The following is an 85,180-nucleotide window of genomic DNA, read 5'->3' as shown; positions in this document are numbered from 1 at the left end:
TGCTGTCGTCGTGCACCAACCCACCATTACCGGGCCGGTACCACCAGCCTCACAGTCAGGTCAGGCGGCGCTGGAGCGGCCGCCGGCCGACCGGCGGTTCCCACCTGCACGCGGCGCGCCGCGGCGGGCGCCACCGCCCGATCCGCCGTGACCGGCACCCGGGGCGCCGCCCTGGCGGCTGCGGGACCTGCCGCGGCCCGGGCCGCGGGGGGTGCCCTGCACGGCCTTCGGCGGCTCGGCCACGGCCACCCCACTGGGTGTCCGCGAGCCGGTGACCTGCGCCATCGCCGCCGCACCCGGGTAGACGTCGTGCACCGTCGGGCGCACTCCGGCCTGCCGGGTCAGCGTGTCGACATCGCGGCGTTCCTCCGGCGTCACCAGCGTCACCACGGTGCCGGACTCGCCACCGCGGGCCGTGCGGCCGGCGCGGTGCAGGTAGTCCTTCGGGTCGGCGGGCGGGTCGATGTGCACGACGAGGCTGACGTCGTCGACGTGGATGCCGCGCGCGGCGACGTCCGTGGCGACGAGGACCGGCGTGCGGCCCTCCTTGAAGTCGGCGATCGCGCGGTTGCGCTGGTTCTGCGACTTGCCGCCGTGCAGGCCGACCGCCACCACGCCGTCGCGGCGCAGGTTGCGCACCCAGCGGTCGACGCCGTGCTTGGTGCGGGCGAACAGGATCGTCCGGCCGTCACGTGCGGCGATCTCGGTGACGACCTGCGCCTTCGCCGCGGAGTCGACCCGCAGCAGGTGGTGGTCCATCGTGTCGACCGACGCGCGCGCCGAGTCGACCGCGCGGGTCACCGGGTCGTGCAGGTACCTGTTGACCAGCGCAGCGACGTCGCCGTCGAGGGTCGCGGAGAACAGCAGCCGCTGCCCGTCGGCGGGGGTGAGGTCGAGGATGGCCCGGACCTGGGGCAGGAACCCCATGTCGGCCATGCGGTCGGCCTCGTCGAGCGCGGTCACCTCGATCTCGGAGAGGTCGGCGGTGCGCTGCGTGGTGTGGTCGGTCAGCCGGCCGGGGGTGGCGACCAGCAGGTCGACCCCACGGGCCAGCGCGTCGGCCTGCCGGCTGTACGACAGTCCGCCCACGACGACCGCGGTGCGCAGCCCGAGGGCACGCGCGAACGGGTCGAGCGCGTCGACGACCTGCTGGGCGAGCTCGCGCGTCGGCACCAGGACGAGGCCGCGCGGCTTGCGGGGTGTCGCGCGGCCACCGGCCAGCCGCGACAGCAGCGCCAGCCCGAAGGCCAGCGTCTTGCCCGACCCGGTCTGGCCGCGACCCAGCAGGTCACGACCGCTCAGGGTGACGGGCAGCGTCGCCGCCTGGATCGGGAACGGCGCGGTGAAGCCCTCGGACGCCAGCGTGCGCAGCACCGGCTCGGGAAGGCCGAGGTCGGCGAACGCGGGCATGCCCGACTCGGGCGTCGTCCACAGTTCCTCGGGCGGCATCGGGGTGGCGGGACGGGCGGGGGCGGTGGGGCGACGGTTGGAACCGCGCCCACGGCCACGGGCCTGCTGGGGACGGGCACGACCCGAACCCGAGCGGGAAGAACGATCGGCGGAACCCGCGGAACGGGCCTGCTGGGGAGCCAAGAAAAGGACCTCCGGACGTGGCACGTCGCACGGAGCTTGCCTCGCCCGTCGAGAAGACGGGCGGGTGATCGCGGGGACGAGCCCGGGCGCAACACAGCGCCCACATGGGATGAAGCTTCGGACACGTCCGCGACGGATGCGGCCCCAGATATCGGGTCGGGGGTCACCGGGCCGGGGTCGGCCGGGCCGGACGCTCGTGATCAGCCTACCCGAGCGTCCGGCCCGAACCTCACCGGTGTGACGTTCCCGGGTGCGTGATCCCCAGCTCGGCGGTCAGATCCGCCAGCAACGCCTCCCGCGCCGCCGTCGCGCCGGGCAGCCCGCGGGCGGCGAACCACTCGGCGATCCGGTCCACGTCACGACCCAGGTACGACGGCCCGAACGGGTTGCCGACGACGTCGACGACCTGCGGCAGGTCGATCACCACGAGCCTGCCGTCGTCGACCAGCAGGTTGAACGCCGACAGGTCGCCGTGGGTGAGGCCGTGCCGGGCGAGTCCGAGCAGCGCCTCGCAGAGCTGCGCCCACAGGTCGGCCAGCTCGGCTGTGTCCGGTCGCAGCTGGGCCAGGCGAGGGGCCGCGGAGTCCCCGTCACCGACGAGCTCCAGCAACACCTCGGTCTCGTCGACCGACACCGGGTAGGGGACGGGAACGCCGGCCGCCCACAGCGTCGACAACGCCGCGAACTCGGCCCGCGCCCACTGCCCGGCGAGCAGGTCGCGGCCGAAGTCGGTGCGTGACGCCATCGCCCGGGTCTCGCGGGACCGACGGACCCGCCGGCCCTGCAGGTAACCGGCGTCGCGGTGGAACATCCGGTGCTCCGAGGAGCGGTACCGCTTGGCCGCCATCAGGATCCCGGTTTCGCCGGGCTCCGCGCGGCGGACGAGGTGGACGTCGGCCTCCTTGCCGGTCTTGAGCACGCCGAGCTCGGTGTCGACGGCGCCGGTGGCCGTCACCACCCAGCCGGGGCGTGGCTCGGGCCCCTTGTCGGCGGCGTCCCAGGTCGACCAGCGGTCACCCTCCGGTGGGCCGTCGACGTCCTCGCCCGCCCGCCCGTCGAGTTCGCGGGGCGGCGGGGTCGGACCGGTGGTGCGCCGCCGGCTGCGCGAGACGTACGCGTCGTCGGCGGGGTCGTGCTCGTCGTCGAAGCGGCGGCGCCGTGGCCGGCCGCGGGTGAACGATCGATCGTGGGATGGCACTGGTGGGGTCTCCTGGACCGTGAGGTCCCCACCGGGTGTGGACGCGCAAGGACGCGCTAACAGCGGCGTCCGGCGTCGGCCGGCGGGGTGAGGACGGGACGAGGTCGGGCCACGTCCCGGGCGGCGGTCGACATCGGGCACCTCCTGCGGTCGGGTCCGGACGGTCGATCGGGACCGTCCGGTCGGTGCCGATCGTCGCGGGCCGGGCGCACGGAGCGCAACGCATTAACCGTGCGCAACCTCACTGCTGCGCGCCGGCCCGCCGACAGCGGTGAGGGCGCGCCCGACCATCCGCGCGCACCGTCGTCGCTGCTCCGGGCCGCACGGACAGCAGGGAGGTCGCGGCCGGTCAGGGGGTCGCGCCGCCGGGCGCCTCGACCAGGGCGCCGCCGTGCAGCGCGACCCGGCGGTCGACACCCACGTCGGCCAGGAACCGATCGTCGTGGCTGACGACGACCAGGGCGCCCCGGAACGCCCGCAGCGCGCCCGCGAGGCGCGCGGTGCCGGGCATGTCGAGGTTGTTGGTGGGTTCGTCGAGCAGCAGCAGCTGCGGCGCGGGCTCGGCGAGCAGCACGCAGGCCAGGGTGGCGCGCAGCCGTTCGCCGCCCGACAGCACGCCGACGGGCTTGTGCGCCTCCTCGCCGGGGAAGAGGAACCGGGCGAGGATCGTCATCCGTTGCGAGCGCGGCATCCCGGGCGTCACGGCCTCGAGGTTCTCCACCACCGAGCGATCGGGCTCGAGCAGGTCGAGGCGCTGCGAGAGCCGCGCGGCCCGCCCTCCGGCGCCACGGACGTCACCGGCGTCGGGCACGAGCTCACCCGACAGGACCCGCAGCAGCGTCGACTTGCCGGAGCCGTTGGCGCCGACGAGCGCGATGCGTTCCGGGCCCCGGATCGTCAGGTCGATGCCGTCGCCGAACAGCGAGCGCACTCGGATCCCCTGCGCCGCAACGACGGTGCGCCCGGCCGGCACGGTCGTGTCGGGGAGGTCCAGGACGAGTGCGGCGTCGTAGGTCAGCCCGCGCTCGGCGTCGTCGAGCCGGGCCCGCGCGCGGTCGACGCGGTCGCCGTGGGTGCGGTCCGACCGGGCGGCGGACTCCTGTGCCCGCCGGGCGAGGCCACCGGCGACGATGCGGGCGAGCCCGGCGTCGGGCAGGCCCCGGGCGGCGCTGCCCGCACGCCGGTCGGCCCGCTCGCGGGCCTGCTGCATCGCCCGCTTCTCCCGCTTCACGTCCTGCTCGGCCGACCGCACCGCCCGCTGCGCGGCCTCGCGCTCGACACGGACGGCCTCCTCGTAGGCGTCGAGGTTCCCGGCGAACACGCTCACGCCGTCGCGTCCCAGCTCCGCGATCCGGTCGGCCCGTTCCAGCAGCTCCCGGTCGTGGGTGGCGACGAGAACGCACCCGGGCGTGCCGTCGAGCACCGCGAGCAGCCGCTCGCGGGCGTCGCGGTCGAGGTTGTTGGTGGGTTCGTCGAGCAGGAGCACGTCGGGGCGGCGCAGCAGCAGCGCGGCGAGCCCCAGCGACACGACCTGCCCGCCGGACAGGGTGCCGAGCGTCCGGGCGAGGGCCACGCCGCCGAGACCGACGCGGTCGAGTTCGGCACGGCTGCGTTCCTCGACGTCCCAGTCGTCACCGACGGTGGTGAAGTGTTCCTCGGCGGCGTCGCCCGCCTCGATGGCCGCGATGGCGGCGATCGTCTCGGCGACGCCCAGGACCCCGGCGACGGTGACCTCGGTCGGGAAGGGCAGGTCCTGGGGGAGCAGCCCCACCGGCCCGGCGGCGGTGACGCTGCCGGTGCTGGGCGTCAGCGCCCCGGCGACGAGCCGCAGCAGGGTGGTCTTGCCGGCACCGTTGGGCGCCACCAGCCCGGTCAGGCCGGGACCGACGGCGAAGGAGACGCCGTCGAGCACGACGGTGCCGTCGGGCAGGACATAGGAGAGGGCGGAGCAGACGATCGAGGGATCGGACACGAGCAGACCTCACGGGACGAGGGACGACGGAGTGCCGCGGTGCGCCCTCGGGGTTTCGTCACCCGGTGGCGCGGTCCCTGCCCGTCATCTGTGCTCCGTCCGTGCGTCCGCCAGTGCCGATGACCACCTTACGACAGGCCGCCACCCGTTTGCGGGTGTGTCAGGGGCGGGGCTGGGGCTCCGCGTGCAGCGCGGCCAGCACCGCCGGGTCCTGCAGCCCCATCCATTCGATGACCTGCTGGTATGTGGCGCAGGCCGTCTCGGGCCGCAGGCACACCTCGCCCATGAACGTCTCGACGGCGGTGCTGAACGCGCCGCCGTTCCAGTCGTTGAAGTGGTTGCCGACGACGAGCGGGGCCCGGTTGCCGGTGAGTGCGGCCTGGTAGGCCGTGAAGTAGGCGGCGACGGTCCACTCGGTGAACAGCGACGCCTTCTCGGGTTCGTCCTTGGCGCCGTTCATGGAGAACCACAGGTTGTAGTCCATCATGATCACCCGTTTGCCCAGGGCGGTGACGGTGACCGACGGCATCGGGAACTCCCAGACGCCGTTCGTCTTCGACGGCCAGGTGAGCGATCCGGACGTGCCGCTGCTGTCGTAGACCATCCCGTGCGCGACCATCGCCGGGAAGAGCTGGTCCTTCTTGCCCTCCAGGCACGGGGTGCGCCCGCCCCTGACGGTGCCGTCGGGCAGGTCGAGCCCCGGTGCCTCGCGCACGAAGCGGAAGAACTGGTCGAGCTCGGAGTCCCACTGTGCGGTGGTCCACTTCGCCCCGGACGGCTCGGAGCCCGCGCAGAAGTGGCCGTTGTAGTGGGTGCCGATCTCGTGGCCCGCGGCGAGCGCGGTCTTGAGGTTGCCGATCCGGGTGGCGATGTCGGCCTCGCTGCCGCCGAACCCGACCGACGACTTCCCGGGAGCATGTCCGGGGCCGGTGTAGCGGGTGCGTTCGTTGTTGGGGACGAGGTAGAGGCCGGTGAGGAAGCCCGTGAACCGGGCGTTGGACCGCTGCGCCAGCGGCAGCACCCGCTTCCAGTGCGAGTCGGCGCCGGCACCGTCGAAGGAGAACAGGACGAACTGCGGCGGCCGCTCGCCGGGGCGCAACGGGCGCATCCACTCGGGAGGGCCGGGCGGCGGGGGTGGGGGCTCGTCGGCCGACGCGGTGCCCGCTGCCGACGGGATGCCGGCGACCTCCGCCTTCGGCGCGGTCAGGGCCATCGTCAGGAACAGTCCCGCCGCCACGAGTGCGGCCACGATCGCCAGGTTGCTCCGGGTCCGCATCGACTCTCCACTCGGGCCCGAGCGCCGGGCCGTACCGCATCCTGACGCTACTTGCCGGCCCTCCCGAAACGGACACAGGCCCGGGCGTGTCGCGGATCTCGTCGCCGGTCCGTGGCCGATCGTCCGGGCAGCGTCACGCCGGCACGATCACGGCGAGTGACGACGGTGCGGGGCGCTCGACACGCATGCCCGCCCGGCGGGCGATGGTGGCCACCGCGGCGGCGTCGGCGGGCTCCGCGCGGGTCCCCGCCAGCACCCGGGCCAGCGCTCCCTTGTGGGCCTTGTTGAAGTGGCTGACGACGCTACGGCTGCCGTCGGGTCTCTCGGCCAGCACCGTGACGTCGACGGCACCGGGAACCCGGCCCAGCGCGGCGTAGGACCCGGACCGGAGGTCGACGACGAGCTCGCCCGCGGCGACCGCGGCCAGTACCGGGTCGAGGACGGGCCGCCAGCGCGCCGCGAGGGTCCCGCCGGCGGGCAGCGTGGAGCCGGCGGAGAGCCGGTAGGCGGGGATCGGGTCGCCGGCACGGACCAGGCCGAACAGTGCGGACCCGACGGCGAGCCGGGCACGGGCGCGGGCGGCCGCGGCGCCGCGCAGCGTCGTGACGTCGAGCGCGTCGTAGAGCACCCCGGTGTAGCGGTGCAGCGCGGGCATCGTCGGCGACTCCCACAGTCGTGCGTTGCGGGTGACCTCGTCGTCCTGGCGGGGCGAGAGCCCCAGCGCGGTCCGGCTCGCGGGCAGGTCGGCGGCCAGTTCGACGAGCTCGTCGGCCAGCACCTTGCGCAGGCCGCCGAGCTCCGGGAACGTCAGGGCGTCGAGACGGAGCGGAGGTCCGTCGCCACCGTCGCGCTTGGTCTCCGAGGGCGGCAGCAGCACGAGCACGGCGCAAGACGCTACCAACGATGTGAGGGGTGGTTGTGCGGCCACATCGGCACCGGATACCTTCGCGGCGTGATCTTCCTCGTGGCGCGCCTGCATGTCGACAACATGCGGGTCACGAGTGCGGCCTGTCGCAGTCGCTGACTCGACCCGCCGATGTTCCCGGTCCTCCGCACCGGGGTGTGCCACCGGGCCACGGTCCACAGGTCCAGAGGCGACCGTCGGCAGGCCCCTCGCGCCGGACAGAATCGATCCGGGCGCGCTCGTCCCCACATCCAGCCGAAGCACGTCCTCACGCAGGAGAAGCATCGTGACCGACACGACCGACCCCACCGCCGCTTGGTCCTTCGAGACCAAGCAGGTCCACGCAGGCGCCACCGCCGACCCGACGACCGGCGCACGTGCGACCCCGATCTACCAGACCACCTCGTACACGTTCCGTGACAGCGACCACGCCGCAGCCCTGTTCGGGCTGGCCGAGCTGGGCAACATCTACACGCGGATCATGAACCCGACCCAGGACGTCCTCGAGCAGCGCATCGCGGCGCTCGAGGGCGGGATCGGCGCCGTCGCGGTGGCCTCGGGCCAGGCCGCGTCGACGCTCGCGATCCTCAACCTCGCCGAGTCGGGCGACCACTTCGTCTCCAGCGCCGCGCTCTACGGCGGCACGTACAACCTGTTCCACTACACGCTGCCGAAGCTGGGCATCGAGGTCACGTTCGTCAACAACCCCGACGACCTCGACGAGTGGCGCGCCGCGATCCGGCCCAACACCAAGCTCTTCTACGCCGAGACCATCGGCAACCCGGGCAGCAACGTCCTCGACATCCGCGGTGTCGCCGACACGGCGCACGAGGCGGGTATCCCGCTGATCGTCGACAACACGGTGCCCACGCCCTACCTGGTGCGGCCCATCGAGCACGGCGCCGACATCGTGGTCCACTCGGCGACGAAGTTCCTCGGCGGTCACGGCACCTCGATCGGTGGCGTCGTCGTCGACTCGGGCAACTTCGACTGGGGCGTGCACGCCGAGGCCTTCCCGGGCCTGACGACGCCGGACCCGAGCTACCACGGCCTCAACTACTGGGACGCGCTCGGTCCGCTGGCCTACCTGATCAAGTTCCGGGTCCAGCTCCTGCGCGACATCGGTCCGGCCATCGCGCCGTTCAACAGCTTCCTGCTCATCCAGGGCATCGAGACGCTGTCGCTGCGCATCGAGCGGCACGTGCAGAACGCCCAGGCCGTCGCCGAGTGGCTCGAGGCCCGCGACGAGGTCGAGAAGGTCCACTACGCCGGCCTGCCGTCGAGCCCGTGGCACGCCGCCGCCCAGAAGTACCTGCCGCGCGGCGTCGGCGCCATCGTCGCGTTCGACATCCGCGGCGGCGTCGAGGCGGGCAAGAAGTTCGTCGACGCACTCGAGCTGCACAGCCACCTGGCCAACATCGGCGACGTGCGCAGCCTGGTGATCCACCCGGCCAGCACCACCCACAGCCAGCTCTCCGGCGAGGAGCAGCTGGCCACGGGTGTCGGTCCCGGCCTGGTCCGGCTGTCGGTGGGTCTCGAGGGCATCGAGGACATCAAGGCCGACCTCGAGGCGGGCTTCCGCGCGGCCAAGGGCGCCTGAGCAGAGGTCATGAGCACCACGAACTCCGTCGTCCTCCCTCCCGCCAGCGGTGCCTGGCGGGAGGGGGACGACCCCGGTCGTCGTCAGTGGGTGCAGCTGCCGGCGGCGCTGCGCCTGGAGGGCGGCGGCGAGCTGCCCGGCGTCCGGATCGCCTACGAGACGTGGGGGACGCTCAACGCGCAGCGGACCAACGCGGTCCTCGTGCTGCACGCGCTGACCGGAGACAGCCACGTCGTCGGCCCGGCCGGACCGGGGCATCCCACCGCGGGCTGGTGGCAAGCCGTCGTCGGGCCCGGCCGCGCGCTCGACCCGGCCGAGTGGTTCGTGGTGGCGCCCAACGTGGTCGGCGGCTGCCAGGGGTCCACCGGCCCGTCGTCGACCGCCCCCGACGGGGTGCCGTGGGGGAGCCGGTTCCCCCTGGTGACCGCGCGCGACACCGTCGCCGCCGAGACCGTCCTCGCCGACGCGCTGGGCATCGACACGTGGGCGTGCGTCATCGGTGGGTCGATGGGTGGCATGCGGGCGCTCGAGTGGGCGGCGTGCGAGCCCGACCGCGTCCGCAGGCTGTTCGTGCTGGCCGCGCCCTCGGCGACCTCGGCCGACCAGATCGGCTGGGCCGCACCGCAGCTCGCCGCGATCCGCGCCGACCCGGGATGGAACGGTGGCGACCACCACGACCTCCCCGTCGGCAAGGGCCCCCACGCCGGGCTCGGCGTCGCCCGGCGCATCGCGCACCTGAGCTACCGCAGCGGCTTCGAGCTCGCCACCCGCTTCGGCCGCGACGCCCAGAACGGTGAGGACCCGTGGCACGGCGGCCGCTACGCCGTCGAGTCCTACCTCGACCACCACGCCGACAAGCTGGTGCACCGGTTCGATGCCGGCTCCTACGTGCGGCTCACCGAGCTGATGAACGCCCACGACGTCGGCCGTGGCCGGGGCGGGGTGGCGTCGGCGCTGCGCCGGGTGCGGGCGACGACGTACGTCGCCGGGGTGAACTCCGACCGGCTCTACCCACTGGAGCAGTCGATCGAGATGGCCGAGGGCATCCCGGGCGCGCAGCTGAAGGTGATCGACTCGCCCTACGGCCACGACGGGTTCCTCATCGAGGACGCGGTGGTCGGTGCGCACCTCACGTCACTCCTGCGCGAATAGGGGCCCTTACCCGCGTGGGGTGATCGAGAGCGACGCAGAGCTCAGGGAGATCGTCTCCGAGCCGCCGGCCGCCGTCGCGGACAAGGTGATCGACCACGTCGACCCGAGCCGGCGCGGTTCATCGCCACGAGTCCGTCGACATCGCCCTCGCCGCCGGCACGAGGCTCAACCGCTACTGACGTCCGCCCGCCGTGCCGCGAGCGCCCTCGCCACGCTCGGGTCCACGCGCTGGTGCCAGGTGCCCTCGGGATCGTCCCCGGGCGTCTCGATGACGATCGGGCCCAGGTTGCACGGTCCGAGGCAGCCGATCGGCGTCACCAGGGTGCCCGGCTCGTCGCGTGCGGCGGCGGACAGCGCGCGGTGGGTGGCACCCGCGCCGTGCGCGGTGCAGCGCGGGCCGCGGCACAGCAGCAGGTGCCGGTCGTGGCCCGGGAGCTCGGACCACGACGGGGCGCGGAACCCACCCGGCGACGCGGTGACCGCCTCGCCCTCGCCGTCGGTGAGGGCCGCGACGGCGGCGGCCGCTCCCGCGCTCGCCGTGAGGTCGTCGGCGAGGCGGACGTCGAGCTGCAGCGGAGCCCGTGTCTCGCGCCAGTTCGCGACGGCCTTGGCGATCCAGGTGCGCAGGTAGGCGTCGGCGGGGACGGCGAGGGGGACCAGCAGCGCGGTGCCGGCGCCGTCGCGGACCGCCTCGTCGAGCACATCGTGGATCGACGGCTCCGCCTGGTCGAGGTGCGCGACGCGGACCGGGTCGGCGACGGAGGCGGCCACCGCCGCGGCGAGCCCGGCCAGCGAGCGGGCGTCGACACCCGAGGGCGTGGGACGGGCCACCAGCACCACGACACGGCTGCTCATCCGCACATCCAAGCCGATGACGACCGTCGTGCCGTAACCGGGGCGAAGTCCGTCGGCGGTCGTCGCTACCCTTGCGCGCGTGTTGACCAGGATGTCGTCGCTGTTCCTCCGCACCCTCCGCGAGGACCCGGCCGACGCGGAGGTGCCCAGCCACAAGCTGCTGGTCCGCGCCGGCTACGTCCGCCGTGTCGCGCCGGGCGTGTACTCCTGGCTGCCGCTGGGCCTGCGCGTCCTCCGGAAGATCGAGGAGATCGTCCGCGAGGAGATGGACGCCTTCGGCGCCCAGGAGATCCAGTTCCCCGCGCTGCTGCCCCGAGATCCCTACGAGGCGACGAACCGGTGGACCGAGTACGGCCCGAACCTTTTCCGGCTCAAGGACCGCAAGGGCAACGACTACCTGCTCGGGCCCACCCACGAAGAGCTGTTCACCCTCGCGGTGAAGGGCGAGTACTCCTCCTACAAGGACTACCCGGTCCGGCTCTACCAGATCCAGAACAAGTACCGCGACGAGGAACGCCCCCGCGCGGGCATCCTGCGCGGCCGCGAGTTCCTGATGAAGGACTCGTACTCCTTCGACCTCTCCGACGAGGGCCTCGCCGAGTCGTACGCGTTGCACCGCAAGGCGTACACGAAGATCTTCGACCGGCTCTCGCTGCGCTACGTCATCGTGTCCGCCACGTCGGGCGCCATGGGCGGGTCGGCGTCGGAGGAGTTCCTGGCCGAGGCCGAGACCGGCGAGGACACGTTCGTCCGCTCCGCGTCCGGCTATGCCGCCAACGTCGAGGCCGTCACCACGCCCGCGCCCCCCGCGCAGCCGATCGACGACAAGCCCGCCGCGCAGGTCCACCACACGCCCGACACGCCGACCATCGAGTCGCTCGTCACGTTCCTCAACGGCGCCGGGCTCGGCCGGCAGTTCACCGCGGCCGACACGCTCAAGAACGTCCTGGTGAAGCTGCGGCAGCCCGGGTCGGACGAGTGGGAGGTGCTCGGCGTCGGTGTGCCGGGCGACCGCGAGGTCGACATGAAGCGCCTCGAGGCCGCCGTCGCCCCCGCCGAGGTGGCGCTGCTGGAGGACAAGGACTTCGCCGCCCACTCCTTCCTCGTGAAGGGCTACATCGGCCCGGGCGCGCTGGCCGCCAACGGGGTCCGCTACCTGGTCGACCCCCGCATCGTCACCGGCACCGCCTGGGTGACCGGTGCCGACAAGGCCGACCACCACGTCGTCGACCTGGTCGCGGGCCGTGACTTCACCCCCGACGGCACCATCGAGGCCGCCGACGTCCGCGCGGGCGACGAGGCCCCCGACGGCAGCGGGCCGCTGGAGTCCGCCCGCGGCATCGAGATCGGCCACATCTTCCAGCTCGGCCGCAAGTACGCCGACGCGTTCTCCCTCGACGCGCTGGGCCCCGACTCCAAGCCCGTCCGCATCACCATGGGCTCCTACGGCATCGGGGTGTCGCGCCTCGTCGCCGTCGTGGCGGAGCAGAGCCATGACGGGTCGGGTCTGATCTGGCCCCGCGCGGTGTCCCCGTACGACGTGCACCTCGTGATCGCCGGCAAGAACGAGGAGATCACCGCGGGCGGGGAGAAGCTCGCCCGCGAGCTGGAGTCCGCCGGTCTGTCGGTGCTGCTCGACGACCGCAAGGCCTCGCCAGGCGTGAAGTTCGCCGACGCCGAGCTCGTCGGGGTGCCGACGATCGTCGTCGTCGGTCGCGGGCTGGCCGACGGGAAGATCGAGGTCAAGGACAGGCGCAGCGGCGAGCGCGTCGAGGTCGCCCTCGACGGTGCGGTCGCGCACCTGGTGGGGCTCGTCCGCGGCTGACCCACGTGAGTGGCGCCACTCACGAGCACAGCGGACGCACAGCTCGTTCCCAGCCGGCGGCGGGGTGCACTCGGGACGGTGGTGACGGGACACCCCCACCACGCCTCCGAGGAGCCCTTGTGCACGACGACGACCACGACGACTTCGGGGGCATCTCCCGCGACCTGCCGCGGCTGCTGGGCAGGCGCCGGCTGCTCGGCCTGCTCGCCGGGGCGGGGGCGCTGACGCTCGCGGGCTGCGCGGCCGGGACGACCGGCTCGGCGGCGGCCACGACGGCGTCCGGCGCTGCGGGGCCGGGGTCGGGGGAGATCCCCGAGGAGACCGGCGGGCCCTACCCGGCCGACGGCTCCAACGGCCCGAACGTCCTCGACGACGCCGGGATCGTCCGCAGCGACATCCGCTCCAGCTTCGGGTCGTCGACGACGACCGCGCAGGGCGTCCCGCTGCGCATCGACCTGACACTGACCGACACGAGCGGAGCCGCGATGCCCGGCGCGGCCGTCTACCTGTGGCACTGCGACCGCGACGGCAACTACTCGCTCTACTCCCGCGGCGTCACCGGCGAGAACTACCTGCGTGGCGTGCAGGCCGCCGACAGCGCGGGGAAGGTGTCGTTCACCAGCATCTTCCCGGCCTGCTACGCGGGTCGCTGGCCGCACGTCCACGTCGAGATCTACCCGGCCCTCGACCAGGTGACGTCGTCGGGCAACGCGGTGCGCACCACCCAGCTCGCGCTGCCGCAGGCGACCTGCGAGACCGTCTACGCCACCGACGGCTACCCGGGGAGCGTCCGCAACCTGTCGCAGGTGTCGCTGGACTCCGACAACGTCTTCCGCGACGGCTGGGACCGCCAGCTGGCGACGATGACCGGCGACGTGGCGTCCGGATACACCGCGGCCCTGCCCGTGAGGGTCTAGGGTCAGCCGGCCAGGAACGACAACCGCACCGTCCGTACCGGGTTGTCGACGTTCGTGTCCACCAGGCACACCGACTGCCACGTCCCCAGCGTGGCCTGCCCGGCCAGGACCGGCACCATCAGCGACGGCGAGATGATCGCGGGCAGGACGTGGTCGCGGCCGTGACCGTGGCTGCCGTGCCGGTGGCGCCAGCGGTCGTCGGCGGGTAGCAGGTCGCGTAGCGTCGCGAGCAGGTCGTCGTCGCTGCCGGCGCCCGTCTCGACGACGGCCAGCCCCGCCGTCGCGTGCGGCACCCAGATGTTGAGCAGCCCGTCGCCGGCGAGCGCGGCGCGCAGGAACGCGTCGATCTCGGCGCCCAGGTCGCGCACCGTCTCCGAGGTACCGGTCCGGATCTCGATCAGCTCGCTGTGCATCGCGACCACGCTACCGGCGACCCTGCGAAGCGCTTCCCGGAGCGAACGAACGGCACAGTCGTGCCACGGGGTGCGTCACGGTGCCGTTCGTCCGGGGTCGGTAGCGTCGCGCCGATGCGGACCGCGTTCGGCGAGATCTTCGACGTCCCCGCCGGCTACCTGAACTCGGCGAGCGTCGGTGTGCCGCCGCTGCGGGTGGCGGAGGCCGTGGGCGAGTCGGTACGGCGGTGGGGGAGCGGGCACCACTCCCCGCCGGAGTTCGACGCGCCCGTCGCGACGGCGCGCGCCGCGTTCGCCTCGCTGGTCGGGGTGGGCGCCGACCGGGTCGCCATCGGGACCGCCGCGTCGCAGCTGCTCGGCCCGATCGCGGCGGCCGTGCCCGACGGGGCGCGGGTCGTCGTGGCGGAGCGGGAGTTCACCAGCGTCTCGTTCCCGTTCGCGGTGCAGGCCGGACGCGGGGTCACGGTCACGGAGGTGCCGCCCGACCGGCTCGTCGAGGCCGCGGCGGAGGCCGACGTCGTCGCCGTCAGCGTCGTGCAGTCCGCCGACGGCCGGATCGCCGACCTCGACGGGCTGCGCGCGGTCCGGGAGCGGCACGGCACCCGGGTGGTCCTCGACGTCACCCAGGCCGCGGGCTGGCTGCCGCTGTCGCTGGCGTGGGCCGACGTCGTCGTGGGCAGCGGGTACAAGTGGCTGCTCGCACCGCGCGGCACGGCCTGGATGGCGCTGCGCGACGACGTCGAGGCCGTCCCGCACCTCGCGGGCTGGTATGCGAGCGAGGACCCGTGGACGGGCGTCTACGGGCTGCCGCCGCAGCTCGCCGCCGATGCGCGGGCCTTCGACGTCTCACCGGCGTGGACGTGCCAGGTCGGGGCGGCGGGGTCGTTGCCGTGGCTGGCCGGTCTCGACATGGCGGCGGTGCACGCGCACTGCACCCGGCTCGCCGACGCGCTGCGCGTCGCGCTCGGCACGGCGCCGACCGGGTCGGCGATCGTGAGCGTGGCCGCGCCCGGCGCGATCGGGCGGCTCGCCGCGGCCGGGGTGGCGGCGTCGGCCCGCGCGGGTGGTGCGCGGGTCTCGTTCCATCTCTACAACACCGCCGACGACCTCGACCGTGCCGTCGCGGCCCTTCGTTAGGGCGTGCGGCCGGGGAACGTCGGCACCACCGGCGTCAACCCCGCCGACGACCGCCACTGCATGCACCTGACCGTTCCCGACACGAGTGCGTCGAGAGCGGCGGCCCGCAGCGGCTTGTCGGTGGTGCGCTCCAGCACGGACCGCCACGCGGCCAGCGTGTCGGTCTCGGCGACGACGGCGAGCTGCTCGGCGGTGGGGCCGTCGGTGACCGGTGTCGGCGGCTTGTACGACGGCAGCGCCGAGACCGGACGCGCCCCGACGTCGCTGAGCGTCTGCTCGATCAGCCCCCGAAGGGTGCGGTGCGCGTCGGAGTCGCCGCGGGCCCGCTCCGCCAGGTCTGTCGGCAGGTAGGCGACGATCAGCGAGTACGCCCACAGCGCCGCGTGCTCGGTCTCCAGCACGTCCTGCAGCGCGTCGATCGAGGCCTGGTCGACCGACGCGCGCTGCTGCGCGGGGCCGCTCACGACAGCACCACCGTGTACGCGGCACAGCACGCGGCGACCCCTGCGACCAGGCCGACCCGCGCCGCCGGCAGCGTCGCGACGAGCGCGCCCGCGTCGTTCGCCGACTTCTTGAGAGAGGCGAGCACCGACGCGGTCGTCGGGTTCGCGGGCGGCGCGGTCGACGTCGCCGGCGTGGCCGGTGCCGGGGTGCCCCCGGCCAGCCGGGCGACCTCCGTCTCCAGCGCCGCCGCGTGGTCGGTGCGGGCCTGCCGGGCGGGGGTGAGGCGGTCGGTGAGCGCGGGGCTGGCGGTGATGGCGGCTCCGATCAGTTCGGCGTCGTCGCGCGCCGCGCGGGCCAGCGCGATCAACGGGTCGGGCCCGCTGCTGCCGGACGCGCCGTCGCACGCCGACAGCGCCGCGCCCGCGACCGGGGCCAGCGCCGCGAGTGCGATCAGCCGCCGCCGGGTCAACCGGACCGGCCCGGCCGGGACGGGGAGCGATACCAGGCCGCGGGGACTCACGGCGGGCCATCCTGCCAGGCCGCCTCCGAGAGCCGTCGCGATACCCTTGGCGGCCCACCCGGCACGGCGCGGCGACAGTGCGCAGGCCCTGTGGCGGCCGAGCGCGATCCGTCCGTGCCGCGAACCCGTTCACGTCAGGAGTTGTCCCGAATGCCCACCCCCGACCAGGTCGGCCGGCAGCTGCACGAGCTGCTGGCGCCGATAGTCGCCGACGCCGGATTCGAGCTCGACGAGCTCGACGTCCGCGCGACGGGCCGGCGGCACACGGTCAAGGTCGTCGTCGACTCCGCCGACGACACCGCGGGGGTGAGCCTCGACGTCATCGCGACGCTCAGCCGCGCCGCCTCCGCCGAGCTCGACCAGCACGAGCACCTGATCGGCGGTTCCTACACCCTCGAGGTCACCTCCCCGGGCGTCGACCGGCCGCTCACGCTGCCCCGGCACTGGCGGCGGGCGTTCCTGCGGCTGGTCGAGGTGACGCCGGTCGACGGTGACAAGCTCACGGGTCGCGTCGGCCGCGCGGGCGACGACGCCGTCGACCTCCTCGTCGACGGCGAGATCCGCGCACTGCGCTACACCGACGTCGAGAAGGCGCTGGTCCAGGTCGAGTTCAAGCAACCGCCGGACGCCGAGGTCGAGAAGCTCGGCGGGCGTGTCGAGCGGACGGAGGACGAGGTATGAACGTCGACATCGCCGCCCTGCGCGCGATCGAGCGCGACAAGGACATCCCGTTCGACATGGTCCTCGAGGCCATCGAGACGGCACTGCTCACCGCCTACAAGCACACCGAGGGCCACGAGTCCCACGCCCGCATCGACATCGACCGCAAGTCCGGACTGGTCCGCGTGCTGGCCCAGGAGCTGGGCGAGGACGGCACCGTCGACCGGGAGTGGGACGACACCCCCGACGGCTTCGGCCGCGTCGCCGCGACGACCGCGCGGCAGGTCATCGTGCAGCGCCTGCGCGACGCCGAGCACGAGCGCACCTTCGGCGAGTTCTCCGCCAAGGAGGGCGAGATCGTCACCGGCGAGGTGCAGGCCGACTCGCGGGCCAACGCCCGTGGCGTCGTCGTCCTGGCCCTGTCGGGGTCGCAGACCGAGGGCGCGCTGCCGCAGACCGAGCAGGTCCCCGGCGAGCGCTACCAGCACGGCGACCGCATCAAGTGCTACGTCCTCGGCGTGACCCGCGGCCAGCGCGGCACCCAGATCACGTTGAGCCGCACGCACCCCAACCTCGTCCGGAAGCTGTTCGCCCTGGAGGTCCCCGAGCTCGTCGACGGGTCGGTGGAGATCGTCGCCATCGCCCGCGAGTCGGGGCACCGCACCAAGATCGCGGTCCGCTCGACGGTGTCCGGGGTGAACCCGAAGGGCGCGTGCATCGGTCCGATGGGTGCCCGGGTGCGGGGCGTGATGAGCGAGCTGGCCGGCGAGAAGATAGACATCATCGACTGGTCGGACGACCCGGCGACGTTCGTGGGCAACGCCCTGTCGCCGTCGAAGGTGGTGTCGGTCACGGTGATCGACGCGAAGACACGCACCGCGCGGGTCGTCGTACCCGACTTCCAGCTGTCGCTCGCGATCGGCAAGGAAGGGCAGAACGCCCGGTTGGCGGCACGACTGACGGGGTGGCGCATCGACATCCGCAGCGACGCCGACCCCCGCAACGTCACCGACGAGGAGACGGCCGGGGTAGCCGGAACCACGGGTACGGAGTCGGTCGGCTGATCGGCGACGCGCTACACTCGCAACCGGCCCACTGCCAGGGGCCGACTCCCGATCGTCCGCTCGCCGGATCCGGTGCTCGCACCGGCTCCGAACCGGTGCGGACATGCGTCGGGTGTCGGAACCGGGCGGAGGCCTGTGGTCTGTTGCGTGTCGTTGTGGTGGACGGGGTTCTGACCCCTGACCCGCGGCGGCGGCTACCGGGCCGGGGTGCCTGGCTGCACCTCGATCCGGAGTGCCTCGACCGCGCCGAGCGTCGCTCGGCGTTCCCGCGCGCTCTTCGAGTGCAGGGACCGCTGGACGTCGCAGCGGTGCGGTTCCACCTGCAGGCCCACGGGGCACGGGAGACTCCCGCGCTCGACACACCAGGAAGCAAGGTCGACCCGTCATGAGCCAGTCGTGAAGATCGCACCATGAACGTGCTTCGACACTAGGTTCGAGGTCGAGCGGATCCTGCCGCCCGGCCTCCGGAATTAGAGGAGTGCAGTGGCAGGCAAGGCCCGCGTGCACGAGCTCGCAAAAGAGCTCGGTCTCAGCAGTAAGCAGGTCCTGAGCAAGTTGCAGGAACTGGGCGAGTACGTGAAGTCCCCGTCGTCGACGGTGGAGGCCCCGGTGGCGCGCAAGCTGCGCGACTCGGTCTCCGGTGGCGGCAACGGCAACGGCCGTCGTGGGGGCAACCCCGGCGGTGGCGCACGTCCGCGACCCGCGTCCCCGGCTCCGTCCGGTGGCGCCCCCACTCCCGGCCCGCGTCCCGGTGCTCCCGGTCCGCGTCCGGGTCCGCCCGCGCCGCGTCCGGTCGCGGAGCCCGCCGCCCCCGCGGCGGCACCGGCGTCCGCTCCGGTCGCCCCGGCGGCCTCCGCCGAGGCCCCGTCGCGTCCCGCCGCGTCCGGACCCCGTCCGGGTCCGCGTCCCGGCCCGCGTCAGCAGCCCGCGGCCGCCGAGTCGACCCCGGTCGAGGCGCCCGCGCCTCCGGCCGAGTCGACCGACGAGCCCGCGCGTCCCGCCCCGCGTCGCCAGGAGGCCCCCGCGCAGCAGCAGCCCGCTGCCGCCGCGGCCACCGACGGTGCGACGGTGCCGCCGCGCCCGCAGGCGCCCAAGCCCGGCCCGCGCACCCCGCGCGTCGGCAACAACCCGTTCGGTGTCGGCTCCGGCGCCCCGCCGCGCCCGGCCACGCCGCGTCCCGGCCCGCCCGCGCAGCCGGGTGGCGGTTCCGCGCCCGGCCAGGGCGGTCAGCGCCCCGGTGGTCCCGGCCAGGGCGGTCCCCGTCCCGGCGGTCCCCGTCCCGCTGGTGACGCCGGTCGTGGTGGGCCTCGCCCGCCGTCGCCCGGCAACATGCCGCCGCGGCCCAACCCGGGCATGATGCCCGCCCGGCCGGCCGCAGGCCGGCCCGGTGGCGGCCCTGGTGGACCCGGTGGTGGCCGTGGTGGCCCCGGCGGTCGTCCGGGTGGTCCCGGCGGTCGTCCCGGTGGTCCCGGCGGCGGTGGCGGCGGTCGTCCCGGTGGCGGCGGTGGCGGTTTCCGTCCCGGTGGCGGTGGCCCCGGTGGCGGTGGCGGCGGCGCTCCTGCCGGTGGTGGCTTCCGTGGCCGTCCCGGTGGCGGCGGCGGTGCGCGTGGCCGCGGCGGTGCCGCGGGTGCGTTCGGTCGTCCCGGCGGTCCGGCCCGCAAGGGCCGCAAGTCGAAGCGGCAGAAGCGTCAGGAATACGACGCGATGCAGGCCCCCTCGGTCGGCGGCGTCCGCCTTCCGAAGGGCCAGGGCGAGACGATCAAGCTCGCCCGCGGTGCGTCGCTGACCGACTTCGCCGACAAGATCAACGCCAACCCGGCCTCGCTCGTGCAGGTGCTGTTCCACCTCAACGAGATGGTCACCTCCACGCAGTCGGTGTCGGACGAGATCCTCGAGCTGCTCGGCTCGGAGATGAACTACAACGTCGTCGTCGTCAGCCCGGAGGAGGAGGACAGGGAGCTGCTCGACAGCTTCTCGATCTCCTACGGCGAGGACGCCGGTGGCGAGGACGACCTGGTCATCCGCCCGCCGGTCGTGACCGTCATGGGTCACGTCGACCACGGTAAGACCCGGCTGCTGGACACGATCCGCAAGGCCAACGTCATGGAGGGCGAGGCCGGCGGTATCACCCAGCACATCGGTGCCTACCAGGTCGTGACCGAGCTCGAGGGCTACGAACGGCCCATCACCTTCATCGACACCCCGGGTCACGAGGCGTTCACCGCCATGCGTGCCCGTGGCGCGAAGTCGACCGACATCGCGGTGATCGTGGTCGCGGCCGACGACGGCGTGATGCCGCAGACGGTCGAGGCGATCAACCACGCCCAGGCCGCCGACGTGCCGGTCGTGGTGGCGGTGAACAAGATCGACAAGGAGGGGGCCAACCCCGCCAAGATCCGCCAGCAGCTCACCGAGTACAACCTCGTGGCCGAGGAGTACGGCGGCGACACGATGTTCGTCGACATCTCGGCGAAGCAGGGCACCAACATCGACGCGCTGCTCGAGGCCGTGCTCCTGACGGCCGACGCCTCGCTGGACCTGCGGGCCAACCCGGCCATGGAGGCCCAGGGTGTCGCGATCGAGGCCCACCTCGACCGCGGTCGAGGTCCGGTGGCCACGGTGCTGGTGCAGCGCGGAACGCTGCGGGTCGGCGACTCGATCGTCGCGGGCGACGCCTCCGGGCGCGTCCGGCGGATGTTCGACGAGCACGGTGACGACGTCATCGAGGCCTACCCGTCGAGCCCGGTGCAGGTCATCGGCTTCACGTCGGTGCCCGGCGCGGGCGACACCTTCCTCGTCGTCGACGAGGACCGGGTGGCCCGCCAGATCGCCGACCGTCGTCGCGCCCGTGAGCGCAACGCCGAGCTGGCCAGCCGCCGCAAGCGCGTCTCGCTCGAGGACCTCGACGCCGCGCTGAAGGAGACCAACCAGCTCAACCTGATCATCAAGGGTGACAACTCGGGAACCGTCGAGGCTCTCGAGGACGCGCTCATGAAGATCGAGGTGGGCGAGGAGGTCGAGCTGCGGGTCATCCACCGCGGCGTCGGTGGCATCACCGAGGGCGACATCAACCTCGCGATCGCCGACAACGTCATCGTCCTGGGCTTCAACGTCCGGGCCGAGGGCAAGGCGACCGAGCTCGCGAACCGCGAGGGCGTGGAGATCCGGTACTACACGATCATCTACCAGGCCATCGAGGAGATCGAGGCCGCGCTCAAGGGCATGCTCAAGCCCGAGTACGAAGAGGTCGAGCTGGGTCGCGCCGAGGTTCGTGAGGTCTTCAAGTCCTCGCGGGTCGGCACGATCGCCGGTTGCCTCGTGATGTCCGGCGAGATCCGCCGCAACGCGCGCGGCCGCCTGCTGCGCGACAACGTCGTGATCGCCGAGAACCTGCCCGTGGCTTCGCTGCGGCGGTTCAAGGACGACGTGGTCGAGGTCCGCGAGGGCTTCGAGTGCGGCTTCACGCTCGGCAACTACAGCGACATCAAGGTCGGCGACGTCGTCGAGACCTTCGAGATGCGCGAGAAGCCGAGGGTCTGACCCGGTTCCCGGCGGCGGCCCCACTCGGGGCCGCCGCCGGTACGGGTCGTCGCCATGTACGTCGGAGCACTGGAGCTCGACGTCCTGCTCGGGGACGTCCACTCCCTCAAGGAGAAGCGGTCGGTCGTGAGGCCGATCGTCGCCGAGCTGCGCCGCAGGTTCGAGGTCGCCGCCGCCGAGGCCGGCGACCAGGACCTGCACCGGCGGGCGCTGGTGGGGGTCGCGTGCGTCGCGGCCGACCACGCCCACGTCGTCGACGTGCTCGAGCGCTGTGAGCGGCTCGTCGCGTCCCGACCCGAGATCGAACTGCTCTCGGCCCGCACCCGCATCATGGGTCCAGAGGACGACTGAGCATCAATGCTGTAGGTCGTGCGCCCCGGCGCGCGGCACGGAGTGAGGAGACCGGAGATGGTCGACCAGGCCCGCGCGCGGCGGCTCGCCAAGCGCATCTCCCAGATCGTCGCGCACGAGCTGGAGCACGAGATCAAGGACCCGCGGCTGGAGATGGTGACGATCACCGACGCCCGCGTCACGGGTGATCTGCGGGAGGCGACCGTCTTCTACACGGTGCTCGGCCCCAGTGTCGACGTGGACCCGGACGTCACCGGTGCCGCCGCCGCGCTGGCCAGCGCCAACGGCGTGCTGCGCTCCAAGGTGGGGCAGCAGACCGGCATCAGGCACACGCCGAGCCTCGCGTTCGTCCTCGACGTGGTGCCCAACGAGGCCCGTCGTATGGAGGAGCTGCTCGCCCGCACCCGCGCCTCCGACGAGGAGGTCGCCCGGCTCGCCGCCGGTGCGAAGCCGGCCGGCGAGGCCGACCCGTACCGGGCGCCGCGTACCGACGACGACGAGTCCTGATGACGGCGACGGCCGGGCGGGGGCCGACCGGCGTCCCGAGCACCACGGCCGCGGCCGTCGCCGCTGCGGCGGAGCTGCTCGCGACGGCGCGTGACGTCACCCTCGTCGCCCACGTCCAGCCGGACGCCGACTCGCTGGGCAGCGCGCTCGCGCTCGGCATCGTCGCGGCCCGGCGCGGTGCCACGGTGCGGGTGTCGTTCGCCTCGCCCGCGCAGCCGCCGGAGTCGCTGCGCCCGCTCGACGCGCTCGGCCTGCTCGTCGCACCCGAGGCGGTTCCCGCGGCACCCGAGCTGCTCGTGATGTGTGACACCGCGGCGCCGGAGCGGCTGGGCTCGCTGGCCGACCGGCTCGTCACCGCCCGGTCGTCGCTGCTCATCGACCATCACGCGTCCAACCCCGGGTTCGGCGACGTCCGCATCCTCGACCCGTCGGCCGAGGCGACCGTCGTGCTCGTCCACCGGCTGCTGGCCGAGATGGGTGCCCCCGTCGACCGGCCCGTCGCCACCTGCCTCTACGCCGGGCTGGTCACCGACACCGTCGGCTTCCGGACCGCCGGGCCCGCCGCGCACCGCATGGCGGCCGAGCTGCTCGAGGCAGGGGTCGACGTCGAGGCCGTGCTGCGACCGATCAGCGACGACCACCCGTTCACCTGGTTCGACGACCTCGCCGGCATCCTGCACGCCGCCACCCTCGACGTGACCGCGGCGGGTGGGCACGGGCTCGTGTCCGCCGTCGTGCCCGCCGCGGTGATGGGCCGCCACCGCGTCGAGGAGGTCGATGGCGTCGTCGACCTGCTGCGCACCGCCTCGGAGGCCGACGTCGCCGCAGTGCTGAAGCAGGTGGGGCCTCGTCGCTGGTCGGTGTCCATGCGCTCGCGGACCGTCGACGTCGCCACTGCCGCCGTCACCCTCGGCGGCGGCGGTCATCCGCGCGCAGCGGGCGTGACCCTGGACGGCGACCCGGACGAGGTCCTCGCGCGGCTGCGTGCCGCGCTCACCGCAGCGGGATGAACGGGGGAGCAGCCCGCGTCCCCGCCCGCGAGATCGTCCGGCTCGCGCTGCCCGCGCTGCCGGTGCTGGCGGCCGAGCCGCTGTACGTGCTCGTCGACACCGCGGTCGTGGGGCGCCTCGGTGCGTTGCCGCTGGCCGGGCTCGCCGTCGCCGGGGTGATGTTCGCGCAGGTCACCAGCCAGCTGACGTTCCTGTCCTACGGCACGACGGCGCGTGCCGCCCGGCTGCACGGCGCGGGCAGGCGGTCGGCCGCGGTCGGGGAGGGCGTGCAGGCGACGTGGCTCGCGCTCGTCGTCGGGCTGGTCGTGCTCGTCGTCGGGCAGCTGGTCGCGGAGCCGGTCGCGAGCGCGCTCGGCGGCACCGACGAGATCGCCGGCGCCGCGGTGTCGTGGCTGCGGATCGCCCTGTTCGGGGCGCCGCTGATCCTGGTGACGCTGGCGGGCAACGGCTGGATGCGCGGCGTCCACGACACGGTCCGGCCCATGCGCTACGTCCTGGCGGGCAACGGCCTGTCCGCGGTGGCGTGCCCGATGCTGGTGCACGGCGTCGGCGGCTGGGACGGCTGGGGGCTGGAGGGGTCGGCCGTCGCGAACGTCGGCGCGCAGGTCGTTGTCGCCGGGCTGTTCCTCACCGCCCTGCTGCGTGAGAAGGCCGCCGCCCCCGCCGCCGATCCCGTCCCCCTGCGCCCGCACTGGTCCCTGATCCGCGCCCAGCTCGGCCTGGGCCGCGACCTGGTGCTGCGCAGCCTCGCGTTCCAGGCCTGCTTCCTGTCCGCCACGGCCGTCGCCGCCCGGTTCGGTGCCCCGTCGGTGGCCGCGCACCAGATCGTGCTGCAGCTGTGGGTGTTCCAGTCGTTGACGCTCGACGCCGTCGCGATCGCCGCGCAGGCGTTGATCGGGTCGGCGCTGGGTGCCGGGGGAGTGGACCGGGCCAAGGCCGTCGCCGGGCAGATCGCCCGCTACGGGACGGTCATCGGCTGTCTGTGCGGGATCGTGTTCGGGGCGCTCTACTTCGTGCTGCCCGGAGTGTTCACCCAGGACGCGGCCGTGCTTGCCGTCGTCCCGGTCGCGTGGTGGTTCTTCGTGGCGCTGCAACCCGTCGCCGGGCTGGTGTTCGCCCTCGACGGCGTGCTGCTCGGGGCCGGTGACGCCGCGTTCCTGCGGACGACGACGCTGCTCTCCGCGGCCCTGGGGTTCCTGCCGATGATCTGGCTGTCGCTGGTCTTCGGCTGGGGGCTCGCCGGGATCTGGACGGGGCTGACGCTGTTCATGGTCGGGAGGCTGGTGGCGGTCACGACGCGGACCCGCTCGGGCCGCTGGGCCGTCGCGGGCGCCGTCCGCCCCTGAACACGGTCGGCCCCTGAACACGGTCGGCCCCTGACGCCGGCCGTGCTCCGCCAGGCGCCGCGGGCACTCCGGCGTGTCGTGAGAGCTGTGCGGCGGCGCTGACGACACGTCCGTGGTCGGGCCGTCGACCTGCACGTCCGTCGTGCGCCCGGATCTGCGACGCGGGCTCAGAGGCGGGGCAGGACGACGCGCATGCAGGTCCCCGGCGTCGCGTCCGTGACCTCGATCGTCCCGCCGAGCCGCGCGACGACGCGTGCGACCAGCGCCAGCCCGATCCCGCGCGGGCGTCCCGGTTCGGCGCGTTTGGACGACCAGCCGCGGGCGAACACCTCGGTGCGCGCCGACTCCGGGATGCCCGGCCCGGTGTCGGCGACCTCGATCGACCGACCTGCCGGCCCGTCGGTGAGGGTGACGCCGATCCGGCGCTGCCCCGCGGGGACGGCGGCGACGGCGTCGAGGGCGTTGTCGAGCAGGTTGCCGAGGATCGTGAGCAGGTCGTCGGGAGCCCACGGCCCGGGCTCGGTGTCGTCGTCGACGTGCAGGACGACGCCCCGGTCCGCCGCCGCCCAGCCCTTGTCGGCCAGCACGGCGGCGAGCACGGGGTCGCCGACGGTGACGTCGTCGAGCGGGCCGCGGGCCCCGCGCACGGCGGCGGACCCGGCCTGCAGCGCGTCGTCGGTGCTGCCGAGCTGGACGAGCGTCAGCACCGTCTGCATGCGGTTGGCGAACTCGTGGGCCTGCCCGGCCATCGCCTCGGCGCGCCCGCGGGCGTCGTCGCGTTCACGGACCGCGGCAGCCAGCTCGGTGCGGTCGCGCAGGGTCACGACGGCCGTCCCCGCCCCTGCGGCGGGCCCGGCGGGGGTGCGGTTGACCAGCAGCACCCGCTCACCGGCCAGCGCCAGCGCGTCGCGGACCTCGCCGGGCTGGCCGACGATCTCCCGCAGCGCCGGGTCGACGCCGAGCTCGGCGAGCCCGCGGCCCTGCAGCGATCCGTCCGGAAGCCCCAGCAGGGCCCGGGCGTGCGCGTTGACCACGACGACCCGGTCCTCGGCGTCGACGACGAGCAGCCCCTCGCGCACGGCGTGCAGCACGGCGTCGTGGTGGGCGTAGGCGGCGGCGATCTCCTCCGGCTCGAGACCCAGGGTCTGGCGGCGCACCCGGCGGGCCAGCAGCCACGCCAGCGCGGCGCCGACCACCGCCGCACCCGCGGCCGTCCCGATGATCGCGGGCAGCCAGGCGACGACCTGGTCGCCGATCCGGGTCGTCAGCTGGCCGACGGCGACGAGCCCGGCGACCCGGCCGTCGGGCGTCCGGACCGGGACGACCGAGCGCACCGACGGGCCAAGGGTGCCGACGTAGGTCTCGCTGACGGTGCCGCCCGCGGCCGCGGGGGCGATCGTGCCGATGTATCGCTCGCCGATCCGGGCGGGGTCGGCGTGGCTGTAGCGGATGCCGTCGACGGTCATGACCACGACGAACGCGGTGCCCGTCCGGAACTGGATCTGCTGGGTGAGGGGCTGCAGGGTCGCGGCCGGGTCGGGTGCGGACAGGGCGGCGACGACCGCCGGGTCGACGGCCGTCGTCTCCGCGGTGGCGAGGGTGAGGGCCGCCGCCCCGTCGTCGGCGGCCGCCCTCGCACCCCACACCCCGAGGCCGGCCAGCCCGCCGACGGTGAGCAGCACGGTCACCACCTGGAGCACCAGCAGCTGCCGGACCAGCCGGGACCCGCGACGTCGGCGCATCGAGCGATCCTCGCAGCGGTCCCGGCCCGCCGGTCAGCGTGTCCCGCTGCCGACGGCCTCCCTGTCGTCCCTGTCCGTGCTCTCGTCCTTGTCGAGCGAGACGGTGTCGCCCTCCTCGTCGCGGGCACTGCCACCGCCGTGGTGGTACTCCATGTCGGCGGCGACGAGCGACGGGTCGTCGAGCACGGCGCGCAGCCGGTCACGGTCGAGCTCGTTCTGCCAGCGCGCGATGACCAGCGTCGCGACGACGTTGCCGATGCAGTTGGTGACGGCCCGGCCCTCACTCATGACGCGGTCGATGCCGATGATCACCGCGATGCCGATGGCGATGGCCTCGGGGGTGAAGAACTCCCCGCCGAAGGCCTGCAGCGATGCTGCGAGCGTCACCAGCCCGGCGCCGGTGATGCCGGCCGCGCCCTTGGACGTCAGCACCATCAGCAGTGCGAGCCCGATCTGCGCGCCGATCGGCAGCGTCTCGTTGCCCGCCTGGATGATGAACAGCGCGCCCAGCGTCAGGTAGATGCAGGTGCCGTCGAGGTTGAACGAGTAGCCGGTCGGGATGACCAGGCCGACGGTCTGGCGCGACGCCCCGGCCGACTCCAGCTTGGTCAGCAGCCGTGGCAGCACCGACTCGGACGACGACGTGCCGAGGATGATCAGCAGCTCGTCCTTGATGAGCCGGATGACCTTGAGGATCGAGAACCCGGCCCACGCCGAGACCGCGCCGAGCACGACGAACACGAAGATCGCGCAGACCACCCAGAACGTGATCATCAACGTGCCCAGGTTCTTCAGCGACGACGCGCCGAACACCGCGACGGTGTAGGCCATGCCGCCGAACGCCGCGAGCGGGGCCAGCCACATGATCAGCTTGATGATGCCGAAGATCACCTTCGACAGTGCCTCGACCCCGCCGACGAGCCGCTTGCGCAGCGGCGCCGCCAGGGCGCTGATCGCGCAGGCCGTCAGGATCGCCAGCACGAGGACCTGCAGGACCTTGTTGTCGACGAACGGGCCCAGGAAGCTCTTGGGCAGCAGGTCGTTGGTCAGGAACGCGACGAACCCGGAGTCCTGGTGGCTCTGCTGGATCTGGCCCGCGGCCTGGTCGAGCTGCGCCTGCGTCGGCTCGCCGGTGAACCCCACACCCGGCTTCACGACGTTCGCCGCGATCAGCCCGAGCGTCAGCGCGACGATCGTCGCCAGCAGGAAGTAGCCCAGCGCCCGTAGCGCGAGACCGCCGGCGCGGGCCAGGTTGCCCAGCGACGCGATCCCCACGATGACGGTGCAGAAGATGACCGGACCGACGATGACCTTGATGAGCTGGATGAACGCGTCGGCCAGCCACTTGGTTTCCTTGGCCGCGGCCGGGGCCACGATGCCCAGGACGATCCCGGCGACGATGCCGACGATCACCCAGAACCAGAGCTGTGTCCAGAACCGCCTGCGCGGTGGGGCCATTTCCGCAACTTCGGCCATGCCGTCCTCCTCGACGTCGGTGGCACGAAGGTAGGAATGTGACGCGCAACATGTCGACGTTCGCGGTGCCATGATTGAGCAGTTCTTGAGGTTCGCAGGGCGGGACGTTCCGGACAGGAGACGCGAGAAGGTGCGAGCACTGCTCGTCGAGGACGACGAGGTCGCGGGTGACGCGCTGCGGCGGGCCCTGGTCGGAGCGGGTTTCCGCGTCCGGCATGTGACCAGCGGCGCCGCGGCGCTCGCGGCCGTCGCCGAGGACGAGCCCGACGTCGTCCTGCTCGACATGGGCCTGCCCGACCGCGACGGCCTCGGCGTCTGCCGCGGCATCCGGGAGGCCTCGCGGGTGCCGATCATCGCCGTCACCGGGCGCGGCGCCGTCGAGGCCCGGGTCAGCGGGCTGCGCAGCGGCGCCGACGACTACATCGTGAAGCCCTTCCTCCTCGACGAGCTGCTGGCGCGCATCGACGCCGTGCTGCGCCGCAGCCGCGGCCTCGGCGTCGCGCCCGCGGTGCGCGCGGGCGACGTCGAGATCGACCTCGCGCGCCGCGAGGTGCTCGTCGACGGAGAGTCGGTGGCGTTGGCGCGCAAGGAGTTCGACCTGCTCGCCGCGCTCGCCCGCCGCGAGGGCGCCGTCGTCGACCGGGCCGCGCTCGTCGACGAGGTGTGGGGCGGGCCGGGACCCGGCCTCGAACGGACCCTGGAGGCCCACGTCGCGTCGCTGCGCGCCAAGCTCGGCCGCCCTCGGGCCGTGCGCACCGTGCGCGGGGTGGGGTACCGGCTCGACGTCTGAGCCCGACCGGGAAGGATCGCGACCCGTGCCGTCTCCCGGACTCGTGATCGTCGACAAACCCGCGGGGCTCACCTCGCACGACGTGGTGGCCCGGTTGCGCCGCATCCTGCGCACGCGCAAGATCGGCCACGCCGGGACGCTCGACCCCATGGCCACCGGTGTGCTCGTCTGCGGCGTCGACCGCGGCACGAAGCTGCTCGGCCACCTCGCGCTCGACACCAAGGCCTACACCGCCACCGTCCGCCTCGGCGGCTCCACCACCACCGACGACGCCGAGGGCGAACCCACGGGCGGCGCCGACGCCTCCGCCGTCGCCGAGGACGCGATCCGTGCCGGGATCGCAGCCCTCACCGGAGCGATCGAGCAGGTCCCCAGCTCCGTGAGCGCGGTGAAGATCGACGGCAAGCGCGCCTACGCCCGCGTCCGCGCCGGCGAGGACGTCGTCCTGCCCGCGCGGCCCGTCACCGTCTCCGAGTTCACCCTCGACGCGCTGCGCCGCGGGGACGCGGTCACCGACCTCGACGTCACCGTCGCCTGTTCCTCGGGCACCTACGTGCGCGCCCTGGCCCGCGACCTGGGCGCCGCCCTCGGTGTCGGCGGGCACCTGACGGCGTTGCGCCGCACCAGGGTCGGGCCGTTCACCCTCGACCACGCGCGCACCCTCGAGACCCTGGAGTCGGACCCGGCGCTGTCCCTCGACCTCGACGGCGCCGTCGCGACCGCCTTCCCGCGCCGCGACGTCGACGAGGCCACCGCCGCCGACCTCTCCCACGGCCGCCCGCTGCCCGCGGCCGGGCTCGGGGGCACCTACGGCGTCTTCGCCCCCGACGGGCACGCCGTCGGTCTCGTCGCCGAACGCGAGGGTGCCGCCCGGCCCGTCGTCGTCCTCGCACCGGCCGGGAGCGGGCCCGCGCCGGACGGCCCGTAGGCTCCGGGCCGTGCAGCGCTGGCGGGGCCTGGAAGCGGTGCCGACCGGCTGGGGCCGAAGTGTCGTGACGATCGGCATCTTCGACGGCGTCCACCGGGGCCACCAGAAACTGATCGACCGAGCGGTCGCGCTCGGCCGCGAACGCGGCCTGCCGACGGTGCTGGTCACCTTCGACCCGCATCCGTCGGAACTGGTCCGGCCCGGGAGCCATCCCGCCCGGCTGACCAGCCTGGCGCGCCGTGCCGACCTCATCGCCGAGCTGGGTATCGACGCGTTCTGCGTGCTGCCCTTCACCGCGGAGCTGTCGCGGCGCACGCCCGCCGAGTTCGTCCACGAGGTCCTGGTCGACCGGCTGCACGCCGCCGTCGTCGTCGTCGGCGACAACTTCACGTTCGGCCACAAGGCCGAGGGCGACGTCGCGATGCTCGCCGACCTGGGCCGCCGCTTCGGCTTCACCGTCGCGGGCCTCGGGCTGGTCAGCGACGACTCGGTGACCCTGTCGTCGACGTTCGTGCGGGCCTGCATCGACGCCGGCGACGTCGAGACCGCCACCGCGGTCCTGGGCCGCCCGCACCGCATCGACGGCGTCGTCGTGCACGGCGACCGGCGCGGCCGCGACCTCGGGTTCCCGACCGCGAACGTCGCCTCCCCGCCGTGGACGGCGCTGCCCGCCGACGGCGTCTACGCAGGTCGGTTCGTCATCGCGGACCGCACGCTGCCCGCGGCGGTGTCCGTCGGCACCAACCCGACGTTCTCCGGGCGGCAGCGCACCGTCGAGGCCTACGTGCTCGACGTCGACGAGGACTTCTACGGCCACGAGGTGTCGGTCGAGTTCACCCATCGGCTGCGCGGCATGGAGAAGTTCGACGGCGTCGAGGCGCTGGTCGAGCAGATGCACCGCGACGTCGCCCGCACCCGGGAGCTGCTCGCGCCCTGATCGGGTGAGTTCGGCGAAACGGCCACGGACGAGCGCGGCCGCTGCCACGATCCCGATCATGACCGACGAACGATCCGAGAGCGGGCGTACCGGGACCGGGCGCACCGGGAGCGGGCGGTCCCAGGCCGACCGGGCCGAGGCCGAGCGGATCGCGGCCGCGCGCGAGCGGCAACGCGAGCTCTACGGGGCGCCGGTGGGGGATCGGGTCCGCCGGATCACCGGTGGGCTGGGCATCACGCAGGGCCGGCTCGCCCACGCGCTCGGCCTGAGCCCCGCGATGCTGAGCCAGCTGGTCAGCGGACGTCGGGTCAAGATCGGCGACCCGGCGGTCCTCGGCAGGCTGATGCTGCTCGACTCCCGGCTGCCCGCGTCGCCGCCGTCGGCGGTCGTCGTCGACGCGCTGCTCGCCGACGTCGGGGCGGCGCGGCCGGCGTGGGCGGCACCCGCCCTGGTCCCGGCGACCGTGGGTCCTGGTCCTGGTCCTGGTCCTGGTCCTGGTCACAGCGGCGCGGGCGCGGGTCCGGATGCGGCCGGGGCGTGTGGTGCCGGTGCGGGCCGGATCGGCGTGCGCCGGACCGGTGGGGTCCGGGCCCGGCCGGTCGACGACGTCGGCGGCCGGGTCATCCCGTTGCGGACGGAGCCGGAGGACCTGTTCCTGGAGGACGTCGTGGAGGTCCGGCCCGGCGCCGGGGTCCGCGGTCCCGGCGGGCCGCGTCACGTCGCGGCCGACGCCCTGCGCGCCGTGACCGGGGCGGCCCGGCTCGTCGCGGCCGCGGCGCTGCTCGAGCCGGCGTTCCCGGAGCTGGCCGACGTGCTGCGGATCGCGGCGGTGCAGGCCCGCTGACCAGCACTCACGTTCCCGGTGGCCGCCGGCCGTCGGGGCGGGGCCGGAGGCGACAGCGGGGTACGCACTGGTAGCCTTGCTCGTCGGGTACGGCTGTGGTTCGTGGCGGCCGACCCGGACCTCCCCGCCGCCGGTCGTCTCCGACCGGGCGAGCACCCTCACGGACAGACCAATGAGGAGTACCACCCGTGGCTCTCGCCGCTGCAGACAAGAAGATCATCCTCGACGCCTACGGCGTGCACGAGGGTGACACCGGCTCGCCCGAGGCGCAGGTCGCGCTGCTGACCAAGCGGATCAGCGACCTGACCGAGCACCTCAAGATGCACAAGCACGACCACCACTCGCGTCGCGGCCTGCTGCTCATGGTCGGCCGCCGTCGCCGGCTGCTGAAGTACCTGGCGTCGGTCGACGTCGCCCGGTACCGGTCGCTCATCGAGCGCCTGGGTCTGCGCCGCTGACCTCCCGCCGCCCCGGGGCCGGACAGGTCCCGGGCGGCGCGGCTCGCCGGGGCGACCCGGCAGGGCCATCCTTCGCCGGGGCGACCCGGCAGGGCCATCCTTCGCCGGGGCGACCCGGCAGGGCCATCCTGACAACTGAACTCGCTGCGCGACCGCGCAGCCGACACGCACCGCGCCATCGCACCCAGGACGCATCCGCCGGTCCTCGGTAGTGGCTCCCGGGCCCGCCCGCTCCATGGGGAGGGGTCGCCCGAGGGCTTCGATCGAAGACCGGCTCAGCCGAGGATCGCCCGCGTCGTGGTGGCCACGGTGCCTTCCACGAGGAGACACCTCACTTCATGACCGATCCCATCATCGATGACATCCACGAGACCACGGCCGTCATCGACAACGGGTCCTTCGGGACCCGCACCATCCGGTTCGAGTCGGGCCGGCTCGCCCGGCAGGCCGCCGGCTCCGTCGTCGCCTACCTCGACGACGACACCATGCTGCTCTCGGCCACCACGGCCTCGAAGCAGCCGAAGGACCACTTCGACTTCTTCCCGCTGACGGTCGACGTCGAAGAGCGCATGTACGCGATCGGCAAGATCCCGGGCTCGTTCTTCCGCCGTGAGGGCCGCCCGGGCACCGACGCGATCCTCACGTGCCGCCTGATCGACCGGCCGCTGCGCCCGTCGTTCGTCGACGGCCTGCGCAACGAGATCCAGGTCGTCGTGACGGTGATGTCGCTCGACCCGCGCGACCCGTACGACGCGCTGGCGATCAACGCCGCGTCGGCGTCGACCCAGCTCGCCGGGCTGCCGTTCTCGGGCCCGATCGGCGCCGTCCGCGTCGCGCTGATCGACGGTCAGTGGATCGCGTTCCCGCAGTACGAGGACCTGCAGCGTGCCGTGTTCGACATGGTCGTCGCGGGCCGCATCGTCGGTGACGACGTCGCGATCATGATGGTCGAGGCGGAGGCCACGACCGAGACGAACAACCTCGTCGCGGCCGGCGCCCAGGCGCCGACCGAGCAGGTCGTCGCAGCGGGCCTGGAGGCGGCCAAGCCGTTCATCCGCAGCCTCTGCGTCGCCCAGCAGCAGCTCGCCGACGTGGCGGCCAAGCCGACCGGCTCGTTCACCACGTTCCCGGCCTACCAGCCCGACGCGTTCGACGCCGTCGAGGCCGCCGCGGGCTCCGACCTCGCCACCGCGCTCACCATCGCGGGCAAGCAGGAGCGGGAGTCGCGGATCGACGAGATCAAGGCCGGTGTGCTGGCCTTGCTCGCGGAGAAGTTCGAGGGCCGCGAGAAGGAGATCGGCGCCGCTTTCCGGTCGCTGAACAAGAAGCTCGTCCGTCGCCGCATCCTCACCGACCAGGTCCGGATCGACGGCCGTGGGCTCACCGACATCCGGCCGCTCTCGGCCGAGGTCGAGGTCGTCCCGCGGGCCCACGGCTCGGCGCTGTTCGAGCGCGGCGAGACCCAGATCATGGGTGTCACCACGCTGAACATGCTGCGAATGGAGCAGCAGATCGACGCGCTCGGCCCCGAGACGCACAAGCGCTACCTGCACCACTACAACTTCCCGCCGTACTCGACCGGTGAGACCGGTCGCGTCGGCTCGCCGAAGCGTCGCGAGATCGGCCACGGCGCGCTGGCGGAGCGGGCGCTGCTGCCCGTGCTGCCGACGCGCGAGGAGTTCCCGTACGCGATCCGGCAGGTGTCGGAGGCGCTGGGCTCCAACGGCTCCACGTCGATGGGCTCGGTCTGTGCCTCGACGATGTCGCTGCTCAACGCCGGTGTGCCGCTCAAGGCGCCGGTCGCGGGCATCGCGATGGGCCTGGTGTCCGACGAGGTCGACGGCACCACGCGCTACGTGGCACTGACCGACATCCTCGGCGCCGAGGATGCGTTCGGTGACATGGACTTCAAGGTCGCCGGCACGGCGGAGTTCGTCACCGCCCTGCAGCTCGACACCAAGCTCGACGGCATCCCGTCCGAGGTGCTCGCGGCGGCGCTGGGCCAGGCGCGCGACGCGCGGCTCACGATCCTCGAGGTGCTCGACGAGGCCATCGACGGCCCCGACGAGATGAGCCGCTTCGCCCCGCGCGTCGTGGCCATCAAGGTCCCGGTCGACAAGATCGGCGAGGTCATCGGCCCGAAGGGCAAGATGATCAACTCGATCACCGAGCAGACCGGTGCCGACATCTCGATCGAGGACGACGGCACGATCTACGTCGGCGCGTCCGACGGCGACTCGGCCGAGGCCGCGATCGGCATGATCAACGCCATCGCCAACCCCCAGCTGCCGAAGATCGGCGAGCGGTTCCTGGGCACGGTCGTCAAGACCGCCGCCTTCGGCGCCTTCGTCTCGCTGGTCCCCGGCAAGGACGGTCTCGTCCACATCTCGAAGCTGGGCAACGGCAAGCGCATCGGCAAGGTCGAGGACGTCTGCAAGGTGGGCGACAAGCTGCGCGTCGAGGTCACCGACATCGACAACCGCGGCAAGATCAGCCTGGTCCCGGTGGGAGACGACGCGGCCCCGGCCACGGACGCCCCCGCCGAGGGCGAGCCCGTCGCCGCGGCCGCCGAGGCCGAGTGACGACAACGGTTCGGACGCCGGGGGCGGGTGCGGACGCACCCGCCCCCGGCGTCTTGCGGTCGGAACTTCCGGGTGGGATCCGGCTCGTCACCGAGTCGGTCCCCGGGGTGCGGTCGGTGTCGCTGGGCATCTGGATCGGGATCGGCTCGCGTGACGAGACCCCCGAGCAGGCCGGTGCCGCCCACTTCCTCGAGCACCTGCTGTTCAAGGGCACGCAGCGGCGCACCGCGGCGGGGATCGCGGAGGAGATCGACGCCGTCGGCGGCGAGCTCAACGCGTTCACCGCGAAGGAGCACACCTGCTACTACGCCCACGTCCTCGACACGGACGTGGCGCTCGCGATCGACCTCCTGGCCGACGTCGTCACCGACGCGCGGCTCGCCCACGCCGACACGGAGCTCGAACGCGGCGTGGTCCTCGAGGAGATCGCGATGCGCGACGACGATCCCGAGGACCTGCTGGGCGAGCTGTTCGACGACGCCCTCTTCGCCGGTCACCCCCTCGGCCTGCCCATCGTCGGCTCCGAGGAGTCGATCCGGGGGATGAGCCGAGAGACGCTGCACGAGTTCTGGCGCAGCGAGTACACGACCCCGCGGATGGTCGTCGCCGCCGCGGGCAACCTCGACCACGGCCACCTCGCCGACCTGGCCGGGGCCGCGCTCGCGGCGGCCGCGTCCACCACGCCTGCGGGGGTCGTCCCGGTGCCGCCGCGCCAGGGTGGTGCGCGTCCGGCCGGTGGCCGCGAGAAGCTCGTGCTGAGCTCCGACGACACCGAGCAGGCGCACCTGCTTCTCGGCGTCCCCGGCGTCGACCGGCACGACCCGCGCAGGCGCGCCCTCGCGGTGCTCAACACCGCGCTCGGCGGCGGACTGTCGTCGCGGCTGTTCCAGCAGGTCCGGGAGCAGCGCGGGCTGGCATACTCGGTGTACTCGTCGGCGGCGAGCTACGCCGACGCCGGCAGCGTGTCCGTCTACGCGGGCTGCGCGCCGGAGCGCCTCGGTGAGGTCGCGGGCGTGGTGCGCGACGTCCTCGCCGACGTCGCCACGGGCGGCCTGACCACGGCCGAGCTGGTCCGCGCGCAGGGTTCCCTGCGTGGTGGGCTGGTGCTGGGCAGCGAGGACACCCCGTCGCGGATGAACCGCATCGGCCGCTCCGAGCTCGACCACGGCCGCCAGCGCACCCTCACCGAGAGCCTCGACGGCATCGCTGCCGTCACCGCCGACGAGGTCGCCGCGGTCGCCCGCGACCTGCTCGCACAACCCCTCACGGCGGCCGTCGTCGGCCCCTATGACGAGGTCGACGACCTGCCCGCCGCGCTGCGGGAACTGGCCGGCTGACCGAGCACCCGCCCCGGCCCCGCCTCTCGACGGGCCGACACGCCCGGCAGGGGACCCGCTGCCACTCACGAGGAGGCGCGCATGACCGCTGTGCTGGCAGGCCTGATCATCGCACTCGGGCTGGTCGGGATCGTCTCGCTCGTCCTGCCCGGGCTGATCGTCGTGCTCGCGGGCGTGGCCGTCTGGGCGATCCCGCGCGGCGACGCCGTCGGCTGGTGGGTGCTCGCGGTCGCGAGCGCGCTCGTGATCGTCGGCACCGTCGCCAAGTACCTGCTGCCCGGTCGCAAGCTCAAGGACGCCGGGGTACCGGGCCGGACGTTGATGGCCGGTGCGGGTCTGGGCGTCGTCGGGTTCTTCGTCGTCCCTGTGATCGGGCTGTTCCTGGGCTTCGTGCTCGGGGTGTGGCTCGCCGAGCTGGCGCGGCTGCCCGACCGCGGCCAGGCCTGGACGTCGGCGAAGGCGGCACTGCGTGCGGTCGGGTTCAGCATGCTCATCGAGCTCGCGGCCGGCCTGCTCGCGACGGCGGCGTGGATCGTCGGGATGTTCGTCGGCTGACCGACGCCACGATCTAGGCTGCCCGGGTGACGAACGAACTGATCCGGGTCGGGGTGCTGGGTGCGAAGGGCCGCATGGGGTCCGAGGTGTGCCGCGCGGTCGAGGCCGCGCCCGACACCGAGCTGGTCGCCGCCCTCGACGACGGGGACGCGCTGACCGGCCTGGTCGATGCGGGCGTGCAGGTCGTCGTCGACTTCACCCAGCCCGGCGTCGTCATGGGCAACGTCGAGTTCTGCGTGCGCAACGCGATTGCGGCCGTCGTCGGCACCAGCGGGTTCGACGAGGCCCGTTTCGAGACGGTCCGCGGCTGGCTCGCCGACGCGCCCGACTCCTCGGTGCTGGTCGCCCCGAACTTCGGCGTCGGCGCCGTCCTGGGGATGCAGTTCGCCCGGCAGGCCGCGCGCTTCTTCGAGTCCGTCGAGATCATCGAGCTCCACCACGCCGACAAGATCGACGCCCCGTCCGGCACCGCCGCCCGTACAGCCACGCTGATCGCGCAGGCCCGCGCCGAGGCCGGGTCGGGCCCGGTCCCCGACGCCACGACGACGGCCCTCGACGGTGCCCGCGGCGCCGACGTCGACGGCATCCGGGTGCACTCGGTGCGGATGCCGGGGCTCGTCGCGCACCAGGAGGTCGTGCTCGGCAGCGCCGACGGCGAGATCCTGACGATCCGCCACGACTCGATGAACCGCACGTCGTTCATGCCGGGCGTGCTGCTCGGGGTGCGTGAGGTGCGGTCGCGGCCGGGTCTGACGATCGGGCTCGAGCCGCTGCTCGGGCTCTGACCCGCTACTCGTCCAGGGCCAGGTCGAGCGTCCCGACCACCCTGACCTCGCGGAGCGCCCCGTCGCCGGTGTCGAGCGTGCGGGCCGCCCCGTCGGGCTCCCAGCGGGCCGTCCGGTAGAACCGCAGCGTCGCCTCGTCGCGCTCGGCCACCCACGCGTGCCCGAAGTCGGAGCCGCTCTCGCGCAACGCCTTCGCCGCGTGCGCGAGCAGCCTGCCGCCGTGTCCGCGACGGCCCCACCGCGGCTCGACCAGCAGGGTGTTGACCTCCGCGAGCACGCCGCCCTCACCGCGGTGCCCGGCGGCCGCGCAGAACCCGACCGTCCAGTCGCCCTCCTTCGCGACGAACACGTGGAACGCGCTGCCCGCAGGGCCCGTGCCGGGCGCCGCCGTCGCCGCCGCGACCGCGTCGGACCAGGCCTGACGGGCGTCCGGGCCGTCGAGCTGCGCGATCGCCTCGTCGGGCACCAGGCCCGCGTACGCCGCGCGCCACGTCACGGCCTGGATGCGGAGGATCTCGTCGACGTCGTCGGGGGTGGCGGGGCGGACCGCGGCGATGGCCATGGCGCATGATTACCCAGAGCCGTCGTACCCGATGAGGCCGGGGTCACCGGACTCCCGCTCGCGCCGAGCTGCTTCGCTATGGCAACGTCCGGTCGGTGAGCAGCGTCGAGGCCGATCCCGCGAGTACGAGGCGGATCGACCGGCCCGGCGCCGCCTGGGTCGCGATGGTCGTCGTCTACGTCGTGTGGGGCTCGACCTACCTCGGCAACCGGATCGTCATCGCCGACGTCCCGCCGCTGTTGACCGGCGGTTTCCGGTTCCTGGTCGGCGGCATCGCGATGACGCTGCTGCTGCTCGTCCTGCGCGGGCCCTCGGCGTTCCGCCTGACCCGCGCGCAGTTCCTGACGTGCGCGCTCACCGGGCTGCTGCTGCCCGCCTGGGGGAACGGCCTGGTCACCATCGGCCAGGAGAACGTGTCGTCAGGCCTCGCGGCGCTGCTGATCGCGTCGGTACCGCTGTGGATCGTGCTCCTGCGCAGGGCGACCGGCGACCGGCCCCGGCCCGCGACGTTCCTCGGTGTCGCGATCGGCATCGCGGGGCTCGCGGTGCTGCTGCTCGCGGGGTCGTCGGAGGGGTCGGCCGGGGTGTCCGGGCACGCCTGGTGGGGGCCGTGGGTGGTTCTCCTGGCGGGGCTCGGCTGGGCCGTCGGCACCTTCTCCGCGACGAAGATGTCCACGCCGACCAACCCGCTCACCCTCGTCGCGGTCCAGATGACGATCGGCGGCGTCATCCTGCTGGCGGTCGGGTTCGGCAAGGGTGATCGGCTCGACGTCGGCTCCGTGCCGGCCGTCTCGTGGTGGGCCTGGGTCTACATGGCGCTGATCGCGTCCTGCCTCGGGTTCAGCGCGTTCGCCTACACGCTCGACCGGCTGCCGGTGTCGACGGTCGCGACCTACGCCTACGTCAACCCCGTGATCGCCGTCCTGCTGGGCGTCGTCGTGGTGGGGGAGCGGTTCAGCCCGCTGCAGGTCGTGGGCGGGCTGATCGTCGTCGCCGCGGTGGTGCTCGTCGTCGCCGCCGAACGCCGGCCGCCGGTCGAGGCACCGCCGCCGACCTGAGGCTCCCGACCCGATGTCCCCGACCCGGAACTGTCGGTGGTGGGTGGCAGCATGCGGGCGTGGTCAGGGACGGGACGCTCGCGATCGGTGCCGACGTCGCGCGCCGCACGGTGCTCGGCGCGCAGGGCTTCGCCGACGGGCGGCCCACCGGCCCCGTCACGCGCCGGCACCTGCAGCGCGTCCTGGGCCGGCTGCACCTGCTCCAGCTCGACTCGGTCAACGTCGCCGTCCGCGCCCACTACATGCCGCTCTTCGCGCGCCTCGGCCCGTATCCGCGCGAGCTCGTCGACGACGCGGCCTGGTCGCACTCGGCACGCCGCCCCCGGCTGCTGGCCGAGTACTGGGCTCACGAGGCGTGCCTGCTGCCCGTCGAGGACTGGCCGCTGTTGCTGTCGGGCGCCAAACGCCGCGGCTGGTGGCGGAACTACGGGCCACTCGTCGAACGCGACCCGGGGCTGGTGGCCGACGTACTGGCCGCGGTGAAGGAGCTCGGGCCTGTCGGAGCGGGCACGCTGGAGAACGCGCTCGGCGGCCGGTCCGCGCCGCGCCCGCCGGGAGCCACGTGGTGGGACCGGTCCGACGTCAAACGCATCTGCGAGTACCTCTTCGGCGTCGGGGAGCTCACCACCGGCACCCGTGTGCACTTCCAGCGCCTCTACGACCTGCCCGAACGCGTTCTCCCCGCAGCGGTGCTCGGGGCACCGCCAGTTGCCGACGACGAGGCGGCACGCCGCCTGGTCCGCAAGGCGGTCACTGCGCTCGGGGTGGCCACCGAGCCCGAGGTGCGTGACTACTACCGCCTGGGCCCCGACCGCAACAGTCGCGCCCTCGCCGAGCTCGTCGAAGAGGGCGCGGTCGAGCGTGTCACCGTGCGGGGCTGGACACGGCCGGCCTACCGGGCGCCCGGGGTGCGGGTGCCGCGCGAGGTCGTGGGACGGGCGCTGCTCTGCCCGTTCGACCCGCTGGTCTGGGAACGCGCCCGAGCCGAACGGATCTTCGGGTTCCGCTACCGCATCGAGATCTACGTGCCCGAGCCCAAGCGCGAGTTCGGCTACTACGTCTTCCCGTTCCTGCTCGACGGCCGTCTCGTCGCGCGCGTCGACCTCAAGTCGGACCGCGCCGCGGGCACGCTGCGGGTCAAGGGCGCGTTCGCCGAGGCGGGCGTCGAGGGTGCCGACGAACGGCGGGTCGCCGCCGAGCTGGCCGCCGAGCTCGAGGCGATGGCCGGCTGGCTGGGGCTCGAGAAGGTCGTCGTCGGGGAGCGGGGTGGGCTGGCTCCGGCACTCGACCGGGAGGTCCGCGCCCTCTGACAGCGCGGCCCGCGCGATGCCCTGCGGTGGCCGGCGGACGTCGCGGCCGCGGGCTGGTCCCGACGGACGACGGCGCGACCCGACTCTCGTCGAGGTCGACCTGGGACTGGTTCGACGGTTGTCGGGCGCGTCCTGTGTCGAACTCCGCGCGGCGTCGGCGTGCCGTCCGTCGCGGTGCCGACGAACCGTGCCCGGCCGTGGGAGAACCCGGTCGCCGCTCCCCAGCGCGACCGGGTTCCCACCGGCGAGCCGGGCCCCCACCCGGCATGTCGATCAGACTGCGGCTGCCGCCCGCGTCACCAAGACGTCGCCGGTCCCGGCGCGGCCGTGGATGCGCAACGCCGGAGCCTGCTGCGGGGCGACCCGGCCGACCTCCAGCTCGCTGCGCGCCCGTCCCGTCCCCGACGACAGGTCCAGCTCGGCGGCGACACCGGAGTGCACCCCGATCCTGACCCCGCCCGATCCGGTCGTGAGGTCGAGCGAACCCGACACCGCGTCGGTGACCCGGACCTCGCCCGACCCGGTGCGGACACCCAGATCGCCCGTCACCTCGCCGAGCTCCACGTCACCACTGCCCGTCTTGACCTGGCTCGGACCACCCAGCGCCGCGACCGCGATGCGGCCCGACCCGGTGCGGACCTTCGCCCGCCCGGCGACGGGGCCGAGGTCGACGTCGCCCGACCCGGTGGTGACGTCGACGTCGCCGCCCGTCTCCTCCAGCCTGACGTCGCCCGACCCGGTGCGCACCGCCCCCCAGCCCGCCCGGCCGGTCACCGAGACGTCGCCCGCGCCGGTACGCACCGCGTGCCGCGATGCCACGGGCGCCCGGACCGTCACCGCCAGCGGGATCATCCGCAGCGGCATCTCCTGCGGCGAGCGCACCACGAGCCGTCGCGAGGTCTCCGACCAGCGGATCTCCGTCGCCGCCACGGCCTTGGCGGCGAGCTCCTCGACGCCCTCGTCGAACGCCGGAATGCCGGCGGGGAAACCGCCCTGCATCTGCGGGAACCCGCCGCGGCTCGTGGCCGAGCCGATCCAGTTGACCAGCCCGGCGATGCCGTTGGTCCAGACGTTGCCACCGCGGGGCTCGTGCCGGACCTCCACCCACACCTCGGTGGTGTCGGAGAGCTCGACGGTCACCGAGCCGACGTCGATCGTCAGCTCCAGCTCCGCGGGGCCCGTCGTGTCCCAGCGTTCCTCACGGCCGAGGTCCGCCGCGCCGGTGTCGCCCCCGGCGGAGCTGTCCTTGGTGAGGTCGGGGGTCTCGTCGTGGGTCTCGTCGCTCATCGTCATCACCCCTGCACCCAGCCGCGGACGCGGCGTCCGTCGTCGGGGCGGCCACCACGGCCACGACCACCACGGTCGCCGCGGTCCCAGTTGCCCCGGTCCCAGTTCCCGCGGTCCCAGTTGCCGCCGTTGCCGCCGCGCCCGGACAGCGCACCCTGCACGGCCTGGGCGACCCACGAGTTCAGCGAGACGCCCTGCGCCGCGGCGGCCTGCTCGGCCTGGCCCTTGATCTGCTCGACGAGCCGCAGCGTGATGCGGCTGATGTCGCCGGCGTCGCCGCCGAGCGGCGGCATCGAGGGCGCGGGCTCGGGCTCGGGCTCGGGGGCGTGCTCGTCGCCGGTGACGACGACCCGCACGTCCCGGCCGTCGAGCCGGACCTCGACGACCCGGTCGCCCAGTGCGGCGGTGACCTCGGCGGCCAGGTCGGACAGGGCGTTCATGACGGCCAGCCGGGCGGCCGGCTCGATCGCCGCGCCGAGCAGCGCGGCGGTCCGCCGGGTCTGCTCGTCGCCGGCGGCCGCGGCGGAGGAGAGGTCCTCCCGCAGCTGCGCTACGTACTGACTGACATCCATGACACCACTATGGCGTCACTGTGGTGTCATCGCAAGGTATTGGTGACGGCACTTCTGGCGCTCGCCGTGCTCACCGAAGGAACGTGCGGGGACGGCGGATCGTCCCCGGGGCCTCGATCGGGGTGCCGGGGTGCCCGGTTACGCTGCCGGTATGCCGGAGATCGTGCGCCTGGGCGTCCAGCTCGTCGCGAAGACCGAGTTCTTCCCGCCGTCCGACGTGCCGTGGACCACCGACGCCGACGGCGGTCAGGCCCTGGCCGAGTTCGCCGGCCGGGCCTGCTACCAGTCGTGGGGCAAGCCCAACCCGGCCACGGCCACCAACGCCGGCTATCTGCGGCACATCCTCGAGGTCGGCCACCTCTCGGTGCTCGAGCACGGCACGGTCAGCTTCTACCTCACCGGCATCTCGCGCTCGCTCACCCACGAGCTGATCCGGCACCGCCACTTCTCCTACTCGCAGCTCTCGCAGCGCTACGTCCCCGAGCGCGACGCCGCGATGGTCGAGCCCGACGCGATCGGCGACGACCCCGAGCTGCACGAGATGTTCGAGAAGGCGGCGGAGGCGGCGGTCCAGGCCTACACCGAGCTGCTGGCGGGTTTGGAGAAGCGGTTCGCCGACGTCCCCAACGCCACGCTGCGCCGCAAGCAGGCCCGGCAGGCCGCCCGCGCGATCCTGCCCAACGCCACCGAGACCCGCATCGTCGTCACCGGCAACTACCGGGCCTGGCGGCACTTCATCGCGATGCGCGCCTCCGAGCACGCCGACGTCGAGATCCGCGAGCTGGCCGTCGAGTGCCTGCGCCAGCTGCAGCGCGAGGTCCCCAACGTCTTCAACGACTTCGACATCCAGAAGCTCGAGGACGGCTCCGAGATCGCGTCGAGCCCCTTCGTCACCGAGGGGTAGCGGAGCGCCCGAGCGTCGTCACCGAGGGGTAGCGAGTCGCTGGCTCCGCCGAGTTCGACACGAGACTTCTCCGGCGGGCGGCGGGCACCAAGCCCCACGTCGAGCTCGACGGGGCTCGTCGCACGCTGCGTGGTCCGGCGGCTCGACACCGTTCGTCGGGGAGGGGCCCGGGCGATGCCGCCGATCGGGGATCGTCAGATGCGCGGCCAGTTCTCCAGGACCGAGGGGTCGCCGTCGGCGTGCAGGGCCTGCAGGGGCGCGCGGCCCCAGACGGCGAGCAGGACGTCGGCGGCGGGGCCGCGGATGGTGGTGACGGGTCCGGCTTCGGGGAGGTCGTGCTCGCGACGGGCGCCCGCGTCGGTGAGCTCGACGGCCAGGGTTGCGGCGGAGCGGGGGACCATGCCGGCGGCGAGGCCCGTCGCGACGAAGACGTCGAAGAACTCGTCGACCCCGTCTGCAGCGACGCAGGTGTCGGTCGGGCGTCGCCGTGGGCGGGCGCGGGGCCGGCGGCGGTCTGGGCGTCCCAGCGGTGGACGGTGAGCTCGTGGGCGGCGCGGCGCTGCCAGAAGGCGACGGTGTCGGGGGAGACGGCCCAGTTGCGGGCCGGCGCGTCGGGCGGGGTGGCGCGCAGGGTCGCGCGAGCTGGGCGAGGTCGTCGTCCCAGGTGGCGTCAGCCTCCGCAGGGTCGATGTCGGGGAGGTCGCGGTCGAGCTGGCCGGTGCCGTCGACGAGCCCGACGACCCAGCGGGCGAAGGCGTCGACGTGGGCGAGCAGGTCGGAGCCGGGCCAGTCGGGGCAGGAGCGCAGCGGGGCGGGTGGGGTCGCGGCGGACGGTGGCGCCGAGCCGGGCGCCCTCGCCGGCGATGGTGGCGATCTGCCGGTCGAGCCCGAGACGGTGGTCGGGCCCGGGGTGGCTGTCGGCATCCTGCATCCGCCCACCCGACAACAGACCGGACGGACGTGCCACCCGCCCGGTGCGCGGCGCCTGCGACGGCTAGGTTCGCGACCGTGAGCCTCGCGACGACCGAACGAGCGGCAGTGTGTGACGAGCTGGAGCGGTCGGGCCCGGACCGGCCGACGCTCTGTGCGGGCTGGACGAGCCGTGACCTGTTGGCGCACCTGCTGGTGCGGGAGCGTCAGCCGTGGGCTGCGCCGGGGATCCTGCTGTCGGCGCTGGCGCCGATCACGGACCGCGCGATGCACGGCTACGCCGACACCCCGTGGCAGGAGATGATCGACGATCTGCGGGAGGGCCCGCCGGCCTGGTCCCCGTACCGGGTGGGAAAGGTCGACGAGTTCGCGAACGGCGCGGAGTTCTTCGTCCACCACGAGGACGTGCGGCGTGGTGAGCCGGGCTGGGAGCCGCGGCCGGCCGACGAGGCGCGCGACACCGCGTTGTGGGGGTTGATCGGCCGGATGGGCCGGTTGCTGTGGCGGCGCAGCCCGGTGGGTGTGGTGGTGCGCAGGCCCGACGGTGCGGTGCACGTGGTGCGGACGGGCCCGGGGCTGGTGACGATCGTGGGCGAGCCGGCGGAGGTGGCGCTGCACGCGTTCGGCCGGGAGGCGTGCCGGGTGGAGCTGGAGGGTGCGGCGCCCGACGTCGAGGGGTACCGCAGGTCCGGCCGGGGGCTGTAGCGCCGGGCGGGTTGTGACCAGTCGCGCACGCAGCCGGTCGGCAGCCCGGATCGGGCGGCACGCAGGTACGGTCATGACCCATGACCCCAGCTCCGTCGCGGCCACCGGGCCGCCCGTTCGGTCAGGTGCTGACCGCCATGCTCACCCCGTTCGACGCCGACGGGGAGCTGGACCTCGCCAAAGCCGAGGAGCTGGCGTCACACCTCGTCGACCTGGGCAACGACGGGCTCGTGGTCAACGGCACGACCGGTGAGGGCCCGACGACGTCCGACGCAGAGAAGGCGGAGCTGGTCCGAGCTGTCGTGAGCGCGGTGGGCGACCGGGCGGTCGTGGTCGCGGGAGCCGGGACGTACGACACGCGCCACAGCGTGAACCTGGCCCGTCAGGCGGAGAAGGCGGGCGCACACGGGCTGCTGCTGGTGACGCCGTACTACTCGCGGCCGCCGCAGTCCGGGCTGGTCGCACACTTCACGACGGTCGCGGATGCGACCGACCTGCCGGTGATGCTCTACGACATCCCGCCGCGCAGCGTCATCCCGATCGAGCTGGAGACGCTGCAGAAGCTCTCGGAGCATCCGCGGATCGTGGCGGTCAAGGACGCCCGCAACGACCTGCGCGTCGGCACGGAGGTGCTGGCGACGACGACGCTGGCCTACTACTCCGGCGACGACCCGGTGAACCTGCCGTGGCTGTCGGTGGGGGCGGTGGGCTTCGTCAGTGTGATCGGGCACGTCGTGGCCGACCGGCTGCGCGCGATGCTGAACGCGTACGAGGCGGGCGAGCACGACCGCGCCCGCAACCTCCACTATGCGACGTTGCCGGTGATCCGGGCGATGGGCCGCGTCGGCGGGGTGGTGTTCGCGAAGACGGCGTTGAAGCTGCGCGGTATCGACGTCGGTGACCCACGGCTGCCACTGCCTCCGGCCACGGACGAGCAGGTCGCGGCGATCGTCGTCGACCTGACGGCGGCGGGGATCGCGCTGGACGCCGAGGCGGTCGGCCAGGAGACCCATCGTGGCTACGGTGCGCTGGGTGCCCGGGCCGCCGTCGATCTCGGTGCGGAGGTCGCATACCGGTGACACGTCCTCCTGCCCGGTCGGACCGCAGGGCCGACCGTCGTTCCCGCTCGAACCGGCGCGACCGTCCGGTGCCCGCTCCGCCGCCCGACGCCGAGAACGCCGCCGAGCTGCCCATGCACGCGCCCGCCTCGCTCGCCGCGGGCGGGCTGCGGGTGTTCGCGCTGGGCGGTATCAGCGAGATCGGCCGCAACATGACGGTCTTCGAGTACGACGGCCGGCTGCTCGTCGTCGACTGCGGGGTGCTGTTCCCCTCGGAGGACTCGCCGGGCGTCGACCTGATCCTCCCGGACTTCCGGGCGATCGAGGACCGGCTCGACGACATCGACGCGCTCGTGCTGACCCACGGCCACGAGGACCACATCGGGGCGGTTCCGTTCCTGCTGCGGCAGCGGCCGGACCTGCTGATCGTCGGCTCGAAGTTCACGCTGGCGCTGGTGGCGGCCAAGTGCAAGGAGCACCGCCTGACGCCGCACCTGCTCGAGGTGGCGGAGGGTGCGCGGCTGCACCACGGCCCGTGGGACTGCGAGTACTTCGCGGTCAACCACTCGATCCCGGACGCGCTCGCGGTCGCGATCCGCACGCCGGCGGGCCTGGTGCTGCACACGGGCGACATCAAGCTCGACCAGCTCCCGCTCGACGGCCGGCTCACCGACCTGGCGGGCTTCTCCCGCCTCGGGGACGAGGGCGTGGACCTGTTCCTGGTCGACTCGACGAACGCCGACGTGCCCGGCTTCGTGACACCGGAGCGGGAGATCGGCCCGGTCATCGAGGGCGTCTTCCACAGAGCGACGTCACGGATCATCCTGGCGTGCTTCGCCAGCCATGTGCACCGTGTCCAGCAGGTCCTCGACGCGGCGGCGAAGCACGGCCGCCGGGTGTGCCTGGTGGGCCGGTCGATGGTGCGCAACATGGGCATCGCGGGTGAGCTGGATCTGCTGCAGGTCCCGGACGGGCTGCTGGTCGACCTCGACGAGGCGATGTCGCTGCCCGACGACCAGCTGGTGCTGGTGTCGACGGGGTCGCAGGGCGAGCCGCTCTCGGCGCTGTCGCGGATGGCGCGCGGCGACCACCGGTCGGTGCGGATCCGCCCGGAGGACACGATCATCCTGGCAAGCTCGCTGATCCCGGGCAACGAGACCGCGGTGTTCGGCGTGATCAACGGCCTGACCCGCCTCGGCGCGAAGGTGATCCACCAGGGCAACGCGAAGGTCCACGTGTCGGGGCACTCCCCGGCCGGTGAGCTGCTGTTCCTGTTCAATGCGGTCCGCCCGTCCAACGTCATGCCGGTGCACGGCGAATGGCGTCACCTGCGTGCCAACGGCCGCCTGGCCGTCCAGACGGGCGTTCCGGAGGAGCGTGTGGTGCTGGCGGAGAACGGCGTGGTGGTCGACCTGGTCGATGGGATCGCATCGATCGCGGGGCGTGTCGAGGTGGGGCGGGTGTACGTCGACGGGCTGTCCGTGGGCGACATCGGCGAGACGACGCTGTCGGACCGGCTGGCCCTCGGCGAGGGTGGCTTCATCCAGATCAGTGTCGCGGTCGACGCGCGGACAGGTCGTGCGGTCGCGCCGCCGACGGTGTCGGGCCGGGGGTTCTCCGACGACCCGAAGGCGCTCGAGGCCGTGCTGCCGTTGATCGAGGACGAGCTGTCGCGCACCGAGAACGAGGGCATCACCGACCCGCACCGGATCGCGCAGGCGGTGCGGCGGGTCGTCGGCAAATGGGTGGGGGAGACCTACCGCCGCCGCCCGATGATCGTGCCGACGGTCATCGCGGTCTGACGTGGGCCGCCGGGGTCGTCACCGGCGGTCCGTACGGCGACCGGCGGACCGGCGGCGGCGAGCCGGTGCGCGGAGGTTCGGTGATGACCGTCGAGTGCCCAGCCGCGATGGCTGCCCTGCTCGCGACGTGCGCAGCCAGGGCACACCGGGTCGGCGACGCACCGGCCGTCGAGCAGCGGCCGCTCACCCCTCGCGGGCGACGACGGTCAGCAGCACCGCGGAGTCCTCGACGGCCCACAGGTCGTGCCGCTCGGGTGGGACGACGAGCAGGGCGCCGGCTCCGCCGCTGACGGTGCCCGCGCGGCTGCGGAGCTCCACCTGGCCGCGCAGCACCTGAAGGGTCGCCTCGCCGGGGTTGTCGTGCTCGGCGAGACCGTGGCCTGCAGCCAGCGCGACCAGCGTCTGGCGCAGCCTGGCAGTCCGCCCGCCGACGACGGTGTGGGCGCTGCGCCCGCCAGGTGCGGTCCTGGCCGCGGCGAGGTGGGTATCGGCCAGGGCGTCGAGGGCGATCGGATCGGGGGTGTGCACGGGGTGTCCTCCGGGTGATGTCGGGGTGCGGTCAGGCTGTGAGCAGTGCGACGCCGGTGAACACGAGGGCGGCGACCTTGACGATCTCGAGCGCGACATAGGCGAGGTGCCCGGGGGACCGCGGGGCGTCGCCACCGGCGAGCACGGCGTCCGAGCGGCGCGACAGCCGCGGCCGGACGAGGCTGAGCTGCGCGAGGAGGACGACGATCGCGACCGCGCCCGCGACGACGGCCGTGGCCGGCACCGCGCCGAGCACTGCGACCACGACGAGCGCCAGTGCCAGGACGAGCTCGACGGTGTTGAGCGCGCGGAACACGAGTCGGCCGATCCCCAGGCCGATGGGGACGGTGACGCCGGGGGCGCGGAACTTCAGCGGTGCCTCGAGGAACGAGATCGCCAGCACCATGCCGAGCCAGCCGAAGGTCATGGCGACTGCGACGGCGGGTCCTGCGGACATCAGTGATCGTCCTCTCGGGTGTCGTCCCCGCTGGTGGACGGGGACAGGGACAGGTGGGCCAGGCACAGGTCGGGGCCGGCGAAGGGCTCGAGCCGGTCGACGGAGACGGGGGAGGCGAGCGCGTGCATCGCTCCCTGCATGAGACCGAGGTGCAGTGGGCACACGACATGGGCGTCGGTGGTCGCCAGCTCCAGGAACGGGCAGTGTCGCAAGGCGATCTGCCCGTCGGCCCGTCCTGCGCCGGGCCACTGCGGGGCGAAGCCCAGCTCGTCGAGCAGGGTCACGAGCGAGCGCACCCCGTCGGATGCGGACCGGGCTGGGGAGCCGCCGGCCAGCCGGGCCCCCCAGGCGCGTCCGGCGGTGGCCGCCGCGGTGGCGGGGTCGGGGCCGGCGGCGAGGCTCCCGACGAGCGCCGCGGCGAGCAGCCGGTAGTTGCGCGGGCCGGCGGGGTCCATCCCGGGTAGCGCCCGGAAGAACAGGGGCGGCCGGCCCGGGCCGGCCGGGACGACCGGCGCGCGTTCGGCCCGCCCGTCGTCGACGAGAATGTCGAGGTGGAACCGGACCGTGTTCGGGTGGACGTGCAGACGGGAGGCGATCTCTGCGACGCTCATCGGCTCGGGCGAGCCGCGCAGGGTGGCGAGCACCTCGTCGCGACGGCCGGGTCCACGCTCCCCGCTCACGTGAGGCGCGGCTGGTCGGCCACCAGCGGAGTGTCGACCCCGAGGCGGCCGAGCTCGGCCGCCCCACCCGGGCTGCCGAGCGGGGCGTCCCGGCCCAGCAGGGGTACGGCGAAGAACCGGGCGTTGTCGGCCTGGTGCTGCTGCAGGGCCTCGGGCAGGTCGTCCTCGTAGTAGATCGCCTCGACCGGGCAGACCGGCTCGCAGGCGCCGCAGTCGACGCACTCGTCGGGATGGATGTAGAGGGCGCGCTCACCTTCGTAGATGCAGTCCACCGGACACTCGTCCACGCAGGCCCGGTCGAGTACGTCGACGCAGGGGAGTCCGATCACATAGGCCACGTCTTGAGTTTACACAGCGGGCACTTGTATAAATTGGCACCATGACCGCGCTCGAGCTCGACGTCCGCCCGCTCCGCAAGCCCGACAAGCACCCGACGATCTTCCGGACCTACGACGCCCTCGCCGTGGGCGAGTCGTTCGTCCTGGTCAACAACCACGATCCGAAGCACCTGCGCGACGAGTTCGACTCCGACCTGCCCGACGGGTACGGCTGGGAGTACGTCGAGCGCGGGCCCGTGTGGCGGATCCGGATCAGCAAGCTCGCAGCCGCTTCGTTGCCACGAGTCGTCGGGGACCTGCGCGCCGGGGCGAAGGCCCCCGATGCCGCCGGGGTCGAGTGGAAGCTGGAGATGCGCGAGCGCGACCTGGACTCCAACATCGTCCGGCTGGCGCCGGGCGCCGAGGTCGGTGAGCACGAGGGCCCCGATCTCGACGTCCTGTTCGTCGTCCTCGACGGCAGCGGCGTGCTCACCACCGAACGCAACGACCTCCTGCTGGAGGCCGGCGCGATGGTGTGGCTGCCTCGCCGGTCCCGCCGCCGCTTCCAGGCGGGGACGGACGGTCTGCGATACCTGACCGTGCACGGCAAGCGCCAGGCACTCGTGCTCGACGCCGCGCCGCCGCGGGTGGTGCACTGACAACCGCCGCCCGCCGGTGACCGGGACCGCATTCCCCTGTCGGGTGCGTCGGTCCCCGGATCATCGGGCTCGCCCGGTTACCGTGTCGGGCATGGCAGGACGTGCGTCGACCGGTGGTGCCCGCGGAACGACGCGGGCCGCCGCAGGGTCGGGCCGTCCCTCCTCAGGAGCCTCGCGCTCGGGGGCGTCGCGCTCGCGCGGCTCGACGTCGGGACGCAAGCCGTCGACGTCGCGCAGGCCGGCACCGGCGAAGAAGAGCCCGGACCTGATCGACAAGGGCATCGACGCGGTCGGCCGCGGTGTGGTCAAGCTGGGGAAGTCGGCGGGGAAGGCGGCCGGGCGCACCCGCGAGATCGACCCCGCGCACCGCCGCGACGGCCTCGGTGTCGGCTTCATCGTGCTGGCCGTCATCGCCGCCGCCGGGATCTGGTGGGGTGCGGGCGGCCCTGTCGGGCGCGGCTTCTCGGCTGCGGTCGGGGCGGTGTTCGGGACGCCGGGCGTACTGCTGCCGTTGCTGCTGGTGGTCGTCGGCATCGTGCTGATGACGACGGAGGCCCATCCGGAGTCGCGACCGCGGGTCGCGGTGGGCACGCTGCTGATGGTTCTGGGCGTGCTGGGGCTGGTGCACCTGTTCTCCGGCTCGCCGACCGAGCCCGGCCTGTGGTCGGGGGCCGGTGGCGGCCTCGGATACCTCGCGGGGACGCCGCTGGCGAGCGGGCTGAGCCCGTTCGTCGCCGTCCCGGTGCTGGTGCTGCTCACCGGCTACGGCTTCCTCGTCCTCACCGGGACGCCGGTGAGGGAGCTGCCCAACCGCACCCGGCGGTTGCTCGGCAAGCCCGTGGCCGGCGACGAGGACATCGACGAGGAGTCCGACGAGCGCCACGACGACGAGGCCGCCGCCGACCCCGTCGACGAGGAGGCCCCGCCTGCCCGGCTGCGGCGCCCGTCGCGTCGCCGGCAGAGCGCCGCGGACGCCTACGCCTACGCCGACGACGAGGCCGACACTCCCGCGCCGATGCCGGAACCGGCCGCGGAGGAGCCCCCGCCGCCCCCTCCCCGCGCGCCGCGCAAGCCGGTCCGCGTCATCGAACCCGTCTCCGAGCCCGACAACCCGCCGACCGGCGAGCAGATGTCGCTGGCGATCCGGGAACCGCTGGGCGAGACCGAGTACAAGCTGCCGCCGCCGGACATGCTGCCCGGCGGCCCGGTCCCCAAGACCCGCAGCAGCGCCAACGACGCCATGATCGAGGCGATCACCGGCGTCCTCGAACAGTTCAACATCGACGCGCAGGTGACCGGCTTCACCCGCGGCCCGACCGTCACCCGCTACGAGATCGAGCTCGGCCCGGCGGTCAAGGTCGAGAAGATCACCCAGCTCACCCGCAACATCGCCTACGCCGTCGCCACCGACAACGTCCGGCTGCTCGCCCCGATCCCGGGCAAGTCGGCCGTCGGCATCGAGGTGCCCAACACCGACCGTGAGATGGTCCGCCTCGGCGACGTGCTGCGCTCGGCCAACGCGCGCAACGAGCAGCACCCGATGGTCATCGGGCTGGGCAAGGACATCGAGGGCCACTTCCTCTGCGCGAACCTCGCGAAGATGCCCCACCTGCTCGTCGCGGGCTCCACGGGCTCCGGCAAGTCGAGCTTCGTCAACTCGATGCTCGTCTCGCTGCTCTCCCGGGCCACGCCCGAGGAGGTCCGGATGATCCTCATCGACCCGAAGATGGTCGAGCTGACGCCCTACGAGGGGATCCCGCACCTCATCACGCCCATCATCACCCAGCCCAAGAAGGCTGCCTCGGCGCTGACCTGGCTGGTCGAGGAGATGGAGCAGCGCTACCAGGACATGCAGGCCAACAAGGTCCGCCATGTCGACGACTTCAACCGCAAGGTGCGCTCCGGGGAGATCACCGCCCCGCTGGGCAGCGAGCGCGTCTACCGGCCCTACCCGTACATCCTCTGCATCGTCGACGAGCTCGCCGACCTGATGATGACCGCGCCGCGCGACGTCGAGGACGCGGTCGTGCGCATCACGCAGAAGGCCCGTGCCGCCGGCATCCACCTCGTCCTCGCGACGCAGCGGCCCTCCGTGGACGTCGTCACCGGCCTGATCAAGACGAACGTGCCGTCGCGGCTGGCGTTCGCGACGTCGTCGCTGACCGACAGCCGGGTCATCCTCGACCAGCCGGGCGCCGAGAAGCTGATCGGCATGGGCGACGGGCTCTACCTGCCCATGGGCGCGGGCAAGCCCGTCCGCATGCAGGGCGCGTACGTCTCCGACGAGGAGATCTCCGACGTCGTCCAGTTCTCCAAGGACCAGGCCGAGCCGACGTACCTCGAGGGCGTCACGGCGCAGAAGGCCAGCGAGAAGAAGGAGGTCGACGCGGACATCGGCGACGACCTCGACCTGCTCGTCCAGGCCACCGAGCTGATCGTGACCTCGCAGTTCGGGTCGACGTCGATGCTGCAGCGCAAGCTCCGTGTCGGCTTCGCGAAGGCGGGCCGGCTGATGGACCTGCTGGAGACGCGCGGGGTCGTCGGTCCCTCGGAGGGATCGAAGGCCCGCGACGTGCTCATCAAGCCCGACGAGCTCGAGAACGTCATCTGGCTGATGCGCGGCGGCGGTGGCCCCGGCCCGGAGGACGAGTTCGAGGAGTGACCCGTGACCCGTTCGGGTCCGATGATCACCCTTAGTGACGCAGTGTCGCGAATATGTGGCATCTCCCACGATTCGACCGGTGAACGACTACACGCCGTGCCATCGTTGGAGCCGGTCGCGCGGACGAGGTCCGCCGGATGGGCGAAAGGGTGTCGTATGTTCGGTTTCAAACGCCGCGGGGCGGCTTCCGGGCGAGGTGCGACGTCCCGCAGTGCCCTCATGCCGATCCCGCTCACCGGCGGCCTGTTGAGCGGGCAGATCCGGGACGAGGGCGGCAAGCCGGTCCCGGGCGCGGAGATCTCGGTGTTCGACCGGGGGAACCGGCGCGTGGCCCACTCCGACAGCGACCCGTTCGGCTACTTCGCCGCCGCGGTCGTCCCGGGCGACTACCGGGTCCGCGCGGAGTTCGGTGGCTTCCAGAGCGTCGCCAGCTCGGTCTCGGTGGACTGGGGCAAGCACGCCGAGCTCGGCGAGATCACGATGGTCGCGGATCCCAGCCTCGAACCGCCCGCACCCGGCGTCTACGAGATCGACTCCGACCACTCCTCGGTCCGGTTCGTCGCCCGCCACATCGCCCTGTCGAAGGTCTACGGGCGGTTCAACGACTTCCGCGGCACGATCCACGTCGAGGAGCCCTTCGAGGACTCGATCGTCGAGGTCGTGATCGACGCGGCGAGCGTCGACACCAATGTCGAGGCGCGCGACGCGCACCTGCGCTCCGCCGACTTCCTCGACGTCGAGCGGTTCCCGCAGCTGCGCTTCACCAGCACCCGGTTCACCCGGCGCGCGGGTAACAGCTGGGTGGTCGACGGCGAGCTGACCCTGCACGGCCTGACCAGCGACGTGCAGCTCGACACCACGTTCCTCGGCATCCAGGACTGGAACGGGACGCGGGCCGGGGTCTTCGCGACGACCGAGCTGCACCGCGAGCACTTCACCCTCAACTGGCAGCAGGTGCTCTCCCGCGGCGTGCCCGTCGTCGGCTCGACGATCGAGATCGAGCTCGACATCCAGGCCGTCTACAAGGGCTGAGCGGCACCCGCGAAGCCCGTGCGCCGCCAGGCCTCGTAGACCGCGATCGACGCCGCGTTCGCGAGGTTCAACGACCGCGACCCGGGCACCATCGGCAGCCGCACCCGGGTCGTGACCTGGGGCGTGGTCTGCACCTCGGCCGGCAGCCCGGTCGACTCGCGGCCGAACAGCAGCACGTCGTCGGGCTCGTAGTCGACGTCGGTGTGGAGGTCGGTGCCCGTCGTGGTGAAGGCGTGCACGCGGGCGGGCAGCAGCGCCTCCCAGGCCGCGTCGAGGTCGCGGTGCACCCGGACGTCGGCGAGCTCGTGGTAGTCCAGACCCGCGCGGCGGACGTGCCGGGCGTCGAGGGAGAACCCCAGGGGCTCGACGAGGTGCAGCTGCGCGCCGGTGTTGGCCGCGAGCCGGATGATCGCCCCGGTGTTCTGCGGGATCTCAGGGGTCAGCAGCACGATCCGGAACACGCCTGCGATCCTCGCCCCGCCCGGGTGCGCCGCCGCACGCGGGGGGTGCGTCGAGCCGTACGCGGCGCCCCGCCCGTGCGCCCGGCCGCGGGGTCCGGCCCCTCGGGCGCGAACGGCGGGGCTCCGTCCCCCACGGGTCATGCCGGGCGTTCGGACAGCCACTCCGTCGCCGTCAGCCCGGCGAGGTCGCGGAAGTCGCGCGCCAGGTGCGGCTGGTCGGCGTACCCGCAGCGGGCGGCGACGTCGGCGCCATCACGGCCGGCCGGTCGTGCAGGCCCGCGACCATCACGTCGAAGCTCCCGGTCCCGCGGCCGTCGGGGGTCTCGATGACGTCGATCGTGCCGTCGAGGCAGAACAGGAACGTCAGGTGCGCGCCCGGCACGCCCTGGTGGGTGCCCGGCGGCGTGGCCGACATCCGGTAGCCCGATCAGAGGTCGACGTACGGGCGCAGGGCGGCGGCGGCCGTCGCCAGACCAGCTCGTCGCCCGCCATTCCCACAGGTCAGGGCAGGACCAGCAGCATCCGCACGTTGCCGAGGGTGTTCGGCTTGACGTGGGCCAGGTCGAGGAACTCCGCGACGCCGGTGTCGTAGGAGCGCAGCATCGCGGCGAACACGTCGGGGGAGACGGGGGTGCCGTCTATCTCGGCGAAGCCGTGCTTGGCGAAGAAGTGCTTCTCGAACGTCAGCACGAACAGCCGGCGCAGCCCCAGCTCGCGGGCACCGTCGATGAGCCCCGACACGATCGCGTGCCCGACCCCGCGGCCCAGCGTCGAGGGGGCTACCGCCACCGTGCGGATCTCGCCGAGGTCCTCCCACAACACGTGCAGCGCACCGCACCCGACGACGACGCCGTCGAGCTCGGCGACCAGGAACTCCTGCACCGCCTCGTAGAGGGTGATGATCTCCTTGGCCAGCAGGACCCGACCCGCATAGCCGTCCACAAGGGACTTGATCGCCGTCACGTCGGCGGTCCGGGCCCGCCGGACGAGCACGTCTGCCACGACGGGTCAGAATAGATCAGGACCCGCGGGATACCCTGTGGTACGTGCCCAAGCCCCCACCACCCGAGTCCGCCCCGCGGCGTGCTGCCCTGCTGACCCTGGGCTGCGCCCGTAACGAGGTGGACTCCGAGGAACTCGCCGGCCGTCTCGCCGGCAGCGGGTGGGAGCTCGTCGAGGCCGACCCGTCGTCCGGCGGCCCGGCGCCCGACGTCATCGTCGTCAACACCTGCGGGTTCGTCGAGCAGGCGAAGAAGGACTCGATCGACACGGTCCTGTCCGCGTCCGACGTCGCGCGCGCCACCGGCGCCAAGGTCGTCGCGGTCGGTTGCCTGGCCGAGCGCTACGGCGCCGAGCTGGCCGAGAGCCTCCCGGAGGCCGACGCGGTCCTCGGCTTCGACGCCTACCCCGAGCTGGCCGAACGCCTCGGCGACGTCCTGGGCGGCCACGCCCCTGCCCCGCACGTCCCGGTCGACAGGCGCACCCTGCTGCCGCTCACCCCCGCCGCCCGGCCCACCGCGGCCGTCGACGTGTCGGTGCCCGGCCACGAGTGGGTGCCCGACCTGTCCCGGGTCCGGCTGTCCGACGGGCCGGTCGCCAACCTCAAGCTCGCCTCCGGGTGCGACCGGCGCTGCGCGTTCTGCGCCATCCCGTCGTTCCGCGGCGCGTTCGTCTCCCGCCCGCCGACGGACGTCCTCGCCGAGGCCGCGTGGCTCGCCCAGAAGGGCGTCCGCGAGCTGGTGCTCGTCAGCGAGAACTCGACGTCCTACGGCAAGGACCTGCCCGGCGGTACCCGGGCCCTGGTGGACCTGCTGCCGCGGCTCGCGGCGATCCCGGGGATCGACCGTGTCCGCGCGTCCTACCTGCAGCCCGCCGAGATGCGGCCCGACCTCGTCGAGGCCATCGCCCGTACACCCGGCATCGCGCCCTACTTCGACCTGTCGTTCCAGCACGGCAGCGCCGCGGTGCTGCGCCGGATGCGCCGCTTCGGCGGCCGCACCGACTTCCTCGACCTGTGTGAGCGCATCCGCACGCTCGCCCCCGAGGCCGGCATCCGCAGCAACGTCATCGTCGGATTCCCCGGCGAGACCGAGGACGACCTCGCCGAGCTCGAGGCCTTCCTCACCGGCGCCCGGCTCGACGCGGTGGGCGTCTTCGGCTACTCCGACGAGGACGGCACCGAGGCCGAGGGCTACGCGGACAAGATCGACCCCGACGAGGTGCAGGCCCGGGTCTCGCGGATCGCGTCGCTGGTCGACGAGCTCGTCGTCCAGCGGGCCGAGGACCGCGTCGGCACCGAGGTCGTCGTGCTCGTCGAGCAGGCGGAGGACGACGACTTCGAGTGCACCGGCCGCGCCGCCCACCAGGCCCCCGAGGTCGACGGCGAGTGCGTCCTCGAACGCGGGTCGGGCCTGGAGGCAGGCCAGCTGGTGCGGTGCGTCGTCGTCGACACCGAGGGAGCCGACCTGGTGGTCTCCCCCCGCGAGGTCCTTCCCGGCGGCCGTGCCGGGCTCGTCGCCGCGGGGTCGGCGTGACGCGGGGCCGGCGATGACGAACCCACCGGCGGACGCCGCGTCGCCGCCGGTGCTCAACATCGCCAACGTCCTCACGGTCGTCCGGCTGCTGCTCGTCCCGGTCTTCCTCGTCGTGCTGTTCGTCGACGACGGGCACTCGGTGGCGTGGCGCCTCATCGCGGCCGGGGTGTTCGCCGTCGCCGCGATCACCGACCGGCTCGACGGCCAGCTGGCGCGCAGCCGCGGTCTGGTCACCGACTTCGGCGCGGTCGCCGACCCGATCGCCGACAAGGCGCTGACCGGCGCGGCCTGGGTCGGGCTGTCGCTGCTGGCGCTGATGCCGTGGTGGGTGACGATCGTCATCATCGGCCGCGAGGTCGCGATCACGCTGCTGCGGTTCTGGGTGATCCGCCACGGTGTGATCGCCGCGAGCCGCGGCGGCAAGGCCAAGACGTTCGTGCAGAGCCTCGCGATCGGGCTGTTCGTGCTCCCGCTCGACGAGCTGCTGGGCTCGTCGACCACGTTGACGGGGCTGCGCTGGGCGGTCCTCGGGCTGGCACTGGTGCTGACGGTCGTCACCGGCGCCGACTACGTCGTCCGCGCGATCAAGCTGCGCAGCGCCGCCCGCACCGCCGTCCACGACGAGGTGCCCTGACGCCGGGTGCCCCTGATGCCGGGTGGCCCCTGACGCCGGGTGCCCCTGACGCCGGGTGACCCCTGATGCCGGGTGACCCCTGATGCCGGGTGACCCCTGATGCCGGGTGACCCCTGGTGCCGGGTGGCCCCTGATGCCGGGTGACCTGGACGCGGCGTGACCGTCGTCCCCCGGCAGGGGAGTGTTCGCCCTCGGCGGACACGTCAGACCGGCTCGGCAGGCGACGTGCGGCGTCCCCAGTCGGTACGGTGAGGCCACCGGGCCGTCCGCGGGCCGGGCACGGATCCCATCCGGGTTTCCCGGAGGGCCGTGGCACGGTTGGACGAGGAGGGTCGCATGGCTGTGCTGCTGCGTGAGGCGATCGGCGGCAGCCTTCGGCGTGCCCGGACCGCCCGCCGCCGGACGCTGCGTGAGGTGTCCCGGCAGGCCAGGGTCAGCCTCGGCTACCTCTCCGAGGTCGAGCGCGGCGTCAAGGAGGCGTCCAGCGAGCTGCTGGCATCGATCTGCGAGGCTCTCGACGTCTCGCTGCCCGACCTGCTCACCTCGGCGGCCGAGGAGATGGCGGCCACGATGCGGCCGCAGATGATCGTGCCCATCGGACAGCGCCACGCCGACCTGCGGATCGCCGGGTCCGCGTCGGCCGCTGTCAGCCCGCAGCCGGTCACGGCCCCCGCGTCGCCGGTGGCCAGCGTCAGCGCCGCCGCCTGATCTTCTCCTGATCGTCACCGGCCCGGACCGGCGCACGCCTGTCGTCGTGCTGCCCGCTGCGGGGCACCGGATCCGCGCTGGTGGCGCACGGGGACGCCCGACCTCCGGGATGCCCCGGGATTCGGTAACCTGGCCCCCGGGTCGCCCGGACGGCGGCCTCCGGACGATCCCCGATATCGTCGTCCCACGCTGGCACATGTGTCGTGCGCGGTGCCACGATGGGGGCCGCAGCGCGCACCGGGACAGATGTCCGGAACGGCGCGGTGACTGATCGTGTCGCACTCGGAGGTAAGGCGGAGCAGATGGCCAACGGTTTCGCGAAGGCCTGGAACTACCTGATGGCGCTGTTCTCGTCGAAGGTCGACGAGTACGCCGACCCGAAGGTGCAGATCCAGCAGGCCATCGAGGACGCTCAGCGTCAGCATCAAGCTCTCTCGCAGCAGGCGGCGGCCGTCATCGGCAACCAGCGCCAGCTCGAGATGAAGCTCAACCGGCAGCTCGGGGAGATCGAGAAGCTGCAGGCGTCGGCGCGGCAGGCGCTCGTCCTGTCCGACCAGGCCCGCGCGAGCGGTGACGAGCAGAAGGCCGGGCAGTACGAGCAGTCCGCCCAGGCGTTCGCCACGCAGCTCGTCACGGCCGAGCAGTCGGTCGAGGACCTGAAGACGTTGCACGACCAGTCGATCGGTGCCGCCCAGCAGGCCAAGACGGCCGTCGAGCGCAACTCGATGATGCTGCAGCAGAAGATCGCAGAGCGCACCAAGCTGCTCAGCCAGCTCGAGCAGGCCAAGATGCAGGAGCAGGCCGCGGCGTCGCTGCGGTCGATGAGCGAGCTCTCCGCGCCGGGCAACACCCCGTCGCTGGAAGAGGTCCGCGAGAAGATCGAGAAGCGCTACGCCAACGCGCTCGGGTCCGCCGAGCTCGCGCAGAACTCGGTGCAGGGCCGCATGCTGGAGGTCCAGCAGTCCACCGTGGACATGGCCGGCTCCAGCCGCCTCGAGCAGATCCGCGCATCGCTGCACGGCACCCCGGTCGCGGGCGAGGTCACCTCGGGGCGAACCGCCCCGGCGGCGGCCCAGCCGCAGACCGGCCCGTCGATCCAGAAGCAGCCCGGCACCAACTGATCCACGGCTGTCACGGCGCCCGCTCCCGGTTCCCGGGGGCGGGCGCCGTCGTGTGCGCAGTCGCCGTGTCGCGCAGCCGCCGTGTTGCGCAGCCGTCGTGCGTGCTCAGTACCGGCGGGTGGCGCCGGACCCGCTGCGGCGGCGCCCCTGGCGCGGGGCCGGTGCGGGTGTGGGTCCCGGCTGGCAGCGCGGGCACCAGTAGGCGATCCGCGCGTAGATGCCGTCACCCTGGTCCGCGGTCCGGATGCGGGTGCCGCAGCGCCGGCACTCGCGCCCGCCCCGCTCGAACACCCAGTGCGCCTCGCCCATCCGCGTCGACCCCGTCGTCGTCTGCTCGGGGCGGTCGGCGTTGGCGAGCAACAGCTTGCGCGACAACGTGATCACCTCCTCCGGGTCGGGCAGGTCGCGGACCTTCGTCCACGGGGACACGCCCAGCAGGAAGCAGGCCTCCGTCTTGTAGAGGTTGCCGACGCCGGCCATCACCCGCTGCTCCAGCAGTACCAGGCCCACCTCGTGATCGGCGCGGGAGGTGAAGCGGCGCAACGCCTCCGCGGCCAGGCCGGCGTCCCAGGCCGGGTCGAGAAGGTCGGGGCCGAGGTGCCCGACGAGGCGGTCCTCGTCGTCGGTGGGGAGGAGCTCGAGATCGTGCAGGGCGAACCCCACCGCGACCCGGTCCTCGTTGGCGAGCACGGCCCGCGCCTCGTACTCGGGGCGCCGCCAGCGCATCCCCGGCCGGTAGAGGTGCCACGAGCCGTCCATCCGGAAATGGCTGTGCAGGCTGGTGCCGTCGTCGAACCGGGTGAAGAGGTGCTTGCCGACGCTCGCCACGCCCGTCACGATCAGCCCGGCCAGGTCGTGCTCGGCCCAGCGCGGGTGCCGGAGCTCGCCGCGCAGCAGCAGCTTGCCGGCGAGCGCGGCGTGCAGCCGCTTCCCGGCGAGGAAGACGGTGTCGCCTTCGGGCACGGTGCGACGGTATCCCGCCCCGGGCCCGCGCGCCTGCCGCCGCGTCGGCCCGTCTCCGGCGCCGGGCCACAGGCGGGGGCGTCGTTCACGGGCCGCGAGCGACGCCGGTGACGGCCGTGTCCCGGTTCCGGTGACCCGCCCGGGCCGCAACCTCACGGCTGCGCCCGTGGGCCCCGGCGACCGTGAGGTCGTGCGCGGCGGGTCGGGCGCGCCCCGGGGGGTCCTCGCGGGTGCTCGGACGACCGTGGGGTTGCGTTCGGCTCGTCGTGCGCGTCTGCGGGGCTCCTCGGGAGTGCCGGACGGCCGGCTCGGGGCGGTTCGGTCAACCGATCGGCTGATCGGGGCATCCACCGCGGCGGGGCCGGACGGCAGCCGCGGGACCGATCCGCGGGCGCCGCCGTCGCGACACCCTTGGTGCATGGCGGTCATCGAGGTCGACGGTGTGCAGAAGCGCTACGGCGAGCATGTCGCCGTGGCCGGCGTGTCCTTCGAGGTGCAGGAGGGGGAGATCTTCGGCGTCCTGGGCCCCAACGGGGCGGGGAAGACCACGACGGTCGAGTGCGTCGAGGGGCTGCGTGTCCCCGACGGCGGCACCATCCGGGTGCTGGGGCTCGACCCGCAGCGCGACGTCGTCGCACTGCGCCAGGTGCTCGGGGTGCAGCTGCAGGACAGCAGGCTCCCCGAGCGCATGACGGTCACCGAGGCGGTCTCGCTCTACGCCTCGTTCTACGACGACCCCGCCGACGGCGACGCCCTCGTCGACCGGCTCGGGCTGACGCGGCAGCGCGACACCCGTTTCGGCAAGTTGTCCGGCGGTCAGCAGCAGCGGCTCGCGATCGTCCTGGCGCTGATCGGCAGGCCGCGCGTCGCCGTCCTCGACGAGCTGACGACGGGCCTGGACCCGCAGTCGCGGCGCAACACCTGGAAGCTCGTCGAACAGATCCGTGACGACGGCGTCACCGTCGTGCTGGTGACCCATTTCATGGAGGAGGCCGAGCGCCTCTGCGACCGGATCGCGCTGATCGACGCCGGGAAGGTCGTCGCCATCGACACGCCGTCCGGGCTGGTGGAACGCACCCGGGCGCCACAGGTCATCCGGTTCCGGCCGTCCGAGCCGGTCGACGAGGCCATGCTGCGGGCGTTGCCCGACGTGGGGTCGGTGCTGGTGCACCGCGACGGCCGCGTCGAGATCACCGGCACCGGCGACGTCCTCGCCACCGTCACCACCGCGCTCGCGAACCGGCGGATCATCGCCGCGGAGCTGCGCGTCACCCAGCCACGACTCGACGACGCGTTCGTCGCCCTCACGGGGGAGGGGATCCGATGACCACCACCACGACGGCGGCGCCCACCGGCACGGTGCGCCCGCGCCTGTCGGGCTTCACGGGCCTGGGCCCGCTGACCCGCTCCGAGCTGCGACTGTTCCTGCGCGACCGCGTCGGCGCCGTCGCGACCCTGCTGTTCCCGACGGTGCTGCTCGTCGTGCTGGGGCTGATCCCGGCGTTCCGGGAGCCGATCGGGCCCGGCGGTCCGCGGCTGATCGACGTGTACGCGCCGATCATGGTCGCGATGGTGCTCGCGGTGTCGGCGGTGCAGGCCCTGCCCGCCATGGTCGCGACGTATCGGGAACAGGGTGTGCTGCGACGCATGCGGACGACGCCCGTCCGGCCGCAGACGCTGCTGCTCGCGATCACCTCGACGATGCTCGCCGTCACGCTGGCGTCGACGATCCTGGTGCTCGTCGTCGCACGGCTGGCGTTCGGTGTGCCGCTGCCGCAGAACCCGCTCGCCTATCTCGTCGCGCTGGTCCTGCTCGGTGCCGCGGTCTACGGGCTGGGGCTGCTCGTCGCGGCCGTCGCGCCGACCGGGCGGACCGGCAACGCCATCGGGACCGTGCTGTTCTTCCCGCTGATGTTCTTCGGCGGGCTGTGGCTGCCGCGCGACGTCATGCCCGCGGTGCTGCGCACGATCAGCGACTGGACCCCGCTCGGGGCCGGCGCGGGCGCTCTGCAGGCCGCCGCGGCGGGCTCGTGGCCGCAGCTGATCCACCTGGTCGTGCTGGTCGGCTGGGCGGTGCTGACGGGCGTCGCCGCGACTAGGTTGTTCCGCTGGGAGTAGGGGGCGCGATGACGACGCGGGAGATGGACCGTCTCGATGCGGTCGAGGAGCGCGTCGACCGGGTGATCGACCGGTTCGCGGCGCTCGCCGGCCTGGTCCTCGGGGTCGTCCTGACCGCCTTCGCGGTCTCGGGCGAGACCGTCGCGGCCTGGACGTGGATGGCCGTGCTCACCGTGGTCGCCGTCGGCTGGATCTGGTTGCTGACGGTGCGCGAGCCGATCCGGGCACGCACACCGTGGGTCGGCGGGGTCTACATGGTCGGCCTGCTCGCCCTCATGGGTGTCCTCACCTGGCTCTCCCCGTTCTTCGCGTTCATGGCGATCGGTGGGTACGGCCACGCGTTCTGCTACCTGCACGGCCGGTGGCGCTACTCCGCCGTCGCGTTCGTGGCGGCGTGCGCGGCGTTCTCCCAGATGGGGGGCCGGCTCGCGTTGCCGTGGACCACGGGCTGGTGGTGGGCGCTGGGCGCGCTCCTCGTCGGCAACGCGGTGATCGCCGGCGGGTTCAACTGGTTCGCCGCGATCAGCGGGCAGCAGACCGAGCGTCGCAAGAAGATGATCGCCGAGCTGGAGGAGACCAACGCGCAGCTCGAGTCAGCGCTGGGGGAGAACGCCGCGCTGCACTCGCAGCTCGTCGCGCAGGCGCGGCAGGCGGGCGTGCAGGACGAGCGCACCCGGATGGCGCGGGAGATCCACGACACGATCGCGCAGGGCCTCACCGGCATCGTCACCCAGCTCGAGGCCGCCGACGCCGCCGGGACCGAGGACGCCATGCGCGACCGGCTGCGCATCGCCCGCGGGCTGGCCCGGGAGAGCCTCACCGAGGCCCGCCGCTCGGTCGACGCCCTGCGCCCCGAACCGCTGGAACAGGCGCAGCTGCCCGAAGCGCTCGCCGACCTCGTCGGCCGCTGGTCCGGGACGACGGGCGTGCGGGTGCGCCAGGAGACCACCGGTGCGACCCGGCCGCTGCTGCCCGACGTCGAGGTCGCCGTGTTCCGGGTGGCTCAGGAGGCGCTGGCCAACGTCGCCAAGCACGCCGACGCGACGACCGTCGGGATCACGTTGTCGTACATGGACGACGTCGTCGTTCTCGACGTGCGCGACGACGGCCGCGGCTTCGACCTGCCCGACCGTGCGGGTGGCGGCTTCGGGCTGACGGCCATGGAACAGCGCGTGCACCGGGTGTCGGGCACCCTCACGGTGGAGAGCGCACCCGGCGAGGGGACCGCACTCAGCGCGAGTGTGCCGGCGATCCCGGCGGAGTCCCCCGCTCCGGCAGCGGTTCGGACGACCGAGAGGGTGCACCTGTGAGCCCGCCGATCCGCGTCCTGATCGTCGACGACCACCCCGTTGTGCGCGACGGGCTGCGCGGCGTGCTGTCGGGTGAACCGGACCTGCACGTCGTCGGCGAGGCGGGTGACGGCGCCGAGGCCCTCGCCAGGGTCGCCGCCGCCGGTGCCGAGCCCGTCGACGTCGTCCTCATGGACCTGCGGATGCCGACGATGGGCGGCGTCGAGGCCATCAAGGCGCTGCGCCGCGGCGGCTCCGCCCCACGGGTCCTCGTGCTGACGACGTTCGACACCGACCGCGACGTCCTGCCGGCCATCGAGGCCGGCGCCACCGGCTACCTGCTCAAGGACACCCCGCGCGAGGAGCTGCTGCGCGCCGTCCGGGCCGCCCACCGCGGCGAGGCAGTGCTGTCCCCGGCGGTCGCCGGGCGGCTGATGGGGCAGGTCCGCACGCCCGCCGAGGAGGCACTGTCGGCTCGCGAGCTGGAGGTCCTGGCGCTCGTCGCCACCGGGGCCACCAACCGTGAGGCCGCCCGCACCCTGTTCATCAGCGAGGCGACGATCAAGACCCACCTGCTGCACATCTACGCCAAGCTCGACGTCCGCGACCGGGCGAGCGCCGTGTCCGCCGCGTACCGGCGTGGTCTGCTGCCGGCGTGACCGTGCGCGCTGCGTGTCCGACGCGCCCGTCGTCCGGTACCGTCGGGTCGTCGAGGCCGAGGGAGTGACGATGCGCGGCGAGCCCACGTTGCAGGCGCTGGTCCTGCTGGTCACGGGCTTCGCGTTGCTCGCGGGCGAGCCCGGCGTCGTCATCGGTGTCCTGGGTGCCGTCCTGTGGGCGTGGGGGATGGCCCGGCACGCCTCGGCCGTCATGCGCGTCGCCGCCGCACCGCTGCACGCCGTCACCGCCCGCGCTCTGCGCCAGGCGCGGTCGCGGTGCGCGCCACCACGCCAGGAGGACCCGGACGCGGCCGGGCACACCCGGGCACGCGCACCGTCGGGACTGCTCCCGGCGGTCTGACTCCTCCCTGACCGGCCGCCGGGGTCCACCCCTTCCCGCCCCGGTCCTCCTGGAGTCCCTTCGTGTCCTGTCCCGGTCCCACGCGCGCCCTGTCCGGGGCGGCGTCGTGCTGAACTTCCTCTACTACCCCGTCTCCGCCGTCATGTGGTTCTGGCATCAGGCGTTCGCGCTGGTCCTGGGCCCGTCGAGCGGGTTCGCCTGGGCGTTGTCGGTCGTCTTCCTGGTGCTGACGCTGCGCGCCCTCATGATCAAACCGTTCCTGTCGCAGGTGCGGTCCGGGCGGCGGATGCGGGTCATCGCCCCGCAGCTCGCCGAGATCCGCAAACGGCACGCCGGCGACAAGCAGAAGATGATGGAGGAGACGCAGAAGCTCCAGAAGGAGCACGGCGTCTCCACCCTCGGCGGCTGCCTGCCCCTGCTGATCCAGATGCCGGTCTTCCTCGCACTGTTGCACGTGCTGCGCTACTTCAACCGGCCCGGGCTCACGTTCGAGCAGAACGCCGCGATCGGCAACTACGTCTTCGGCCCCGACGAGGTGCGCTCGTTCCTGGAGGCCCGGCTGTTCGGGGCGCCGCTGTCGTCGTGGGTGTCGATGCCGCAGTCGCTGCTCGACTCCTTCGGCGCCCACGTCGACCGCTGGGAGGTGATCGTCGTCGCGGTGCCGCTGATGGTGCTCGCCGCGGTCGCCACCCACATCACCGCCCGGAACTCGCAACGCCAGCAGCTCGCCGCGCAGACCGCGCCTCCCGAACCCGGCACCCAGGCCGCGCAGATGGCCGCGTTCATGAAGCTCACGCCGTGGATCTTCCCGCTCGGGGTCGTCGTGGGCGGACTGTTCTTCACGTTCCCGATCGCGATCCTGTTGTACTGGCTGACCAACAACTGCTGGACGATGGTCCAGCAGCACCTGGTGCACAAGGCGATGGACCGCGAGGACGCGCTGCTCACCGGACAACGTGCCGCCGCGGCCGTCTCCGCTGCCGACGCCGCGCCGAAGCCAGGGGCCAGACCGGCGCCGCCCGGGCGTCGGCCAGGGGCCAAGCCGGTCACGACGTCCGTCGCGGCGGCGCAGGTCGGGGCCGGGGCGGCGCCGGCCGGGTCCGGCGAGGGACCGGCCCGGGCCGCGGCCCGGCGCGGCGCCTCCGCGCAGCCGCAAGCCGACGGTGACCGGCCGCGCCGGCCCGCGGGAACGTCGGGGAAGGCCGCGGCGGGCCGTCGCAAACCGGGGACGCGCAAGGGTGGCCGGCGCTGAGCCGTGCCCCGCGGTCGCCCTTCGCACCCCCTCCTGGACGAACGGCACAGTCGCGCAACGGGCGTGACTGTGCCGTTCGTCCGGAGGGCGGGCAGTCGGGCGGCGGCGGAGTCGGTGGCGGGCATAGGGTCGGTGACGTGCCGGTGCGTTCGAGAGTTCCCGTCCTTCTCCTCCGGCGCGCGGCGCGGCTGCGCGGGGCCGTCGCAGGCCTCGCGGTGGTCGCCGCACTCACCGCGGGCTGCGCCGACGCGTCGCAGACCTCGTCGTCCGGGGCGCAGTCGTCGCGGGACTCCGCGCCCATCGCGCAGCGCGCGGACGTCGTCGACAAGCTCACCGTGTTCGGCAAGGACGAGTGCGCCACCCAGGACGGCACGCAGGTCTACCCGCAGTGCGCCCGGTTCGCCCGCGAGGTCGCCAACGTGACCGTGGCCGCCCGCGCCGCCGCCAACGGCGACGCCGAGCAGGGCGCCGTCACCGCGGCCGCCGACGCCGTCGACGGGGCCGTCGACCGGCTGACCAAGGGTGGCTGCCTGTTGCCGCCGGGCCAGGGCCCGGTGTCGGACCCGAGCGTCTGCGGGCCCGCCCTCTCGTCGCTGCAGGAAGCGCTGCGGGCCCTGCGCGGCGCATTCGGCTGAGTCCCCCGTCCATGATCGGACGAGCCGCGTGTCGAGTCCGTCGTGCGGTGCGGGTCAGGTGCGGGCCGCGTCCCGGTAGGCCGCGAGGGCGTCGAAGTCGCTCACCGCGTCCGCGCTGATGACGTCGCCCGGCTCCTTCCCGAGCAGCACCTGCTTGATGGGCTTCTCCAGCTTCTTGCCCGTCAACGTGCGCGGCACCGCCGGGACCGCTGCGATCACGTCGGGAGCGTGCCGCGGGGACAGCTCCGCGCGCAGGGTGTCGCGGATCCGCCCGCGCAGGGCGTCGTCGAGCTCCGCTCCGTCGCGCAGCACCACGAAGAGCATCAGGTTGCCCGCCGTCGCCCCCGTCGAGTCCTCCAGGTGCACTACGAGACTGTCGTCGATCTCCGGGAGGTCCTCGACGACCGAGTAGAACTCCGCCGTCCCCAGCCGCACCCCGCCGCGGTTGAGCGTCGCGTCCGAGCGGCCCGTCACCACGAAGCTGCGGTACCGCGTCCGGATCACCCAGTCGCCGTGCCGCCACACGCCCGGGTAGGTGTCGAAGTAGGCCTCCCGGTAGCGCTCGTCGCCCGGGTCGTCCCAGAACCGCACCGGCATCGACGGCATCGGCGCCCGCACCACCAGCTCCCCGAGCTCGTCCACGATCTCCCTGCCGTCCGGGTCGAACGCCGTGACGTCCACGCCCAGGCACGGGCCCGCGATCTCGCCCCGGTACACCGGCTGCCACGGCCCACCGCCGACGAACGCGCTGCACACGTCGGTTCCACCGCTGATGGAGTTGACCAGCACGTCGTCGCCGAACTGCTCGGCGATCCAGTCGAACGCCTCCCCGGGCAGCGGCGCGCCCGTCACCCCGACCTGGCGCAGCCGGCCGGCGCCGCCGCCGAGCAGGTCCGTCGGCCGGACCCCCTGGGCGCGGCACGCCATCAGGTAGCCGGGGCTCGTCCCCAGCAGCGAGGCGCCCGTCTCCGCGACGATCCGCCACTGCTCCTCGAGGTCCGGGTGGAGTGGGTTGCCGTCGAGCAGCACCAGTGAGCCACCGACGAGCATCGCCGAGATCGTGATGTTCCACATCGCCCACGCCGTCGTCGTGAACCACAGCGCGCGGTCGCCCGGGCGGGTGTCGAGGTGCAGCGCGTGCAGCTTGAGGTGTTCGAGCAGGATGCCGCCGTGGGAGTGGACGATCACCTTGGGCAGGCCCGTCGTCCCCGAGGAGAACAGCACGTAGAGCGGGTGGTCGAACGGCACCGGCTCGAACTCCGGCGGCCCGGGCTCGGCCAGCAGGTCGTCCCACGACAGGGCGTCCGGCACCTCGACCGGCCCGAACGGCACCGCCACGACGTGGCGCACGCTCGGCAGTCCCGCCCGGATCGCGGCCACCTCGCGGCTCTTGTCGATCTCCTTCGCACCGTGGGTGTAGCCGCCGATCGTCAGCAGGACCGTCGGCTCGATCTGCGCGAACCGGTCGACGACCGACCGCGACCCGAACTCCGGCGCGCACGACGCCCATGTCGCTCCCAGGCTCGCCGCGGCCAGGAACGCCACCAGCGCCTCGGGGATGTTGGGCAGGTAGGCCACGACGCGGTCACCGGACCGGACACCGAGCCGCTGCAGGCCCGCACGCGCCCGCCCCACCTGGTCGAGCAGCTCCGCGAACGTCAGCTCCAGCGGCCCACGGGTCTGTGACCGCGCGATGATCGCGACGTCGCCGCCTGCCCCGTCGCCCACCGCATGCCGCAGCATGTGCCGGGCGTAGTTGACCGTCGAGCCCGGGAACCACTGCGCCCCCGGCATCTCCGTCGAGCCCAGCACCCGCTCGTACTCGCCGTCGACGGCGAAGTGGTCCCAGATCGACTCCCAGAAGTCCTCGGGCTCCGCCACCGACCACTCCCACAGCCCGTCGTAGTCGTCGAACCGCAGGTCCCGCTCCGCGGCGAGCCACCGGACATAGCGACCGATCCCGGTCGTGTCGAGGACATCGGCGGCGGGACGCCGCATGACGGGACCGTAGGCGTCGTCGCTCATCACCAGATCATCCGACGGCGCGGCCGTCGGCGAAAGCCGGGACGCACTGCGACATCGACGACCCCGAGGCCCCGCTCCGCTCCGCCGACCGCCGCGACCGCAGGTGACGCGTCGCTGATACGGGTGCCGGCCCGGGACATCGCCGGCCCGGGGTGCGCCCGCTGCCGGAGCCGAGGAGTCGGGTCCGGCAGCGGGCACCCGCGCTGCCGCGTCTGCGGCTCGTCGTTGCCCGGCGCCGAGGCGATGACGACGCGCCGTTGCGGCGGCTGTCCGTCCGTGTCGTGCCCGGCTCACCGCGCCGTGACGACGACCGTGTCCTGCGCGGGGCAGGTCGCCACCAGCGCGCGCCCGTCCGATGCCTCCGCGATGCCACCCGGGCCACAACCCAGCGGCACGGTCGCGACCTGCACCCGGCGCCGCACGTCGATGACCGCGATCTCCCCGGCCGTGGTGGCGACGACATAGGCGCGTGCCCCGTCCGCCGACATCCGCAGCGTCGACTCGCCCGCAGCCGCGCCGAGCGTCGACAGCAGCTGCGACGACCGCGGGTCGATCACGTACAGCTCGCTGCGGACGGGATCGAGGGCCAGCAGTGTCGACTCGTCGGGGGTGACACCGAGGCGGACCGGGTTGTCCCGGGTGACGGCACTGGTCGGCAACCTGACCTCGCCGGTCTCGACGCCGTCCGGGCTCAGCACTGCGATCCTCCGGTCCGCGGCCAACGCGACGTACACGTGGCCGCCCGCCGCCACGACGTCGCTGGGCAACGCGCCCACCGGCCGCACCACCGCGGACCCGGACGCCAGTTCGATGATCGTCAGCGAGCCGCCCCGGCCGCTCGCCACGTAGGCCCGGGAGTCGTCGGGGGCGACGGCGACCGCCACCGGGTCGTCCGCGGAGATGCGGGTCACGACGGCCATGGACCGCGGGTCGATCTCCGTGACCGCGCCGGCCGACCGGGAGAACGCGAACAGCCGGGTGCCGCCGTGGTCCGCGGTGAGAGCGTCGGTGAACGGTGCGTCGGCGGGAAGGCGCTCGCGACCGTCGGCCGTGTCGAGGGCGCGGACGACGCCGTCGGTCCGGTCGACGACGTACGCCGTGCGGCCGTCGGGGGACAGGGCCAGGTCGCCGGGGGCGTGCACGGTGAGCATGCGGTTGCCGGTCGGGGAGCCGGTGCATCCTGCCACGGCGGCGCTGACGGCGAGTGCCGCCGCGACGCACAGCGCGACGAGCCGCGGTCTGCGGACCCGCGGTACTCGCGCTCTCCCGGCCGGTCCTCTCCCGGCCGGTTCTCGCGGGGACAGCGGTGCCGGGGACAGCGGTGCCGGGGACAGCGGTGCCGAGGGTCGGGGTGCCGGGGACAGCGGTGCCGAGGGTCGGGGTGCCGGAGATCGCGGTGCCGGAGATCGCGGCGTCGACGGACGTGCCGATCGGCTCCCGCATGCCGGGGGGTGGAGGGCCCGGGCGCGCGCCGGCCGGCGGCGGAGGTGGAGCCGTCGCGCGATCCCGGCGGAGCGGGCACGTCGGGTCGACGACGTCATCCGGACGCTCCCGGGTCTCGCGGCACTGCGATGGTCCGGCCACCGTGTGCCGGGCACCCAGGATGCTGCCGCGGCCGGTCGGGAGCAAGACGCGCGCGACGCCGGCGCCCTCTCCGACCTCGACGAACGGCCCTTTCGCGCAACTGAGTCGCGCCACTGTGCCGTTCGTGCAACACCCGGTGCCGCCGGGCGTCGGGTGCCCGTGGCTCAGGCGCGCAGGCGCAGGCCCTTGGGGGTCACGCGGAAGCCTGCCTCGGTGAGGACGTCCGCGAGGTCGGAGCCCAGCGACCCGACACCGTCGGCCCGCTCGACCGCCAACGTTCCCAGCCAGCCCTCGTGCACGGCCCCGGCGAGGGCCTCGGCGCCGGCACGGAGCTCGTCGCGGTCGTCGGTGAACGACAGCAGCGACCGCCCGCCGCGTTCGACGTAGAGCGACGGCGCCCCGTCGACCAGCACGACGAGCGCGCCCGCCTTCCGGCCCGGCCGGTGCGAGGACTCGCCGACGGTCGAGGGCCAGCCGAGTGCGGCGCCGTAGGGCTGTGCGGGATCGGCCGCGGCGAGGACGACCGCGGCCGGCCCCACCGGCTCGTGACGCCCCGCGGCGAGCGACCCCGGCCCGCCCCGCCGGCCGGGAGGAGGCTCGGTCGGACCATGGGCGAAGGGAACGTCGTCGAGGTCAGCGGAGGGGTCGGCTCCCGAGGAGGGTGCCGCGGAGCCGTCGGGACGGGACAGCGCCCGGAGCCGGTCGATCGCGCCCGGAACCGCGAACTGCGCCGCCCCGAGCCCGTCCACGACGTAGCCGCGCCGGCAGCGCCCGGAGTCCTCCATTGCCCGGAGCACCCGGTAGACGGCGGCGAACCCACCTTTGCCCCGCTCGGTGGACAGCGCACCCCGGGTGAGCACGCCATGGCGCTCGAGGTAGGCCTCGGCGCGGGCGTGGGCACGGCGGGTGGAGTCCGTCTCGCGGCCCATGGCGAGCGCCCAGCGTCCACCGACGGACGGCGGCCCGCCGCGGCTCGGCATCGCGGGCCTGCCGGCGCGGAGCTGGGCGTAGCGGCCACGGGGTGCCTGGCGGCGTTGCTTGTGCGCGCCGCGGCCGCCGGAGAGCCGCGCTCTCAGCGGGCCGAGGGTGTCGTTGGTGAGTAGGCCCGCCCACACGAGGTCCCAGACGGCGGTGACGACGGCGTCGTCAGCAGGGGCCTGTTCGCCCTGGTCGACCAGGGTGCGGGCGGCGGCGTCGGCGAGGCCACGGAAGAACAGGGCGGCGCCGGGGTGTGGGGGCAGCTCGGTGGCGTCGGCGGGCATGCCGAGCGCGCCGAGCAGCGCCCGGTGCAGCGGGGTCGCCGCGATGTCGGGCTCGGGTTCGGGCAGCAGCAGGTCGGCGACGTCGGCGGGTGCGACGGCGAGCCAGCCGTCGGATCCTGCGAGGGTGCCGCAGCCGGTCCAGGTGACCTCGCCGGCCGCGGTGAGCTCGTCGAGCAGCGCGGGGGAGTAGCCGGGCAGCCGCGCGGGCAGGATCAGCGACTCCAGCGCGCTGGCCGGCAGCGGCGCCCCGGCGAGCTGTTCGACGACGCCCATCACGTCCTCGGGCCCCGGCACCCCGCGGAACCGGCCCCGCCGCCCGGGTGTCGCGGTCGCGGCGCGGACCCCCTGCCACGCGGGAAGGAACCGGCCGAGCGCGCGCTGCTCGACGGGTTCGACCTCCGAGCGCAGCCGCGCGAGCGACGCCCGCCGCAGCCGGCGCAGTACCTCGGCGTCGCAGAACTCGATGCCCTCGGCCCCGGGCCGCAGCTCGCCGCGGACGAGCCGCCCGGTTCCGGTGAGCCGGTCGAGCACTCCGGACACGACGGCGACGCCGAGCCCGAACCGGGCGGCGACGTCGGCGGGCGGGAACGGGCCGTGCGAGCGGGCGTAGCGGATCACCAGGTCGCCCAGGGGATCCGGGACGGGCTCGGTAAACGTCTCGGGTACGCCGACGGGCAGGGCAGCGCCCAGTGCGTCGCGGACCCGGCCGGCGTCCTCGATCGCGAGCCACCGCTGCTCGCCACCGATGCGGACGCGGATGGCGCGTCGCGCGGACTCCAGCTCGACGAACCATCCCGGGTCGACCCCGCGGGCCGCGCCCTCGGCCTCGGTGAGGTCGCCGAGGAACCGCAGCAGGTCGGCGGCGCCCTCGACGTCGCGGGCGTGCCGGTCGGGCGCGGTGCGCTGCAACGAGGCCTCGACCTCGGCGAGCACCTCCGGGTCGAGCAGCTCGCGGATGGCCTCGGACCCGAGGAGCTCGGCGAGCAGCGTCGAGTCGAGCGACAGCGCCGCGGCCCGGCGCTCGGCGAGCGGGGCGTCGGACTCGTAGAGGAACATCCCGACGTAGCCGAACAACAGGCTGCGCGCGAACGGGGACGGCTGGGTCGTCGCGACCTCGACGACCTTGACCTTGCGGGACCCGACGTCGGCCATCAGCTCGCGCAGGCCGGGCAGGTCGTAGACGTCCTGCACGCACTCGCGCATCGCCTCGAGCGTGATGGGGAACTGCTCGTACCTGCCCGCGACCGAGAGCAGCTGCGCCGACTTCTGCCGCTGCTGCCACAACGGGCTGCGCCGTCTGGGGTCACGGCGGGGCAACAGCAGCGCGCGTGCGGCGCACTCGCGGAACCGCGATGCGTAGAGCGAGGATCCGCCCAGCTCGCCGACGACGATCTGCTCGACCTCCGCCGGGTCGAGCAGTACGTCCTCGGCGGTGGGCACGATCTCGGAGCCGTCGTCGTCGACGGCGTCGGGCAGGCGCAGGACGATCCCGTCGTCGGCGCCTGCGGCGCTGACCTCGACACCGCGCCGTTCCCGCATCCGGGCGGCGATCGCGAGTGCCCACGGGCCGTTGACCTGGGCGCCGAAGGGGGAGTGCACGACGAGGCGCCAGTCGCCCAGCTCGTCGCGGAAGCGTTCGACGAGGATCGTCCGGTCGGACGGGACGTGGCGGGTCGAGTCGCGCTGTTCGTGCAGGTAGGCGAGCAGGTTGTCGGTCGCCCAGGTGTCGAGTCCCGCGGCGGTGGCGCGGTCGCGGGCCTGCTCGTCGGGCAGGCCGGCCATCTCCCGGACGAACGCCCCGACGGCGCGGCCGAGCTCCAGTGGCCTGCCGATCGACTCGCCCTTCCAGAACGGCATCCGCGCGGGCTGGCCGGGGGCGGGCGTGACGATCACGCGGTCGTGGGTGATGTCCTCGACCCGCCAGCTGGACGTGCCGAGCAGGAACGTGTCGCCCACGCGGGACTCGTAGACCATCTCCTCGTCGAGCTCGCCGACGCGTGAGCCCGCGCCGTCGGCGCCGCCGGGCGTCATGACGGTGAACAGGCCGCGGTCGGGGATCGTGCCGCCGGAGGTGACGGCGAGCCGTTGTGCGCCGGGGCGGCCGGCGAGCTCGTCGGTGACGCGGTCCCAGGTGATGCGGGCGCGGAGCTCGCCGAACTCCTCGGACGGGTAGCGCCCGGAGAGCATGTCGAGCACCGAGTGCAGTGCCGAGTCGGGCAGTGCGGCGAAGGGTGCGGCCCGGCGGACGACGGCGGCGAGATCGGACAGCGTCCACGGTTCCATCGCGACCATGGCCACGATCTGCTGGGCGAGCACGTCGAGCGGGTTGCGGGGGTAGCGCATCGACTCGATCGCGCCGCTGGCCATCCGTTCGGCGACGACCGCGCACGACACCAGGTCGCCGCGGTACTTGGGGAACACGACCCCGCGGGACACGGCGCCGACCTGGTGCCCGGCCCTGCCTACGCGCTGCAGCCCGGACGCGACGCTGGGCGGCGCCTCGACCTGGACGACGAGGTCGACCGCGCCCATGTCGATGCCCAGCTCCAGGCTCGACGTGGCCACCACGCAGGGCAGCAGCCCGCTCTTGAGCTCCTCCTCGACCTGGGTGCGCTGCTCGCGCGACATGGAGCCGTGATGGGCGCGTGCGACCGTCGGCGGGGCGCCGCCGCCGATCCCGGACTGGCCGACCGCCTCCGCCGGGAACGCGCCGGTGGCCACCTCGTCGAGATCGACGGCCTCCGCTGCCTCGGCCTCCTCGGCGGCCAGCTCGTTGAGCCGTGAGGTGAGGCGTTCGGCGAGCCGTCGCGAGTTGGAGAACACGATCGTCGAGCGGTGTGCGCGGACCAGCTCGAGCAGCCGCCGCTCCACCGCGGGCCAGATCGACGGTCTGCGCGCGGTGCCCGCTGCCGAGCCGATGACCTCCTCGTCGGCGCTGCCGGGGGCGGGCTGCTCGTCGAGCGCCGCGAGGTCGGGCACCGGGACCTGCACCTCGACCTCGATGGTCTTGGGCGTCTTCGGCTGCACGATCTCGACGGGCCGTACGCCGGCCAGGAACGTGGACACCTCGTCGATCGGGCGGACCGTGGCCGAGAGCCCGATCCGCTGGGCGGGGCCGCCGCCCCGGCGGACGAGCAGCTCGTCGAGCCGTTCCAGCGACAGCGCCATGTGTGCGCCGCGCTTGGTGCCGGCGACGGCGTGGACCTCGTCGACCACCACGGTCTGCACGCCGAGCAGCGACTCCCGCGCCGCCGAGGTGAGGATCAGGAACAGCGACTCCGGGGTGGTGACCAGCACGTCGGGCGGGGTGCGGCCGAAGCGGCGCCGCTCCTCGGCGGGTGTGTCGCCGGTGCGCATGCCGACCGTGACGTCGGGGACGGGCAGACCGAGGCGCTGCGCGGCCTGCCGGATACCGGTGAGCGGCGACCGGAGGTTGCGCTGCACGTCGACCGCGAGGGCCTTGAGCGGGGAGACGTAGAGGATGCGGCAGCGCCGCCGCGGGTCCTCCGGGACGGGATCGGTGGCCAGCCGGTCGAGCGCCCAGAGGAACGCCGCCAGCGTCTTGCCGGAGCCGGTGGGGGCGACGACGAGCGCGTTGCGACCCGCCTGCGCCGCCGCCCAGGCACCCTCCTGGGCGGGGGTGGGCGCGGCGAACGCACCCGTGAACCAGTCACGGGTGGCGGGCGAAAAGCCGTCGAGCGGGCTCACGGGGTCCATCATGGGACCCGGCACCGACATTTCGCCTGCCGGCGGGCAGCAGGACCGGGGCGACGCCCATCGCGGCGAGCGAGACGCCGGGCAGCGCCGGCACCCCCGGAACCTGTCCGAACATCGGATATGCCCGGATCATCGTGGTCGGCGGCGTGAGGTGGAGCAGCGTGCCGCCCGTGTCGCCCCGCTGCGGCGCACGACGAACAGGTACGCCCCGTAGCCGCCGGACGTCGACAGCCCGACCACCCCCGCGACCGACCACAAGAAGCCGGGGTCGGCGGGCGGGGCGAGCCGACCGTCCACTGCGGCGACCACGGTGAACAGCGCGGCCGTCGTCACGCCCTGGATCGTCAGTGACTCCAGCGGCGACTCCGACGTCCCTGCGCGCCGGGTGAGCAGCGTTCCGGCGGACAGCACGAGCATCCCGCCGACGAGCAGCAGGAACGCCCACCACGGCACCCCGTCGGCGTGCACGTCCCCGCCGACGACGAGCGCCACCCCGGCCAGGCCCACGAGCAGCCCGAGCCGCGGGCCGTTCGCCCAGGGCCGGGACCGGCGCGCGTCGCCACGACCAGCGGTGGGACGGCCGCGATCAGCGCGGTCGTGCCGGCGGGGACGCCGAGCGCGCCGGCGGTGACCGTCGCCCCGAGGTGGAGGAACTGGCTGAGCACCCGACCGGGGTGCGGGTCCGTCAACGCCGCGCGCGCCGCCGATGCCCGGGTCGTCGCGGGGGTGTGATCAGCGCTTGCGCTGCTGGATCCACCAGCGCAGGAGCAGCGCGAGCGACGCCAGCAGGACCAGCACCACGACGACCTGGCCGACCGTCGACGACATGCCGGTCGGGTCGCCCTGCGCGAGGGTCCCCGTCGTCGCGGACATCACGGACGCGGACACATCGGACAGGTTACGGGGCCTGCGCGTCCGGCGGCCAGGTCGCCGGGGCCGCACCGTAGGCAGGAGCCGGTCCGGGCCAGCGCAGGCCCTCCCCGTCGACGGTGCCGGGCGGGGACGCGAGCGTCAGCACCCCGTCGGCCGCGGGGACGTCCCCGATCCACGGCGAGGCGTCGACCTCCTCGGCGGCCGGCGGCTCGGCGGTGCGGGGCAACGACTGGAGCCACGACGCCGTCGCCGTCAACGCCAGCTCGACGTGGGGTGTGCCGCCGTCCCGGCGCTGCCGGGCCAGCGCGAGCAGGGCGGCGGCAGCGCCCAGGTAGCCCGTCGAGTGGTCGAGGACCTGCGCGGGCAGCGCTCCGGGCGGGCACGCGGGATCCGGGTCGCGACGTTCGGTCTCGCCGATCCCGCACGCCGCCTGCACGAGGCTGTCGAACCCCCGCCGACCGGCCCACGGCCCGGTCCCGCCCCACGCCGACAACGTGACGACGACCAGCCCCGGGAAGCGCTGCGCCAACGTCTCCGGGGCGAGCCCGAACCGGTCGAGCGCGTGCGGCCGGTACCCGGTGACGACGACGTCCGCGCCCGCCAGCAGTGCCTCCAGCCGGTCCGCGCCCGTCGCCAGGTCCAGCAGTGCGCTGTGCTTGCCCGTCAGCGTCTCCCACGCCTGGGCGGGGAGCTCGGGCCGGTCGGGGGCGTCGAGCCGCACGACCTCGGCGCCGTGCGCGGCGAGCGTCCGGGTGGCGACGGGGCCCGCGATCACCCGGGTCAGGTCCAGCACGCGTGGGCGCCGGGCCTGCCGCGGCGCGGCGTCGCCGAGGTTCCGGGTCCCGACGAGCGGCAGTGCCCGCGCGGCCGCGCCGGCCGCCGTCGCGCTCCACCGCTGCTCGGTGCGCACCGCCGCGGCGACGCCACCGTTCTCGTGCACCGCCGACTCCAGCTCCTCGGCGCGCCAGTGCCGGGCCGCCGCGGCGACGTCACCGGGACCGGCGCCGTCGGGCAGGCCCAGTACGCGACGGGCCGCGGCGCGGTGCCAGGGATAGTTGGCGTGCAGCCGCAGCCAGCCGTCGGCCGTGCGGTGGAAGGCCGACAGCGGGTCGAACGGATCTCCCGGGCTCGCACCGTCGCGGCGCAGGTACCGCTCGGACCGCATGGCGACGGCCAGCTGCCGCGTGTCGATGCCGACCGCACGTCCGCGACCGTCCGCCGTGGCGGCCAGCAGTGCCGCGCCAACGACGGCCGCGCCGACGTCGGTGACCGGGAACCGCGAGGTCAGCGTGGTCGGAGGTCCGGTGATCGTCAGCCGTCGAAGGTCCTCGGGCGCTCCGCCGAGGAGCTCCCACACCTGTCGGGTCAGCTCGTCGCGCACGAGTCCCACACTGGCACGCGCCGGTACGCTCGGCGTGTGCGACTGAGTCACTTCCGGGAGCTGATGGCGGGGGAGTTCGGCGCCGTGCGGGCGGGTTCGCTGGCCAAGGACCACGTGTTCGCCGAGCTCGGCGGCCGCACGGTCGAGCAGGCCATCGAGGCGGGGATCGACCCCAAACGGGTGTGGCGCGTGGTGTGCGAGGCCTACGACGTGCCTGCCGACAGGCGCTGACCTGCGGTTCTTTTCGCCGGGACCGGGACGTCGCCCGCGGCGCGGGCAGTCGTTGTCCGGGTGGGTGCGCCGCTCGGCGCGGCACGGTAGCCGATCGGCGTGTCGGAACCGAACTCGAACACCTGTTCGTATAGCCTTCGGTCCACAACGTTCCCGGTTGTCCACAGCGGGGGCGTGCACGCAGGAACTGTCGGTCGGACCCAATACGGTTCGTCCGTGGCTCCCCGCAAGACATCGGCCAAGGCGCCGGACCGATCCCGCACCGACAGCGCATCAGCGAGGTGGCAGACCGAGATGACCGCACCCGACCGCGAGAAGGCCCTCGAACTCGCCCTCGCACAGATCGAGAAGAACCACGGCAAGGGCTCCGTGATGAGGCTGGGTGACGACACGCGCCCGCCCATCGGCGTGATCCCCACCGGCTCCATCGCGCTCGACGTGGCGCTCGGCGTGGGCGGTTTCCCCCGTGGCCGCGTCGTGGAGATCTACGGCCCCGAGTCCAGCGGTAAGACCACGGTCGCGCTGCACGCGGTGGCCAGTGCCCAGGCCGCCGGCGGCATCGCCGCCTTCATCGACGCCGAGCACGCGCTCGACCCGGAGTACGCCAAGGCGCTGGGTGTCGACACCGATGCGCTGCTGGTCTCCCAGCCCGACACCGGTGAGCAGGCGCTCGAGATCGCCGACATGCTGATCCGCTCCGGCGCACTCGACATCATCGTGATCGACTCGGTGGCCGCGCTCGTGCCGCGCGCCGAGATCGAGGGCGAGATGGGCGACAGCCACGTCGGCCTGCAGGCCCGGCTCATGAGCCAGGCGCTGCGCAAGATCACCGGTGCGCTGAGCAACTCGGGCACCACGATGATCTTCATCAACCAGCTGCGCGAGAAGATCGGCGTCATGTTCGGCTCGCCGGAGACCACGACCGGTGGCAAGGCGCTGAAGTTCTACGCCTCCGTCCGGCTCGACATCCGCCGCATCGAGACGCTGAAGGACGGCACCGACATGGTCGGCAGCCGGACCCGCGTCAAGGTCGTGAAGAACAAGGTGGCCCCGCCGTTCAAGCAGGCCGAGTTCGACGTGCTCTACGGCGTCGGCATCAGCCGCGAGGGCTCGCTGATCGACGTGGGTGTCGAGCAGGGGATCATCCGCAAGTCGGGTGCCTGGTACACCTACGAGGGCGACCAGATGGGGCAGGGCAAGGAGAACGCCCGCAAGTTCCTCAAGGAGAACCCGGACATCGCCGCCGAGGTCGAGAAGCGGATCAAGGAGAAGCTCGGTATCGGTGCGGTGCTCGACGCCGAGGCCGTCGAGCCGCTCCCGGCTCCGGTCGACTTCTGATCGGGTGCCCGACTCGCACGACCCCGCTCGCGCCGGTGACGCTGCCTGCGCCGAGCAGCCCGACGGCCCCCGTCGTGTGATCGCGGTCGCCGGCTTCGACTTCGACTCGGAGGACGAAGCCGGCGAGCCGGGTCACGTGGCCGGGTTCGGGGACCTCTCCGGTGCCGACGACGTCCCCGGTACCGACGACGTGGCCCCGCGGGACCGTGACGACAGCGGCGTCCGCATGGCTGACCTGTCGATGCTGGTCGACACCCGTGTGGCCGCTCCGACCGTCGTCGGCCTGGACCCTGTCGGCCTGGGCCCTGTCGTCGAGATGGACCCCGCCGTCGACCTGGAGCCCGTCGCCGACTCGGAGTCCGGTGCCTCGTCCGGCGGCACCGGTTCGCTGCCGGCGGTCGTCCGGGCCGCCGATCTGCTCCGGCGGGACAGTCGGCCGGGTCGCGCCGGTGGGCGTCGTTCGCAGGGTGACCGTACGCAGAGTGACCGTTCGCAGGTGGGTCGTGCGCACGGTGGGCGCCGGCGCGGTCCGGGCGACGATCATGGACGGAGTGCCCCCGCGCCGGAGGATGCCCCTACCGGTTCCGACACGGCGGACGGACGTGACCCCGACGGGCCTCGCGAACCGGATCGCGCTCGCGGACGTCGGTCGACTCGTGGTGGGCGCTCGGGTGAGCGTGGCCGACGCAGCGGACCGCCCGAGCCGCCCGACGATCCGGTGGCTGCGGCCAGGACGATCTGCCTGCGGCAGCTGGAGGTCCGGTCGCGGACGCGGAAAGAACTCGCGGACGTACTGCGCCGCAAGGGAATCCCGGACGACGCGGCCGACCAGGTCCTCGAACGCTTCGGTGCGGTCGGTCTGATCGACGACAAGGCGTTCGCCGACCAGTGGGTCCACTCACGGCACACCTACAGCGGCCTCGGCCGCCGGGCGATCGCCGTCGAGCTGCGCCGCAAGGGGGTGGACTCCGAGGCGGTCGGGGAGGCGCTGTCCGAGATCGACGACGCCTCCGAGGAGGCCCGCGCCCGCGCGCTGGTCGACCGCAAGCTCCGCACCCGCAGCGGCGTCCCCGACGAGGCGATGGCCCGCCGGCTGCTCGGCATGCTCGCGCGGAAGGGCTACCCCGCGGGGATCGCGTACCGCGTCGTCAAGGAAGCCGTCGCGGAGCACGCGGCGGAGCTGGCCGACCAGATCCCCGAGACCGACGACTGAGCCTCACACGTCGCCGACAGGGCCGTGCCCGGCCGGACCACGCCGAACGCGACACGAGGCCGGCGGCCGGACACCGATGCGGTCTCGCGCCGGCCTCGGCGCACACGGGGTCGGTCTGACGGGCCCGGATGGACGACCCTCCCCGCGCCGGTATTTCCCGTGCGCCGGATGCGACGTGACGCCGGTTCTCCACGTCGACAAGCGGCCTGGTGTCGGACTCGGCGACGCGGGGCGGGGCGACGCGGGGCCGGGGCGGGGCGACGCAGGGCGGGGGGCAGGGCGGGGGCAGGGCGGGGGCAGGGCGGGCAGGGGTCACGGGGTCGGGGCGCGGTGCAGGACCTGGACGTCGGTGCCCAGGTCGCCGATCGTCTCGGCCTCGGCGAGGAATCCCAGGAGCGTGTCCTGGAACGCCTGCACCGCGGGTGTGGGGGTGACGTCGGTACGGCAGGCCAGCGCCACGGTGCGGTAGAGCGGCGGGGTCAGGGTCGTACGGCGCAGCCGTGGCCGGCCGGCGAACACCAGGTCGGGAACGACGGCGACGCCGGTGCCCGTCTCGACGAGGCGCAGCACCGCGTCCATCTCCCCGCCCTCGACGGCGAAGCGCGGCTCGACGCCGGCGTCGGAGTAGGCGCGCAGGGTGACCTCGCGGAGGTCGTAGCCGCGTCGGAACATCACGAGGGCGCGCCGGGAGAGCTCGGTGATGCTCATCGTCCCGCGGCCCGAGGGCGGGGGCTCGGAGCGCGGTGAGGCGACGGAGAGCCGTTCGCGCAGCAGCGGTGTCACCTCGAGCGACGGGTCGAGGCCCTGGCGGGGGACGACGAGGACGGCGACGTCGAGCTCGCCGCGTTCGAGGCCACGCACGAGCAGCTGGGAACCGCTCTCGGAGAGCTCGATCGACAGGTCGGGGTAGCGGTCGTGGAAGACGGGGATCGCGTCGGCGAGGACGCCGATGCACAGCGACGGGGTGGCGCCGACGCGGACGCGGCCGCGGCGCAGTCCGACGACCTCGGCCACGGCGGCGCGGGCGTTGTCGGCGTCGGCGAGCATCCGCCGGGCCAGGGGGAGGATGGCCTCGCCCGCGGGGGTGAGGGTGAGCCGGCCCTGCGCGCGGTTGATCAACGGCGCCCCGAGGCTGTCCTCGAGGGCCTTGAGCTGACGCGACAGTGTGGGTTGGGCGACACCCATGCGATCCGCCGCCCGAGTGAAGCTGCGCACGTCGGCGAGGGCGAGGAAGTACGCGAGCTGCTGCAGCGTCACGCCTATAGCCTACGGGCATCGGTGTCGTCGTTTTCATGCATTGGACGTTTGGCCGGTGTGAGACGTCCACTTGATGCGTGACGACGACTGCCGACCGGCCCGCGAGCCGGGGGACGACCCCCGCGCGACGCCCGGTTCCCGCGCGCCGCCGCCGGCGGGTCCCGTCGGTGGTCCTCAAGTACGTGATGGCGGCCTCCGGGGCCGCCATGCTGCTCTACCTCGTGCTCCACATGGTCGGGAACCTGAAGATCTTCTTCGGTGCCGACGCACTGGACTCGTACTCGGCCTGGCTGCGGACGCTGCTGGAGCCGGCGGTGCCGTACGCGGGCGTGCTGTGGGCGATCAGGGTGCTCCTGACGGTGGCACTCGTGGCGCACGTGGGATCGGCGATCGTGCTGGCCCGCCGGGCGCGCGCGGCCCGCCCGGTCCGCTACGTCCACCGGCAGCCGGTGGAGGGCAGCTACGCCGCGCGCACGATGCGCTGGGGTGGGGTGATCATCCTGCTGTTCGTCGTCTACCACGTCCTGGACCTCACGACGGGCACGCTCAACCCGAACGGTGTGCACGGCGAGGTCCACGCGAACGTCGTGGCGGACTTCGACCCGTCGCGCTGGTACGTGACGCTCTTCTACACCCTCGCGGTGCTGACGGTCGGCTTCCACGTCCGGCACGGCATGTGGAGCGGCCTCCAGACCTTCGGCCGGTCCAACGCCCTCACCCAGCGCGCACTGAAGACGTTCGCGTTCGTGTTCGCGGCGGTGCTGGTCGTCGGCTTCCTGTCGGTCCCGTTCGCCGCCACCTTCGGCCTGGTCTGAGGAGGCCTGCAATGAGCTACGCGGACTTCACCCTCGGCGCCCCGGTCGCCGACGCGGCGGCGCCGGACGGCCCGATCGAGACCCGCTGGGAGCGGCGCCGCTTCGGCGTCAAGCTCGTGAACCCGGCGAACAAGCGCAAGATGCACGTGATCGTCGTCGGCACGGGGCTGGCGGGCGGGTCGGCGTCGGCGACCCTGGCGGAGCTGGGCTACCGGGTCAGCTCGTTCTGTTATCAGGACAGCCCGCGCCGGGCGCACTCCATCGCGGCGCAGGGCGGCATCAACGCGGCGAAGAACTACCGCAACGACGGCGACAGCGTGCACCGGCTGTTCTACGACACGGTCAAGGGCGGCGACTTCCGGGCTCGGGAGTCGAACGTGCACCGGCTCGCCGAGATCAGCCGCCAGATCATCGACCAGTGCGTCGCGCAGGGTGTGCCGTTCGCCCGCGAGTACGGCGGCCTGCTCGACAACCGTTCGTTCGGCGGCGCGCAGGTGTCGCGGACGTTCTACGCCCGCGGTCAGACCGGCCAGCAGCTGCTGCTGGGTGCGTACCAGGCGCTGGAGCGTCAGGTCGACGCCGGTGGCGTCACCATGTACCCGCGGCACGAGATGCTGGAGCTGATCGTCGTCGACGGGCACGCCCGCGGCATCGTCGCGCGCGACCTGATCACCGGGGAGACCCGCAGCCACCTGGCCGACGCCGTGGTGCTGGCGTCGGGTGGGTACGGCAACGTCTTCTTCCTGTCGACGAACGCCAAGGGCTGCAACGTCACCGCGTCCTGGCGGGCGCACCGCAAGGGGGCGCTGTTCGCCAACCCGTGCTTCACCCAGATCCACCCGACGTGCATCCCGGTGAGTGGCGACCACCAGTCGAAGCTGACCCTGATGTCGGAGTCGCTGCGCAACGACGGCCGTGTCTGGGTGCCGGAGCGCAAGGGCGACGACCGCGACCCGAACCTGATCCCGGAGGCGGAGCGCGACTACTTCCTGGAGCGTCAGTACCCGGCGTTCGGCAACCTGGTGCCGCGTGACATCGCCTCGCGTGCGGCGAAGAACGTGTGCGACGAGGGCCGCGGTGTCGGCCCGGGCGGGCTCGGGGTGTTCCTCGACTTCGCCGAGGTCATCGGCCGGCTGGGCCGCCCGGCGGTCGAGGCCAAGTACGGGAACCTGTTCCAGATGTACCAGCGCATCACCGGCGAGGACCCTTACCAGGTCCCGATGCGCATCTATCCGGCCGTGCACTACACGATGGGCGGGCTCTGGGTCGACTACGACCTGCAGTCGACGATCCCCGGCCTGTTCGTGGTGGGGGAGGCGAACTTCTCCGACCACGGCGCCAACCGGCTCGGGGCGTCGGCGCTGATGCAGGGCCTCGCCGACGGCTACTTCGTGCTGCCGTCGACGATCGGCGACTACCTGGCGACGGCGAAGCACGAGCCGGTCGACCCGGACCACCCCGCGGTCCGCGCGGCCGAGGACGATGTGGCGCAACGGATCGACACACTGCTGTCCATCAGGGGGACGCGCACCGTCGACTCCTTCCACCGCGAGCTCGGCCACCTGATGTGGGAGCACTGCGGGATGGAGCGCACCGAGGCGGGGCTGCGCAAGGCGCTGGACCGGATTCCGGAGCTGCGCAAGGAGTTCTGGGAGACCGTGCTGGTGCCGGGCACGGGCGTCGAGCTCAACCAGAGCCTCGAGCGGGCCGGTCGTGTCGGCGACTTCTTCGAGCTGGCCGAGCTCATGTGCCTGGATGCGCTGCACCGCAACGAGTCCTGCGGCGGTCACTTCCGCGCGGAGAGCCAGACGCCCGACGGCGAGGCCGCCCGTGACGACGAGAACTTCTCCTACGCCGCGGCGTGGGAGTTCACCGGCCGCGGCGAGGCGCCGGTCCTGCACAAGGAGGACCTGACGTTCGAGTACGTGGCCCCCACGCAGCGGAGCTACAAATGAGCCGGCGGAGCTACGAGTGAGACTGCATCTGAAGGTCTGGCGGCAGCGCGACGCGGACGACCGCGGTGCCATGGCGAGCTACGACGTCGACGACGCGTCGCCGGACATGTCGTTCCTGGAGCTGCTCGACGTCCTGAACGAGAAGCTGACGGTCGAGGGCGAGGAGCCGGTCGCGTTCGACCACGACTGCCGCGAGGGCATCTGCGGCGCGTGCAGCATGGTCATCGACGGGCAGCCGCACGGTCCCGAGAAGGCGACGACGACCTGCCAGCTGCACATGCGGCACTTCTCCGACGGCGACACGATCACGGTGGAGCCGTTCCGGGCGGGGGCGTTCCCCGTCGTGAAGGACCTGGTCGTCGACCGTGGCGCGTTCGACCGCATCATCGCCGCCGGCGGGTACATCTCGGCCCCGACCGGCTCGGCCCCGGACGCCCACGCCGTCCCGGTGCCCAAGGACCAGGCGGACCGCGCGTTCACGGCGGCGGCCTGCATCGGGTGCGGCGCGTGCGTCGCGGCGTGCCCGAACGGGTCGGCGTCGCTGTTCCTCGGCGCCAAGATCACCCATCTCGGCGAGTTGCCGCAGGGGCAGCCGGAGCGCAACAGCCGCGTGCTCGCGATGGTCGACGAGCACGACGCGGCGGGCTTCGGGGGCTGCACCAACACGGGCGAGTGCGCCGTCGCGTGCCCGAAGGAGATCCCGCTCGACGTCATCTCCCAGCTGAACCGGGACTACCTCGCCGCCCGCAAGGCGAGGAGGCGCAGCGCCTGACCGCGAGCGGCGCAGGGCGCCGCGCGACGAGAGCCCGGCCCCGCGGAGGGGCCGGGCCGCTCGGCGTTCCCGGTGATCATCGCCGAGGGTGTGAGCCGTGTCTCGACCTGCGGACTCACGTCGGCCCGAGGACACCGGGGAACGCTGCACGTCGTAGGCTCCGCCAATCCAACAGCCCCGGCGTCGCGGCGATGTTCTGGTCAGAGTCACCGCCGACGCCTGGAACAGACGAGGAACTCCGACGTGTCATCCACCACAGACGCGTCCACCGGGCGGGCGCAGATCAGCGAACGGACGCTGCGCACCGACCGGTGGTGGCTGCCGCCCCTGCTGAACGTCGCCGGACTCGGCCTCTGGGTCGTCTACGCGACCGTCCGCGCGTTCATGCAGGCCTTCTACTTCACGAACGATCAGAACTACAGCTACCTGACGCCGTTCTACTCCCCGTGCTTCTCGGTCGGGTGCTATCCGGAGGCGTCGCACTTCGGGCAGTTCCTGCCCGACTGGTGGTGGCTGCCCTACGCGGCGATCACGTTGCCGTTCCTGCTGCTGTTCCGGCTCACCTGTTACTACTACCGCAAGGCCTACTACCGGGCCTTCTGGTTGTCGCCGCCCGCGTGCGCGGTGGCCGAGCCGCACAAGAAGTACACCGGTGAGACGCGCTTCCCGCTGCTCGGCCAGAACCTGCACCGCTACTTCTTCTACATCGCGGCGCTGATCTCGTTGATGGGACTGTAAAACCAACGGTGTAACTCCGATCGAGGAGGAAGCACACGATGGC

At 73.5% G+C, this 85,180-nt stretch carries 78 protein-coding genes and 2 pseudogenes; 49 read left to right on the top strand and 31 right to left on the bottom strand.

Features of this window, described 5'->3' with window-relative positions; translation table 11 throughout:
• Positions 1-60 precede the first annotated feature (60 nt).
• The 5 genes from TOK_RS11890 to yaaA all read right to left on the bottom strand — a co-directional run bounded on the left by TOK_RS11890 (position 61) and on the right by yaaA (position 6,922).
• Complete coding sequence (locus tag TOK_RS11890; RefSeq protein ID WP_253258328.1) at positions 61-1,449, bottom strand: DEAD/DEAH box helicase; 1,389 nt, start codon at positions 1,447-1,449, stop codon at positions 61-63.
• A 373-nt stretch (positions 1,450-1,822) separates the two neighbouring features.
• Entirely contained in the window at positions 1,823-2,791 is a 969-nt protein-coding gene (locus TOK_RS11885; RefSeq protein WP_098957900.1) for a serine protein kinase RIO, read from the bottom strand.
• A 349-nt stretch (positions 2,792-3,140) separates the two neighbouring features.
• The gene (locus tag TOK_RS11880) at positions 3,141-4,763 is read right to left on the bottom strand and encodes an ABC-F family ATP-binding cassette domain-containing protein (RefSeq protein ID WP_098957899.1); all 1,623 of its coding nucleotides are present in this window, start codon (positions 4,761-4,763) and stop codon (positions 3,141-3,143) included.
• 160 nt (positions 4,764-4,923) lie between these two features.
• A complete protein-coding gene (locus TOK_RS11875) occupies positions 4,924-6,039 on the bottom strand; it encodes a polysaccharide deacetylase (RefSeq protein WP_098957898.1) in 1,116 nt (371 codons plus the stop codon).
• Between the two features lie 133 nt (positions 6,040-6,172).
• A complete protein-coding gene (gene yaaA / locus TOK_RS11870; protein WP_098957897.1) occupies positions 6,173-6,922 on the bottom strand; it encodes a peroxide stress protein YaaA in 750 nt (249 codons plus the stop codon).
• 307 nt (positions 6,923-7,229) lie between these two features.
• On the opposite strand from yaaA, the gene TOK_RS11865 reads away from it, so the two are divergent.
• Together TOK_RS11865 and TOK_RS11860 are read left to right on the top strand one after the other, a co-directional pair.
• Entirely contained in the window at positions 7,230-8,543 is a 1,314-nt protein-coding gene (locus TOK_RS11865) for a bifunctional o-acetylhomoserine/o-acetylserine sulfhydrylase (protein WP_098957896.1), read from the top strand.
• 9 nt (positions 8,544-8,552) lie between these two features.
• Positions 8,553-9,695, top strand: a complete 1,143-nt coding sequence (locus TOK_RS11860; protein WP_098957895.1) for a homoserine O-acetyltransferase — start codon at positions 8,553-8,555, stop codon at positions 9,693-9,695.
• A gap of 165 nt (positions 9,696-9,860) precedes the next feature.
• On the opposite strand, the gene TOK_RS11855 is transcribed toward TOK_RS11860, so the two are convergent.
• Entirely contained in the window at positions 9,861-10,550 is a 690-nt protein-coding gene (locus TOK_RS11855) for a (2Fe-2S) ferredoxin domain-containing protein (RefSeq protein WP_098957894.1), read from the bottom strand.
• A gap of 79 nt (positions 10,551-10,629) precedes the next feature.
• On the opposite strand from TOK_RS11855, the gene TOK_RS11850 reads away from it, so the two are divergent.
• Both TOK_RS11850 and TOK_RS11845 read left to right on the top strand, forming a co-directional pair.
• The gene (locus TOK_RS11850; protein WP_098957893.1) at positions 10,630-12,375 is read left to right on the top strand and encodes a proline--tRNA ligase; all 1,746 of its coding nucleotides are present in this window, start codon (positions 10,630-10,632) and stop codon (positions 12,373-12,375) included.
• Between the two features lie 119 nt (positions 12,376-12,494).
• On the top strand, positions 12,495-13,292 hold the full coding sequence (locus TOK_RS11845) for an intradiol ring-cleavage dioxygenase (RefSeq protein WP_098957892.1): 798 nt from the start codon (positions 12,495-12,497) through the stop codon (positions 13,290-13,292).
• A 2-nt stretch (positions 13,293-13,294) separates the two neighbouring features.
• On the opposite strand, the gene TOK_RS11840 is transcribed toward TOK_RS11845, so the two are convergent.
• Positions 13,295-13,705 carry a YjbQ family protein gene (locus TOK_RS11840; RefSeq protein ID WP_098957891.1) on the bottom strand — a complete coding sequence of 137 codons (411 nt, stop codon included), beginning with the start codon at positions 13,703-13,705 and terminating at the stop codon, positions 13,295-13,297.
• 114 nt (positions 13,706-13,819) lie between these two features.
• Between TOK_RS11840 and TOK_RS11835 the strand changes: the two genes are divergently transcribed.
• Entirely contained in the window at positions 13,820-14,842 is a 1,023-nt protein-coding gene (locus tag TOK_RS11835; RefSeq protein ID WP_098957890.1) for an aminotransferase class V-fold PLP-dependent enzyme, read from the top strand.
• Here TOK_RS11835 and TOK_RS11830 read toward each other — a convergent pair.
• A complete protein-coding gene (locus TOK_RS11830; protein ID WP_098957889.1) occupies positions 14,839-15,306 on the bottom strand; it encodes a ferritin-like domain-containing protein in 468 nt (155 codons plus the stop codon). The genes TOK_RS11835 and TOK_RS11830 overlap by 4 nt on opposite strands.
• Positions 15,303-15,806: a hypothetical protein gene (locus TOK_RS11825; protein ID WP_098957888.1), complete on the bottom strand. Its 504-nt coding sequence runs from the start codon at positions 15,804-15,806 to the stop codon at positions 15,303-15,305. The genes TOK_RS11830 and TOK_RS11825 overlap by 4 nt, the downstream gene beginning before the upstream one ends.
• A 150-nt stretch (positions 15,807-15,956) precedes the next feature.
• Between TOK_RS11825 and rimP the strand changes: the two genes are divergently transcribed.
• From rimP to TOK_RS11785, 8 genes are all read left to right on the top strand, one after another.
• Entirely contained in the window at positions 15,957-16,487 is a 531-nt protein-coding gene (gene rimP / locus TOK_RS11820) for a ribosome maturation factor RimP (RefSeq protein ID WP_098957887.1), read from the top strand.
• Complete coding sequence (gene nusA, locus TOK_RS11815) at positions 16,484-17,530, top strand: transcription termination factor NusA (RefSeq protein ID WP_098957886.1); 1,047 nt, start codon at positions 16,484-16,486, stop codon at positions 17,528-17,530. Before rimP ends, nusA begins: the two co-directional genes overlap by 4 nt.
• Positions 17,431-17,919 (top strand): YlxR family protein, encoded by a 489-nt coding sequence (locus TOK_RS35040; RefSeq protein WP_306305135.1) that lies wholly within the window; start codon positions 17,431-17,433, stop codon positions 17,917-17,919. Before nusA ends, TOK_RS35040 begins: the two co-directional genes overlap by 100 nt.
• A gap of 94 nt (positions 17,920-18,013) precedes the next feature.
• Positions 18,014-21,070: a translation initiation factor IF-2 gene (gene infB, locus TOK_RS11805; protein ID WP_098957885.1), complete on the top strand. Its 3,057-nt coding sequence runs from the start codon at positions 18,014-18,016 to the stop codon at positions 21,068-21,070.
• 54 nt (positions 21,071-21,124) lie between these two features.
• The gene (locus TOK_RS11800) at positions 21,125-21,421 is read left to right on the top strand and encodes a DUF503 domain-containing protein (RefSeq protein ID WP_098957884.1); all 297 of its coding nucleotides are present in this window, start codon (positions 21,125-21,127) and stop codon (positions 21,419-21,421) included.
• A gap of 57 nt (positions 21,422-21,478) precedes the next feature.
• Positions 21,479-21,928: a 30S ribosome-binding factor RbfA gene (rbfA, locus tag TOK_RS11795; RefSeq protein WP_098957883.1), complete on the top strand. Its 450-nt coding sequence runs from the start codon at positions 21,479-21,481 to the stop codon at positions 21,926-21,928.
• On the top strand, positions 21,928-22,938 hold the full coding sequence (locus TOK_RS11790; RefSeq protein WP_098957882.1) for a bifunctional oligoribonuclease/PAP phosphatase NrnA: 1,011 nt from the start codon (positions 21,928-21,930) through the stop codon (positions 22,936-22,938). Before rbfA ends, TOK_RS11790 begins: the two co-directional genes overlap by 1 nt.
• The gene (locus TOK_RS11785; protein ID WP_098957881.1) at positions 22,935-24,284 is read left to right on the top strand and encodes an MATE family efflux transporter; all 1,350 of its coding nucleotides are present in this window, start codon (positions 22,935-22,937) and stop codon (positions 24,282-24,284) included. The genes TOK_RS11790 and TOK_RS11785 overlap by 4 nt, the downstream gene beginning before the upstream one ends.
• 167 nt (positions 24,285-24,451) lie before the next feature.
• Here TOK_RS11785 and TOK_RS11780 read toward each other — a convergent pair whose 3' ends face one another.
• Together TOK_RS11780 and TOK_RS11775 are read right to left on the bottom strand one after the other, a co-directional pair.
• Positions 24,452-26,026, bottom strand: coding sequence for an ATP-binding protein (locus TOK_RS11780; RefSeq protein WP_098957880.1), 1,575 nt, complete (start codon positions 26,024-26,026; stop codon positions 24,452-24,454).
• 33 nt (positions 26,027-26,059) lie between these two features.
• On the bottom strand, positions 26,060-27,502 hold the full coding sequence (locus tag TOK_RS11775) for a cation:dicarboxylate symporter family transporter (protein ID WP_098957879.1): 1,443 nt from the start codon (positions 27,500-27,502) through the stop codon (positions 26,060-26,062).
• A gap of 130 nt (positions 27,503-27,632) precedes the next feature.
• Between TOK_RS11775 and TOK_RS11770 the strand changes: the two genes are divergently transcribed.
• From TOK_RS11770 to dapB, 9 genes are all read left to right on the top strand, one after another.
• Complete coding sequence (locus TOK_RS11770) at positions 27,633-28,292, top strand: response regulator transcription factor (protein ID WP_172457532.1); 660 nt, start codon at positions 27,633-27,635, stop codon at positions 28,290-28,292.
• Between the two features lie 25 nt (positions 28,293-28,317).
• The gene (gene truB, locus TOK_RS11765) at positions 28,318-29,220 is read left to right on the top strand and encodes a tRNA pseudouridine(55) synthase TruB (RefSeq protein ID WP_098957877.1); all 903 of its coding nucleotides are present in this window, start codon (positions 28,318-28,320) and stop codon (positions 29,218-29,220) included.
• Positions 29,221-29,230: 10 nt separating this feature from the next.
• Positions 29,231-30,157 (top strand): bifunctional riboflavin kinase/FAD synthetase, encoded by a 927-nt coding sequence (locus TOK_RS11760; RefSeq protein ID WP_098957908.1) that lies wholly within the window; start codon positions 29,231-29,233, stop codon positions 30,155-30,157.
• Between the two features lie 58 nt (positions 30,158-30,215).
• The gene (locus TOK_RS32560) at positions 30,216-31,001 is read left to right on the top strand and encodes a helix-turn-helix domain-containing protein (protein WP_098957876.1); all 786 of its coding nucleotides are present in this window, start codon (positions 30,216-30,218) and stop codon (positions 30,999-31,001) included.
• A 188-nt stretch (positions 31,002-31,189) separates the two neighbouring features.
• Positions 31,190-31,459, top strand: coding sequence for a 30S ribosomal protein S15 (gene rpsO, locus TOK_RS11750; RefSeq protein WP_098957875.1), 270 nt, complete (start codon positions 31,190-31,192; stop codon positions 31,457-31,459).
• 338 nt (positions 31,460-31,797) lie between these two features.
• Complete coding sequence (locus TOK_RS11745) at positions 31,798-34,041, top strand: polyribonucleotide nucleotidyltransferase (RefSeq protein ID WP_098957874.1); 2,244 nt, start codon at positions 31,798-31,800, stop codon at positions 34,039-34,041.
• On the top strand, positions 34,038-35,378 hold the full coding sequence (locus TOK_RS11740) for a pitrilysin family protein (protein ID WP_098957873.1): 1,341 nt from the start codon (positions 34,038-34,040) through the stop codon (positions 35,376-35,378). Before TOK_RS11745 ends, TOK_RS11740 begins: the two co-directional genes overlap by 4 nt.
• Before the next feature lie 81 nt (positions 35,379-35,459).
• On the top strand, positions 35,460-35,933 hold the full coding sequence (locus TOK_RS11735; protein WP_098957872.1) for a DUF456 domain-containing protein: 474 nt from the start codon (positions 35,460-35,462) through the stop codon (positions 35,931-35,933).
• A gap of 26 nt (positions 35,934-35,959) precedes the next feature.
• Positions 35,960-36,718: a 4-hydroxy-tetrahydrodipicolinate reductase gene (gene dapB / locus TOK_RS11730; protein WP_256387971.1), complete on the top strand. Its 759-nt coding sequence runs from the start codon at positions 35,960-35,962 to the stop codon at positions 36,716-36,718.
• Between the two features lie 4 nt (positions 36,719-36,722).
• On the opposite strand, the gene TOK_RS11725 is transcribed toward dapB, so the two are convergent.
• Positions 36,723-37,280: a GNAT family N-acetyltransferase gene (locus TOK_RS11725; RefSeq protein ID WP_098957871.1), complete on the bottom strand. Its 558-nt coding sequence runs from the start codon at positions 37,278-37,280 to the stop codon at positions 36,723-36,725.
• Positions 37,281-37,375: 95 nt separating this feature from the next.
• On the opposite strand from TOK_RS11725, the gene TOK_RS11720 reads away from it, so the two are divergent.
• Positions 37,376-38,338 (top strand): EamA family transporter, encoded by a 963-nt coding sequence (locus TOK_RS11720; protein ID WP_098957870.1) that lies wholly within the window; start codon positions 37,376-37,378, stop codon positions 38,336-38,338.
• A 59-nt stretch (positions 38,339-38,397) separates the two neighbouring features.
• Positions 38,398-39,648: a winged helix-turn-helix domain-containing protein gene (locus TOK_RS11715; RefSeq protein WP_253258326.1), complete on the top strand. Its 1,251-nt coding sequence runs from the start codon at positions 38,398-38,400 to the stop codon at positions 39,646-39,648.
• A 273-nt stretch (positions 39,649-39,921) separates the two neighbouring features.
• On the opposite strand, the gene TOK_RS11710 is transcribed toward TOK_RS11715, so the two are convergent.
• Complete coding sequence (locus tag TOK_RS11710; RefSeq protein WP_141566358.1) at positions 39,922-40,935, bottom strand: DUF4097 family beta strand repeat-containing protein; 1,014 nt, start codon at positions 40,933-40,935, stop codon at positions 39,922-39,924.
• Between the two features lie 5 nt (positions 40,936-40,940).
• Positions 40,941-41,507 carry a toxin-antitoxin system HicB family antitoxin gene (locus tag TOK_RS11705; protein WP_098957868.1) on the bottom strand — a complete coding sequence of 189 codons (567 nt, stop codon included), beginning with the start codon at positions 41,505-41,507 and terminating at the stop codon, positions 40,941-40,943.
• Positions 41,508-41,658: 151 nt separating this feature from the next.
• On the opposite strand from TOK_RS11705, the gene thyX reads away from it, so the two are divergent.
• The gene (gene thyX / locus TOK_RS11700; protein WP_098957867.1) at positions 41,659-42,411 is read left to right on the top strand and encodes an FAD-dependent thymidylate synthase; all 753 of its coding nucleotides are present in this window, start codon (positions 41,659-41,661) and stop codon (positions 42,409-42,411) included.
• 194 nt (positions 42,412-42,605) lie between these two features.
• On the opposite strand, the gene TOK_RS34015 is transcribed toward thyX, so the two are convergent.
• Positions 42,606-42,938 (bottom strand): hypothetical protein, encoded by a 333-nt coding sequence (locus TOK_RS34015; protein ID WP_253258329.1) that lies wholly within the window; start codon positions 42,936-42,938, stop codon positions 42,606-42,608.
• Positions 42,938-43,042, bottom strand: a pseudogene (locus TOK_RS35325) (maleylpyruvate isomerase N-terminal domain-containing protein); the annotation flags it as partial. The gene TOK_RS34015 and the pseudogene TOK_RS35325, both read right to left, overlap by 1 nt.
• A gap of 377 nt (positions 43,043-43,419) precedes the next feature.
• On the opposite strand from TOK_RS35325, the gene TOK_RS11690 reads away from it, so the two are divergent.
• The 3 genes from TOK_RS11690 to TOK_RS11680 all read left to right on the top strand — a co-directional run bounded on the left by TOK_RS11690 (position 43,420) and on the right by TOK_RS11680 (position 46,906).
• Positions 43,420-44,046: a TIGR03085 family metal-binding protein gene (locus TOK_RS11690; protein WP_098957866.1), complete on the top strand. Its 627-nt coding sequence runs from the start codon at positions 43,420-43,422 to the stop codon at positions 44,044-44,046.
• Between the two features lie 80 nt (positions 44,047-44,126).
• Positions 44,127-45,125 (top strand): 4-hydroxy-tetrahydrodipicolinate synthase, encoded by a 999-nt coding sequence (gene dapA / locus TOK_RS11685; protein WP_098957865.1) that lies wholly within the window; start codon positions 44,127-44,129, stop codon positions 45,123-45,125.
• 113 nt (positions 45,126-45,238) lie between these two features.
• A complete protein-coding gene (locus TOK_RS11680) occupies positions 45,239-46,906 on the top strand; it encodes a ribonuclease J (protein ID WP_172457533.1) in 1,668 nt (555 codons plus the stop codon).
• Between the two features lie 183 nt (positions 46,907-47,089).
• Here TOK_RS11680 and TOK_RS11675 read toward each other — a convergent pair whose 3' ends face one another.
• Genes TOK_RS11675 through fdxA form a run of 4 tightly spaced genes read right to left on the bottom strand, consistent with a single transcriptional unit; the run spans position 47,090 to position 48,909 of the window.
• A complete protein-coding gene (locus tag TOK_RS11675; protein WP_098957863.1) occupies positions 47,090-47,434 on the bottom strand; it encodes a cupin domain-containing protein in 345 nt (114 codons plus the stop codon).
• A gap of 31 nt (positions 47,435-47,465) precedes the next feature.
• Positions 47,466-47,891, bottom strand: a complete 426-nt coding sequence (locus TOK_RS11670) for a hypothetical protein (protein ID WP_098957862.1) — start codon at positions 47,889-47,891, stop codon at positions 47,466-47,468.
• Positions 47,891-48,571, bottom strand: a complete 681-nt coding sequence (locus TOK_RS11665; protein ID WP_098957861.1) for a metalloregulator ArsR/SmtB family transcription factor — start codon at positions 48,569-48,571, stop codon at positions 47,891-47,893. Before TOK_RS11665 ends, TOK_RS11670 begins: the two co-directional genes overlap by 1 nt.
• A complete protein-coding gene (gene fdxA / locus TOK_RS11660; RefSeq protein ID WP_098957860.1) occupies positions 48,568-48,909 on the bottom strand; it encodes a ferredoxin in 342 nt (113 codons plus the stop codon). The genes TOK_RS11665 and fdxA overlap by 4 nt, the downstream gene beginning before the upstream one ends.
• Positions 48,910-48,950: 41 nt before the next feature.
• Between fdxA and TOK_RS11655 the strand changes: the two genes are divergently transcribed.
• The 3 genes from TOK_RS11655 to TOK_RS11645 all read left to right on the top strand — a co-directional run bounded on the left by TOK_RS11655 (position 48,951) and on the right by TOK_RS11645 (position 53,241).
• Positions 48,951-49,547 (top strand): DUF2249 domain-containing protein, encoded by a 597-nt coding sequence (locus tag TOK_RS11655; protein WP_098957859.1) that lies wholly within the window; start codon positions 48,951-48,953, stop codon positions 49,545-49,547.
• Positions 49,548-49,638: 91 nt separating this feature from the next.
• Complete coding sequence (locus TOK_RS11650) at positions 49,639-52,209, top strand: DNA translocase FtsK (protein WP_098957858.1); 2,571 nt, start codon at positions 49,639-49,641, stop codon at positions 52,207-52,209.
• A 219-nt stretch (positions 52,210-52,428) separates the two neighbouring features.
• Positions 52,429-53,241: a YceI family protein gene (locus TOK_RS11645; RefSeq protein ID WP_098957857.1), complete on the top strand. Its 813-nt coding sequence runs from the start codon at positions 52,429-52,431 to the stop codon at positions 53,239-53,241.
• Here the strand turns inward: TOK_RS11645 and TOK_RS11640 are convergent.
• The 3 genes from TOK_RS11640 to TOK_RS11630 all read right to left on the bottom strand — a co-directional run bounded on the left by TOK_RS11640 (position 53,229) and on the right by TOK_RS11630 (position 54,704).
• A complete protein-coding gene (locus tag TOK_RS11640) occupies positions 53,229-53,702 on the bottom strand; it encodes a tRNA (cytidine(34)-2'-O)-methyltransferase (RefSeq protein WP_098957856.1) in 474 nt (157 codons plus the stop codon). The genes TOK_RS11645 and TOK_RS11640 overlap by 13 nt on opposite strands.
• 172 nt (positions 53,703-53,874) lie before the next feature.
• The gene (locus TOK_RS32555) at positions 53,875-54,117 is read right to left on the bottom strand and encodes a hypothetical protein (protein WP_098957855.1); all 243 of its coding nucleotides are present in this window, start codon (positions 54,115-54,117) and stop codon (positions 53,875-53,877) included.
• 86 nt (positions 54,118-54,203) lie between these two features.
• On the bottom strand, positions 54,204-54,704 hold the full coding sequence (locus TOK_RS11630; protein WP_098957854.1) for an amino-acid N-acetyltransferase: 501 nt from the start codon (positions 54,702-54,704) through the stop codon (positions 54,204-54,206).
• A 44-nt stretch (positions 54,705-54,748) separates the two neighbouring features.
• Here TOK_RS11630 and rimO point away from each other — a divergent pair, with 44 nt between their 5' ends.
• The 4 genes from rimO (at position 54,749) to TOK_RS11610 (ending at position 58,699) form a co-directional block, all read left to right on the top strand.
• On the top strand, positions 54,749-56,236 hold the full coding sequence (gene rimO / locus TOK_RS11625; RefSeq protein WP_098957853.1) for a 30S ribosomal protein S12 methylthiotransferase RimO: 1,488 nt from the start codon (positions 54,749-54,751) through the stop codon (positions 56,234-56,236).
• A gap of 13 nt (positions 56,237-56,249) precedes the next feature.
• The gene (pgsA, locus tag TOK_RS11620; RefSeq protein WP_098957904.1) at positions 56,250-56,870 is read left to right on the top strand and encodes a CDP-diacylglycerol--glycerol-3-phosphate 3-phosphatidyltransferase; all 621 of its coding nucleotides are present in this window, start codon (positions 56,250-56,252) and stop codon (positions 56,868-56,870) included.
• A 336-nt stretch (positions 56,871-57,206) separates the two neighbouring features.
• Positions 57,207-57,578: a helix-turn-helix domain-containing protein gene (locus TOK_RS11615; protein ID WP_098957852.1), complete on the top strand. Its 372-nt coding sequence runs from the start codon at positions 57,207-57,209 to the stop codon at positions 57,576-57,578.
• Between the two features lie 302 nt (positions 57,579-57,880).
• Positions 57,881-58,699, top strand: a complete 819-nt coding sequence (locus TOK_RS11610) for a PspA/IM30 family protein (RefSeq protein WP_098957851.1) — start codon at positions 57,881-57,883, stop codon at positions 58,697-58,699.
• 105 nt (positions 58,700-58,804) lie between these two features.
• Here the strand turns inward: TOK_RS11610 and TOK_RS11605 are convergent, their stop codons facing one another.
• The gene (locus TOK_RS11605; protein WP_098957850.1) at positions 58,805-59,662 is read right to left on the bottom strand and encodes a DNA-formamidopyrimidine glycosylase family protein; all 858 of its coding nucleotides are present in this window, start codon (positions 59,660-59,662) and stop codon (positions 58,805-58,807) included.
• Between the two features lie 418 nt (positions 59,663-60,080).
• Between TOK_RS11605 and TOK_RS11600 the strand changes: the two genes are divergently transcribed.
• The 7 genes from TOK_RS11600 (at position 60,081) to TOK_RS11570 (ending at position 65,976) form a co-directional block, all read left to right on the top strand.
• Positions 60,081-60,989, top strand: coding sequence for an ABC transporter ATP-binding protein (locus TOK_RS11600; protein WP_098957849.1), 909 nt, complete (start codon positions 60,081-60,083; stop codon positions 60,987-60,989).
• Complete coding sequence (locus TOK_RS11595) at positions 60,986-61,780, top strand: ABC transporter permease (RefSeq protein WP_098957848.1); 795 nt, start codon at positions 60,986-60,988, stop codon at positions 61,778-61,780. Before TOK_RS11600 ends, TOK_RS11595 begins: the two co-directional genes overlap by 4 nt.
• 8 nt (positions 61,781-61,788) lie before the next feature.
• Positions 61,789-63,090, top strand: a complete 1,302-nt coding sequence (locus TOK_RS11590) for a sensor histidine kinase (protein ID WP_098957847.1) — start codon at positions 61,789-61,791, stop codon at positions 63,088-63,090.
• Positions 63,087-63,728 (top strand): response regulator transcription factor, encoded by a 642-nt coding sequence (locus tag TOK_RS11585; RefSeq protein WP_098957846.1) that lies wholly within the window; start codon positions 63,087-63,089, stop codon positions 63,726-63,728. Before TOK_RS11590 ends, TOK_RS11585 begins: the two co-directional genes overlap by 4 nt.
• A 13-nt stretch (positions 63,729-63,741) precedes the next feature.
• Positions 63,742-64,089, top strand: coding sequence for a DUF6412 domain-containing protein (locus tag TOK_RS11580; RefSeq protein WP_098957845.1), 348 nt, complete (start codon positions 63,742-63,744; stop codon positions 64,087-64,089).
• A 106-nt stretch (positions 64,090-64,195) separates the two neighbouring features.
• Positions 64,196-65,341, top strand: coding sequence for a membrane protein insertase YidC (yidC, locus tag TOK_RS11575; RefSeq protein ID WP_098957844.1), 1,146 nt, complete (start codon positions 64,196-64,198; stop codon positions 65,339-65,341).
• Positions 65,342-65,478: 137 nt separating this feature from the next.
• Positions 65,479-65,976: a hypothetical protein gene (locus TOK_RS11570; RefSeq protein WP_141566357.1), complete on the top strand. Its 498-nt coding sequence runs from the start codon at positions 65,479-65,481 to the stop codon at positions 65,974-65,976.
• Between the two features lie 54 nt (positions 65,977-66,030).
• Here TOK_RS11570 and TOK_RS11565 read toward each other — a convergent pair whose 3' ends face one another.
• From TOK_RS11565 to TOK_RS11540, 6 genes are all read right to left on the bottom strand, one after another.
• Positions 66,031-68,001 (bottom strand): acetoacetate--CoA ligase, encoded by a 1,971-nt coding sequence (locus TOK_RS11565; protein WP_098957842.1) that lies wholly within the window; start codon positions 67,999-68,001, stop codon positions 66,031-66,033.
• A gap of 290 nt (positions 68,002-68,291) precedes the next feature.
• The gene (locus tag TOK_RS11560) at positions 68,292-69,152 is read right to left on the bottom strand and encodes a YncE family protein (protein WP_141566356.1); all 861 of its coding nucleotides are present in this window, start codon (positions 69,150-69,152) and stop codon (positions 68,292-68,294) included.
• Between the two features lie 597 nt (positions 69,153-69,749).
• A complete protein-coding gene (locus TOK_RS11555) occupies positions 69,750-74,567 on the bottom strand; it encodes an ATP-dependent helicase (RefSeq protein WP_172457531.1) in 4,818 nt (1,605 codons plus the stop codon).
• 126 nt (positions 74,568-74,693) lie between these two features.
• The gene (locus TOK_RS11550; protein ID WP_141566355.1) at positions 74,694-75,056 is read right to left on the bottom strand and encodes an EamA family transporter; all 363 of its coding nucleotides are present in this window, start codon (positions 75,054-75,056) and stop codon (positions 74,694-74,696) included.
• 240 nt (positions 75,057-75,296) lie between these two features.
• Positions 75,297-75,452 (bottom strand): hypothetical protein, encoded by a 156-nt coding sequence (locus tag TOK_RS32550; protein WP_172457530.1) that lies wholly within the window; start codon positions 75,450-75,452, stop codon positions 75,297-75,299.
• A gap of 10 nt (positions 75,453-75,462) precedes the next feature.
• A complete protein-coding gene (locus tag TOK_RS11540; protein ID WP_216361944.1) occupies positions 75,463-76,818 on the bottom strand; it encodes a CoA transferase in 1,356 nt (451 codons plus the stop codon).
• Between the two features lie 36 nt (positions 76,819-76,854).
• On the opposite strand from TOK_RS11540, the gene TOK_RS11535 reads away from it, so the two are divergent.
• The 3 genes from TOK_RS11535 (at position 76,855) to recX (ending at position 79,600) form a co-directional block, all read left to right on the top strand.
• Entirely contained in the window at positions 76,855-77,049 is a 195-nt protein-coding gene (locus TOK_RS11535) for a DUF3046 domain-containing protein (RefSeq protein ID WP_098957837.1), read from the top strand.
• A gap of 294 nt (positions 77,050-77,343) precedes the next feature.
• On the top strand, positions 77,344-78,387 hold the full coding sequence (gene recA / locus TOK_RS11530; RefSeq protein WP_098957836.1) for a recombinase RecA: 1,044 nt from the start codon (positions 77,344-77,346) through the stop codon (positions 78,385-78,387).
• Positions 78,388-78,613: 226 nt separating this feature from the next.
• A complete protein-coding gene (gene recX / locus TOK_RS34690) occupies positions 78,614-79,600 on the top strand; it encodes a recombination regulator RecX (protein WP_306305136.1) in 987 nt (328 codons plus the stop codon).
• A gap of 312 nt (positions 79,601-79,912) precedes the next feature.
• Here the strand turns inward: recX and TOK_RS11520 are convergent, their stop codons facing one another.
• Positions 79,913-80,857: a LysR family transcriptional regulator gene (locus TOK_RS11520; RefSeq protein ID WP_098957835.1), complete on the bottom strand. Its 945-nt coding sequence runs from the start codon at positions 80,855-80,857 to the stop codon at positions 79,913-79,915.
• Positions 80,858-80,934: 77 nt separating this feature from the next.
• Between TOK_RS11520 and TOK_RS11515 the strand changes: the two genes are divergently transcribed.
• The 4 genes and pseudogenes from TOK_RS11515 to TOK_RS11500 form a co-directional block, all read left to right on the top strand.
• Positions 80,935-81,672 carry a succinate dehydrogenase cytochrome b subunit gene (locus TOK_RS11515; protein WP_306305134.1) on the top strand — a complete coding sequence of 246 codons (738 nt, stop codon included), beginning with the start codon at positions 80,935-80,937 and terminating at the stop codon, positions 81,670-81,672.
• Between the two features lie 11 nt (positions 81,673-81,683).
• Positions 81,684-83,627 carry a fumarate reductase/succinate dehydrogenase flavoprotein subunit gene (locus TOK_RS11510; RefSeq protein ID WP_098957833.1) on the top strand — a complete coding sequence of 648 codons (1,944 nt, stop codon included), beginning with the start codon at positions 81,684-81,686 and terminating at the stop codon, positions 83,625-83,627.
• Positions 83,628-83,643: 16 nt separating this feature from the next.
• A complete protein-coding gene (locus tag TOK_RS11505) occupies positions 83,644-84,399 on the top strand; it encodes a succinate dehydrogenase/fumarate reductase iron-sulfur subunit (protein ID WP_098957832.1) in 756 nt (251 codons plus the stop codon).
• A 243-nt stretch (positions 84,400-84,642) separates the two neighbouring features.
• Positions 84,643-85,128: pseudogene (locus tag TOK_RS11500) on the top strand (hypothetical protein); the annotation flags it as partial.
• Positions 85,129-85,180 lie beyond the last annotated feature (52 nt).

Source organism: Pseudonocardia sp. N23 (assembly GCF_002583555.1).
In the GTDB taxonomy this organism is placed as follows: Bacteria; Actinomycetota; Actinomycetes; order Mycobacteriales; family Pseudonocardiaceae; genus Pseudonocardia.
This window is presented reverse-complemented; position numbering and strand designations above follow the sequence as displayed.

Bases quoted from the DNA above. Each gene is read 5' to 3' on its own strand.
- recX (WP_306305136.1), top strand. From the start codon at position 78,614: ATGGCTGACCTGTCGATGCTGGTCGACACCCGTGTGGCCGCTCCGACC.
- dapA (WP_098957865.1), top strand. From the start codon at position 44,127: ATGACCCCAGCTCCGTCGCGGCCACCGGGCCGCCCGTTCGGTCAGGTG.
- TOK_RS11510 (WP_098957833.1), top strand. From the start codon at position 81,684: ATGAGCTACGCGGACTTCACCCTCGGCGCCCCGGTCGCCGACGCGGCG.
- TOK_RS11595 (WP_098957848.1), top strand. From the start codon at position 60,986: ATGACCACCACCACGACGGCGGCGCCCACCGGCACGGTGCGCCCGCGC.
- TOK_RS11610 (WP_098957851.1), top strand. From the start codon at position 57,881: ATGGCCAACGGTTTCGCGAAGGCCTGGAACTACCTGATGGCGCTGTTC.
- TOK_RS11560 (WP_141566356.1), bottom strand. From the start codon at position 69,152: ATGCTCACCGTGCACGCCCCCGGCGACCTGGCCCTGTCCCCCGACGGC.
- TOK_RS11835 (WP_098957890.1), top strand. From the start codon at position 13,820: ATGCGGACCGCGTTCGGCGAGATCTTCGACGTCCCCGCCGGCTACCTG.
- pgsA (WP_098957904.1), top strand. From the start codon at position 56,250: ATGACGAACCCACCGGCGGACGCCGCGTCGCCGCCGGTGCTCAACATC.
- TOK_RS11680 (WP_172457533.1), top strand. From the start codon at position 45,239: ATGCACGCGCCCGCCTCGCTCGCCGCGGGCGGGCTGCGGGTGTTCGCG.
- TOK_RS11780 (WP_098957880.1), bottom strand. From the start codon at position 26,026: ATGCGCCGACGTCGCGGGTCCCGGCTGGTCCGGCAGCTGCTGGTGCTC.
- nusA (WP_098957886.1), top strand. From the start codon at position 16,484: ATGAACGTCGACATCGCCGCCCTGCGCGCGATCGAGCGCGACAAGGAC.
- TOK_RS11860 (WP_098957895.1), top strand. From the start codon at position 8,553: ATGAGCACCACGAACTCCGTCGTCCTCCCTCCCGCCAGCGGTGCCTGG.
- TOK_RS11590 (WP_098957847.1), top strand. From the start codon at position 61,789: ATGACGACGCGGGAGATGGACCGTCTCGATGCGGTCGAGGAGCGCGTC.
- TOK_RS11790 (WP_098957882.1), top strand. From the start codon at position 21,928: ATGACGGCGACGGCCGGGCGGGGGCCGACCGGCGTCCCGAGCACCACG.
- TOK_RS11710 (WP_141566358.1), bottom strand. From the start codon at position 40,935: ATGAGCGACGAGACCCACGACGAGACCCCCGACCTCACCAAGGACAGC.
- TOK_RS11705 (WP_098957868.1), bottom strand. From the start codon at position 41,507: ATGGATGTCAGTCAGTACGTAGCGCAGCTGCGGGAGGACCTCTCCTCC.
- TOK_RS11840 (WP_098957891.1), bottom strand. From the start codon at position 13,705: ATGCACAGCGAGCTGATCGAGATCCGGACCGGTACCTCGGAGACGGTG.
- recA (WP_098957836.1), top strand. From the start codon at position 77,344: ATGACCGCACCCGACCGCGAGAAGGCCCTCGAACTCGCCCTCGCACAG.
- TOK_RS11655 (WP_098957859.1), top strand. From the start codon at position 48,951: ATGACCGCGCTCGAGCTCGACGTCCGCCCGCTCCGCAAGCCCGACAAG.
- TOK_RS11855 (WP_098957894.1), bottom strand. From the start codon at position 10,550: ATGAGCAGCCGTGTCGTGGTGCTGGTGGCCCGTCCCACGCCCTCGGGT.
- TOK_RS11785 (WP_098957881.1), top strand. From the start codon at position 22,935: ATGAACGGGGGAGCAGCCCGCGTCCCCGCCCGCGAGATCGTCCGGCTC.
- TOK_RS11650 (WP_098957858.1), top strand. From the start codon at position 49,639: ATGGCAGGACGTGCGTCGACCGGTGGTGCCCGCGGAACGACGCGGGCC.
- TOK_RS11745 (WP_098957874.1), top strand. From the start codon at position 31,798: ATGACCGATCCCATCATCGATGACATCCACGAGACCACGGCCGTCATC.
- TOK_RS11645 (WP_098957857.1), top strand. From the start codon at position 52,429: ATGCCGATCCCGCTCACCGGCGGCCTGTTGAGCGGGCAGATCCGGGAC.
- TOK_RS11735 (WP_098957872.1), top strand. From the start codon at position 35,460: ATGACCGCTGTGCTGGCAGGCCTGATCATCGCACTCGGGCTGGTCGGG.
- thyX (WP_098957867.1), top strand. From the start codon at position 41,659: ATGCCGGAGATCGTGCGCCTGGGCGTCCAGCTCGTCGCGAAGACCGAG.
- rbfA (WP_098957883.1), top strand. From the start codon at position 21,479: ATGGTCGACCAGGCCCGCGCGCGGCGGCTCGCCAAGCGCATCTCCCAG.
- TOK_RS11600 (WP_098957849.1), top strand. From the start codon at position 60,081: ATGGCGGTCATCGAGGTCGACGGTGTGCAGAAGCGCTACGGCGAGCAT.
- TOK_RS32560 (WP_098957876.1), top strand. From the start codon at position 30,216: ATGACCGACGAACGATCCGAGAGCGGGCGTACCGGGACCGGGCGCACC.
- TOK_RS11555 (WP_172457531.1), bottom strand. From the start codon at position 74,567: ATGATGGACCCCGTGAGCCCGCTCGACGGCTTTTCGCCCGCCACCCGT.
- TOK_RS32555 (WP_098957855.1), bottom strand. From the start codon at position 54,117: ATGTCGGCCACGCCGCCGGGCACCCACCAGGGCGTGCCGGGCGCGCAC.
- TOK_RS11875 (WP_098957898.1), bottom strand. From the start codon at position 6,039: ATGCGGACCCGGAGCAACCTGGCGATCGTGGCCGCACTCGTGGCGGCG.
- TOK_RS11725 (WP_098957871.1), bottom strand. From the start codon at position 37,280: ATGGCCATCGCCGCGGTCCGCCCCGCCACCCCCGACGACGTCGACGAG.
- TOK_RS11670 (WP_098957862.1), bottom strand. From the start codon at position 47,891: ATGTCCGCAGGACCCGCCGTCGCAGTCGCCATGACCTTCGGCTGGCTC.
- rimP (WP_098957887.1), top strand. From the start codon at position 15,957: ATGCCCACCCCCGACCAGGTCGGCCGGCAGCTGCACGAGCTGCTGGCG.
- TOK_RS11800 (WP_098957884.1), top strand. From the start codon at position 21,125: ATGTACGTCGGAGCACTGGAGCTCGACGTCCTGCTCGGGGACGTCCAC.
- TOK_RS11615 (WP_098957852.1), top strand. From the start codon at position 57,207: ATGGCTGTGCTGCTGCGTGAGGCGATCGGCGGCAGCCTTCGGCGTGCC.
- TOK_RS11775 (WP_098957879.1), bottom strand. From the start codon at position 27,502: ATGGCCGAAGTTGCGGAAATGGCCCCACCGCGCAGGCGGTTCTGGACA.
- TOK_RS11890 (WP_253258328.1), bottom strand. From the start codon at position 1,449: ATGCCGCCCGAGGAACTGTGGACGACGCCCGAGTCGGGCATGCCCGCG.
- TOK_RS11565 (WP_098957842.1), bottom strand. From the start codon at position 68,001: ATGAGCGACGACGCCTACGGTCCCGTCATGCGGCGTCCCGCCGCCGAT.